This window comes from Pseudobutyrivibrio sp. JW11 (assembly GCF_900115355.1).
Classification (GTDB): domain Bacteria; phylum Bacillota; class Clostridia; order Lachnospirales; family Lachnospiraceae; genus Pseudobutyrivibrio; species Pseudobutyrivibrio ruminis.
Genome location: NZ_FOWB01000010.1, coordinates 1 through 106306, shown reverse-complemented (window position 1 = coordinate 106306; position 106306 = coordinate 1). Strand labels below are relative to the sequence as shown.

At 39.8% G+C, this 106306-nt stretch carries 91 protein-coding genes; 16 read left to right on the top strand and 75 right to left on the bottom strand.

Going from position 1 to position 106306, the window contains the following annotated elements; genetic code table 11:
• Both BM102_RS14630 and BM102_RS09995 read right to left on the bottom strand, forming a co-directional pair.
• Window positions 1–221: transposase (locus BM102_RS14630; RefSeq protein WP_330388624.1), on the bottom strand; the 221-nt coding region annotated here is incomplete at its 3' end.
• Window positions 222–825: 604 nt separating this feature from the next.
• Complete coding sequence (locus BM102_RS09995; RefSeq protein WP_033153796.1) at window positions 826–1842, bottom strand: glycosyltransferase family 2 protein; 1017 nt, start codon at window positions 1840–1842, stop codon at window positions 826–828.
• A 241-nt stretch (window positions 1843–2083) separates the two neighbouring features.
• Here BM102_RS09995 and BM102_RS09990 point away from each other — a divergent pair, with 241 nt between their 5' ends.
• Entirely contained in the window at window positions 2084–3154 is a 1071-nt protein-coding gene (locus BM102_RS09990; protein WP_090481595.1) for an HD-GYP domain-containing protein, read from the top strand.
• Window positions 3155–3212: 58 nt separating this feature from the next.
• Here BM102_RS09990 and BM102_RS09985 read toward each other — a convergent pair whose 3' ends face one another.
• From BM102_RS09985 to BM102_RS09845, 29 genes are all read right to left on the bottom strand, one after another.
• Window positions 3213–6158, bottom strand: coding sequence for a glycoside hydrolase family 3 protein (locus BM102_RS09985; RefSeq protein WP_090481592.1), 2946 nt, complete (start codon window positions 6156–6158; stop codon window positions 3213–3215).
• 43 nt (window positions 6159–6201) lie between these two features.
• The gene (locus BM102_RS09980; RefSeq protein WP_074788869.1) at window positions 6202–6753 is read right to left on the bottom strand and encodes a GtrA family protein; all 552 of its coding nucleotides are present in this window, start codon (window positions 6751–6753) and stop codon (window positions 6202–6204) included.
• A 12-nt stretch (window positions 6754–6765) separates the two neighbouring features.
• Window positions 6766–9126 (bottom strand): glycoside hydrolase family 3 C-terminal domain-containing protein, encoded by a 2361-nt coding sequence (locus tag BM102_RS09975; protein WP_090481589.1) that lies wholly within the window; start codon window positions 9124–9126, stop codon window positions 6766–6768.
• A gap of 95 nt (window positions 9127–9221) precedes the next feature.
• Window positions 9222–10580 (bottom strand): GHKL domain-containing protein, encoded by a 1359-nt coding sequence (locus BM102_RS09970; protein ID WP_090394564.1) that lies wholly within the window; start codon window positions 10578–10580, stop codon window positions 9222–9224.
• Window positions 10580–11302: a LytR/AlgR family response regulator transcription factor gene (locus BM102_RS09965; RefSeq protein ID WP_242942930.1), complete on the bottom strand. Its 723-nt coding sequence runs from the start codon at window positions 11300–11302 to the stop codon at window positions 10580–10582. Before BM102_RS09965 ends, BM102_RS09970 begins: the two co-directional genes overlap by 1 nt.
• Before the next feature lie 107 nt (window positions 11303–11409).
• On the bottom strand, window positions 11410–12483 hold the full coding sequence (gene prfA / locus BM102_RS09960) for a peptide chain release factor 1 (RefSeq protein WP_090481586.1): 1074 nt from the start codon (window positions 12481–12483) through the stop codon (window positions 11410–11412).
• Between the two features lie 56 nt (window positions 12484–12539).
• On the bottom strand, window positions 12540–13370 hold the full coding sequence (prmC, locus tag BM102_RS09955) for a peptide chain release factor N(5)-glutamine methyltransferase (RefSeq protein ID WP_044933707.1): 831 nt from the start codon (window positions 13368–13370) through the stop codon (window positions 12540–12542).
• Window positions 13371–13372: 2 nt separating this feature from the next.
• The gene (locus BM102_RS09950; protein WP_090481583.1) at window positions 13373–14302 is read right to left on the bottom strand and encodes a DUF1385 domain-containing protein; all 930 of its coding nucleotides are present in this window, start codon (window positions 14300–14302) and stop codon (window positions 13373–13375) included.
• Between the two features lie 66 nt (window positions 14303–14368).
• Entirely contained in the window at window positions 14369–14575 is a 207-nt protein-coding gene (gene rpmE, locus BM102_RS09945; protein WP_015550865.1) for a 50S ribosomal protein L31, read from the bottom strand.
• 136 nt (window positions 14576–14711) lie between these two features.
• Window positions 14712–15560 (bottom strand): response regulator, encoded by an 849-nt coding sequence (locus BM102_RS09940; RefSeq protein ID WP_090481580.1) that lies wholly within the window; start codon window positions 15558–15560, stop codon window positions 14712–14714.
• Entirely contained in the window at window positions 15560–17542 is a 1983-nt protein-coding gene (locus tag BM102_RS09935; RefSeq protein ID WP_090481577.1) for an ATP-binding protein, read from the bottom strand. The genes BM102_RS09940 and BM102_RS09935 overlap by 1 nt, the downstream gene beginning before the upstream one ends.
• 3 nt (window positions 17543–17545) lie before the next feature.
• Complete coding sequence (locus BM102_RS09930) at window positions 17546–18061, bottom strand: DUF4364 family protein (RefSeq protein ID WP_033153787.1); 516 nt, start codon at window positions 18059–18061, stop codon at window positions 17546–17548.
• A 35-nt stretch (window positions 18062–18096) separates the two neighbouring features.
• Window positions 18097–19248 (bottom strand): NAD(P)-dependent malic enzyme, encoded by a 1152-nt coding sequence (locus BM102_RS09925; RefSeq protein WP_090481574.1) that lies wholly within the window; start codon window positions 19246–19248, stop codon window positions 18097–18099.
• A gap of 27 nt (window positions 19249–19275) precedes the next feature.
• Complete coding sequence (rho, locus tag BM102_RS09920) at window positions 19276–20694, bottom strand: transcription termination factor Rho (protein WP_033153785.1); 1419 nt, start codon at window positions 20692–20694, stop codon at window positions 19276–19278.
• A 118-nt stretch (window positions 20695–20812) separates the two neighbouring features.
• Window positions 20813–22759, bottom strand: a complete 1947-nt coding sequence (locus BM102_RS09915) for an EAL domain-containing protein (RefSeq protein WP_090481572.1) — start codon at window positions 22757–22759, stop codon at window positions 20813–20815.
• A 32-nt stretch (window positions 22760–22791) separates the two neighbouring features.
• Window positions 22792–24435 (bottom strand): putative manganese-dependent inorganic diphosphatase, encoded by a 1644-nt coding sequence (locus BM102_RS09910; protein WP_090481569.1) that lies wholly within the window; start codon window positions 24433–24435, stop codon window positions 22792–22794.
• 21 nt (window positions 24436–24456) lie between these two features.
• Window positions 24457–25095, bottom strand: coding sequence for a coiled-coil domain-containing protein (locus BM102_RS09905; protein ID WP_044933697.1), 639 nt, complete (start codon window positions 25093–25095; stop codon window positions 24457–24459).
• Between the two features lie 17 nt (window positions 25096–25112).
• The gene (locus tag BM102_RS09900; RefSeq protein WP_090481566.1) at window positions 25113–26510 is read right to left on the bottom strand and encodes a glycine--tRNA ligase; all 1398 of its coding nucleotides are present in this window, start codon (window positions 26508–26510) and stop codon (window positions 25113–25115) included.
• Between the two features lie 20 nt (window positions 26511–26530).
• The gene (locus BM102_RS09895) at window positions 26531–27310 is read right to left on the bottom strand and encodes a hypothetical protein (RefSeq protein ID WP_090481562.1); all 780 of its coding nucleotides are present in this window, start codon (window positions 27308–27310) and stop codon (window positions 26531–26533) included.
• The gene (gene recO / locus BM102_RS09890; RefSeq protein WP_090481559.1) at window positions 27307–28032 is read right to left on the bottom strand and encodes a DNA repair protein RecO; all 726 of its coding nucleotides are present in this window, start codon (window positions 28030–28032) and stop codon (window positions 27307–27309) included. The genes BM102_RS09895 and recO overlap by 4 nt, the downstream gene beginning before the upstream one ends.
• Window positions 28033–28947 (bottom strand): GTPase Era, encoded by a 915-nt coding sequence (gene era / locus BM102_RS09885; protein WP_090394557.1) that lies wholly within the window; start codon window positions 28945–28947, stop codon window positions 28033–28035.
• Window positions 28948–28963: 16 nt separating this feature from the next.
• Window positions 28964–31873, bottom strand: coding sequence for an insulinase family protein (locus BM102_RS09880; RefSeq protein WP_330388622.1), 2910 nt, complete (start codon window positions 31871–31873; stop codon window positions 28964–28966).
• Between the two features lie 12 nt (window positions 31874–31885).
• The gene (locus BM102_RS09875; RefSeq protein WP_177175595.1) at window positions 31886–32755 is read right to left on the bottom strand and encodes a mechanosensitive ion channel family protein; all 870 of its coding nucleotides are present in this window, start codon (window positions 32753–32755) and stop codon (window positions 31886–31888) included.
• Window positions 32756–32856: 101 nt separating this feature from the next.
• Window positions 32857–33894, bottom strand: coding sequence for a MucBP domain-containing protein (locus BM102_RS09870; protein ID WP_090481554.1), 1038 nt, complete (start codon window positions 33892–33894; stop codon window positions 32857–32859).
• 1 nt (window position 33895) lies between these two features.
• On the bottom strand, window positions 33896–34738 hold the full coding sequence (locus BM102_RS09865; RefSeq protein ID WP_090481551.1) for a hypothetical protein: 843 nt from the start codon (window positions 34736–34738) through the stop codon (window positions 33896–33898).
• 14 nt (window positions 34739–34752) lie between these two features.
• On the bottom strand, window positions 34753–35496 hold the full coding sequence (locus BM102_RS09860; protein WP_090481549.1) for a hypothetical protein: 744 nt from the start codon (window positions 35494–35496) through the stop codon (window positions 34753–34755).
• 11 nt (window positions 35497–35507) lie between these two features.
• A complete protein-coding gene (locus BM102_RS09855) occupies window positions 35508–36026 on the bottom strand; it encodes a hypothetical protein (RefSeq protein WP_090481545.1) in 519 nt (172 codons plus the stop codon).
• Window positions 36027–36049: 23 nt separating this feature from the next.
• The gene (locus tag BM102_RS09850; protein ID WP_090481542.1) at window positions 36050–37087 is read right to left on the bottom strand and encodes a DUF5979 domain-containing protein; all 1038 of its coding nucleotides are present in this window, start codon (window positions 37085–37087) and stop codon (window positions 36050–36052) included.
• Window positions 37088–37124: 37 nt separating this feature from the next.
• On the bottom strand, window positions 37125–40907 hold the full coding sequence (locus BM102_RS09845) for a DUF7604 domain-containing protein (protein WP_090481539.1): 3783 nt from the start codon (window positions 40905–40907) through the stop codon (window positions 37125–37127).
• Between the two features lie 327 nt (window positions 40908–41234).
• Between BM102_RS09845 and BM102_RS09840 the strand changes: the two genes are divergently transcribed.
• Window positions 41235–41525 carry a nucleotidyltransferase family protein gene (locus BM102_RS09840; protein WP_242942929.1) on the top strand — a complete coding sequence of 97 codons (291 nt, stop codon included), beginning with the start codon at window positions 41235–41237 and terminating at the stop codon, window positions 41523–41525.
• Entirely contained in the window at window positions 41506–41910 is a 405-nt protein-coding gene (locus BM102_RS09835) for an HI0074 family nucleotidyltransferase substrate-binding subunit (RefSeq protein ID WP_090481536.1), read from the top strand. The genes BM102_RS09840 and BM102_RS09835 overlap by 20 nt, the downstream gene beginning before the upstream one ends.
• Before the next feature lie 35 nt (window positions 41911–41945).
• Here BM102_RS09835 and BM102_RS09830 read toward each other — a convergent pair whose 3' ends face one another.
• From BM102_RS09830 to leuB, 6 genes are read right to left on the bottom strand one after another with little or no spacing between them, the layout of a single operon-like run.
• The gene (locus BM102_RS09830) at window positions 41946–43181 is read right to left on the bottom strand and encodes a DUF1015 domain-containing protein (RefSeq protein ID WP_090481533.1); all 1236 of its coding nucleotides are present in this window, start codon (window positions 43179–43181) and stop codon (window positions 41946–41948) included.
• A complete protein-coding gene (locus BM102_RS09825; RefSeq protein WP_090481530.1) occupies window positions 43181–44344 on the bottom strand; it encodes a phosphoglycerate dehydrogenase in 1164 nt (387 codons plus the stop codon). Before BM102_RS09825 ends, BM102_RS09830 begins: the two co-directional genes overlap by 1 nt.
• Before the next feature lie 14 nt (window positions 44345–44358).
• Window positions 44359–45441 carry a 3-phosphoserine/phosphohydroxythreonine transaminase gene (serC, locus tag BM102_RS09820; RefSeq protein WP_044933680.1) on the bottom strand — a complete coding sequence of 361 codons (1083 nt, stop codon included), beginning with the start codon at window positions 45439–45441 and terminating at the stop codon, window positions 44359–44361.
• A 4-nt stretch (window positions 45442–45445) separates the two neighbouring features.
• Window positions 45446–47116: a biosynthetic-type acetolactate synthase large subunit gene (gene ilvB, locus BM102_RS09815; protein ID WP_090481527.1), complete on the bottom strand. Its 1671-nt coding sequence runs from the start codon at window positions 47114–47116 to the stop codon at window positions 45446–45448.
• Window position 47117: 1 nt separating this feature from the next.
• Window positions 47118–48788 (bottom strand): dihydroxy-acid dehydratase, encoded by a 1671-nt coding sequence (gene ilvD / locus BM102_RS09810; RefSeq protein WP_090481523.1) that lies wholly within the window; start codon window positions 48786–48788, stop codon window positions 47118–47120.
• A 2-nt stretch (window positions 48789–48790) separates the two neighbouring features.
• Window positions 48791–49882 carry a 3-isopropylmalate dehydrogenase gene (gene leuB, locus BM102_RS09805; protein WP_090481520.1) on the bottom strand — a complete coding sequence of 364 codons (1092 nt, stop codon included), beginning with the start codon at window positions 49880–49882 and terminating at the stop codon, window positions 48791–48793.
• A gap of 197 nt (window positions 49883–50079) precedes the next feature.
• Between leuB and BM102_RS09800 the strand changes: the two genes are divergently transcribed.
• Window positions 50080–50868 (top strand): biotin--[acetyl-CoA-carboxylase] ligase, encoded by a 789-nt coding sequence (locus tag BM102_RS09800; RefSeq protein ID WP_090481517.1) that lies wholly within the window; start codon window positions 50080–50082, stop codon window positions 50866–50868.
• Between the two features lie 2 nt (window positions 50869–50870).
• Here the strand turns inward: BM102_RS09800 and BM102_RS09795 are convergent, their stop codons facing one another.
• Both BM102_RS09795 and BM102_RS09790 read right to left on the bottom strand, forming a co-directional pair.
• Window positions 50871–52427 carry a family 43 glycosylhydrolase gene (locus BM102_RS09795; RefSeq protein ID WP_090481514.1) on the bottom strand — a complete coding sequence of 519 codons (1557 nt, stop codon included), beginning with the start codon at window positions 52425–52427 and terminating at the stop codon, window positions 50871–50873.
• 153 nt (window positions 52428–52580) lie between these two features.
• Window positions 52581–53921, bottom strand: coding sequence for a butyryl-CoA:acetate CoA-transferase (locus BM102_RS09790; protein WP_090394542.1), 1341 nt, complete (start codon window positions 53919–53921; stop codon window positions 52581–52583).
• Between the two features lie 318 nt (window positions 53922–54239).
• On the opposite strand from BM102_RS09790, the gene BM102_RS09785 reads away from it, so the two are divergent.
• The 3 genes from BM102_RS09785 to BM102_RS09775 all read left to right on the top strand — a co-directional run bounded on the left by BM102_RS09785 (window position 54240) and on the right by BM102_RS09775 (window position 56212).
• Window positions 54240–54803, top strand: coding sequence for an RNA polymerase sigma factor (locus BM102_RS09785; protein ID WP_074788821.1), 564 nt, complete (start codon window positions 54240–54242; stop codon window positions 54801–54803).
• Complete coding sequence (locus BM102_RS09780; RefSeq protein WP_090481510.1) at window positions 54800–55681, top strand: hypothetical protein; 882 nt, start codon at window positions 54800–54802, stop codon at window positions 55679–55681. The genes BM102_RS09785 and BM102_RS09780 overlap by 4 nt, the downstream gene beginning before the upstream one ends.
• Before the next feature lie 75 nt (window positions 55682–55756).
• On the top strand, window positions 55757–56212 hold the full coding sequence (locus tag BM102_RS09775; protein WP_044933674.1) for an acyl-CoA thioesterase: 456 nt from the start codon (window positions 55757–55759) through the stop codon (window positions 56210–56212).
• Window positions 56213–56256: 44 nt separating this feature from the next.
• Here the strand turns inward: BM102_RS09775 and BM102_RS09770 are convergent, their stop codons facing one another.
• Both BM102_RS09770 and BM102_RS09765 read right to left on the bottom strand, forming a co-directional pair.
• Entirely contained in the window at window positions 56257–56499 is a 243-nt protein-coding gene (locus BM102_RS09770) for a hypothetical protein (protein WP_044933673.1), read from the bottom strand.
• Window positions 56500–56509: 10 nt separating this feature from the next.
• Complete coding sequence (locus BM102_RS09765) at window positions 56510–58840, bottom strand: ATP-binding response regulator (protein WP_090481506.1); 2331 nt, start codon at window positions 58838–58840, stop codon at window positions 56510–56512.
• Window positions 58841–59003: 163 nt separating this feature from the next.
• Between BM102_RS09765 and BM102_RS09760 the strand changes: the two genes are divergently transcribed.
• Both BM102_RS09760 and BM102_RS09755 read left to right on the top strand, forming a co-directional pair.
• A complete protein-coding gene (locus tag BM102_RS09760) occupies window positions 59004–59951 on the top strand; it encodes a tetratricopeptide repeat protein (protein WP_090481504.1) in 948 nt (315 codons plus the stop codon).
• Window positions 59952–59960: 9 nt separating this feature from the next.
• Window positions 59961–61145 (top strand): hypothetical protein, encoded by a 1185-nt coding sequence (locus BM102_RS09755; RefSeq protein ID WP_090481501.1) that lies wholly within the window; start codon window positions 59961–59963, stop codon window positions 61143–61145.
• On the opposite strand, the gene BM102_RS09750 is transcribed toward BM102_RS09755, so the two are convergent.
• From BM102_RS09750 to BM102_RS09675, 16 genes are all read right to left on the bottom strand, one after another.
• Window positions 61138–61584: a MarR family winged helix-turn-helix transcriptional regulator gene (locus BM102_RS09750; protein ID WP_090481498.1), complete on the bottom strand. Its 447-nt coding sequence runs from the start codon at window positions 61582–61584 to the stop codon at window positions 61138–61140. The genes BM102_RS09755 and BM102_RS09750 overlap by 8 nt on opposite strands.
• A gap of 21 nt (window positions 61585–61605) precedes the next feature.
• Complete coding sequence (trxA, locus tag BM102_RS09745) at window positions 61606–61917, bottom strand: thioredoxin (RefSeq protein WP_044933669.1); 312 nt, start codon at window positions 61915–61917, stop codon at window positions 61606–61608.
• A 30-nt stretch (window positions 61918–61947) separates the two neighbouring features.
• Window positions 61948–62820 carry an NAD(P)/FAD-dependent oxidoreductase gene (locus BM102_RS09740; protein WP_044933668.1) on the bottom strand — a complete coding sequence of 291 codons (873 nt, stop codon included), beginning with the start codon at window positions 62818–62820 and terminating at the stop codon, window positions 61948–61950.
• A gap of 156 nt (window positions 62821–62976) precedes the next feature.
• Entirely contained in the window at window positions 62977–63789 is an 813-nt protein-coding gene (locus BM102_RS09735; RefSeq protein WP_044933667.1) for a flagellin, read from the bottom strand.
• 114 nt (window positions 63790–63903) lie between these two features.
• Window positions 63904–64962 carry an SGNH/GDSL hydrolase family protein gene (locus tag BM102_RS09730; protein WP_242942928.1) on the bottom strand — a complete coding sequence of 353 codons (1059 nt, stop codon included), beginning with the start codon at window positions 64960–64962 and terminating at the stop codon, window positions 63904–63906.
• A gap of 12 nt (window positions 64963–64974) precedes the next feature.
• The gene (locus BM102_RS09725; protein ID WP_090481492.1) at window positions 64975–66567 is read right to left on the bottom strand and encodes an MBOAT family O-acyltransferase; all 1593 of its coding nucleotides are present in this window, start codon (window positions 66565–66567) and stop codon (window positions 64975–64977) included.
• A gap of 3 nt (window positions 66568–66570) precedes the next feature.
• Window positions 66571–66804, bottom strand: a complete 234-nt coding sequence (locus BM102_RS09720) for a phosphopantetheine-binding protein (protein ID WP_044933664.1) — start codon at window positions 66802–66804, stop codon at window positions 66571–66573.
• A 153-nt stretch (window positions 66805–66957) separates the two neighbouring features.
• The gene (locus tag BM102_RS09715) at window positions 66958–68469 is read right to left on the bottom strand and encodes an amino acid adenylation domain-containing protein (RefSeq protein WP_090481489.1); all 1512 of its coding nucleotides are present in this window, start codon (window positions 68467–68469) and stop codon (window positions 66958–66960) included.
• Between the two features lies 1 nt (window position 68470).
• Window positions 68471–69190: a cysteate racemase gene (locus BM102_RS09710; protein WP_090481486.1), complete on the bottom strand. Its 720-nt coding sequence runs from the start codon at window positions 69188–69190 to the stop codon at window positions 68471–68473.
• Window positions 69191–69196: 6 nt separating this feature from the next.
• Entirely contained in the window at window positions 69197–70459 is a 1263-nt protein-coding gene (locus tag BM102_RS09705; RefSeq protein ID WP_049960209.1) for a transglutaminase domain-containing protein, read from the bottom strand.
• 79 nt (window positions 70460–70538) lie between these two features.
• Window positions 70539–72116: a helicase HerA-like domain-containing protein gene (locus BM102_RS09700; RefSeq protein ID WP_090394531.1), complete on the bottom strand. Its 1578-nt coding sequence runs from the start codon at window positions 72114–72116 to the stop codon at window positions 70539–70541.
• 21 nt (window positions 72117–72137) lie between these two features.
• Entirely contained in the window at window positions 72138–72833 is a 696-nt protein-coding gene (locus BM102_RS09695) for an MgtC/SapB family protein (RefSeq protein ID WP_074788804.1), read from the bottom strand.
• A gap of 33 nt (window positions 72834–72866) precedes the next feature.
• Entirely contained in the window at window positions 72867–73700 is an 834-nt protein-coding gene (locus tag BM102_RS09690) for a formate/nitrite transporter family protein (protein ID WP_090481483.1), read from the bottom strand.
• 21 nt (window positions 73701–73721) lie between these two features.
• The gene (locus BM102_RS09685; RefSeq protein WP_044933658.1) at window positions 73722–74063 is read right to left on the bottom strand and encodes a hydrogenase maturation nickel metallochaperone HypA/HybF; all 342 of its coding nucleotides are present in this window, start codon (window positions 74061–74063) and stop codon (window positions 73722–73724) included.
• Between the two features lie 113 nt (window positions 74064–74176).
• Window positions 74177–75259, bottom strand: a complete 1083-nt coding sequence (locus BM102_RS09680) for a PTS sugar transporter subunit IIC (RefSeq protein ID WP_044933657.1) — start codon at window positions 75257–75259, stop codon at window positions 74177–74179.
• Window positions 75260–75276: 17 nt separating this feature from the next.
• Complete coding sequence (locus tag BM102_RS09675) at window positions 75277–78090, bottom strand: glycoside hydrolase family 3 protein (protein ID WP_090481601.1); 2814 nt, start codon at window positions 78088–78090, stop codon at window positions 75277–75279.
• A gap of 176 nt (window positions 78091–78266) precedes the next feature.
• On the opposite strand from BM102_RS09675, the gene BM102_RS09670 reads away from it, so the two are divergent.
• A complete protein-coding gene (locus tag BM102_RS09670) occupies window positions 78267–79127 on the top strand; it encodes a patatin-like phospholipase family protein (RefSeq protein ID WP_090481481.1) in 861 nt (286 codons plus the stop codon).
• Between the two features lie 29 nt (window positions 79128–79156).
• Here BM102_RS09670 and BM102_RS09665 read toward each other — a convergent pair whose 3' ends face one another.
• Window positions 79157–81169 carry a methyl-accepting chemotaxis protein gene (locus BM102_RS09665; RefSeq protein ID WP_090481478.1) on the bottom strand — a complete coding sequence of 671 codons (2013 nt, stop codon included), beginning with the start codon at window positions 81167–81169 and terminating at the stop codon, window positions 79157–79159.
• Window positions 81170–81408: 239 nt separating this feature from the next.
• On the opposite strand from BM102_RS09665, the gene BM102_RS09660 reads away from it, so the two are divergent.
• Window positions 81409–82053, top strand: a complete 645-nt coding sequence (locus BM102_RS09660; protein WP_044933654.1) for a phosphoribosyltransferase — start codon at window positions 81409–81411, stop codon at window positions 82051–82053.
• A 29-nt stretch (window positions 82054–82082) separates the two neighbouring features.
• Here the strand turns inward: BM102_RS09660 and BM102_RS09655 are convergent, their stop codons facing one another.
• From BM102_RS09655 to BM102_RS09645, 3 genes are all read right to left on the bottom strand, one after another.
• On the bottom strand, window positions 82083–83738 hold the full coding sequence (locus BM102_RS09655) for a sensor histidine kinase (RefSeq protein ID WP_090481475.1): 1656 nt from the start codon (window positions 83736–83738) through the stop codon (window positions 82083–82085).
• 14 nt (window positions 83739–83752) lie between these two features.
• Entirely contained in the window at window positions 83753–84424 is a 672-nt protein-coding gene (locus BM102_RS09650) for a response regulator transcription factor (RefSeq protein WP_044933652.1), read from the bottom strand.
• Window positions 84425–84507: 83 nt separating this feature from the next.
• Complete coding sequence (locus BM102_RS09645) at window positions 84508–84858, bottom strand: hypothetical protein (RefSeq protein WP_090481472.1); 351 nt, start codon at window positions 84856–84858, stop codon at window positions 84508–84510.
• 201 nt (window positions 84859–85059) lie between these two features.
• Here BM102_RS09645 and BM102_RS09640 point away from each other — a divergent pair, with 201 nt between their 5' ends.
• The gene (locus tag BM102_RS09640) at window positions 85060–85440 is read left to right on the top strand and encodes a response regulator (protein WP_033153704.1); all 381 of its coding nucleotides are present in this window, start codon (window positions 85060–85062) and stop codon (window positions 85438–85440) included.
• Window positions 85441–85443: 3 nt separating this feature from the next.
• Window positions 85444–86325 (top strand): chemotaxis protein CheX, encoded by an 882-nt coding sequence (locus BM102_RS09635; protein WP_090481470.1) that lies wholly within the window; start codon window positions 85444–85446, stop codon window positions 86323–86325.
• 152 nt (window positions 86326–86477) lie between these two features.
• Here BM102_RS09635 and thrC read toward each other — a convergent pair whose 3' ends face one another.
• The 9 genes from thrC to rsmH form a co-directional block, all read right to left on the bottom strand.
• A complete protein-coding gene (gene thrC / locus BM102_RS09630; protein ID WP_090481467.1) occupies window positions 86478–87968 on the bottom strand; it encodes a threonine synthase in 1491 nt (496 codons plus the stop codon).
• Between the two features lie 105 nt (window positions 87969–88073).
• The gene (locus BM102_RS09625) at window positions 88074–90899 is read right to left on the bottom strand and encodes an ABC transporter permease (RefSeq protein WP_090481464.1); all 2826 of its coding nucleotides are present in this window, start codon (window positions 90897–90899) and stop codon (window positions 88074–88076) included.
• A 25-nt stretch (window positions 90900–90924) separates the two neighbouring features.
• On the bottom strand, window positions 90925–91626 hold the full coding sequence (locus BM102_RS09620) for an ABC transporter ATP-binding protein (protein WP_033153693.1): 702 nt from the start codon (window positions 91624–91626) through the stop codon (window positions 90925–90927).
• A gap of 136 nt (window positions 91627–91762) precedes the next feature.
• Window positions 91763–93457 carry a phospho-sugar mutase gene (locus BM102_RS09615; protein ID WP_044937465.1) on the bottom strand — a complete coding sequence of 565 codons (1695 nt, stop codon included), beginning with the start codon at window positions 93455–93457 and terminating at the stop codon, window positions 91763–91765.
• Between the two features lie 19 nt (window positions 93458–93476).
• Window positions 93477–94583, bottom strand: a complete 1107-nt coding sequence (locus BM102_RS09610) for a cation diffusion facilitator family transporter (protein ID WP_090481461.1) — start codon at window positions 94581–94583, stop codon at window positions 93477–93479.
• 1 nt (window position 94584) lies between these two features.
• Window positions 94585–94929 carry a helix-turn-helix domain-containing protein gene (locus BM102_RS09605; RefSeq protein ID WP_033153681.1) on the bottom strand — a complete coding sequence of 115 codons (345 nt, stop codon included), beginning with the start codon at window positions 94927–94929 and terminating at the stop codon, window positions 94585–94587.
• Window positions 94930–95007: 78 nt separating this feature from the next.
• Complete coding sequence (locus BM102_RS09600; protein WP_090481458.1) at window positions 95008–96147, bottom strand: GGDEF domain-containing protein; 1140 nt, start codon at window positions 96145–96147, stop codon at window positions 95008–95010.
• A 94-nt stretch (window positions 96148–96241) separates the two neighbouring features.
• Window positions 96242–97198: a Gfo/Idh/MocA family protein gene (locus BM102_RS09595; protein ID WP_090481456.1), complete on the bottom strand. Its 957-nt coding sequence runs from the start codon at window positions 97196–97198 to the stop codon at window positions 96242–96244.
• Window positions 97199–97214: 16 nt separating this feature from the next.
• Window positions 97215–98258, bottom strand: coding sequence for a 16S rRNA (cytosine(1402)-N(4))-methyltransferase RsmH (gene rsmH / locus BM102_RS09590; RefSeq protein ID WP_090481454.1), 1044 nt, complete (start codon window positions 98256–98258; stop codon window positions 97215–97217).
• Between the two features lie 155 nt (window positions 98259–98413).
• Between rsmH and BM102_RS09585 the strand changes: the two genes are divergently transcribed.
• Window positions 98414–99019: an HAD family hydrolase gene (locus BM102_RS09585; RefSeq protein ID WP_044937450.1), complete on the top strand. Its 606-nt coding sequence runs from the start codon at window positions 98414–98416 to the stop codon at window positions 99017–99019.
• Window positions 99020–99051: 32 nt separating this feature from the next.
• Here the strand turns inward: BM102_RS09585 and BM102_RS09580 are convergent, their stop codons facing one another.
• A complete protein-coding gene (locus tag BM102_RS09580; protein WP_090481451.1) occupies window positions 99052–100536 on the bottom strand; it encodes a DUF1846 domain-containing protein in 1485 nt (494 codons plus the stop codon).
• Window positions 100537–100746: 210 nt separating this feature from the next.
• Here BM102_RS09580 and BM102_RS09575 point away from each other — a divergent pair, with 210 nt between their 5' ends.
• The gene (locus tag BM102_RS09575) at window positions 100747–101391 is read left to right on the top strand and encodes a DUF4867 family protein (protein WP_090481450.1); all 645 of its coding nucleotides are present in this window, start codon (window positions 100747–100749) and stop codon (window positions 101389–101391) included.
• Window positions 101392–101412: 21 nt separating this feature from the next.
• Here the strand turns inward: BM102_RS09575 and BM102_RS09570 are convergent, their stop codons facing one another.
• A complete protein-coding gene (locus tag BM102_RS09570) occupies window positions 101413–102915 on the bottom strand; it encodes an alanine/glycine:cation symporter family protein (RefSeq protein ID WP_330388616.1) in 1503 nt (500 codons plus the stop codon).
• 211 nt (window positions 102916–103126) lie between these two features.
• Between BM102_RS09570 and BM102_RS09565 the strand changes: the two genes are divergently transcribed.
• A complete protein-coding gene (locus BM102_RS09565; RefSeq protein ID WP_090481445.1) occupies window positions 103127–104488 on the top strand; it encodes an MATE family efflux transporter in 1362 nt (453 codons plus the stop codon).
• On the opposite strand, the gene BM102_RS09560 is transcribed toward BM102_RS09565, so the two are convergent.
• From BM102_RS09560 to BM102_RS09550, 3 genes are all read right to left on the bottom strand, one after another.
• The gene (locus BM102_RS09560; protein ID WP_242942927.1) at window positions 104485–105360 is read right to left on the bottom strand and encodes an aldose 1-epimerase family protein; all 876 of its coding nucleotides are present in this window, start codon (window positions 105358–105360) and stop codon (window positions 104485–104487) included. The two genes, BM102_RS09565 and BM102_RS09560, sit on opposite strands and share 4 nt — an antisense overlap.
• An 18-nt stretch (window positions 105361–105378) precedes the next feature.
• Window positions 105379–105861 carry a GNAT family N-acetyltransferase gene (locus BM102_RS09555; protein ID WP_090481442.1) on the bottom strand — a complete coding sequence of 161 codons (483 nt, stop codon included), beginning with the start codon at window positions 105859–105861 and terminating at the stop codon, window positions 105379–105381.
• Window positions 105862–106016: 155 nt separating this feature from the next.
• Window positions 106017–106306: transposase (locus BM102_RS09550; protein WP_177194950.1), on the bottom strand; the 290-nt coding region annotated here is incomplete at its 5' end.

The following is a 106306-nucleotide window of genomic DNA, read 5'->3' as shown; positions in this document are numbered from 1 at the left end:
TTTCCAATGCGTGTAGTTAAACTTCTGGTTCTTGTTCCATTTCGATAATCGGACCTTTCAGAAGTACGTTCATAGTTTTCGGCACCAAGTTGCTCGGATGATTCTGCTAAGAGAACTTGATTAAGTAAAGCTTCCATAAGCTTGCCAAATGCTTCATCCTTAGTTTCAGAGAAAAGTCCTACAAAAAAGTCATGATCCAATGTAAAATGTAATTGAGCCATAGTATTCATCCTTTCAATTATGTTTTGTGTGGTAACTTAATTTTAACTGAAAGATGAGCACTTGGCTCTTTTTATTAAATTTTTGAATTTACACCATTATATGGGCTTTATCCCAACTAGTAAATCTCGACTATATTTCCCAGCCTTAGTCAGCATATATAGTCCAACCAGTTAATATTGACTATATATCCCCGCTTTAGTCAGCATATATAGTCCAACATTCCTCTTTTACCAGACCAGCCAATCCCCAGCCCCAATCCGGCCACTTTAAACTGATTGCCAGCCCAATCAAATATCTATTTCTCTACCAATTTCACCACCTTTGCTATTGCCAACGCCAACTTCCCAAAAAGGCGTACCACAAGAAAGCCACTTATTTTTCGTTTCCCCTAAAAAAATAAAATGGAAATAATGCCCCGTTTGCACTCCAGGACATGAACCTGTGAACCAGGTTCAAAAGAATCGTGTTTCGATACGAAAGATATTAGCATGCTCCCCCACTAAAGTCTATGTGAAAAAGCAACAAAAAAGCTCACCACAACAGTGATGAGCCAAAAGCTATATAAACAATATGTGCCAAATACGGATTTAACTAACCCGATGGTTAGTTAAATCCTACTACCTTCTGGGCAATCTTGTATGCTGTGATAGAGATTGCGCGGCCGCCGTGGCCTGGAAGGTTTGTAGTTGCGCACATGAAGCCATAGCGAAGCTTTCTATATAAGTAGTAATCCTGCTCTTTGATGTATCTCCAAAGATCATGGCGCTTCTGCTGATGTTCCTTTGTGCCGCTCTTCATAAGAAGAACTGTAGAGATAACAGTAATCATCTCTAAGTAATTGAACATGTATTTCTTAACATGATTATCCTTAATATTCTTGTAGTCGTATGCTTCCATCATAAGCTTGTTGACTTTGATTTGCTGGTCGATACGAGAAATCATAACCTTTTCGTTGACTGACTGATCATCACGACCAATAAAGTAACGATAGAAGTCTACGTCCAGATAGTACATAGTCTTTACGTATGGAAGTGGGTAGAATACATAAAGGTTATCAACATAGAATGTATGCTTTGGAAGCTCCATTCCACAATCACGTAAAAGCTTTGTGCGATAGATAACTGAATGCATCAAAATGTACTGGCCCTTTTTGAAGTGGCCTGTCTCATCCCAAGAGAAGTACTTGTTCTTTGGAAGGTTTGAGTATGACATAACCTTCTTGTGATGAGCCCCTTCCTTTTCGTATACGTAGTTTGAAATGAGCATATCAAGCTGCTTGCCATTTTCAACTGAGCTACGTAATACCTTTAAGATTTTGTCGTATGCATCTGGGTCTACCCAGTCATCTGAGTCTACAACCTTGAAGAATAAGCCTGTGGCATTTTTAAGACCTGTGTTGACCGCCTGACCATGGCCACCGTTTTCCTGATGAACAGCTTTGATAATGGTAGGGTGTTCTGCTGCAAGTCTGTCAGCGATTTCTGCTGTGTTATCTTTTGTAGAACCATCGTCTACTATTATTATTTCTACATCTTCACCACCATGTAAAAGTGTCTCTACGCAATGCTCCATATAAGCTGCTGAGTTGTAACATGGTACTGCAAAACTTAGTAATTTCATAAATACTCTCCTAACTAATTTAACCTTTACAATTTTAACAAATCATACTGAATTCTTCAACGTCACATCATCCTATTTGAATCATCAATTATTGCCCAGTTTCCATAAACTACAAATTCTAAAAGACATAAAAGTTTTTCATACAACATTATAGTTTTCATTGTCAACACATTATTAAGGGTGTATAATAACATTGTTATCAACACAAAGAAATTTTTGCGTTTTAAAGGGACAGTAATGTATGATTAAAGATGTATATGGGTATGTCAGTGATCTACCGGCGGGTTGTATTACAGAAACTGACATCTATACTGATTCGGGGGCTCTTCTTTGCCCTAAAATGACAGTCATCGACCAAAAGATTTTACAGTCGTTATCTGACTATCACGGAAAAATCCACGCTACAATTTATTATTCAGATGCGGATGAATTTGAATTAGAGGATGATTTTCCACTTCCAGATGATTCCATATGTTTTGATGAAAGCTTCAGAGAGTACGCCATGGAGACTTTAGCTAGGCTATATGCTAATCTCGATGATATCGACAGCTTGACTAAAGGAATCATTCAAATTGGTGAAAAAGTTTGCAGCATTATAAATGACTCAAAATCCTTGAGCCTTAACCTTTCAAAGCTAAAGGTATGCGATGAGTACACTTACAGACACTCAGTGGATGTAGGTACAATGGCAGCCATATTAGCAAAGGCTTTAGGAGAATCTGATTCATTTGTAAAAGATATTACAGTTGTAGGTCTTCTTCACGATATCGGAAAAGAAGAAATTCCAAATGAAATTTTAAATAAGCCAGGAAAGCTTACAGCCACAGAGTTTGAATTAATCAAAACTCATCCAGTAAGAGGCTATCGCCTGCTTGCCAACTCTCCTGACCTTACAGAGGAGATGCGTCAGGCAATTCTTAACCATCATGAAAATATTGATGGCTCAGGATATCCTAGAAGTCTTTCTGGGGACCAGATTGGAAAGATGGCTCAAATCATTTCTATTGTAGATGTGTATGATGCGCTTGTTACTGCAAGGCCATACAAGAGAGCCTACACTCCTGCAGAAGCAATTGAAATAATGTTTACAATGAGTAATAAGTTTAATCTGAAATACTTCAGAGCATTCCTTACAATCGTAAACATCTATCCAAATGGTTCTACCATCAAGCTTAGCAACGGTGAAGAAGGTGTGGTTGTTCGTCAGAACAAAGCATATCCACTTCGACCAGTTATCAAGATTACAAGCATTCAAACGGTTGTTGATTTATCAAATGACCGCAATTATCTTAGCACTGTAATCGTTAAATAAAACATTATAAAAAAAATCAAGGGCAGCTCATTTCGAGCTGCCCCATTTTATTTCTTTATTACTCTTCTGTTGTCTCTTCTACAACTGCTTCTACTTCTACCTCTTTCTTCTTTGCAAGGTATTTCTTTACTGCAAAGTACTCAAGGCAAGCGATAAGAAGAACAAGTACTGCATCGATAGCGAAGAGAATCTTCTCCCATGTAGGAAGGCCTGCGCTGATTTCTGAATCATATGCACGGCTGTTCACTACAGTGTAAAGAATGTTGTGAGAAGCTGTTCTCATAGCAATTACTGATGTAGCAGATTCCTGATCTGTAACTGTAGACTGTGGTGTAGAGTATGTTGCAAGCATAAGGTCGCAACCGTTTCTAATCATACGGTCAGAATCCTGATATCCGTATCCACCGAAGTAATCTGTCTCTGCAAGACCTCTGAATCCCCACTCGCCACGAAGTACTGTGTTAAGAAGCTCTGAACAAGCCTCAGCTGGTACTGTACCGATGTTGTTGAATGCAACCATTGTTGCACCTGGGTTTGAGTTCTTGAATACAATTTCAAATGACTTTAAGTAAATCTCACGCAATGACTGCTCATTGAGCCATGTGCAAAGGAAGTTTGTTCTGTTTGTTTCCTGGTCATTTGTTGCAAAGTGCTTAACGTATGAGTATACGCCCCACTCTCTTGCACCATTTACAGCGTTTGCACACATCCAACCTGCAAGTACGCCATCCTCTGAGTAGTACTCGAAGTTACGTCCTGCAAATGCTGAACGGTGTGTGTTTGTAGCTGGAGCATACCAACCAGAAACATCCATGTCGTTTGCCATACGGCCAATTGACTCACCAAATGCAAGTGCAATGTCCTTGTTCCATGTGCAAGCAATCATAACTGCTGCAGGGAATCCGATAGAACCCTGGCCTGTGAAGTTGTTGTTGATTGAAGCAGGACCATCACAATCGTATGTCATAACCTTGCCGATTGAATCAACTGCTGATGTCTCGTATCCACCGAGCTCGATAAGTGTGTTCATATCTGAAACTGTAAGCTCATCGAGAAGTGTATCCCACATTGGATCATCGTAATCAAGACCACGAAGATCTGCAAGCTTAACACCATTGTCAGCGCCTGTTGTAGGCATTACATCTGAATCATTATTGTAATCAGTAGGATCATAGTTTGTCTCGTTGAAGTAAGTAGCCTTTGCTTCATCAGACATTTCATAGCTTGTTGGAGCAGCTGTTGCTTCGTCATAGTTAGCGAAACCATCTGCACGTGAAAGGTATGTTACATCACCTTCTGCGAAGCCAAACTGGTTTGTAGCTGCAACCTGATCTGACTCACGCTTGTTTGACTCATCATAAACGATTGTAGAGCCAACTGTTACTGTATCTGTAGCAATCTTGTTGTGTGAATCTGAGTTGATAGAAATCTCATAATCACCAGCCTCAAGTACATAGCAGCCCTCGCCGTATGTGTCGTATGAAGCCATATCCTCAAGTGCAAATGAGATGTTGATTGTCTCTGATGCACCTGGCTCAAGTGTAGAAGTCTTTGCAAACTGGATTAAGTTTGCTGCTGCCTTCTCAATGCCGCCGTTTGTGTATGGTGGGTTGTAGTAAACTTCTACAACATCCTTACCAGCAACATCACCTGTGTTTGTAACTGTTACGTCAAATGATACTGTTGTACCATCATTTGTAATAGGTCCCATCTCCTGAGAGAAAGTTGTGTAAGATAATCCATAACCGAATGGATAAACTACTGCAGAGTCATAATCGAACTCCATGTTGCCAGCTTCTGCCTCAGCGTAAGCTGTCTCGTAATATTTGTAACCAACGTAAATACCTTCAACATAATTTACGAATGTAGGATAAGCCATGCCGCCCTCAGCGAACATATTCTCATATCCGTACTCATCCATGTTTGTATAATCAAAATCCCCAAAGTTGTTTGCTGTTGGTGTAGCAAATAAGTCTGATACAAATGTGTCAGCTGTCTTACCAGATGGGTTGATCTGACCTGCAAGAATCTCGCCAAGTCCATCGAAACCTGTCTGACCTGTACCTGGGCAGTAAAGAACTGACTTAATCTGTGAGTAATCGTTAACGAAGCCAAGCTCCATAGCGTTTGCTGAGTTAACAACTACGATAACCTTGTCAAAGTTTGCTGTTACTTCATCAAGAAGTGCCTGCTCTCTGTTTGAAAGCTCAAGGTATGACTTAGATGCATCAAGATCATCCTTCTGATCTGAGTAACGCACACCTGTTGCTCCAAAGAAGCTAGAGCCATCATCGCTGTATGTCTCTTCTCCATCATATGACTGTGGAAGATCTGCTCCCTCACCACCTGAACGGGCGATGAAGAAAATTGCTGTATCTGAGAAATCCTTAGCATCTGAAATAAGGCTGCCATACTCAGAAACTGTTGGCTCAGGAATTGTCCAATCCTGTCCCATCATACCTACTGTAGGTCTTTCTGTTCTCCATCCTGTATAGAAATCTACAAGGTCCTGATTGTACTCAATACCTGCATCAGTAAGACCTGTAAGGAAATCAACTGTTGGATATGCATCTGAAAGTGCACCTGATCCTGTACCACCATAAATTGGGTTTGTTGAAGACCAACCAAATACGTTGACCTTTGTTCCCTCTGCAAGAGGAAGTGCTGCATCATCATTCTTTAAAAGAACAATACCCTCTTCAGCAATTTCTGTTGCGAGAGCCTTTGCCTCTTCGATGGCTTCATCTGAGATTGTGCCACCTCCCATTGCCATGTTTACCATAGAGTAAACTGGTCCAAGTAGAATTGTATTAACTACTACAACTACTACTAATAAGAAAGCTAACCAAGCTTCTTTTCTGATAAAGCCCTTAAGAGGCTTCTTAGCCTTCATCGCGCAAATTGTAACGATGATTGCTGCAACGAGTGCCACGCCTAAAACGATAAGCTGTGGGATCATTGTCTGTAGTACGGCGATAACGTCCGCAATGTTGATTGATAACATTTTCTTCTTCTCCTTCCTTTCAACTAACGTTAAAAGATATATCTCATTCGGCCTTTGGTGTTTCTGGGAAGATGATCTTATTTACAAAGAAGAACACCACCATAGAAACTCCGCCGTTGAGTACTGTAGTTCCGATGTTGTACAGCCAAGCTGGTACAAACATTCCTGCAACTGCTACCCAGATGCAGTTAATTGAGTTAACGATGCATGTGATTACAATGAATGCTGCAATATACCATGCAATCTGCTTGCCAGGCTTATCGTGATTACGGAAAACGAAAAGCTTCTGAATTGGGAAATTGATGCACTCACCAATTACCATTGCAATCATGTAAGCTGTAAAGTAAGCAAGTCCTCCGTGTGCCTGGTCATAACCAAGGATATTCCAATCAAAAGTCTCACCTGCGATTGTAAGTGGAATTCCTGGCCATCCAAATGATCTGTCGCCTAAGAATGCGAAGGCTGCCGGCAAAAATGTAAGTAAAAGATATTTGAATACTGTAATCAAGTTACTTACTATTACAAACAAGCCACCTTCTCGCACCCATTTTGCTGCCGCTGGATGCTTCTCGGCGAAACTATTCCATAAATTCATTTTTATACTCTCCTATTCTTTATGCTGTAAGCGTGCCTCATACTTCTTGTTAGCACTTCTATTTCGGAAGAAACCTCCGATCACACCACCAAGACCTCTGAAGAAGTGTCCATTGGCAATTGTCACGATTGACTCAACCATTTCACGGCTAACCATTCCGCCTGACATCTTGCTGATTGCTCTGAAAGGCATGTTGTAAATGAACATTGTGTTCAAATCAGGTACACCCTTTTCATAAGACTTATCAAGATTGTTCTTGAGAATCTTGTAAACCAATCTGCAAAGTCCGCTCTTGGCATCCTTCATCTGGCAAAGAGCATCGTTGATATCAAGTGGTCCAACCTTTTCCTCAGGAAGTGGCTTAGCATAAAGCTTTTCAAACTCCTCGTAATGAACGTTTCGAACCTTTCCTGTCTTGTAGCTTGGAAGTGTTTCGATGTCGTAAGGAAGCTCTGTAATTGTGCCTTCCTTTGTGATTGTTCCTGTAAGTACGATGTCAGCAACGTTCTTTCCAACGTAAATCTGATACTCACCGCCTTCGATTTCCCATTTGTTTGAAACAGTTGAGAAATAACGGAATGTCTTGTCATCAAATGGAATCTCTACTTCCACTGATTCGCCAGCCTTAATCCATACCTTCTTGAAGCCCTTAAGCTCTTTCTTAGGACGGATAAGTCCTGACTGACTCTTACCAACATAGAGCTGAGCAATTTCAGCACCGTCGCGCTTTCCTGTATTTGTGATAGTGAACTTAACACCATCCTCTGTAACAGAAAGTGCTGAATACTCAAATGTTGTATAGCTAAGTCCATATCCGAATGGGAACTGAACTGCCACATCTGCTGTATCGTAATAACGATATCCAATGAAAGGTCCTTCGCGATACTGAAGATTTCTCTTTTCCTGACCTGCGTAATTAACAATTGAGCAGTCCGCATATGCGAATGGATAAGACTCTGAAAGCTTACCAGTAGGAATTTCCTTTCCTGTGATGATGTCAAGAAGAGCTGACGCTCCTGCCTGACCTGTTAAGTATCCGTGAAGCAATCCCTGGAGATTTGAAAGCCATGGCATCTTAACTGATGAACCAGCACTCATAACACCAACGATATGCTTGTTGTAAACTGTAAGTTCCTCAAGCTCTTTAATCTGATACTCAGGAACGTCGATAGACATTCTATCTGCTCCCTCGCTCTCTGCGATTTCATCAAGACCAAAGAAGAATAAAACAACATCTGCTGCTTCAGGATCATCAATAACCTGTAAATCGTAATTTGCAATCTGCTCTCTGATTGTCTCAACCTTTGTTGAGTTAACCTGTGAGCTTCCTGAACCCTGGTAACGTGGCTTATCCACGAATGGTCCTCTAAGGCATACCTTTGTGCCTGCTGCAAGAGGAAGGATGTCCTCGTCGTTCTTAAGAAGAACTGCTGAGTTAACAGCTGCCTTTTTAGCGATTGCGTGATGAGCCTCTTTGTCAAAGCCCTTTGTGTGGTCGTTTTCTTTGAAGTAGATAGCAGCTTCGATAATAGGAAGAATTGCTCTGTCGATTTCTTCCTCTGTGATACGACCTTCACCTTCTGTGGCTGCCTTGATAAGCTCTCTAGCTGAATCAAGTCCTGGGTTTGGCATTTCCACATTTGACTGACACTTAACACCAGCAACGTGGTCATTACTTGCACCCCAGTCAGTAACTACGATTCCATCGAATCCCCATTCATTTCTAAGGATGTCTACAAGCAGATGCTCGTTTTCGTTTGCATACTTGCCATTAACTTCGTTGTAAGCAGACATGATTGTCTTTGCTCCACCTTCTTTAATAGCAATCTCAAATGCTGTAAGGTAAATCTCTCGAAGTGTACGCTCATCAACAACTGCATTCATTGCCATTCTGCGATACTCGCGAGAGTTAACTGCGAAATGCTTTGGACAAGAATAAACATGCTTGCTCTGTATACCCCTTACATAAGAAGCTGCCATCTTGCCGGCAAGGATTGGATCCTCACTAAAGTATTCAAAATTTCGTCCGCAAAGTGGAGAACGTTTCATATTTAAGCCTGGACCAAGAAGTACATCAACGTTCTGTGCAACTGCTTCCTCACCAAGAGCTGCTCCAATTTCTTCACCAAGACTTTCATCCCAGCTGTTTGCTACTGTAGCTGCTGTTGGAAAACATGTAGCTGGAAGAGATGCATTAAGCCCCAAATGATCTCCTGCCCCCTCCTGACGACGTAAGCCGTGAGGACCATCTGAAAAAGAAACCGACTGAATTCCAAGTCTTGGAATATCTCGTGATTCCCACTCATTTTTTCCGCTCAAAAGAGCTGCCTTCTCCATAAGTGTAAGCTGTGAAATAATTTCCTTAGCGTCCATACTAATCCTCCGTTTTCTTGATAATAATCTACCACGAAATAAAAAAGACAAGTCATCCCGAAGGACAACTTGTCATTTATCACGGATAACTGGCATTATTTGTTTGCAGCTAACAGCACTTTCAGCTTAAACCAGCCATCTTCATAGCTGCAATTCATTGCGCCACCGTACTTTTCAGCAACCTGAGTAATGGACTTAAGTCCATAGCCATGCTTTACGTTATCTCCTTTTGTAGTTTTAGGTAGGTTGTTCTTTCCAAAGAAACTACGCTTTTGATTGTTGCGAAGCTTTACATTTTCACTGTCAGAGTAATTATCACACTCTACGATGATAAATTGGTTTCTTTTGCGAACTGAAAGCGTGATAAGACGTTTTTCCTTGTCAGCAACCTGCTGTGATGCCTCGATGGCATTGTCCAATATATTACCAAATAAAGAACATATATCCTTTACGTGGATATCTGACAGCAAATCGCCATCAACCATTGCATTTAAAGTGATGTTCTTCTTTTGGCACTGAAGGCTCTTTGTGGTAAGCACAACATCAAGAACCTTGTTTCCAGTGTTCATAAAGGATTCCTGGATTGCAATTGCCTGCTCCATATCTGCAAGCACTTCTGAGCGACGATCCGGGTCATCCTCATTTTTAAGAGCCATGACATAGTGTTTCATGTCATGCATCTCCTTACGCAATGCTTCTGAATTATCTATTGCAAGCTTGTACTGCTCGTACTGCTTTTGAAAAAGCTGATTAATCTCTGTACTTTCCTTTCGAAGGGCAAGCTCGTTTCTACGGCCCATCTCTGTCATAAGCATCAGCATGCCTCCGAAATCTACCAACGTACGAACATAAAGCATGTTCTCTGTGGCAGAGAATGGTGTTCTGCTATTTACAAAGCTGATGTTTGACATAATGAAAGCGCCAATACCTGTGGCGATAACACTTATCATCTCTTTATTACTGATGTTAAGGTTTCTATTAGATGGAACATTGCCTCGCTCGAATCTGTAATAAACAATATAAGTTACAGTGTACACCAGGAGCATATTGAAAACAGATTCGCCCATACCTTCCTGCTCAGTAATTTTTACGCTCCACACATAAAGCTGCTTATAAAGGCTGGCAGCAAACTCTGCCAGTACAAATGCATGAGTTGTAAGAACCGCACAATCCCTAGGCTTTATATCCAAAACAATATAAAGTGAAAAGTACATAAGTCCTACTGCACCGATCATAGTAGGAATCCAAAAACCTAGTGGCAACAAACCCGCTATAAATTGAAATGCGACCAAGATAATAAATATAGCAATACAGTAAATAGCAAATTCCTTATCATGTCTCTTTTTCTTGTAGATATTAAAGTAAACAAAAACCGCTAGCCATTCAGCAATAGCGGTAAAAAGTCTTGGGGTGTCCTGTATATTAACAGGATTTAAAAATGCGCTAAAATCCATTATAAAATGTCCTCCGTCAACGCAGCCATAAACTCTTTCTTTCTGGCGCGACTTATTGGAAGCATTACATCATTTGTTAATAAAACTTCCTCTTTTTGTACAGCCTCAACCTCTGATAGATTGATTAAATATGCATTATGGCACTTGCTGAAGCCATGTTCCATCAGCATCTCATCAAAACGCTTGAGAGGCCCTGCTGTAACGTAATCAGCATCCTTGCAATGTATAACCACATTGTTACGCTGACTTTCAATATAGATAATATTGTTACAATCCAGCTTTAGCTGTTTGTCATCAACAGCAACCTTTATATAAACATGCTGTTGCTTGGCCTGCACTCTCACTATTGCCTTATCAAAAATCTGCTCAAACTGATTATATGGTACAGGCTTAAGAACATATCCTAGCGCATCCACTGCATAGCCCTGCACTGCATACTGAACTGTGGATGTGATAAAAATAATGATAACATCAGAATCCACCTGGCGGATTTTCTCTGCTGCTGCCATGCCATCCAGATGCTTCATCTGAATATCCAAAAGGATAATATCAAACTGTCCCTTATAATCATCCACCAAATCAATTCCATCTGGCAGATATGTAATATTAAACTGCTGATTCTTTGCCGAACTATATTTACTTATATAATTCTTTAAAACTGAAGCCTGCTCCAGCTCGTCTTCAACTATACAAACATTAATCATGCTATTAAAATAATACAAATTTGAATTGTGCGCAAGATTTAAAAAGTTTATTGCCATAAGTGACAATGTAGACACATCGCAGCAAACAAAAAACAGCCTAGCATTAATGCTAGACTGTTTTTATATTACTTATCATTCATTTTAGCAAGCTTAGCAGCCTGATCTGCTGCGATAAGTGCATCAAGGATTTCCTGGATGTCACCGTTCATAATCTTATCAAGCTTGTAAAGTGTAAGGTTGATACGGTGATCTGTTACACGTCCCTGTGGGAAGTTGTATGTACGAATCTTTTCTGCACGGTCACCAGTACCAATCTGTGAGCGACGCTCTGCAGCTTCTGCATCCTGCTGCTTCTGAAGCTCTAAATCATAAAGCTTTGCACGAAGGAGTGCGAAAGCCTTTTCCTTATTCTGAAGCTGTGACTTCTCTGTCTGGCTGTAGATAACAATACCTGTTGGGTAGTGAGTAAGACGAACAGCTGAATCTGTTGTGTTGACACACTGACCACCATTACCTGAAGCACGCATTACGTCAATACGGATATCCTTTTCATCAATCTGGATATCTACTTCTTCTGCCTCTGGCATAACTGCTACTGAACATGTAGATGTCTGGATACGGCCCTGTGACTCTGTCTCTGGAACACGCTGTACACGATGTACACCTGACTCGTACTTAAGGATTGAGTATGCACCAGTTCCCTTAACCATGAACTCGATATTCTTCATACCACCGATACCTGTCTCGTCTGCTTCAAGAAGCTCAACCTTCCAGCCACGTGACTCTACGTAATGTACGTACATACGGTAGATTTCTGCTGCGAAAAGGGCTGCTTCCTCTCCACCTGCACCTGCACGAATTTCCACGATAACGTTCTTATCATCGTTAGGGTCCTTAGGAAGAAGTAAGATTTTAAGCTCCTGCTCAAGGCGCTCAACCTCTGCCTGAGATTCCTTCATCTCTTCCTTTGCAAGCTCTTTCATTTCCTCATCTGATTCAAGCTCGAGAAGCTCTAACGAATCCTGAATATTCTGCTTGTGAGCTGAATACTGCTTGTAAGCCTCTACGATAGGTGCAAGCTCAGCCTGCTCCTTCATGAGTGCTCTAAATCTGGCATTATCATTAGCCACATCTGGCTCAGAAAGCAAGTTCATTACTTCCTCGTATCTTAATACTAAATCTTCTAATCTATCAAACATGCTAAAACCTCCATGTTATTAACCACTTTATTAACAGACACAATACACCTGCGTCGCTATAGATGTCCTTTAACGACTCTATCGTTGCCTGCTAAATCCTTTATTACTTCAACGTCCTTGAATCCTGCCTCTTTGAATAGTGCAGAAACATCAGGCCCCTGGTCATAGCCGATTTCAACTAAAAGCCAGCCACCATCGTTAAGATAATCTCCTGCCTCAGCAGTGATTTTCTTATAGAAGAAAAGGCCATCCTCTGTGCCATCTAATGCAAGACGAGGCTCATGATCCTTTACCTCTGGCTCCAACTCATCCACTACTGCAGATGGAATATATGGTGGATTTGATACTATGGCGTTGAACTTGCCACTAACTGGCTGGAACATATCGCCTTTAACAAAATCCGCCTTACGGCCTACAAGCCTAGCGCCATTCTCGCGGGCAACAGCAAGTGCTTCCTCCGAGATATCTACACCTATTCCTGAAAGCCCCTGGCCCAGGACAACAAGAGATAGAATAACACATCCGCTGCCAGTACACAAATCCAAAATATGGCTACCACTAGGAATAACCTTGAGAGCCTCCTCTACGAGAGTCTCGGTGTCCTGACGAGGGATGAGAACATTTTCATTTACCCAAAATGTGATGCCCATAAAGTCCTGCTCTCCAGTGATGTGCTGGAGTGGCTCGTGGCCTGCTCTCCTTAAAAGGACATCCTTATATTTATAAAGAATATTATTATCGATTTCTTCTGATTGCTTCAGAAAATACTGAGCCTTTGAAAGACCGCTAACATATGAAAGAAGATACCAAGCATCTATCTTTGCATCAGCAATATTTTCTGATTCCAGTAATACTATTCCTTTATCTAAAGCCTGTTTAAAAGTCATACCTAAAAACACTCCATGTTTTCTTCGATGAATCCTTCCCAATCAAACACTGCTTCTACAGAGGCAATTCCCACCTCAATCATATCGTCGTCTGGCTCCATTACTGTAAGTCGCTGCAGCCATAGCCCTGGCTTTGAAAAAATATTTACAAAGCCATTTTCATGACGACCTGCAAGCCTAATGAACTCATAAGAAATACCAGCGATAACTGGAATAAGTAAAAGTCTTGCAATGAGCTTCACCCATGTGTTATCGAAAGAGATAAACATGAAAACAAAAACTGAAATAATGAATACAATGAAAATGAAGCTAGTTCCACATCTCTTGTGAAAACGTGTGGCTGTGCGAACATTTTCAACTGTAAGAGGCTTTCCTGCCTCGATACAATTAATGCATTTGTGCTCTGCACCGTGATACATAAAGGTACGCTTGATATCATCCATATGAGAAATCATCACGATGTAACCAATAAAAATACCGATACGAATAAGTCCTTCGATGAGAGCAATCAACGCCTGCGACTCAATATATTTGTTTAAACCAAGGGAAATAAAGTAAGGCAAAGCAAAGAAAATACCAAGAGCAAGCACAAATGACAACACCAATGTGCCACCCATTTCAGCTTTTTCCTTTTTCTCAAGCTTTTTGAGCTCTTCCTCTGAAAGCTTTGATTTATCAACGGCATCCTCTTCGTCCTCGAAGAAGCTAGCTGAATACATAAGTGTGCTAAGGCCAATCACAAGTGAATCAATAAATGATACCATTCCTCTGATAATTGGAATCTTGTGCCATATGTCATTTATGTCTTTTGTATTTTTAACATCTACTGCAATAGATTTGTCTGGTGTACGAACTGCTACGGCATATTTGTTGCCGTTTCGCATCATGACGCCTTCCATTACAGCCTGTCCGCCTATGCCTGAATACTTCATTTTAAGCCCCCTACACGAAATAAAGGGCTGAGACGAATCTCAACCCTTAAAAGTCCAAATAAATGACTACTTTGCGTCAATACCATACTTCTTGTTGAACTTGTCAATACGTCCACGAGCCTGTGTAGCTTTCTGCTGGCCTGTGTAGAATGGATGACACTTTGAACAAATTTCTACGTGGATGCTCTCCTTTGTAGAACCTGTTACGAATGTGTTACCGCAGTTGCAAGTAACTGTAGCCTGGTAATAATCTGGATGGATACCCTGTCTCATTTAATTTCACCTCTCATAATAATTTTTTACAATTTCCAACTGTAATTTGTGAGATAAAAATCTCGAATACTGCTTAAATGCGAGGGTCTCGCATTTCATCCCGATTAACAGCTTCTCAAGTATAACATGGAATATACTAAAATACAACCCCTGTTTTGCCATCGGATACTTCTTCCTGGTCTGAATCCTCCATTGTCTTCAGTCGACCAAAGAAATCCTCAAGCTTATCCATAAGTTCTTTTTTATCTATTGATTTAAGTATATAGTCTTCTGGTCCTAGGCCAACGGCTCTTATAACCATATCTCTATCGCTCTTGCCAGTCAAGAACATTACCGGAATATTTCTAGAGCCTGGGTCTTCTTTTAACATTCGAAAAACTGTAGGGCCATCCATCGATGGCATTTCGCAATCCAGTAAAATCAAATCTACGTTTTGTGAATTGTCCATCAGCCAATGGATAGCCTTTGTACCAGCATCAAGCATAGTAATCTGATATCTGTCCTTCATCCACTCATGAAGCATTCGCATATATGTTGCATCGTCATCTACTATTAGAATATGGCGCTGTCTGGCTGGTTTGATTTCGCCCCCTAATGCCTTTTCCAAAGTCTCCATCAAAGCATCCATATCAACAGGTCTATTAAACCATCCTACAATTGCCGATTTAGGGATGATTTCTGTAGCCTTTTCATACTCCGCTTCTTCCCCTACAAGTATAAGCAAACGCTCCTGCTCCAGGCATAGCTTCCTCATTTCATTTAAAAAATCTTCTCCGCTTGGAGTATAAATCTCATCATCCAGATAGTAGATTATGGGCTCACTCTCATCAATAGCCTCCTCAATCTGAAAAATACTTGGACGAACTGGCACTCCTTCTATTCCCGATTCCTGCAGCTTCTTTTGAATTCCCATTACTGAAAAGCTGGACTTCGAACTGATAATTGCTACTTTACTTTGCTTTTCATTAGAAAACCCGTAATCCATTAGTTACCCCCATTGTTAAGCATTTTTTTAGCTGATTCAACAACACCCTCATAATCAAGCTTCTGTAAAAGCTCTCGTACATGTTTCATTTCCGATTCTACATTTTCCGGCATAGCATATTCATCTAACGAATCTAAAACCATCTCTGTAGATGTGTAATCACAAACGCTGGCCATTTCTATAATTGAATAAATAGCATCCTTCAATTCCCCTGGATTCAACGTTTTCTTTGTTTCTTTTACTTCTTTATATGAATTTTCCAGGCTTAGGTATTCTCTTATTAATTCCTTGTGATGAGATTTTATATAATCCCAGTCGTTTTCATTTCCCGCCTTTTCCAAAGCTTCCGCTTTACTTGAAATGGACATTTCACCTATCAATCTAGCTGTACTCTTCAGTCCATGAACCTTGATAGTGTAATTTTTAATGTCCTCTGCTTCCAATAAACTATCTAGATTCTTTGCTGTTTCCTGAATTGTAGATACAAATATTTTAATCAGAGCTTTTCTCTCGTCATCATTGGACGTTAAAGACTTATTATTCTTTAAATCACTGATTGATTTCTTTACTATCTTTTCTGCCGGTACGTATTTTGTCAGCACCTGTTCCAGAGCTTCTGCATCTATTGGCTTAGTCAAATAATCGTTAAATCCCTTTGATATATAAAAGTCTTTAGCTCCTGCGATAGCATTTGCCGTCAAAGCAATTACTGCTGTGGACTCATCTATCATTTGTCGCTTTTTCAGAATCTCCAGCGTTTCTATACCATCCATATCCGGCATCATATGATCCATGAAAATAATATCGTAGTGTTTTTCCTCTATTCTTGAAAGGGATTCTGGCCCTGATTCTGCCAAATCAGGAATAAAATCATAAACCTTCATAAGGTTCTTGGCTACCACCAGATTCATTTCATAATCATCTACAACTATAATGTTGGCTGTCGGCATAGATGGATATGTGTACTTATTCCTTCGCATATAGCTGCGCTTAACACGTTTTCTATAATCTCCCAACGGCTCATCATTAATGATTCCCTGTCTGATAACAAACGAGAAAGTGGAACCCTGTCCATACACACTTTCCACTTTCAGGTCGCTTCCCATCAGCTTAAGAATTTCTATTACAATTGGTATTCCCAGTCCAGTACCCTCTATGTTTCTATTGCGCTCCTCCTCTATTCTAGTAAATGAAGCAGATAGCTTTTCCATATCTTCAGGCTTAATACCAATTCCAGTATCCTGCACACTTACGCCAATATCAATTGCTCCATCTGATCTGGATTCTTCCCATATATTAAGGGTTATTACACCTACTTCAGTGTATTTTACAGCATTTGTAAGCAAGTTATTGATAACCTGCCCCAGTCTGACATCATCGCCAAACAAAGTAGTAGGTAGATTGGTATCTACATTTACATCCATCCTCAGGCCCTTTGATTTAGCTCTAGTAGTTACAGCCGTAACAAACCCATTTATCATGGTAGCTAAGTCGTACTCAACCTGGATTATCTCCATCTTGCCCTCTTCCAGCTTTGAGTAATCCAAAACACTGTTTACCTGGGCCAATAGTGCCTTTCCTGCCTGTTTGACATTAGTTGCATACTCAACTATCTGTTCATCAGAACTCTCCCTGATAATCATTTCATTCATACCAAGGATAGCATTAATAGGCGTTCTTACCTCATGTGACATGTTTGCTAAGAACTGGCTTTTTGCCTTACTTGCAGAATCTATAGCATCTAGCTGACGTTGCATAAACTCATTCATGCTATTTATTTCTTTTATAACATTCTGTGCAATTCTAAGTGCCACAATAATGGCAAAGATTAAAAAAATGGAAAAAACAACGATTAGTTTAATGAATTGATTTCTACTAAGCGTGCCGTCAGAAATGACGGCAACTGAAGCTAGTAGTGCCCCCACTACAATAAATAATACTACTGTTACAATTAAAATCATTTTAATGTAAACAGATTTCATACCTCACCCCATAAGTATATCCATCACCGCTTCATATACCTGATCACTACGTACCTTCCAATTGTTACATAGTGTTTCAGCTTGCTCCTTTGAGCCTACATGAAAGCTTAAATCCATGGTCGGAACATCGTTTTCCGTAATACGAAGCTGTACAACATAGCCACCCCTATCAGCTTTGAAGTACGTTGCCTTGTAGGAATTCTCTTCCTTCATGGAAATGGAATTGACCTTTAGATATTTGTTAATATCCTTTGAAAGAGCTGGAGAAATCTTTTCTTTGAACAGCTCCAAGGTCTTTACACCATCATCTGTAATTGAATAGGTCGTATTATTATGATTAGTTTTCGAAAAAATCAGCCCTGCTTCCTCATCGTCGCTGATGGCTTGCTGGGCTGTGAAATAATCAGTCAAATCACCCTCTAGAAAGAAGTCTGTGATTTGACTGTTGCTAAGCGGGAAACCACTACGATGTAATAATTCTAGTATTGTAATCTTGTATATTAAATTTGGTTCTGCCATGATTTTCCTCACTAACTACTTATAACTTATTTGATTTAAACCAATGCTTTAATTGCATTTGCTACTGCTACTGCAACACGTGGATCAAAAGCCTCTGGCAAAATGAAATCATCGCAAAGATTCTCTTCGTCAACAAGACCGGCAATAGTTTCTGCTGCTGCCAATTTCATTTCTTCTGTGATGGCTGTAGCTCTCGCTTCAAGGGCGCCCCTAAAAATACCAGGGAATGCAACTACATTGTTAACCTGATTAGGAAAATCAGAACGTCCTGTACCAATTACCCTAGCTCCTGCTTCCTTTGCTTCGTCAGGCATAATCTCTGGTGTAGGGTTGGCCATTGCAAAAAGAATTGAATCCTTTGCCATAGATGCAACCATTTCCTTTGATACGATACCTGGAGCTGAAACACCAACAAAAATGTCCGCACCAACTAAGGCATCCTTAAGTGTACCAGTCTTATGTGAAAGGTTCGTGACGTTGGTCATTTCTTTTTGCATCCAATTAAGATTTGGATAGTCCGGACCAATGATTCCTTCCCTATCACACATTGTGACATCCTTAAATCCATATCTAAGAAGAAGCTTTGTAATGGCTATTCCTGCAGAACCTGCACCATTAACTACTACCTTGCAATCTTCTTTTTGCTTTTTGACTACCTTTAACGCATTGATAATGCCAGCAAGTACAACAATTGCTGTACCATGCTGATCATCATGAAATACTGGAATATCAAGCTCCTTTTTAAGACGCTCTTCGATTTCGAAGCAACGTGGAGCAGAAATATCCTCAAGATTGATTCCACCAAATGTTGGAGCAATAGCCTTTACTGCAGCAACTATTTCGTCTGGATCCTGAGTATTTAAAACGATAGGAAATGCATTAACACCACCGAACTCCTTGAACAATACGCACTTGCCTTCCATAACTGGCATTGCTGCAAGTGGTCCAATATTTCCAAGGCCAAGGACAGCAGAACCGTCAGATACAACAGCCACTGTGTTTGCTTTAAGTGTGTAGCTATACGCTGCTTCTGGGTCTTCAGCAATGATTCGGCATGGAGCTGCAACGCCTGGAGTGTAAGCAATCGATAAATCCTCTCTGCTTTTAACTGGCGCCTTTGCACATGTCTCGATTTTACCGTTCCACTGCTTGTGTAAAAATACCGCTGTTTCGTCTACTGATGCCATGATTTCCCTCCTTGAATATCAATTGAATTAGATAACTCTCTTACGAATAATCATATCGATATATTCGTCATTGCTCTTTGTGTGAGCAAACATATTAAGAATAGTTTCAACGGCGTCTTCCTTACGGGCACCATTGATTGCTTTTCTCATAATTTCCATTGCATCAAGCTCTTTTCTTGAAAGAAGAAGATCTTCTCTACGAGTACCAGAACCTGTGATATCAATAGCTGGGAATATTCTCTTTTCTGAAAGCTTTCTATCAAGAATAAGCTCCATGTTACCTGTACCCTTGAATTCCTCGAATACAACATCGTCCATCTTGGAACCTGTATCTACAAGTGCTGTAGCAAGGATTGTAAGGGAACCGCCTTCACGCATGTTTCTGGCTGCACCAAAGAACTTCTTTGGCATGTGAAGAGCTGCAGGATCAAGACCACCTGAAAGTGTACGGCCTGATGGCTGTACTGTAAGGTTGTATGCGCGGGCAAGACGTGTGATAGAATCCAAAAGAATCATAACGTCCTGGCCATGCTCTACTAATCTCTTAGCTCTTTCAATAACCATTTCCGAAACACGCTTGTGGTGTTCTGGACTCTCATCGAATGTTGAATAGATAACTTCAACGTTTTTGCTGTTTCTCATAGTGTCCTTCATATCTGTAACTTCCTCAGGACGCTCGTCGATAAGCAAAATGATAAGATGCATATCTGGATGTGAGTAATTAACTGATGTAGCAACTTCTTTAAGAAGTGTTGTCTTACCTGCCTTTGGCTGGGAAACAATCATACCACGCTGTCCCTTACCAATTGGGCTAACTAAATCAACGATACGCATTGCAACTGAGCTGCGCTGTCTTTCAAGACGAATACGTTCATTTGGGAAAATAGGTGTTAAATCCTCGAAATTAGGACGCTTACTAGCTCTTGAAGGATCGTAACCGTTGATTGAATCTATAATCATAAGAGCAGCGAACTTATCTGTAGGGTTGTTGAAACGCTTCTTACCTATGATAATATCGCCTGTCTTAAGGTTAAACTTTTTGATTTGTGACTGACTAACATATACATCGTCTGTACCTGGCATGTAGTTGTCACATCTGATGAAACCAAAGCCGTCTCCCATTACCTCGAGAATTCCGCTTGCTGGAATGAGATTATCCATAGGGATGTCCGCTGGAACCTCTGTCTTGTCAGCCTTCTCAGATTTTTCAGCCTTCTCTGGTCTCTCCTGTCTTTCTGTTCTTTCTACCTTTTTTGGTCTTTCAGCCTTTTCTACTGGCTCTGACTTTTCTGCAGATGCAGCTTCGTTCTGCTTGTCAATTTCGTCCTGTGCAAGCATAGCTTCTACCAAATCTGCTTTTTTCATTGCTGATGCGCCTTTTATTCCCCTAGCTTTTGCTAAGTCGCGCAAAATTGTTACTGATAAACTTTCATATTTTTCTCTCATCTAACTCTCCTTAATAAAATAAAAAACGTCATGGAAATAAAAGTCGAATCGACTAACGAATAACTTTGATGATAGTTGCATTATATAACCAAAATCTTCATCTGTCCATAACTTTAATTTAGGCCAAGCGCTCTAGCTTAGGCTCAAAGAATTCCTCTAATTTGTTGATTGGAACTGGTGCTGCGTATTTATATCCCTGGATATATTCGAATCCTAGACCAATAGAAAGTTCAGCCTGTTTGTTGTTTTCAACACCTTCTACAAGTACTACTAATCCATGGCTCTTAAACACATCAACCATATTTTGAATCAATCTAAGCAAAATAGGGTCATCCATTGATTTATATAGTAAGCTCTTATCGAACTTAATTGTTCTAAATGGTAAGCTGACGATTCTTTCAAGGTTAGAATAACCTGTTCCAAAATCATCAAGATAAAAATGTACGCCTGCGGCATTAAACTCTTCCATGTTGTGACTGATTGCTTCGATTTCGTCACTGGTCATAGATTCTGTCATTTCAAGACGAATTCTATCACATGTAATGCCATTATTTTTGATGATATCAATCAATTCATCATGCAAGCAGTAATCCATAAACTCAGAAAGGGATACATTTACAGATACAGCTTCAAAATTGTAGTAATCCTGAATCTCGTATATCTTTGCACACACCTTGTTAAGAATAATTCTTGTAAGAGTATGAATGCATCCAACCTTTTCAGCCAAAGGAATGAAAATATCTGGTGATATCAATCTACCATGAACCTCAAGGCGCATTAATGCTTCAGCATTTCTATAGTTGTTATTTGTAACATCAAAAATAGGTTGCACATAAACTACAACTCTTGGGTCCAATAAATCGTCCTTGTTTCTGATATCAACAATAACTCTTTCGATTTCCTTCTGTTCCATGCAGATGTTGTAATCAGAAAGTGTCGCCTCATAGACTCTCACTTTCTTTTTAGCTGCCTTGTCGAACAAGAAGTTAGAATATGCGTCAAGTGTCTGTAAATCACACTTTTCTAAATCATTTTTAATAACAACCATTCTGTATTCTGGGCTGTTTGAATATTCCCAACTCGACATAGCATCGTCAAGATCTTTCTTAACAAGCTCAATCGTCTCTCTTGTGATATGCTCGCTATTATTTGGGAAAATGATGCCATATGTAAACTCATTGATAGAGTAAACTCTAGCGTCTGGATTGTGATGTTCCAGATTTCTAATCTGTGCAGATATTCTACGCTTAGCAACATACATAAGCTCATAGTTATCTACAACCTCAAGACGAGGGAACTTAATATAGATGAAACCAATATGCTTTCCATTTTTACTCTTCTTTTGAAGCGACAAAAGATGAGCTTCGAAAGCCTGCTTATTTTGGCAGCCTGTCACCTCATCGTACAAAATGCTATGGAAAGTAATATAGCAAAGCATAAATGGAACTACATATGTAACACTAAGGATTACATACTGTGGCTGTATCATTTGAATAACCAGTGTAAGTATTTCAAATGGTACAAATATGAATATAAGGTTCATAAGAACTCTTGGGATTTCATTTCTATTCTGAAAGGCTGAAAGCATAATAAGTACAACATCAAGCAATGCAAACCAAACATTAATACTAGACCATTCAGTGAATTTGTAAGCTCCATCAATAACAGTTACATAACTATCAGAGATAAATACTCCTCCTACAACTACCATGTAAATTGCGATGAAGACAATAACAACAACATTTAACGTATCTAAATTTTCTCTTTGCTTTAAACTAAGCAAATGTATATAGGAAAACAATAAAACGAGAATTCCAAGATAGGTGACATAATAAAACAGCACAGACATCCTAAATAAGAATCCTTCTAAGGCTGTATCAAAGCTCAAAAGGAAAATGGATGCCATGTGCAAAATAATATTAGCCACTGATAAGATTTGACCATAAAAAACAACGGAAAGGACAGCGGTCCTCCTTGGTTTGGTGGCCACTGTCAAATAAAGCATTACAAGTGCTATTAGTAAGTCTACTCTCTCTGCTGCAATATTAAATCCGTTGATTAACATAACAAAATTCTGCCCTTTAATTTATATTTTGCTTATTCCTGTAGAGATTCCATGATAGGTGGTATAAGCTGTTTCTTTCTAGAAACTACACCATCTAAAATGTAGCTATCTGCAGCAACAGGCATTCTAAATGCATCGGCAATTATTTTGTCAGCCTCCCCGCCAACGAATAGAAGCTCTGTTGATTCATTAAGGATGTCTGTAAGCATTACAAATACTGCATTCAAATCTGATGAATTAAGCACAGAATCCATGTACTTTCTGATTTCACCCTTAATTGAATTAAGCTGCCCCTTTGATACTGAACTTACCTGGGCAACTCCAAACTTTGTGTCTCCGCTAGTGAAGATCTTGTAATCCTGATGGAAGATCTGCTCAGCTGTACGGTCTTTGAAATCGCTGCCTGCTTCAAACATAGAAGTTGCAAGCTCTGTAACATCAACACCAGCAATCTTAGCAAGCTCTCTTGCTCTCTCTTCGTCTATTGGTGTACATGTTGGTGACCTAAACATCAAAGTATCTGAAAGGATTGCTGAGCAAAGCACACCAGCAATTTCCTTTGGAATTTGTACTCCTCTTTCCTTGAACATCAGCGATACAATTGTGGCTGTAGAGCCAAGTGGCTGATTTCTGAAAAGAATTGGTGAAACAGTTTCAAGTGAACCAAGTCTGTGGTGGTCGATGATTTCAAGTACTTCTGCCTGATCAATACCATCTACTGCCTGAGACTTTTCATTGTGGTCTACTAAAATAACCTTCTTCTTTTGCATATTTAAAAGAAGACGACGTGAAACCATTCCAATGTAATGTCTGTTTTCATCGAGGATTGGGAAATCTCGATGACGAACTGTTTTCATAACTTCTCTAACATCATCTACATAATCGTCTAACTCAAAGCTGATAATGTCTTCCTTCTGCATGAACTGACGGATAGGCATTGACTGATGAATAAGACGAGCAACTGTAAATGTGTCGTACTCCGTAGTGATAAGCACTACCTGATGATCTATAGCTGCCTTTTCAACCTCAGGATCTACTGATGAAGCGCCACAAACTACTAAGCAGCTACATCCAGCTTCGATACAGATTAGCTGACGAGCTGTGATATTACCAACAATAACAAGGTCGTCTCTGTTGATATCTTCTTTAAGATCCTCTCTGTTGTTTGATGCAATAACTACAGAACCTTTTACAAAATATGCATGTGGATTTCCTGTAACAAGACGTCCACTAAGTGTACTAATGATATTTGAGAACTGTGTACGTGCTCTTGAAAGGATGCTGTTGTCGTATACATCCATGTATGAGTACGCAATATCTCCGTTTACGATTACACCTTCAAGCTTGCCTGTCTTTGCAATAACTGGAAGTGTAACAACGTCTCTCTCAAGCATGATTTCCCATGCCTTCTTAAGAGAAATATGACCATCAACGCCCTCGAGCTGTCTGTACTCAATATCCATGAGCTGGGCTCCAACGTCTGATATTGTTTCTGGCTCCTGAACGCCAAAACGGTCCAATACGTAACGAGTCTCTTTATTGAGCTCGCCCGCTTTCTTTGGTATATACTTTACTCCTGTGCCAAGTGCATTTTTAAGGTATGCATATCCTATAGCGGCACAAATACTGTCGGTATCAGGGTTCTTGTGTCCGATAATAAAAACTGAATTCGGCATAATCCCTCCATCTATTCTATCTTAAAATAATCCTATCGAGAGAATAAGTGATGCAATAGATACCCCCATTGTTAATACAAGTAGAACAATAACTACAACTGAAAGCTTCTTTAATGAGCTGTAATGCTCGATGGCTTTAATAGCCTGCTCCTCGCTATTGTCATGTTCCTTTAATAAATCCTGAATCAAACGATATAAATGAACTGATTCTGAGTGCGTTTTCTCGGAAAGCTCGTTTTGAATATTATCCAAACCATCTGATACATTTTTAAGTGTATCCTGAAGATTTCTATTGTGGGTCTCGTAGGACTCTTGATTATCACTCACTTGGCCCTTAATGTCAATCTCTAATTGATCCATGTTGTTTTTAACAACCTGCATCATACGGTCTACCTGAGTTTCTACATCAGCAACAAGGCTATCTGCCTCCTGCTGCTTTCTTGAAAGCTCTTCCTGTAGCTTAACATTAATTGCTTCTTTCTCTCTAACTAAAGCTTCTAACTCTGCAGCCTTACGCTCTTTCTGAGCAATGAGTTGCTGTAACTGTGTTGCCTTCTCACGGAATGCGTCAATCTGTTCTAAAAGTAAGTCTTCTCCGTTGTCAACAACTGGCTGTGCAACAGGCTTTTCAGCTGCTCCCTCTACATTAATGTTTTCCATAGCACTCTCCTCCTATGTTAAAATGTAAATTTGTCTGCAAAATATGCATCCAAATCTGCAATCGCAATTCTTTCCTGCTCCATAGAATCACGATGACGAATTGTAACCATATGGTCTTCTTCTGAATCAAAGTCATATGTGATACAGAATGGTGTTCCGATTTCGTCCATACGACGATATCTCTTACCGATTGTTCCTCTGTCGTCAAATTCGCAGTTATATTTCTTTGAAAGCTCTGCAAATACTTTTTCAGCGCCTTCGTTGAGCTTCTTTGAAAGTGGAAGCACACCAATCTTTACTGGTGCAAGAGCTGGGTGGAAGTGAAGAACTGTACGAACATCACTCTTTCCATCCTTACCAACCTCTTCCTCATCGTATGCTGCGCAAAGGAATGCAAGAACAACACGATCAGCACCAAGAGATGGCTCGATTACGTATGGTAAGTACTTTTCATTTGTCTCATCATCGAAGTATGTAAGATCCTGACCAGATACGTTCTGATGCTGTGTAAGGTCGTAGTCTGTACGGCTAGCGATACCCCAAAGCTCCCCCCAACCAAATGGGAATAAGTACTCGATATCTGTTGTACCTGTTGAGTAGAATGAAAGCTCCTCTGGATCGTGGTCACGAAGTCTCATTTCGTCTTCCTTCATGCCGAGGCTTGTAAGCCAATCACGGCAGAAGCTTCTCCAGTACTGGAACCACTCATCCTGTGTACCAGGCTTGCAGAAGAACTCAAGCTCCATCTGTTCGAACTCACGAGTACGGAATGTGAAGTTACCAGGTGTAATCTCGTTACGGAATGACTTACCAATCTGGCCAATACCAAATGGAACCTTCTTACGAGATGTACGCTGAACATTCTTGAAGTTTACGAAAATACCCTGTGCTGTCTCAGGACGAAGGTAAACTGTGTTCTTAGCATCCTCAGTAACACCCTGGAATGTCTTGAACATAAGGTTGAACTCACGAATGTCTGTGAAGTTGTGCTTGCCACATGTAGGACATGGAACGTTGTTGCTGTCGATGAATTCCTTCATCTCCTCTTTGCTCCAACCATCAACAGATGACTTAAGCTCGATACCCTTTTCAGCAGCAAAATCCTCAATGATTTTATCAGCTCTAAATCTTTCGTGACATTCCTTACAATCCATAAGTGGATCTGAGAATGAACCAAGGTGACCAGAAGCAATCCATGTCTGTGGGTTCATAAGAATCGCACAATCAACACCTACGTTGTATGGATTTTCCTGAACGAATTTCTGCCACCAAGCTTTTTTTACGTTATTCTTGAGCTCAACGCCAAGATTACCGTAATCCCATGTATTAGCAAGACCACCGTAAATCTCGGAACCTGCATATACAAAGCCTCTTGCTTTAGCAAGAGCAATAATTTTGTCCATTGTTTTTTCCATGATTATATTCCCTTCTAATATTATTCCAAAGTATATATAACATATACTAAATCTGAAGCATCCTCATTCCCATCAGCTTGGGAAATTGTAACTGTGTCAGCTTCTACCAAATCAACATTGGCATTTGATATATATGTAATTGTGCCAGGCACAACAACAGTAACGTTTTCTTTGATAATGGCCACCTGCATGCCAGCGAATAAGCTGTCAGTGTCCACCACCTGTGCTTCCCCTACTACATTATCAGCTACAGTTGAGAAAAGCTCACCAAAATCGTAACCTGCAGAAACTGCATCTTCGTAAGAAGCATCAAAAGTTTCATAAGAAGTGAAAGCTGTGTAGCAATCAGCATCCTTATATGTAGTTTTAATGTAGGCTTCGTCCCCTTTAACAGAAAGCTTGTTAAGCTTGATTGCTTCCTCGCCATAGGTTTCGTTGAAGCTACTTATTAAATCATTTGTGTAGCTTTTAAGCTCCGATTTTGAATATGTATCTGAATCAAAATCAATCACTTCTTCAAAAACGACCTGTCCATTTTTCTGGAAAGTAATGGTAGAAGTGTCGGCTGTGTTACCTGAACCAATCAGCCCACCTAATAATTTTACAATAAGTGTAATGAGAAGTGCAAAAATACAAATGCAAACAACACCTAGAATAATGCGATTGCGCATTACCTCGCGCTGTCTTCTTTTCCTACGAGCTTCCTGAAGCTCCCTAGCAGCAACTCCTTGTCTTGTAGGACTTTTTGCACTATTACGACTCCGCATGCCAGAACCCTGGCGGGGTCTGTTATTAGTCATAGAAATTCCTCGCTCTTATATTTATGCGACCTATAGTTTAATCTATAGCCGTCTAAAATTCTAGTTAATTCTTCTTCAGTTTCCTCATTCAACACAAAAGTATACAACTTTTCAATGGTTGAGGAAACTATAAATTGCATTGTATACAGTGTTGAGCTGGAAATATTTGAACCTGCTTCTAAATTTGCACACTCTTTGCAGAGCATTCCATGTCTTTTCAACGAAAAGGCCGTTAAATTTTCCTTTTTTCCACAACATGTACAATTAAATACATTAGGATATTCACCATCTATTACCCAGGTTTTTAAATCGTAGATGTTTTTCAGAAGGCGATGGCTAAATTTGTCAGATTCTAAGGCTTTCAAGCTCTGATACAAAAGAGCCAACCTATTTCGTTCATCCATTCCCTCCACTGAGAGAAAATCAGCTACCTCCAAAAAATACGAGCCCAGGCACACCTTATCATAATCCAAGACCAAATCCCTGAAGTAATTGGAGATATTGGCTTTACTGATATGGTAGGAATTTCGGCCTTCGAAAGCATCAAAAACTCCAAAACAAAATGGTGAACATGCAGCAACAAGTGGATTGTTTGGCCTTCTTGCACCTTTGGCAAAAGCTGTGATTCGTCCTGCCTCCTTTGTAAGGATAACAAGGCGCTTATCAAATTCACCAACATCAGAGCTAGAAAGCACTAATCCTGTCAGGGTAACCAGTCCCATTTATCCTAAATCCTCTTTCTTGTAACCGAAAGTCTTTAAATCGTACTCGCTTTCTCTCCAATCCTTTTTAACCTTAACAAACAGCTTAAGATTAACCTTTGCTTCAAGAAGCTTTTCGATTTCGTAACGAGCATTTGTACCGATTTTTTTGATCATGGCACCGCCCTTACCAATAATGATTCCCTTGTGTGAGTTTTTCTCGCAGACAATTGTTGCTTCGATATCCCACATTGGACGCTTACCAGGGCGTTCCTTCATGGAATCAATAAGAATTCCTATTCCGTGTGGAACTTCGTCATTTAAAGCATGAAGAGATTTTTCACGGATAATCTCTGCTGTAATTTCTCTGAGAGTCTGATTTGTAACAGTCTCAGGGTCATAGAAGGCAGGTCCTTCTGGTAAATATTTAAATATAGTAGAAAGAAGATCTTCGCAGCCTTCTCCATGTAAAGCAGAAACTGGAACAACCTCAACAAAATCACATAAATCCTTGAAGGCTGAAATTGTCTCTCCTACTTTTACACCATCAGCCATGTCAATCTTGTTGATAACTAGCATTACTGGAGCGTCTACTGTGGATAAAAGCTCAGCAATTTTCTTGTCTCCTGCTCCGACCTTTGTATCAGGCTCTACAAGCCAGAGAATTAAATCAACATCGTTAATTGTGCTTTTAGCTGCAGACATCATGTATTCGCCAAGCTTATTCTTAGCTTCGTGCATACCTGGTGTATCCAAGAATACAATTTGACCAACTTCCTCATCTGTATAAACAGTTTGGATTCTGTTTCTTGTTGTCTGTGGCTTGTTACTTGTAATAGCAATCTTCTGCCCTATGATATGATTCATCAAAGTGCTCTTACCAACATTTGGGCGCCCCACTATAGTAACGAAACCAGATTTAAAATTATCACTCATTCTAAATTCCTCTTAACTAATATAAATTCTCTATTGCCGTAAATAGCTTCGCATTCGCTTCCACCACGGATTCGTTGCCTACAACACAGATGTAGCGTTGTGACATAGCAGCGTCTACTGGCTCAGCCAAGGCTCTGATGTCCTCCACTGTTGCGTCTAAGACTTCGTCTCTGGTGCGTTGCAAATCCTCGTAGCTGATGCCTGATATGTAGCAATTCAATCCACGAAGGCCACGCTGCGAAGGTGTGAGTGGTGTATCCATACCACTTATAGTACCTATAATGTACTTTGTCATATCTCTATCGTCAGCATCGAAGTTTCTAAGATAATCACCTGTCTCTTCGAATACCTTAAGAGTCTCAGCTAGGTTTGGATCACGATATGAAACAAACACCATATCTCCCTGGCGACTTGAATTCATATTGCAACCATATGCACCACCCTGAACACGAACCTTAATCCAGAAATAGTCATAACCAAGGATTGTATTGAGAAGCTTATAGCTTCCATTATATTTATATCCTGATTTAACAAAATCGCCAGCCATCGCTACATACTGAATCTGAGAAGCATCCTTAAGGGCCTCCTTTACTGGATGAACCTCAAACTCATTATCTCCCTCGAAAGAAAGCTTTTCCTGAGAAAGTAATGGTCTTATATCGTTGACAAGCCTTCTTGCCTGATTCAGTACCTCTGTCTTACCAGTAGATGATATTATCAATCTATCCTTTGCAAATATTGTTTTGCACATTCTGTTAAGTTTAGATATAATTTCATCTTTTCTATCATCGAAGTTCTCTTCAAGGTCTACCAGGAATCTGTAGAATCGAACTCCATTTGCTAAATCTGAAATATTGGCCTTCTTTGAGAAACCGCATCTTGCTCTTGTAGCAGCCACCTGATTGCCTCTTGAATTGAGGATTGATTCCATGTGGGATTTCTCTGCTACGATAAGCTCCTTTAATCTCTTTTCATCCGAGAATAAGGTATTGCATATCATTTCCATTGCAAGATCTTTGGCCACATCCGCTTCTTCATAAATGAATTTCGAACGAACCTCAAAGGTGATGCGATATTTATCATGCTCGCCAAACACTTCATGAACTGCTGTAGTGGTGGTGATGCCACCTGTATGAAGATACATTTCATTAGTGTAATCGGCGTATGTATAATGCTTTGTATCCATCAATCCGATGAATCGTTCCAACAATGATACATATGGAATATCTGATAATGTAATATCGCTGATATCAAAAACCATATTGAAATAATGGATTCCATTTGTACTAACCTTGTGATGAAGAATTGTTGTTCCGTCCTCATCATATACCGCCAAATCAATAGGACGTGCTTCTCTTGTGAGATCGAATCTGGAAAGCATAGGTATCTTTGCCAAATCCTCCTTTGAACTAGGAGTCTCCTGGTATTCCTTCAGATGAGCTGTATGTTCAACAATCTGCTTAATTTCTTCCTTTGAAAGACTAGCCTTTTTAGCAGCAAGCTTTTCCTTTAATTCATTGTCATCTGCTGCTGTAAGTCCCTGCTTTGGTCTAAGAGTAACGACAGATTTATGATTATTTGAAAGCAAATAAACATCGGCAATATAATCAAAAAGTCCGTTATTAACTCTGGTTTTAATTTTATCTAATACTTCGACAGCATGTAGATGAAGGAATGGCTGATTCTTATCGTATAACCAGCTATCAAGAAGCTGAAGTCCAATGATAAGTCCCTTTGGTGCACTACCAAAGTCAAGCTCTCTAGCTCTAAACTGTTCGCCATTTATTGCAGCAAAAAGAGTCTTTTTATCAATACCCTTTTTGATTTCCTCTTGAAGTGTAGTCTCGATAATATCTACAAAGCGGTCTCTGTCCTCTTCGTTTGCTCCACGTGCTACTACTGAAAAATACATCTGACGCTGAGATGATTCAAATGAGCACTCAACATCCTCTGCAATATTCGCATCAATAAGTGCTTTATATAAAGGAGCACCCGGTGCAGAAACAAGAGCATAATTTAATATATCGAAGGCTCGATACATGTTTGGATCAAGAACATCTCCTATGCAAACATTATATGAAAGATAAGCATTGTTCTTTGTATCCTGGTCTGCCCCGATTGGATAATCTACAGTGACCTCAACTGGCTTATCAAAGGCAGGCTGCATGTTAATCTCTGAATCTACCTCCAGGTAATCGTAGTGGCGAAGATACTTTGTATCCAAATACTCAAGCAGATCATCGATATCCACATCACCATAAACATAGATGTATGAATTGCTTGGATGATAATACTTGCTGTGGAAGGCAAGGAAATCCTCGTATGTAAGACTAGGAATAACCTTTGGGTCACCGCCTGATTCAATAGCGTAAGTTGTATCTGGGAAAAGAGAATTGAGAATCTGACGTGAAAGCACATCATCAGGTGATGAATAAGCTCCCTTCATCTCGTTGTATACAACGCCGTTGATTGTCAAGTCGCTGTCCTCATTTTCCATTTCATAATGCCAGCCCTCCTGTTCAAATATCTCACGGTATTTGTAGATATTTGGGTGGAAAACCGCATCCATATATACATCGATAAGATTCATATAGTCAGTATTATTTGTGCTGGCTATAGGATAAACTGTCTTATCTGGATATGTCATTGCATTAAGGAATGTATTAAGGCTTCCCTTTACAAGCTCAACAAATGGGTCCTTTACAGGATATTTGTCTGAACCACAAAGTACTGTGTGTTCAACGATGTGGGCTACACCTGTAGAATCCTTTGGTGGAGTTCTAAAGCCTATGTAAAATACTTTGTTTGTATCATCGTTTGAAATAAAACAAATTCTAGCTTTTGTTTTCTTATGTTCAAATATGAAGCCTAATGAATCTAATCCCTCTAGCTTTTCTTCTTTAAGTAATTCGTATGCCTTGTTCAAATTAATGCCTTTCTATTGTGTGATATGTACATCTAGCTGATTGTAGCAAATTTCGATTCCTGATTTATCAAATCTATTTTTAATTTCTTCTAATGTGTTCCATTTTGTAGTCCAGTAATTGTCTATATCCACTGGGAATCTCAAACCAATCTGTACAGCACTTTCTCCAAGCTCTGCTACAAAAACCTGAATAGGAGAAATCTCAAGCCTATGCTCTGCCTTTTCCGCAATGTCCTGAAGGATTTCTTTTGCCTTTGCAATATCAGAGCCATAGCTGATACCCACCGTTTCGTTAAACAAACGATAGCTTTGAGCTGTGCAGTTTGTAAGTGATGTAGCTGAAAGTGTTCCATTTGGAATCTGAACCAAACGGCCATCCAGCATCTTTAGAGTAGTGTAGATGATGTTGATTTTATCAACTGTACCTTCCTGCCCTGAAGCATGCTCAATAATGTAATCCCCAACTCTAAATGGATGCATAACAAGGATAAGTATGCCACCTGCAAAATTTGACAACGCTCCCTGTAAAGCAAGACCTATTGTAACCCCAAGGCCTGCTACAGCTGCAGATATTGATGTAGTTGTAACACCAAATAAGCCGAGAATAATTGTCAGTAGAATTATGTATAGAATCCATTTAAGAACAGACTCAAGAAATGTCTCCACACCTGGATCAACTTCCTTAAGGTTCATAGCTTTATGAAAAAGCTTGATTATACCTTTAATAATACGGGTTCCAATGAAAAAAACTATAAGCGCAAGAACTGCACTCCAAAAGAAGCTCCAAAACTTTGGTATCATGGCTTCAAGCTGCTGCTGAAGCACACCAGACTGTATGTCTTCCACTAGTTCATCCGCTGTAACTGTCTCTACTGTGTCCATAACACCCTCCATGTATTTACAATCTGTTATATTGTATCATATTTACTGACATGAAAAAAGCGGCAGGAACTCCTGCCGCCTCAAAGTAATATAACTATTAATTAGTTATATTTAGTAATATCATGCTTTTCTTTTATTGCTACTCCAATTGTTAAAAGCACCAACAACAATCCAAGCATTGCAATAACCAGCGCTGTTCTCTCCAGAACATCAAACATTTCTTTTGTTTCACCAGCTTTAGCAACATCTTCATCATCAATGTCTATGACATCTGCAGCTGTAGGTGTTTGAGTATCTTCGATTGCAACTTCATTATTTCCATTGGCTGCTTCATTATTCTGGTTTCCGCCTGCTGCACCGCCTGCCTGTCCCTGGCCATTTCCATTTGCCGTGCCGCCTGCTGTGCCATTACCTGCCACTTCTCTAACTGCTGCTGGAACAAATTGATAAGTCATTTGGCCTTCTCCTTCAACCACACCATATGATGTGGAAGTGGTTGTATTATAGATTGTCTGGCCACCAGATGATGCCTTAGTATATGTAAATACAAATTCGTCATTTTCCTTTAGGCTTGTAGTATGAAGATTTAAAGCGTTTGGAATATATCCATCGATATATTTATATGGAACATATACTTCATCACCAATGGCTCCGTAGAAGGTATTCTGCTGAGCAAGTGCATTTCCTGCGCCGTCCAAATACTTAACTGTATATGGAACTACCGCGCCAACTCCATAAGCTACAACATAGGAATTGTCTTTTGTAACTGAGAAAGTAGATTCAGAAACAACATCGTTTGATCCACTGATTCTCGTTCCCTTTACATAGTACTTATCGTTTGAATCATCAGGTATTTCCACTGCTGATTTAGGATTGAAGGAAATCTGGTCATTGTATTTAAGACCCTTGATTATAACCGAATCCTTATTTGACGAAACAGAAACCTCATCACTTGCACTTACAATTGTCAACGAATCTGACATATCTGAAACAAAAGCTGCGCCTATTTCCTCTGTACCACCACGAATTATACTTATTTGATATGTGTACTCTTCAGCTCTCACCCAAATAGGCGAAACAAGAGAACATAACATGGTCATTATTAAACTAAATCCGAATAATCTTTTTAATTTCTTCATATCACGCTACCTTCTCTCTATTATTTTTTGAGATCCAAAAGTAACTAATTACAAGTAATAATCCTATAAGTAACATCATGCTACATACAATAATAGGAATAATGGAATCTCCTGTTTGAGGGCTTCCAAGTGTATTAGTATTAGCAAGTGGAACTGCTGGCTCCTCTAATACTACTACCTGGCTTCCTCCTGGTATGGTGTACACTACTCGCTTTGTTTCAGATGTATTTACTACTACATTCTCCGGTGATGTTTGCTTCTCAGCTCCAAACCTTACATCCAGCTGTGCAAGCTTTTGCATGTAATCGTTATCCTGCGAATTTCCATCAAGCTTGATTTCTATAACAACTGTTCCACTGGCCTGACTAGCTAATGAACCTACGCTCATAAATGCGTTTTCGCCATTTTTCAATCCGCCCTGAACCTGTTTCAAGCCAACTACTGTAGTGTTATCGCCACCTACGGTTTCACTATCATATAAGACGTTTGTGTTGCCATTTAAGTTGTAACTAATCTTGTAAGAATAGGCACCGCCACTGATATTTGCTGAGCTTCCATCTGCATTTTTTTCTTCCAACGATGCAATTACATCTGTACTTAAGTAGAAATCTGTAGTTGCGCTAGAGTTGTTTTTGTAATTAACCTGAAATACTACTGTGTCCCCAGGCATTACACTGGTAATGGTGGATTTATCCACATTGTAGTCTGAGCTAAAGCCCTGTCCATCATATTCAACATTCCATCCTGTTGTTTGTGTAGCTGCATTTGATTCAAAACTTGTTGTCATCAGCCCTGCCACTGTAACTACTAGAGCAAGGACTGTATTAAAAATTTTCTTTTTCATCTCTTGCTCCTTTCTTAATTAACAGGCTTACCACCTATTGTTAGTATGTTTCCGTCGTCTTGTCCATCACATGTTGCCTTGATTCCCCAGGCTGCATATATTGCATCTTCACTGTTGTGAGTCTGAACTGCGTCTGCCTGAATTTCGATTTGGAAGGCTTGTTCATCGTAAAGATATTCGTTTACTATGGTTCCTTTAATTTCTACGCCATTCTCTACATATGGCTTTGTTTCTACGAAGGATGTAAGCTTATTTTTTACCTGTACTGATACTAAAAACTCTGCTGCATTTCCACAACCAAGAGGTGTTGTCATGTAATAAACTGCCTGCTCTGTTGTAGTTTCATCAGGATTTAAATACCATCCATCAGCGATTCCTAACTCAATCAAATCAGGATCAAGATTTGTGCTTTTACCATCCTTGTACCAATTCTTTCTAACTACAACTCTTACATATTCACTGTAGCCAGTTTCCTGATTAGAGTTATTAACAATTCTTACACTCTCGTTGTATATTTTTCCTACTTTGAATTTCTCATCTTTTGCCACTTCACTGAAATCCAATTCATTTTCTACTGCAACGTATCCTTCGTCTGTTTTCTCCTGAACCTCAACTGAAATTGTTGCTGTTGAGAAGTTTACTCTCTCAGCTGCTGACTGATAAACAATTGCTGCTCTTGCTGCCCCAGCAGATGCTGAAATAATGATTATCAAGCCAAGTGCTAATATTATCAGAGGGTTCTTATATAATTTTTTCATACTCATCCCTCCTATCGCATCTGCTCAATCACTTCAACAGGTTGCACTTGATCTTCGTTGGAAATTGCATTTGTCCAATCAGCGTATGCATTTCCTTCCTCGTCGTAAAGCACTTTTGTTGCTTCCTGAATGATGATTACATTGAAATCGCTTGTACTACCGTCAAAATCAATTTTCAGGTTAAGATCTTCTGTCTTTTCACCAGGTTTGAGGATTTCGCTGTAGTAATAATACCCACCATCTAAATCCGACCAATTAGTAGATGTTTGCTTTGTAATCGTACAGGTGTCTGGATATAAAGCCTTAGCTCTAACAAATATGTCGTAATCACCTGTATTCGAAATCGCTATTGTTTTAATCATGTGATTCACATCATCATCCATCTCTTGAAGCTCTACATCTCCAATGGAAATTGGAATTGTTTTGCTAACAGTAGCGGTGTCTGTAAAATATGCTATGGCCGGTTTCACTGCAAGACCACCAATTAAGGCAATGGCTGCAGCCACTAATATTAATCGATTTACTTTCATAATTAGCTACCTCCATCTCACATCTACCTAAAAGTTTCAGCTGGTTCCATATGTAACTGTTCCTTTGGATTGCCATCCTTGTCAGTCCATATAATGTTGCCATTCTCATCTACGGTGAACTGATTTTCTGCGCTAATTCCACCGGAGATTAGATTTCCGTTGTAGTCATTTTCAAAATTAGCTGTTACTGTATCTCCCGGTTTTATCACTAATCCTGAAACTATCTCATTCCCTACTGCTTCATAGCTAGCACCTGTGTATATCTCTTCTACTGTGACAACTGCTGATGCAGGTAAGTCCTTTATTGTTCTTGTCTTGCTTCCAGCTTTGTCAAAGTCAATTGAATACACATTGTTTAAAACTACCTCGTTATCCAGCGTTGCTGTAACTTTATAAACAAATGATGCTTTTCCCAGTGACTTATTAAATGTATCCAGAGTCTTTGTTATAGCAAGATCACCATATGCTTGCTCAGCCTCTGATTTGATTGTAAATTCTACATCGTACTGCCACTGGTCACTTCCCTGTCCTGTCATAATGTATGTACTGGTTGGTGCATAGAGGATATAGCTTGTAAATGTGTATGTATACCTTCTATCTGCTGCTGGCTGTGGTACGTATAAATAGATTCCAGCTCCTTCTGGCATGGTAACTGTTTTTTCAGATTCACCATCTCCTCTTTTTATCTCAATAGTGGTGTAGTCTTCCATGTCTTTTGCAATAGGTTCGGCAACAGCCACTATATTATCTATGATGTCCTCTGGCGATGGGTTTTGATCTAAAATACTTAAATCTATATCTTCAAACCCAGCTTCTATAGTGGCTTTGCCTGTCTCTCCAATATCAGCTATCTTATATAGTCTGATTTGAAGCTTACCGTCAAATTCCTGTGCAAATATCGATTGATCATTTTCAGCTATTTTAGCTGTAATAGTAATCGGAGTATTAGGATTAATCCTTCCAGCAGCTTTTAACCCAGTTATCTGTAGACAGCCTATGATTAATAAAGCCCCAAGAATTATTCCTATTAATCCTTTTGATTTAAATACTGCCTTCTTCATTGGCGACTCCCTTCCAAGTCACTATGACTTTACCATGTTAAAAACCTGCTTTTTTTCTTCTGTTCAAGTAGAACATGAATGCTGATAAAATCATCATTGCAATTCCGGTTACTGTAGTTTTGTATACTCCGCTTCCACCTGTGTATGGTAAAGCTGATGCTTTTTTGTTTGTGAACTGGAATCTGTAGGTAATAACCTTTCCGTCTCTTACCGGTTCAACCAAGTACTCTGTTCCTTCTGGATTGCCATCAGATGTTACAATTCTTACTGTAGGAACATTCTCATCAGAGATTGTGATTATCCATTTGTCATCGCTAGTAACATATCCTGTAGGAGCCTGCATCTCTTTCAACTTGTAAATCTTTCCAGTTGCTACAGTGTCATTCCAAACAACCAAACCTGATAATTGTTCAACCTGTTGGCTAGTTCCTGTATAAGATGTAGCCACTGTTCCTTCTTCTGCCTGTTCTTCGAGTACGAATTCTGCACCATCTAAGTAATCACCGCTCTGATTTACCTTGTAGATTTCCCAAACATTTGTGAAATGTACCTGAACTACAGGCTTACGGAAATCAAGCTTACCTGGCTTGTTGTTTATTACATAAGTTGTATTAGCTACACCATTTGAATAGAAGCCTGGTAATAATGATGATGTAATAGGATCATTGTTTCCGTGGTCTGTTTCATCATCTCCTCTGTGTGGATATGGATTTTCATCCTCAATGTGCTCGTAGTAGTAATCGTATGCCAAATCACTTGGTTGTATGTAGAACTTAACCTGATACTCATATCCATCATCTAACAGATAACCCTGTGGGAATACCATGCTAATTGTTCTTACAACTGTTCCATCAGCATTATTTTTAACGATGTAATTTGCTGTTAGAACTGTTCCATCAGGTAATGTGTATGTGGCAGGTGAATCCTGAATTCCGTTTTTGATAACACCTGGCACACTCGCTACACTCTCATCTTGAACATCCTGTAAGTCTAAGGTTACGTTAATCTTGAATGTACTATCTGGAACAATGTCTACATATTCGCTAAGTGTATCTGTCATAACTACATTTGATGAGTAAAGCATCTCTGTACTAGTTTCAATTCCACCTGTTGCAATGCCGCTGATTGTTCCAGCCAAGCTATCAAAGATAGCGCCAACCTTTTCAGGTGAAATATTGTATGCTTGCGCTGTTTCCTTAGCTTTTACTTTGGCGCTCATATTCTGTAAAAGTGTAAATGCATCTATACCACCTGATGTATCACTATATGAGTTGTAGCCAAGTCCCATTCCTATTGCGTAGAAATAATCACATGTTACATTTTCAGCTGCTTTATATGTTTCACTTTCTATGGTTGTTGTAAGATTAGATCCGTTTCCATAAACTGAATTTCCTATCTGGTAATATGTAGGACATCCATCTGTAAGGAAGATAATAATAGTCTTTGCATCTGATCTTGCTCCAGCCACCTGATCATTGGCCTTTTTTAGTCCAGCACAATAGTTTGTACCACCACCAATGTCTTCTGCTGGTCCAAGATTTTCTGTCACTACAACATCTCCTGTGTCCACCCAGCCATTTGTCATTAGCTTTGCAGATTTACCAAAATCTATAACCTTCCACTTAGCATCAACATCATCTTTATCCTTCATGGTCTCAACCATGGAATCAACTGCTGCTACTACACATTTGATTCTTGTATTTAATACAGGATCTGTTGTTGCATATCCCATTGAATTTGATTTATCCACCACAAGAATAATGTCTACTTTGATATTTTCTTGCTGTTCAAGTTCTTCTGATGTATCAATAGTAGTAACTATTTTTTGTTCTGGACCCTTAAACTTGATTGTAAGATCGTAATTGTCATCTTCTGCATGGTATCTAATATACTTTGCAACTGATGCTGATACAGTTTCTATTGGTCCACTAACTGTTGTATAGCAGTTCTTAAACTTAATATTTTTTGTAGACTCATCATCAACAGATGTTTCTACTACTCTTGTATCCTGTGATGCAGCTTCATATTGAACTAATAATGTATCTGCCTGATTCTTCTTTACCTCTAAAATCTTTGTTGTGAAATCCTTTAGTTTATAAGCACTTCCATCGGATGTGCCTGTTTCAGTAATGTAATAATTACCTTCGGCAAGGCCTAGGAATTCAGCCTTTTGTCCAGAAAGTAATGTAAACATTCCAGATGCAGCGTCTGTAGTTCTTAATTCTTCACCTACATAATATTTTGTTGCGCCTACTGGAACACCTTCTGAATTCTTGATTACAAATTCATAAGTTGTAGTAGTATCTTCTTTTGCAGCACCTGTTGCAATTTTCTGTACTGTAAGATTGATGTTTTTCTCGTAGTAGATGTCCAGCTTTGCCTTAGCATGTGAACTTAATGCAACTGAAAAAACAACTGCCCCATCCTTACATAAATCCAGATAATATGAATTATTATTTTTTCTGAATTTAAGACCATCAACATCTTTATGCATTCCATTTACAACAAATTCAGCTCTCTTAAATTTGTAGCCTGGAATATCATCAATCTTATCTGCAATAACAATTTCAGGAGTACCTTCGTTGACATTGATTGTATCTCGCTCTTCCTCATACTCTGGAATTTCTTCATCTTCTACTACCTCAACAAATTTATTATTGAAGGTTAATTCTATCTGTCTATTTGTATTTCCATTCCAAAGTAATGTATATACTGAGAAGCTATCGTTTGTGAAGCTTGCACTCTTTACTGAAGTATCAGATGCAGTTGAAACAGTAGCACTACCTGCTTCTGTAAGATTTTCAACCTGGTCTGTCTTATCATTAATGTGTACTAAATCAACTTTTAACTCGTTGGCGTTGTCTACATCTTCCATTTCAACTGGACGCTGCTCGCTCTTGTATTCCATTGAAATAGTTACATTATCAGATGGCTCAACTTCTTCGCCTGTTTCAATGTCTGTAAAACAAATATCGTATGCCAGGAATCCATATACTTCATTTTCTGAATCAGCTAACAGCTCTTCCATCTTGTCAGCTGTGTGATTATATAGGTCTCTAGTTTCTTCATTTTCTTCTGTAATAGGCTTAACCTTTAAATCAGCATTTTCAGGAATTGCACCTGAAACTGTTACTATTACATATTCATCTTCATAAACGAGTACTGGATCAGGAAGACGCTTGTAACCACACTTAACGCAAATACCGTCATCGTCGTATTCACATGTCTCTATATACTCTTCCATATCACAAAGAGCACATGTTACTGTGTGGCTTCCATCTTCATTGGATGTGTAGATGAGTTCGTGGTCACATTCTTCTTCCTCTTCTTCCTCTTCTTCCTCTAGCTCTTCTTCAAGTTCTTCATCAAGCTCGTCATCCAATTCGTCGTCTAACTCGTCGTCAGACTCATCATCCAATTCACCATCGAGGTCGCCATCATCTGGATTGCCGTCATCTGGATTGCCGTCATCTGGATTGCCATCATCCTGACCATCACCATCCTGATTTAAACCATCTCCTAATAGATCGTTATTAGGAGTTTGGTCGCCAGTTGGATCAGCTTCACCTGGATTATCAGGTGTTACACCATCTGTAGGTGTTGTAACCTCTGTAACTGGTTCCTCAGTTGAAGATGTACTTGGTTCTGTCGGTGCACTTGCCTCAGGAACAGAAGCAACTTCCTCTGTAGGAGTAGGAGTATCCTCTGAAGGCGCATCTGTTATATCAGCAAATGCACTTATTGACATTGCCAAATACAGTGGTACTATAAGACCTAATGACATGATCTTATTAAGTAAAATAGGTAGATTTCTTTTCATACGCTTCTTCCTCACTTAATATTTGCCAATCAACAATGTCTCCTACAAAACGTTACATTGCATAACTTTTTGTAAGCTCAAGTTAGCATATATTGTGTGACAAGTCTGTGAACTGGCAAGAATTATCTGAATATTGGCAAGAACGTAATTAATTTACTATACAACTTGTGAGAATTTTGTGAACAAAGTCACGAAATAACTTTATAGACTTTCGTAAATATGATGGTAGAAAACGAACACTGAAACGTTTACTGAGAAAAAAATACGGGACAGCTTACGCTTATCTAAATTCTATTTTATGCTATAATATTTGTGGAGGGATTTGTAATGATTCAACACAAAACTATGCCAATATCAGAAATAATTGATAGAGTCACAGCTATCGCTCGAAAGTATAAGGTAAAGCGATTGGATTTATTTGGCTCATTTGCATATGGAAATGCTTCTGAACGAAGCGATATTGACTTTATTATACGTGGATGCGAAGACTTCAATTCATTCATTGAAGAAATTGATGAAATCCCTACCCTACGCAGAATAGACATTTTTAACTACGATGAAGTTTGTAGTGATTTACTCCGGGAGGATATGGACAAATATGGAAAGCAAATATTTTAATAGATACCAAAGTCTATGCAAAAGCTTAGCTAATCTACAACTCTCTAGAGGGGCCGACATAGATGCTCCTTTTGTACTGCCTGCTACTGTACAGAATTTCAACCTAACTTTTGATTTATCATGGAAAGTTTTAAAAGAACTTGTTACTCAAGAATTTGGAATGACCGATTTTGCTTCCGGTTCTCCTAGAGAATGTTTAAAGGCAGCTTTTTCTGTCGGATTAATTGACGACGATAAATGGATGGATATGTTGAAAGTACGTAATACCTTAGCCCATGATTATGATGGTCAGGTAGCACTTAGATATTATGACAGCATTATTGGGGATTACTATATTTTATTCGAAACTATGGTTCGTGGAATTGAAAAATATTATAAAGCATAATAAAGGCGGGACAGCTTAAGCTGTCCCGTTTGCTTTTATATTCTATGTATAAACAATCCACTTCTTAGCTTTGGCTCAAACCAAGTGGATTTTGGTGGCATAAGAAGTCCTGCGTCTGCCACATCAAAAAGCTCTGAGATACTAGTTGGGTACATGGCAAATGCCACCCTGCAATCTGTAGCACATCTGCGCTCCAATTCACCTAAACCTCTAATGCCTCCTACGAAATCAATTCTATCGCTAGTCTTAGGATCATCAATTCCAAGTAATGGTTCTAGCACTAAATTCTGAAGCAATGACACATCAAGACCCTCTACCGGGTCGTCAGATAAAAGCTCTTCTCTAACCTGGTACAAATACCAGACGCCATCCAAGTACATGCTCCACTGGCCTTTTTTCTCTGGCCTGATTGCTTTTTCTGAAGTAGATAGTAAATCCACTATATTATCCAGTTCCTCAAGGAACTCTTCTGGAGCCATGCCATTCAAATCCTTAACTACTCTATTGTAATCATAGATTTTCAGCTCATCGTCTGGGAATAGAACTGACAGGAAGAAATTGAAATCTTCCTTTCCTGTATAATCCGGATTCTCCTCACGACGTTTGAATCCCACCTTTACAGCAGATGCCGCTCTATGGTGTCCATCTGCAATGTAGATAGAATCCATCTTATCGAATGTAGTAGCTATAAGCGCGCATGTCATCATATCATCAATTACCCAGCAGCGATGTGATATGCCATCCTCTGCCACGAAATCATATACTGGCTTGCGACTTTTTGCCTTTGCAACAATGCTGGCGATTGTAGCGTCTGCCCTGTATGCAAGGAAAATCGGTCCGGTCTGGGCACTGCATGTATCCACATGACGGATTCTATCCTGCTCCTTCTCCGCTCTGGTATTCTCGTGCTTTTTGATAACGCCATTAGCGTAGTCATCTATGGATGCACAGGCAACAATTCCTGTCTGAGAACGTCCATCCATTGTAAGCTCGTAGACATAATAAAAAGGCATATCATCCTGAATGAATCTCCCTTTAGATATCCACTCATCAAGCATTTCAGCAGCCTTTTTATAAACCTTGTCGGAATACATGTCCACGTCTGGCTCAAACTGAGTTTCCGGTCTGTCGATTGCCAGAAATGAACCAGGCTGCTCCTTTACTTTTTGATATGCCTCTTGTCTATTGTATACATCATAAGGAAGGGCTGCTATTGTAGCAGCCTCTTCTTTACTTGGTCTGATTGCCTTAAACGGTACAATAAGCGCCATTATTTTACCACCCTAACTTTTATAACACCATCAACCTTCTCTATTTCTGAAATAACCTGATCTGTAAGCTTGCTTCCAATATCAAGCAATGTGTATGCGAAATCCCCACGACTCTTGTTTGTCATATCCTCTACATTGACATTGTCCTTACTAAGGATTGTTGTAAATGAAGCGATAAGACCAGCCTTATTCTTATGAAGGATTGCTACACGGCTTTCTGCTGTACAAATCCCCATATCGCAATCTGGATAGTTTACAGAGTGAGTAATGTTACCATTCTCCATATAGTCCATTACTTCTTTAACTGCCATAACAGCACAGTTGTCCTCTGCCTCCTCTGTTGAAGCCCCAAGGTGAGGAGTGCAAATAACACCCTTCTTTCCAGCAACAGTAGGATTTGCAAAATCTGTTACATAGTGACGAACCTTACCTGATTCAATACCATTAAGCACTGCAGTCTCATCAACAAGAAGATCTCTAGCGAAGTTGAGAATAACAACTCCCTTCTTCATCATCTGTACTGCTTCTTTGTTAATCATGCCCTTTGTTGAATCAAGAAGAGGTACGTGAACTGTAATGAAATCACATTCCTTATAGATATCCTCTACATTTGTTACGTGCTTTACGTTTCTTGAAAGGTTCCATGCTGCATTTACAGAGATGTATGGGTCGTATCCTAATACTTCCATACCAAGACGATTAGCATCGTTGGCTACCTTTACACCGATAGCACCAAGTCCGATAACACCAAGCTTCTTTCCTGCAATTTCAGTTCCGGCAAAAGCCTTCTTTGCCTTCTCTGCAGTCTTGCCGATGTTCTCGTCGTCCTTGTTTTCAAGAACCCAATCGATACCACCTACGATATCACGTGAAGCTAAAAGCATTCCTGCGAAAACAAGCTCCTTTACACCATTAGCATTTGCACCTGGTGTGTTGAATACTACGATTCCTTCCTCTGCACATTTATCAAGAGGAATGTTGTTTACGCCAGCTCCTGCTCTAGCGATGCACTTAAGCTTATCCCCAAGCTCCAAATCATGCATTGCTGCTGAACGAACTAAAGCTGCGTCAGCCTCGCTGATATTCTCTACCTTTTTATAGTCTGTGGAGAAATTAACTAAGCCCTTGTCAGAAATAGGATTTAAGCAATTATAAGTAAACATTAGTCATTCCCTCCTTATGCATTTTCTTCTTCGAACTTCTTCATAAACTCTACAAGCTTCTCAACACCCTCGATTGGCATAGCGTTGTAAATAGAAGCTCTCATACCGCCAACAGTTCTGTGTCCCTTAAGGTTTACAAATCCTGCTGCTGTTGCCTCTTTTACAAACTTAGCATCAAGCTCCTCATTACCTGTAACAAAAGGCACATTCATAAGTGAACGGTCTTCCTTTCTAACAGTTCCCTTGAAAAGCTTTGAAGAGTCAAGGTAATCATATAAAATCTTAGCCTTCTTTTCGTTAAGCTCCTTCATTGCTGAAAGACCACCATTCTTGAGGAGCCACTTAAACACCTTTCCACAGATGTAAATGTCATAGCAAGGTGGTGTATTGTAAAGGCTGTCATTATCTGCCTGTGTTTTGTACTTAAGCATTGTTGGTGTGCCAGGAAGAACGTCGTCACGGATTAAGTCCTCGCGGATGATAACAATTACCATACCTGCAGGTCCAACGTTTTTCTGAACACCGCCGTAGATAATAGCGTACTTGCTAACATCTACTGGCTCTGAAAGGAAGCAAGAACTTACGTCTGCTACCAAATCCTTCCCCTTTGTATTTGGAAGAGTCTTAAATTTTGTGCCATAGATTGTATTATTTTCGCAGATGTATACGTAATCCATATCATCTGTGATTGGTAAATCCGAGCAATCTGGAATGTAGCTAAATGTCTCATCTGCTGAGCTTGCGAGCTCTACTGCTTCACCGTAAATCTTAGCTTCCTGATAAGCTTTCTTAGCCCACTGACCTGTGATGATATATCCAGCCTTCTTGTTCTTCATAAGGTTCATAGGGATTGCTGCAAACTGCTGGCTTGCACCGCCCTGAAGGAAAAGAACCTTATAGTTATCTGGGATATTCATAAGAGTGCGGATATCAGCTTCTGCCTCTTTGATGATGTCATCGAATACCTTTGAACGATGACTCATCTCCATAACAGACATTCCACATCCCTTATAATCAAGCATTTCATCAGCGGCTTCTCTCAAAACCTCCTCTGGTAAAACAGCTGGTCCAGCACTAAAATTATAAACTCTACTCATTACACTAATCCTCCTTGAAAAACTCGTTAATAGGTGCTCCTGGTGCTACCATTGGCCATACCTTGTCATCTGAATCGATGATACAGTCAATAAGCACAGGCTTCTCGGAGACAAGGGCCTCCTTCAAGGCACTTTGGAATTCTTCCTGAGTTGTAACTCTGTAGCCTGTTGCACCCATAGCCTCAGCTAACTTAACGTAATCTACTACGTCATCAAGGACTGTTGCTGAATAACGCTTCTCATAGAAAATTGTCTGCCACTGTCTTACCATTCCAAGCACGTGATTATTAATAACAATTTCGATGATTGGAAGCTTTTCTCTTACAGCTGTTGCAACTTCGTTCATGTTCATGCGGAAGCAACCATCGCCGGCGATATTGATAACCTTTTTATCAGGATTACCTGTCTTCGCACCAATTGCAGCGCCAAGGCCATATCCCATTGTTCCAAGGCCACCTGATGTCAACAACTGATGAGGCTTCTTGAACTTGTAGTACTGAGCAGCCCACATCTGATGCTGACCAACCTCTGTTGCGATAATTGCATCGCCCTTTGTCTGTCTGTAAGTTTCAGCAACGATATACTGACCTGACAAGCCTTCTGCTGGAACCACCAGAGGATACTTTTCAGATAGTTCCTTAACATGCTTCATCCAAGTAGCATGATCAGCCTGCTCAAGAACTTTATTTAATCTAGATAAAATTTCCTTTACATCTCCAACAATAGCATGATCAGTAAGAATATTTTTATTAATTTCAGCAGGATCTACATCAAACTGTAGAATCTTTGCATTGCTAGCAAATTTGTCTGGATTTCCAAGAACTCTATCAGAGAATCTGGTACCAACAGCGATAAGCAAATCGCACTCTGAAACGCTAAGGTTTGAAGCCTTGCAGCCATGCATACCAAGCATTCCTGTGTATCTTTCATCTCTGCCATCGAATGCACCCTTACCCATAAGAGTGTCGCAAACTGGTGCATCAACAAGCTCTACAAACTTCTTTAATTCCTTTGAAGCATTTGCAATAACTGCACCACCACCAACAAAGACAACTGGCTTTTTAGACTTCTTGATAAGCTTAACTGCCTCTTTGATAGCATCCTCAGTAATGCTCTTTTTAACTCGGCCAACTGGGATTGGCTTCATTGGCATGTATTCGTATTTGTTAGTAGGAGCTGTAACATCCTTTGGCACATCGATGAGAACTGGGCCTGGACGACCGCTCTTGGCAATAGTAAATGCTCTGCGGATTGTCTCTGCCAAATCCTTGATATCCTTAACAATGAAGTTGTGCTTTGTTATAGGCATTGTAATACCAGTGATATCAATCTCCTGGAAAGAATCCTTACCAAGCAAAGATACATTTACATTACATGTGATGGCAACAATAGGAACCGAATCCATATGAGCTGTTGCAATACCTGTCACAAGATTTGTTGCGCCAGGACCGCTAGTTGCGAAGCACACACCAACCTTGCCAGTTGAACGTGCATAGCCATCTGCTGCGTGAGCTGCTCCCTGCTCGTGGCTTGTAAGCACATGATGAATCTCATCACTATGCTTATAAAGCTCATCATAAAGGTTTAGGATGGCACCGCCTGGATAACCGAAAACTGTATCAACTCCCTGTTCCTTCAAACATTCTATAATTATTTCTGAACCATTTAATAACATCTTAAACCTCCGGTGTTTTTAAAATTGCCCCTCTGTTTCCGCTAGTTACCTGCGCAGCATATCTTCTCAAATAACCTGCAGTAACCTTAGGCTCACGTGGCTGCCACTTAGCTTTACGAGCTGCAAGCTCTTCGTCGCTAACCTTTAAAGTCATAGTGTAATTTGGTATGTCGATGGCGATGATGTCGCCCTCTTCTACAAGTGCAATTGGTCCACCAACAGCTGCCTCTGGTGAAACGTGACCGATGGAAGCACCACGGCTGGCACCTGAGAAACGACCATCTGTAATTAGAGCAACTGATGAGCCAAGTCCCATACCTGCAATTGCTGATGTAGGATTAAGCATTTCTCTCATACCAGGGCCACCCTTAGGTCCTTCGTAGCGAATGACTACAACATCTCCCTCTACGATTTTGCCACCCTTGATAGCTGCGATAGCATCTTCCTCTGAATCAAATACTCTGGCTGGTCCTTCATGCACAAGCATCTCTGGCACTACTGCGCTTCGTTTTACAACTGAACCATCTGGTGCAAGATTTCCCTTGAGAACTGCAAGACCACCTGTCTTTGTATATGGATTGTCCACAGGTCTGATAACCTCTGGATTTCTATTTACTGCATTTGCAATATTCTCACCAACTGTCTTTCCTGTAACAGTCATGCAATCTGTATTAAGTAGGCCTATATCTGCAAGCTCCTTCATGACTGCCCATACGCCGCCAGCTTCGTTAAGGTCTTCCATGTAAGTAGGACCTGCTGGTGCAAGGTGACAAAGGTTTGGAGTCTTTTCAGAAATAGGATTTGCAAATTCGATATCAAAATCAAATCCGATTTCATGAGCAATTGCTGGCAAATGAAGCATCGAGTTTGTTGAGCATCCAAGTGCCATATCTACTGTAAGGGCATTGAGGATTGCATCCTTTGTCATAATCTGACGAGCTGTAATACCCTTGTTATACATATCCATAACAGCCATACCAGCATGCTTTGCAAGACGAATTCTTTCTGAATATACTGCTGGGATAGTGCCATTTCCTCTAAGTCCCATTCCAAGTGCCTCAGTAAGGCAGTTCATGGAATTGGCTGTGTACATACCTGAGCAGCTTCCGCATGTTGGGCAAACATTCTCAACGAAGTTTTCTACCTCTTCCTCTGTCATGTTGCCAGCGGCATGTGCGCCAACTGCCTCAAACATAGAAGAAAGGGAACGTTTCTGACCTCCTACATGACCTGCAAGCATTGGACCACCTGATACAAATACAGTTGGTAAATCAAGTCGAGCTGCTGCCATAAGAAGTCCTGGAACGTTCTTATCACAGTTTGGCACCATAACAAGTGCATCAAACTGATGAGCAAGTGCCATACACTCTGTGGAATCTGCAATCAAATCTCTGGTAACAAGAGAATACTTCATTCCGATGTGTCCCATTGCAATACCATCACAAACTGCGATAGCTGGGAAAACCACTGGAACACCGCCTGCCTCAGCAACTCCAAGCTTTACGGCATCCACAATCTTATCGATATTCATATGGCCTGGCACGATTTCGTTGTACGAAGATACGATACCAACCATTGGCTTTTTCATTTCTTCTGGAGTAAATCCCAATGCATTAAACAAACTTCTTGCTGGAGCTTGTTGCATGCCAGCTCTTGCGTTATCACTTCTCATATTTACAACTCCTTTACAATTAAATCACCCATCTCCACTGTGCCGACGCGAGTTACGGCGCTGCCGTCGCGAGGCATAATGTCGATTGTGCGGTAACCAGCCTTAAGTACTTTCTTTACGGCGGCTTCGATTGCATCTGCCTCAGCATCTAAGTCGAAGCTGTAGCGAAGCATCATGGCTGCTGAAAGAATTGTGGCTATCGGATTTGCGATACCTTGACCTGCAATATCAGGTGCACTTCCGCCGGAAGGCTCGTACAATCCGAATTTTGTATCGTTAAGGGAAGCAGATGAAAGCATTCCAATTGAACCGGTAACCATGGATGCTTCATCCGAAAGAATATCCCCAAACATATTCTCTGTTAGGATTACATCAAACTGACCTGGGTCTTTCACAAGCTGCATTGCGCAATTGTCAACAAGCATGTGCTCGTAGGAAACCTCAGGATAATCTGCTGCAACCTCTTCTACTATCTTTCTCCATAATCTGGAGCTATCAAGTACATTAGCCTTATCAACTGATGTAACTTTCTTTCTGCGCTTCATTGCTATATCAAATCCGCGCTTTGCAATTCTACGAATTTCATTTTCTGAATAAGTAAGAGAATCTCTGGCAACAAGCTGACCATCTTCTTCCTTTGTTTCACGCTTGCCAAAGTAAAGACCACCAGTAAGCTCACGCATAATCATCATGTCAAAACCATCGCCGATGATATCGTCCCTAAGTGGGCATGCCTCTTTCAATTCATCATATAAATATGCTGGTCTAAGATTTGCAAAAAGATTAAGACTTTTACGAAGCTTTAAAAGGCCGGCCTCTGGACGTTTGTCGGCTGGTAGCTTGTACCAAGGACTGGTAGATGTGTTGCCACCTATTGAACCCATTAACACTGCATCACTTGCAAGAGCTTTTTCTACTGCCTCATCTGTAAGTGGCTCCCCTGTTGCATCGATTGAGCAGCCTCCCATGAGGATTTCAGTATAATTAAATGTGTGTCCATATTTAGCACCGATAGCATCAAGAACCTTTATTGCTTCAGTAACTATCTCCGGACCAATTCCGTCTCCCCTAATAACGCCAATGTTACATTTCATAGCTTTCTCCTAATTACCATTCTAATTAATAGTTACATTTTAGTACACTAAAGTGTGAAATTCAATTAAATTAAACCTCATTTTGATATCTTTGACAAAATAGCCCAAATACTTCTAAAATACATATGAAGTGTTTAGTAAACTTTACCACTTTAAAGTATGACATTCTACTATAAAATTCTTTTAGGAGATTTTTTATGAGTTCTAAAGATAAAATTCTAGAGCTGCTAGAGGCCAATAAATCAACATTTCTTTCAGGAGAAGCAATGGCTTCATCCCTTGGAATTTCAAGAAACGCCATCTGGAAAGCCATCAATGACCTTAGAAAAAACGGATATGAAATAGAAGCAGTAAGCAACAAGGGTTATAGACTTGCTGGGCAAAATGATATTCTCTCTTCTGCCGGCATAAGCTCATACCTTAAGGAAGATGTAGCTGACATTTACAAAGGAAATGACAGTCTGATTCACATCTACGACTCCATTCCATCTACCAATCGCAAGGCCAAGGAGCTTGCCATCACAGATTTAAGATATGGCACACTTGTAATCGCAAATGAACAAAGTGAGGGACGAGGTCGAGCAGACCACAGCTTTTACTCACCAAAAGGTGGATTGTACATGAGTGTGGTAATGACACCAGAGCATTTGCCAAGCACCGATTCAGATGAAATCACCACTTTCATTGGCAATGCCGTTTGCGATGCCATCGCATCTCTCACCGATGTAAAGCCTACACTAAAGCCAATCAACGACCTTTTCGTTGGAGATAAAAAGATTTGTGGAATCCTGACAGAAGCCGGAACTGAATTTGAAACTGGACGTCTCCAGTGGATTGTTATTGGAATCGGAATCAATTTTAATTCTGATATAAACGCCTTTCCTGCTGAGATAAAAAACAAAGCTACCAGCCTATTCTCCGATGGCAACATCACCATCACAAGAAATCAACTAGTAGCCGATATTCTAAACCGTATACTGAAATAATTTTACTGTGCAACTTCTATTTTGAAAGTTGCACTTTCTTTATCTGAACCATCTGTAAGTGTTAACACATCATCTACTAAGGTTACGTATTTTCCTGGCTGAGCCACGCTCTCCAGGCTTACCCCACTTTTATCTGCAAGTCCTTCCACTGTTTTAAAAGTCTGATTAGCAGCAGCGCCTTCACTTGCTTTTGTATCCTGGCAAAGGGTTACTGTTCCGTCAGAATTTGCTGTAATATAAAGACCTGGCTTGTTTTCAGATTCGATTGAGACATATGACTCATTGGTAAAATCCGCCTTTCCGCTTCTAATCACCCAATCAAAATCCTTAGAGTCTCCTTCAACAAGATTAATTCCAATGGCAACATCCTTGTATGGATAATCGCTGTCTGCTGAAGAGCAAACAAATGGATTATGAGCAATTTTAACTCCGTCTATAGTAGAAATGGTGGATGTTTTGCCTGAAATTCCTGCTGCACTTTCCTCAAACAAATCTATACTTCCATCGTCATTAAACTGAAGCTCCACAACACAGGCAGTTCTTCTGAAGCCGCTTCCTGCTGGCAGCGAACCATTGTGATATACAAAGTAAGTCTTGCCCTTAAAATCAAATACTGCCATGTGATTAGTGTTTGATGTAGCAGTAGGATTCATGATTTTCTTAGTCTCGCTCCAATCACCGCTCAGCAAATCGTCAGTAGTTGCATAAGCCATGCACTCTCTCCACTGGTGGGCAAAGAACAGATAGTAATCGCCATAGTAGTTGCCATTTTCATCAGATCTGCGATAAATCCAAGGTGCTTCTGTGTAGCTTTCCAATCCATCAGTACGAATTACCACATCATCCTCTCCTGCTACCTTGCCGCTAGTAATCTTTCCATCACCATTAACATCCGTCACAGAAGTCATATCCTCATTAAGCTCACACACAAAAAACATGCCATTACCCCAAGCAAGATAACGGTGCTCTACGCCATCATCATCTGTTTCAATCCAGGCTGTAGGATCGATATCATTGAAGGTGCTGGTGTTTGGCTTTGTAACAGTGCTCTTCACAAGAGGAGCCCCTATATCAACAAAGGTACCAGTTGGCGAATCAGAAACTGCAACGCCAATACACTGCTTTCCAGTCTTGTCCCAGCTACAATAATATAAGTAGTATTTATCTTTTCCATCTGCAGGGTCAGTATGCTTCATCACCTGGGATGCCCATGCAGATGTGTCGTTGCTAGTCCAGCTAACATCTTCCATGGACATTACAACTCCTTCGCTGGTCCAATTCACCATATCTGTAGATGAATAACACAAGTACTCTGGAATGTTGTAAATAGATTTTCCTACCTCCTCATCTGTAGAAGCATCATGGCCTGTGTACAGATACACTGTATCTCCATCCACAAGCACCGAAGGGTCGCCACCGTACACATAGTCCTCATTAGAAGATACTAAAGGATTGCCCCCATCCTCTTTCTCCAGTACCACTTCCTTAGGTGAGCCACAGCCCACCAGGCCTACAGATGTCGTTGCAATTAGCACTGCAACCATCGCTTTTTTCTTCATGTAATTATCCCCCTAGTTGTTTTCGTTTAGCTTTCGTTAAACTATTTTATAATTATGTATAACATTAATACGTCCCACTTTCAATAGAAATAGACGTGAAATATTCAACAAAAAAAGGACTCCGCAATTAGCGAAGTCCCTGAAAATCAATGATTATTTATTTGAACGTCTCCAGATGTGCATCTTCTCTGCCTCAGCAATAAGCTCATCACGGAAGTCAGGATGCGCAATGCCGATAATCTTTTCTGCACGCTCCCAAGCTGAAAGTCCCTTCAAGCAAACCTTACCATACTCTGTAACAAGGTAGTGTGTGTTTGAACGAGTATCTGTAACAATTGAACCCTCAGCAAGTGTAGGACGAATACGGCTCTTTACTGTACCATCCTTTGTTGTGAATGTAGATGAAAGACATACGAAGCTCTTTCCACCATTTGAAAGATAAGCACCAAGTACGAAATCAAGCTGTCCGCCTGCACCAGAAATGTGCTTTGTTCCAGCTGACTCTGCATTGATCTGACCAAATAAATCTACATCAACAGCATTGTTGATAGAGATGAAGTTATCAAGTGCAGAAATCTGGCGAATATCATTTGTATAATCAACAGGAGCACTCATAAGCTCTGGATTCTCATCCATATAATCGTACATCTTCTTTGTACCAGCACCGAATGCATAAGTCTGACGGAATCTATCAATGTTCTTCTTAGAACCGTTAATCTTTCCAGCCTTTGCAATATCAACAAATGCATCAACATACATCTCAGTATGAACACCCAAATCTTTCAAGTCCGACTCAGCAATCATGGCGCCTACTGTATTTGGCATACCGCCAATACCAAGCTGTAAGCATGCACCGTTTGGAATTTCCTCAACGATAAGCTTAGCAACAGCTTTATCTACATCTGTAGGCGCAGCGCTGCCACCCATCTCAAGGATAGCTGGATTATCTCCCTCTACGATAGCGTCTACCTTAGAGATATGAACTCCCTCTTCAAATCCACCAAGGCAACGTGGCATGTTTTTATTAACCTCTACAATAATGTGCTTTGACTTCTCAACTGCAGCCATAAGATGTGATGCATTAGGACCAAAGTTGAAATAGCCATGGTTGTCCATAGTTGTAGTCTGAATCATAAGAACATCATTTGGCTCAATATGATCTCTGTAGTATCTAGGAAGCTCAGAGTATCTGATTGGTGCATAGTAAGAGCATCCTCTTGCAATAAGCTTTCTCTCAAGACCACCCATATGCCATGAGTTCCAGCAAAAATGCTCACCTGCATCCTCACGCTCAAAAATTGCAGGCAACTTCATCAAAATACCACCACGTACCTTTACATCTCTAAGCTCATCAGTACGCGCAGCTAAAGCCTTATCCAAAGCATCTGGTGTGCCAGTACACCAGCCATAATCAACCCAATCCCCACTTTTTACTACCTTTACAGCCTCAGCTGCAGTAGTCAGCTTCTTCTTATACTCAGCCTGAAAATCCATAATAACCTCCGCTCGTTAAATTTTTATCAATTAACGTCATTTTACCACTATCATCCTACACAATCAATCTAATTTTTGAATTATCTCACAACCTACCTTTTCAAGTGAATGAACTCTTGATTTTTCTATTTTTCCACTTTTTCTTTTTTATGGCTATTAATTATAATTAAAGATAAAATATTTAATATTACCTATGCTTAGAAAACTACTTATCAGTGAGATAATCTTAAAAATTAATTTTAAGTTGTGACATCCAAGTTTATTTGTTGGCTATACAAGTGTAAGGGCCTTATAAATTGATTCGAGAAGGGAGAATGTATGAAGGACGAGGAAATAATTGAGTTATATTTTAAACGAAATGAACGGGCCATTGAGGAGACTGATATCAAGTATGGCCACTATTGTGAAACTATTGCTGGCAACATTCTATGGAATAATCAAGATATCGAGGAATGCCTTGATGATACATATATGAAAATGTGGAATCGAATTCCTCCAACTCGGCCACGTATTCTAAGGGCTTTTATTGGAAAGATTGTTAGAGAAATCGCATTAAATATGTATAAAGCAAGTAAGACCTCGAAACGTGGAGGCGGCGTAGTCTCGCAACTTCTTGATGAGCTTGAGGAATGCTTGCCTGATAACACTACTGTTGAGCATGTCATTTTGGAAAACGAATTAGCAGAGATTATTCGGGATTTTGTACGTGAGCTTAATGAACGGGATGCTTATATTTTTACAAGTAGATACTTCTACGCTCAAGACATTTCAGATATAGCAATCAAATTTGGTATGACTAAGCATAATGTAACCGTTATTCTTAGCCGGCTAAGAAAAAAACTTCAACTTAGATTAGCAAAGGAGGGGTATTTAGCATCATGAAAAGCGAAAAACTATTGTTTGCCATGAGAGGCATTGACGATGATATAATTTCAAAAACATATAAATATTCCACTAAAAGAAAAATAGTATCTTTTAGGAAGAATTTTTTAGTTGCTGCCTGTATTTGCATGATTATCATAGGCAGTGGTGCATTTGGATATAACCAGGGATTGTTTAATACACTTTCACCAAATAAAAGTCAAAATGGTGTACAATCCCAGATTACATCAGATCTTACAAATAGCTTTTCATTAAAAGTCTATGCCGCTGAAAATAAAGAAATACCACTTGAAACAGGAAAAGAAATACCACTTTCAATCGGAAATATTGGTAACTGTTGGGGATTTTCTGAAGGTGGTGGAGAATACGACGAAAATGGAGAAGTAATATACTATCATTTCGACTTGCCAAAAATGGACTGCGAAGGCAATAACATAAAAGATATTACGTTTTCGATTAATAAGTCACAACTTCAAGTGACAAATTATATTGTTAATTCTGATGGTGAACCAGTTGACGGTACATGTGATAGCAATGATACTTATACATTCTCATATGATGAATTTAAGAATAATTACATCAATATTTCGGTAATTGGCTACATTCCAAAGAATGATACTGCTATGAATGCCATTTTTACCCCTGAGACTATAGATGAATATTTAAATCAGGTAAAGAATATTTTAGAAGGAATTATTATTACATGTCAGATTACATACAATGATGGTTCAACTGATAGTATCAATATAATCATGGATGCTGCTTACATGACTTACGATGAACTGAAGAACAATTTTGGAATTGAGTGGTCTATAAATCCAGAAGATAAACTACGAAGTGAAGGCACTGTAGAAGTTTTCTATGAAGTAAAGGAATAGCCAAGATTGAAACCATAACTATTTTTCAGCCAGAGTGGTATAATTGTGTTAAGAATTTCATCAGGAGGTAACACTATGGCAAAACAAGAAATTGAAGTTGCTGGTGCTAAAAGGCAGATAAAGATTACCCCTTTTGAGCATCACACAAAATATCATGAGACAGATCAACAGGGAATCATTCACACATCCAATTATCTAAACTGGATTGAGGATGCAAGAATGAACCTTATGGAGCAGATGGGACTTTCATTTAAGCAGATGCTTGATATGGAAATCACTTCCCCTGTAATCTCTCATTCTATTGAATATAGGAGCCAGGTAAAATTTGATGAGACTATCGTTGTAGATACTAAGTTGGTTTCCTACGATGGTCATGAAATGGAAGTTGCTTATCGTATTTACGATAAGGTTACCGGAGAGGACCGTGCCGTAGCAAAAACTAGACACTGCTTTATGAATAAGTCAGGAATCCCTATTTCTATGAAGAGGGCTTATCCTGAGCTTGATACAAAGTTCTTTGAATTTAAATAACAGATAATGAAAAACCTTCCTGCAAATGCAGGAAGGTTTATTTTTTACATTCCCTTAGAACCAATTTCCATTAAAAGATTGATAAGCTCAATGTCTGATTCCTGAACTCTAAGGTTTGTTTCGATTTTTTCACCAGCTGGATCAGTGATTGCAATTTCAATAACTGAACCTGGTGTCATTGCTTTGTTTTTAGCTGCTCCGAAAAATGGAAGAAGCTTTGGATGATTTGCATTGAAAGTGGCTGCTGCACTTCTAACTCTAAATAAATCTGCTGGATTAAATGCCATGGTAATCTCCTTATATCATGTATTTTCGGAGAAGCTTTTTTAGCTCCTCTTCTTTGATTGGTTTTTCGATGTAGTCGCTGAAGCCAAAGCTTTCGTATTCTTCTCTAGCTCCTACAACTGCATTTGCTGTCTGCATGATAAGAGGTGTATCCTTGTTTGGATTGTTCTCTATGGTATCCATGATTTCCTTTAGCTGGAGGCCATCCATGCCAGGCATCAAATGATCAATGAATATAATATCATATTTTGTTCTTTTTATCTTCTCTATTGCTTCTGCTCCACTGATTGCTGTATCCACAGTGACATCAGTGTCGTTCAAAAGCATGGAGAATACCCTAAGATTTATAGCCACATCATCAACTACAAGTATTGCGCCAATCACATCAAATACTTCATGTCTGTCAGCCACACGTCTGTCGCCATTAGGTCCCATAGAGAATGTGCCACATGGTTCCACTGAGCATATCTCCTGTGGGATTACAACTGTAAATGACGTGCCCTTACCTAATTCTGATTCTACAGCTATCTGTCCATGCATCAATTCTACAAGCTGCTTAGTAATTGTAAGACCAAGACCGGTTCCCTCGATTTTGCTTTGCGCAAACTCTCCTACTCGCTTGAATGAATCAAACAAATATGGAATGCTCTCTTCTGCCACACCAATTCCAGTGTCACTTACCGTAATTATCAAAAGCAGTTTCCCTTCTGATATCTTTCCCTGTACTGAAAGAGTAATTCTTCCCTCAGGTGTATATTTTACTGCGTTAGTAAGAAGGTTTGTTACGACCTGTATGATATGCTCCTTGTCGCCCTTTAGCTTTTCTGGAAGCACATCGCTCATATCCACTTCAAAGGATAATCTGCTTGCCTTTGCTCTAGGTCGAACAAGCGCGTAGCATTCGCGGACCATATCCATTAATTCGTACTCTTCTTCTTCTATCACAATTTTGCCTGCATTAACCTTTGCAAGATCTAGAACCTCATTTACAATTCCAAGGAGATAGTTGCCAGCGCTGTTTACATCACGGGCGTAATCCAGAATATTGTCTTCTCTGCTTTCCCTAAGAATCATTTTATTCATTCCAAGGATTGCATTGATAGGTGTACGCATTTCATGACTCATTCTGGTAAGGAATGCGGTACTAGCATCCTGCGCCTTAACTGCTGCATACATGTCTCTTTCCATAGTTCGCACATCTGTCAGAGCACGAATATACGACATGACGATCAAAAACAGTAAACCGGATAAAAGTATTCCTCTATCCACAGTAGTTGGTCTACTGTTATAGGAAAGAATCTGTGCAAATCCAGCTATCAATGCGCCGGCTACGCCAACCAATTCTGTCCAATTGTTTTTTAAACGACCTTGGATAAAATCTATCACCATGGAGATAATGAATATCAACATCGAAAGAACTATTGCAACGAAAGCGTATATCAACACATTTATTAAATCAGTGTTATTAAAGAACTGCAGCATTATTGCTATGTAACCACAGAAAACATCCAGCACAGAAACAATCAAATAGAAAATGCGATAACGTCCCTCCTGAAGCCTGTCAAAATAAAATGCCATGGCAAATGGAAGCATCATAAGACTTAGGTATGTCATATAGGATAAAAGTGAAAAGTTAGGCGCTATGAACTGTCTTACGTTAGACTCGGCAAGTGACCACATTCCCGCGCACATAACCACCCAACCTGCGTAGAACAAAGGCATGGTCCTTCCATACGTAGCTCGTACCACAAGGCCTATTACGAAAGCTATAAATCCAAGTATAAGAAGCATTAATGTCAAGATTAGTGAGTACTTCTCTTTAGTAAAAAGATTCTTGGTAATGCCAAGCTGAGTTCCTATGCATATATCGCCAAGAACTCCCGAATAGTTATTGTCACCTATAAAAACGATTTGCAAGTTTTGACCATTATCCTCTGGATAAACAGGAATAAACATTAATGCACCTGGACTGTTGTCACCAAATAATCGTGAATCCTTGGTTGAATAGCTGTATCTCAATTCACCATTCACGAAGGCGTTAATATCCTGCTTTGCAGAATCAAAGCTAACAAACAAAGGCACATCTACATTGATTTTTTTTTCAATTACAAACTCATGTGAAGATTCAGGCTGATATTGTCCTGGAATTTCTATGGCTTCTTTGGTGCCATCAGAGTAGATTCTATACCATCCATCATTATAGCTTTCAAGCTCAAATGAGGTGTAGGTTCGCTCCTCTTTTAAAGCATTTTCGCCCCAAACCAAAAGGCCAATGATAAATAAATATATTAGTACTCCTGCAACGAGCACTATTTCATAGATAAATAGACTAGTCCTTTTCATAATTCAATCCCCGTAATTGTTTCAAACACTACAGTAATTGTAATATTTAATTTCTTTCAAAACAACAAATTACGAAAAACGTCACAGAATTTTAAATATTACTACTATTATTAAATGATATACTTAAGTTGATGTATTTGTGGGTCTTGCATAGGAGGTTACTATGGCTAGTTCAGAACAAATTGCAAAAGAGTATTATGACAAAGGAATGTATTTAGTTCATTCCAACAACTTGGAGCCAGGCATCGACAATCTAAATATGGCTGCAAGCATCTATGAAGAATTACAAGATTATAAGCAATACATTCTTACTCTCAGAGGTCTTGCTATTGCTTATGGAATTATGGGCTATGACAGTAAGATGCTTTACAAGTGCCTTAATGCTTTGGATATTATTGATAAGCACGGCATACTTGGTGCAAAGCACTTTTTCTATACAACTATTTGTAATCGTTACATGATACTCGGCGATTACGATAGTGCTGTTAACTATGGTAAAATGGCTCTTCAGGATTTGGAAGACCACGGGGATAAATTTCCAAACGAACCTCATTCTTATTTGGTAGCATGCCTCAACCTTGCCTACTGCTATTTGCATATTCACAGATATGCTGAGGCTGAAACCTTTTTAAAACGTGGTTCTGAGATTGCCTCCAAAAATGACATGCATCATCATGACCTTAGCCTGTCAGTATTGGAAGCAAACCTGCATCATCGCATGGGAGATAATCAATACGTCTATGACCATATCGATGAATTAGTAACCTTTATAAAAAATTCGAAAATCACTATTCAAGACTATATTGAGGACCTAAAGCTTCTTATAGAAACTTTCTGTGGAATGAATGAATTTGACCGGGCTGAAGCAGTTGCACTTAGCTTAGATTCCTCTGCCACTATCGCCAATAACATACACATGAAGCTGGAGGCATCAAAGCTTTACATGATTGTTTATAAAAACAGTGGCAACACTGAAAAATATCATGATGCATGTGTGCGCTTTGCAGAAGATACAATTGAAGTAGAAAATACAGAAGCCACACAACATCTACTTGAGATGGACACAGCCATCGCTTTGTCTATTGCAGATACTCCAATAGAACTTTTATAATTTCTTATTATGAAGAAAAAAATTGGAATAACATTTATTATCGTATTTGCAATAGCTATATTAATTAAGGCAGAATTGGACTTTAATCCTACAGTAAGAGTGTTAGCTTCAGTTATTAATTTTTCAGAATCAACACTCAACAGTCCAGATTACTTGGCCTACAATATCGACCTGAAGGATTTATTTAGAAATTACACTAATTCCGACATTCGCTATTCAGGAAATGCCTACATCAAAAAAGTAAAGGGCTTTCCATATTCAATTAGCGGTAGCATAAAGGGCGAGCGCTCATATGAGCAAAAGAAATTCTCCTGCAACTCTAATCTTAATGTATTAGTTTTAAATGTAGGTGAATTGGATATCTATGCCCAAGATGATACCGTTTATCTTGTTGCACCTCTTTTAGGAGACATCTCCTACGGATTTGATACCGGAGAAGATTTATTCCTTAAAGCTCCAAATCTAAACAACGATATTTCCCGTGAATGGTTCCACAACAATAAACGAAATATCTGGAACTTTGTTCACAGCATTGAAATAGAAAAAACCGGTGAGGTGTACACTGATGAAGATGGTACAGAAGCCTCTGAGTTCAAAATCATTATTCCTGCCGGTGAGGGTGATTTCATTTGGGATTTGCTTGGAATGAAAACTCCTGACCACGATATAACATGTTCTCTTTATTTAGATAAGTGGAATCACACTAGAAAAATCGTGTTTGATTTATCTTATAAGAACGATGGTGAGTATCTTGCTATCTACGGCAAGAACCTTAGCACCATGGAGTTCTACGCTCCTCTTCCAGATGATGAGCTTGCTGTTGTCACCATCAAACGAGATGGAAGCACTACATACACAAACTCATTTACAGATAACCTTACTTACTATGCATCCAACGGCGATGTATATACCATCGATTGTGGAGTTTTATTAAACTTTATTGATTCTGGTATGAAAACAGAAGTTACCAATATCGAGGTTGCAAAAAATGAAGAAGTTTTAGGGGAAGGATACATAAAAGGCACTCTCCAGACTGTAGAAAATATGGGAGATGTTTTTGATAATGCTGGCGCTGATTTATCCAATGTTGAAGTCATCGACTGGGATACAATAAAAAATGACACCGCCTCTTTCGTAGACGATGTCATTTCTAAAGCTCGTGAAAATGTGGATCTGTTTAATCTTTTTAATTAGCTTCTTCTGGGAAAGATCCAAGAATCTTGTATAGCAAACTGTAAAGCTGTGAACATTCCTCTTGTGATAAACTTACACATTTGCCCATCTTAGCAGGTATTTCACATGCCTGCTTTTTTAATTCCAATCCTTCGTCAGTAAGTGTGATGATAAGATTTCTTTCATCATCCTTTGAACGACTTCTCTTAACATAACCCTTCTGCTCAAGCTTCTTGAGAACTGGAGTAAGTGTGCCAGAATCAAGGAACAATTTGTCTCCAAGAGCCTTAACTGTAATCTCCTGTTCTTCCCAAACTACCATCATTGTAATGTACTGTGTGTATGTAAGATCGATTGGATCAAGATATGGCTTATATCTCTTTACAATCTCCTTTGAACAAGCATACAGCGGAAAACAAAGCTGATTTGAAATTTTCAAGCAATCAAATTTATCACTCATTTAATACTCACCTCTTATTAATTATAAGTTCTTAGACACAAAATCAGAAAGTGCTTCCTTTGGAACGAAACCAACATTCATGTCTACCTTTTCGCCATCCTTTAAGACAACGATTGCAGGAATATTCATAATACCATATTCTCTTGCTAAATCTGGATTTTCATCAGTATCGACACTGTAGAAGTTAGCCTTATCAGAAAGCTCTTCAGAAACCTCCTCCAAAACTGGAGCAAGCATCTTACATGGACCACACCATGTAGCATTGAAGTCCAAAACAGAAACACCTGACTTGTCCATTGACTTAAATTCATCCTGATTAATTTTCTTTACCATAGTATATCTCCTTTCGTTCTAAATCAACAACTAATTTTGCGCTTTTTTTAGTTCATTTAAATATGAAACAGCTGAAAGTGCTGCTACATTTCCTTCACCAGCGGCCTTAATGTACTGATATGGTGTACCAGTAATATCGCCACATGCAAATAAACCTTTGATGTTTGTATTCATCTGACGGTCTACTTCAACGTGATTTCCATCCATCTTTAAGCCTGGAACAAGCTGTGATGGAGCAATCTGCTGTCTTAAAATAAAGATTCCATCTGCTGAGAATGTATCGCCGTCTGTTGTAAGAACAGCTGCACCATCTTTCATCTCGATTGTGCCTGGCTTTACATCGCAAGTTACTTTAATATTACCACTTAGATTTCCATTATACTCGTATTGTGGCAAATAATAAACTGTGTCAGCTCTTTCTGCTAAGAATTCAGCCTCTGGCTCATCCTCTTCGCTGTATGCAAGGATGATTGCTGTCTTTCCTTTATATAAAGCTGCATCACATGTTGCACAGTAGCTTACGCCTCTTCCAAGATTTTCCATCTCACCAGGGAATGGCTTCATTGTAGTCATTCCAGCTGCAATGATTACTGAGCTTGCTTCGTAATCACCATTGTGGCACTGAATTGCGAAATACTGACCCATTGAATAAACAGCATTTACTTTATCTTCTGTGATTTCAATGCCCATTCCTGTGGCATGATCAAGAAATGCCTTTGCCATATCTGCACCAGCTACATCAGGTAAACCTAAGTAATTCTGAATAGTGTGTGCCTTTGAAACCTTATCAGAAGAACCTTTACCACCAATAAGAAGTACTGATTTATTTCTAACCTTTGCTGTAATAGCAGCCTCTAATCCAGCAGGGCCTGTACCTATAACTGCAATATCATATCTTTCCATGTTTTAAAACCTCCATAGCTCTTTTAAAACTATAATAATTGCGTGCAATCTTTTAAGTTGATTTAATTGTACTCAATTGAATTGTATTTGTCAACTCATTTTTTATAAAATAAAACCCTAGACATTTTATTGTCTAGGGCAATTAAAATACATAGTTTACTGGAACATCTTTGATACAAGATTTTCCTGGCTTTCCATCTGGTTCTTCAAAGCCATATTCTGAGCAGCTCCAACCACTCCACTTGACTTCATTTTAGTAACTGACTTGTAAAAATCAGCATCCTCTTTCTGAGCCTGTGCACTTGTAAGGTTCTCAGCTGTATTGTTATTTACATTATATGCAGCTGATAAGCCATTGGTCTCGGCACCTATCTGGCTACGCATATCACTAATTGACGAATATGCTTTATCCAAAGCATCAGTGCTGATATTATTTCCATTTCCAGAAACATCAAAGTTTTCTAAATCAGCAATTGCAGCTTTTGCATCTGCTTCCTGGATTGTAGTGCTTGATGTACCAGTGTAGATATTAATATCTCCTGTTGAACCATCAAGTAGATTCTTTTCATTGTACTGTGCCTGATTAATAGTCTGATTGATTGTAGCTACAGACTGTTCATTTGCCTCCTGAAGAATCGCTCTGTCGCTTTCTGAATAAAGACCATTCATTGCTCGAACAGTGTTTTGCTCAATATCTCCAAGAGAATCAGTAATATTAGAAAGAGCTCCGTCTGCAATATTTGCAGCATCTATTCCATAAGAAATGTTACTGCTGCCTGTTGTAAGAGACTTAGCCTCCTTCATAATCTGCTGTGAAATGGATAATGCTACCGCATCATCTGCAGCTGTATTTACTTTTTTGCCTGTTGAAAGTTCCTTCGAAGCCTTCTTCTGCTGCTCCTCAGTTTCCTTTCTTTTATTAATTGTGTTCTGATACTGTGCTGTGTTTACATTAGATTGAATCTTCATAATAACTCACCTCAATCTTAAAACGTTACATAATTACATAAATTTCCAATTTGTAACCGTATTATAACACCGCACTTTCATAAAGTCATGTGAATTTTATGTGATTATTCTATACTACTGTTCCTCTGGGCCGTGGACTGTGCCATAGAGCTTTAGGTTGGTAGTTTGTCTATCTATCTCAGCATTATATCTTTCAATTACCTTATCCCAGTATTCGTTGAGAGCACTCTCGTCCCTTCTATCTGGAATACCATACTCAGTGGTAAGCATGTTTCCAACATAATCGGAAAGCTTTTCTGCCCCTGCCAAATTTAGATGAAGGCCACCATCATATGTATCCTGGCTCCAATCAAGACCAAGCTCATCCTGAAGCTCAAGGAAGTTGATATAGTCTAAGCCGTTAGCTGAAGCATAGTCTTTTATCTGCTGATCCCACTCGTCATACCAATAAGGATAAAGAGTAGGTGCCTTTACAAGGACAAGCTTAACATCATTATCCTTGCAAAGCTTTGTAAGCTTATCAAGATAATAGTAGGAATTATCGCCAAACTGATAGTCAGCAAGAGGTCTTCCCTCTGGCACATCCTCTGCAGCCTTTACATCTACTCGCATATAGTATCCGTTGAAGGAAACCTTATCTCTGTGGAACATGTATTTAAAATCATCTGCAGATAAATCACTCCATCTAGAGTGATATCTTAGAATAGGGAAAACATATTCAAGAAAGTTTTCCTCATCTGTCATTGAGGCATTTATGGAATTTACTTTACTTGATGACCATTTCATGCCATCCAAAGTCATTCTATTGTAAGCCTCATTCTGTGGCTCGTTATATTTCATAGAAAGCACGTTGAAAACAATCACATCAGGATGCTCCATTTTGACTGTTTCCTCAGCAAGGTAATATGACTGCCATATCAACTGCTGGGCACTTCCTCTTATATATGAATTGATACCATAATTCTCCCAAAGATAAACAGGAGAAATGTTTTCGTATAATTCACAATCGCCAATGAATACAACATTGTGATCTGTAGGATCATCGTAGTATTCCTGAATCATTGCTCCTTCCAAAATGCCTGACATATACTTAGGCTCAAGCAGCTTGGAAGCAAGAAAAATGCCGGTGAGAGCAATGACTAAAGATAATATAATCGCTATAAACTTTTTCATCATACCCTCCGACTAAAACTGATTGTAAATAAACTGGCTAGCTGAATAACCGATGCCATATGCACCGAAGACTAATGTAGCCATGAATAGTCCATACCAAATAATGAAACGAACTGGTGCAGCAAGTCCATAAATCTTTTCACGCACGCAACCACTTCTTTGAATAAGGCTGACTGTTACAAGAATAAGCATGCCTATAAACACCACAAGATAATCAAATCCTGTAAGTCCCATACCAATGAAAGCCTCAGCATTTAGCTGACTAAGACTTGACTGGCTGAAAATGCTTCCAAACATTTTAAATGTAAGTGGCACATCTCTGTAGCAATCAAACATACGAAGGCTGGACATAATAAGAACGGTTCTTACCACCTGGAATAATCTCCAACCGAAAGTTCCCTGCACATGTACCTTTGAATGGAACCAGCGATAAAATGGCTCAAGCTCCTGGGAAATCATGATAACTACAAAGTTGCCAAGTCCCCATACGATAAAGTTCCAGCTTGCTCCATGCCAGATACCAGTTGTAAACCATACAATAAAGCTTGAAAGATATACAGGCACTCTCTTACCTAGGTTGTTTCCAAGGCGTGCTCTTGATTTCTTTGAAAGCTTCATCATAAACTGGCTGGCACTGATTGGATAGAAAATGTAATCAGTGAACCATGTACCCATGGTGATATGCCATCTGTTCCAGTATTCCTTGATATTCTTTGAGAAGTATGGGCGAATAAAGTTTTCTGTAACCTTGATTCCCATTGTCTCTGCCACACCAATGGTAATATCGATTCCACCAGTGAAATCTGCATAAAGCTCAAGTGCATAAAACATTGCGCCAGCAAATGCATAGAAACCGTTGTAGGTATCTGTGTCTGCAATGATTGCCTGAACAGCCACAAAGATTCTATCTGCGATAACAAGCTTTTTGAAAAAGCCCCATAGAATACGCTCTAATCCAAAGCTTACTGTCTTCCAATTAAAGCTGTGCTCCGCATAAAGAGTCTGGCTCAAATCATGGTATCTGCTAATAGGTCCCTGAACTAACTGTGGGAAAAATGATACGAAAAGCGCAAACTTGAAAAGGTTATCCTGTGCTTCATGCTTACCATTATAAACATCGATAAGATAGCCCATAGACTGGAATGTGTAGAAAGAAATTCCCATTGGAATGATTAAATCTACAAAAGAAATCCCGTCTGCTCTACCAAATGCTGCCAACAATGAATTGATATTGGCGATGGTAAAGTTGGTATATTTTGTAACTGCAAGAATACCTAAATTAAATAGAAGGCATGCCAAAAAGATTTTCTTTTCAGCACTATGCTCCTTTGCTTTTAAGGCCTTGCGTTCTTCCTTTTCATATTCCTTTTTATGCTCCTTAAACCATCCATCAAAGGCCACCTTCTTATCTGAAATAACCTTTGCACCATAAAAGGTAGAAACAGTTGTGATAGCAATAAAAATTAAATATCTAGGATCTGCTATGAAATAAAAAATGTAGCTGGCAATAAGTAAAAATGGCCACTGAATCTTTTTAGGAATCAGATAATACAGCACAAATACTGCCAGCAAAAATCCTATAAATCCATATGAAGTAAAAAGCATTCTTTAGTCCTCGTCGTCTAGCTTTTCCTTAATCAAAGCATAGATTGCTTCTGCGGAATTGAAGTTTTCTGGTGTAAGCTCTGCAGCTCCGATAGTTACATCAAATGTCTCGTTAATCTCTGAAATAAGCGAAACAATATCAAATGAATCCAAAATTCCTCCGTCAACTAAATCTGTGGCTGTCTTAAAATCAACCTCAGGATGTAAATCCTCCAAAATCTCTAATAATTCGTTCATCTTTTTCGTACTCCTTTCTCGTGCATGCCTGTACTGTGTGGATGCACTATGTAAATTATTTCTATGAGCTGGTAGATAACAAGCTCTGAGATTTCTCAAGCGAAACATGTGTTGAGCGGAGAAATACTCAGGCTTGTAGGCGTAACCAGCGGACTAGGCTTTTTGATACATTTTGGTCAAGCTTACACGGTCTATTTTACCGTTGGCTGTAAATGGCATGTTTTCTAAACGGTTCACCTTGTTTGGTAGCATGTAGCGTGGAAGCTTGGTCTTTAATGCTTTGATAAGGTCACCTTCTGTGATGTCGCCTACATAGTAAAGCACTATTTTGCCTTGTTCCTTGGCATAGATGCAGCCCGAAAGCTTTATCTCTGGCACAAGATTTACATTTGCTTCGATTTCCCCAAGCTCGATACGATGTCCCATGTGCTTGATTTGGAAATCTTTTCTAGAATGGAACACAAGCTCACCATATTCGTTGATGTGACCTATATCGCCAGTTCTATATATGATTTCTGGGTACGCTGTGTTCAATGGATTCTGAACATAAGCCTCAGAAGTCTTCTCTGGATTGTTGTAATATCCAAGTGTTACTGATGTTCCTCTGATGCAGATTTCACCCTGCTCTCCATCAGCTGCAAGTGTATTGTCTTCCTTTAAAAGCATGATTTCTGTGTTTTTAAATGGGAAGCCAACAGGAATAACCTCATCGTCAGCAAACTCTCTTTCCACTGGATAGTAGCAACACATTCCTGTGCCCTCTGTTGGTCCGTAGAGATTGAAGAACTTTGCTTCTGGCACTGCTGCTCTCCACAATCTAAATTGTTTGATTGGGAAAACCTCGCTACCGAAAGCGATTGTTTTCAATGCGTGTGGTACGACAGTATCAAAGGTCTTGAATGCACTAATCATTGTAAGGGCTGATACAACCCAGCAAACTGTATTGATGTTATGCTCATTAATGTATTCCACAAGCTTGATAGGAAACATGAAGTATGAATGTGGAATCAGATAAGTGGTTGCCCCAAACTTCAGCGTTGGATAAAGCTCCTTGAGACAGGCATCAAAATAAAGAGGTGTCTGGTTTCCAAAAACTGTATCCTCATTAAATCCAAGAGTCTCTGAAAGCTGCTCAATATAATCGATTACTGAACGGTGGCAAGCACATACACCCTTTGGAACTCCTGTGGAGCCTGATGTAAATACGATATAGATTGGATCTGTATCAATGGCCTTCTTTCTAACTAAAGCAAGCTTATCCACATCTGGCTTGGTATTTACCATATCTTTGAACAATAAAACCTTAGCTTTATACTCAAAATCGTTTGCAATATCCACTGTGGAATCATCGCAGATGATAACCTTTGGCTTGCAATTTTCAAGAATAAGCTGAATACGTGTAGCAGGCATTTCGCTATCGATTGGTACGTAGTAGCATCCTGCATTGATTACTCCAAAGAAAGTAGCAATTGTATTTGGGCTCTTCTTCATAAATACAATTACTGGCTCTCTGCTGCATCCCATCTCAAGGAGGTTTGTTCCTACAGAATCCATGATGTTTTTAACATCGGAAAATGTAAGCTGAACCTCATCATCGGCATAAGCCACCTTTTCTGGGACTCTCACTAGACTCTCGTCTATGTAGTCTAAAACATTGTTTTGCATCTTACTTTCCTTCTTTTATTAGTTCTTTGTATTCTGGTCGAAGCTTTGCGCACTTTATTACACAATCCCTTGCCAAAACATCTATTATGTCAAGAACACCTTCTATATGATTATCTCTTTTTGCTATAGAAAGCTCTGTACATCCTAAAATAACTACTTCTGCTCCGGAAGCTAAAAGCTGATTTTTAACCAGTTCAAACTCCTTCATGGAAACAGGCTTGCCTGCCTTTACCTCATCATAAATGATGCTCATTACAAGCTTTTGATATTCCCCATCCGGGTAAACACACTGAATGCCATAATCCATAAACACGGAATCAAAAAGCCTGGTTGAAACTGTTCCATCAGTGGCCATAATGCCAACCTTTTTTATACCATGCTCTGCTAAATAATCTGCTGCTTCTCTAATTCCATTGGAAACTGGCACATCCACACTCTTTGCTATCTGCTGATGGAAATAGTGTGCAGTGATACATGGAATTGCTATGTAATCAACGTCCTGCAACTCCAGGCGATTTGCCAAGTCTATAATCTTTGGCAGTGGACTTTCCTTTGTATTGTCCAAAATGTAGCCTGTGCGGTCTGGAATAGATGGCGAATTATAAATCACCATTTCAATATTATCCTGGTCGGTGGCTGCATCTGTCATCTCTATAATGCGGCGCATAAAATATGCTGTAGCCATAGGTCCTAGGCCACCTATTATACCTAACTTTTTCATTCTCCCTTATTGCTCCTGATTGTCGTTAAAATATGTGTAAATTTCTCTATCGTAGTTGTGAGAATGATAATGAGCATCTGAGTATGTCATTAATTCCTCGTCTGTCAGATAGAAGCCTTTGAAGCTTTTGTCCAATCGTGGTGTAGTGTCAAAATGGCGCCAGCCTTCACCACAATCAATTACATTCCAATAATGATGTCTTGTGGCGGTTGGAATGATTTCGATATCCTCATTTGGAATGCCTGCCCTTGTAAGCAAAGCCTTGCTAACTGCGAAATAGTTGTAGCAGTCACCATGCCTGTTTTTAAGGCCATCGTAGGCCCCCTTTAGCCAATCTCCGCTATCATCACTTTCGCTGTAACCGATATTACCCTGCACCCACACATAAATGGCATGAGCCTTGTCATAAGCAGACATATCATCAGTGATTATCTCTGCAAGAACCTCATCTGCTAAAGCGAATACTTCTTCCTCTGTGTATTCCTGCTGAATGACGGTGATTGTGCCTTCCTTTAAATCCATGTTGCCCATGGAATCTGTGGCGGTATAAACTACGGTGTACTCACCAGGGGTATCCAAATCAACCTTGCTGCTGTCCACCTGAACCTCAATATCGGTGTCCACATTGTCAGTAACAACCACGTCCGTTTTGAAGCTTACAGATGTACCTGCGTAGACAGTTTTATCAAGCTGGCCCTCAATAACTGGCGGCTCGATATCGTATTCCTGAACGAGATTTAGAACTGTATCTGCTTCTGTCTTGTTGCCTGAGCCATCCTCAGCAACAATAGTGATAGGAATCTGACCATAATTATCAAAGCTTATGGCCTCACCAAAATATACTGAAACATCTCCAGATAAATCACTTACAGATTCAACAAAATCCTGGGCTGCTGGAACTTCTTCCTTTGTGCGAGTCAGTTGCTTTACAGTAAGCTCTGGAGCAACAGTATCCTGCACTTCCAAAGTGCACTGATAGGTATATTTGCCAGATACAATCCCTACATCATAGGTGCCAGGGAAATCAGTGGTGATAACTGTGTCACTTGTAAACTCCGCAGTCTGATCCGGATTCTTCAGAAAATCTGCTGCAGAAACTTCCCCACCAAGCTCTACAACACAGCTGGAATATACCCTGCTTGAGTAGTCATAATAAAAATAGGCTCCCACACCTAAGCAGACTGCAATAACAGCTGCTAATGGTATGAAAAGCCTATATATCTTTCTAGTTTTTTTCTTATTATTTTTTGACGATTTTGTCATTCCCATGATACATATTCTCCCGAGCGTTTACACTCAAGGATAATTTTAGCAATCATGGATATTATAGTCAAATTTAGCTAGATTTTTACTTGATTAAGGTATTAAGTATACCTCTAAACAACTGAGCGCCAGTGTTGCCACCAAGTGTCTGGCCAAACTTACCTCCGATTTGCTTGCCGACCTTTTTGCCAAGCTCACGTCCTACAGTGCCTGCCACAGTTGTACCTACTGATTTTGCTGCACGCTTCTTGCGATTGGCTTCCTTTTCCTTCTCACGCTCTGCTGCTTTTGCTGCTGCAGCCTCCTCTTTTGCCTTGGCTTTTGCAGCTTCTTCCTCTTCTTTTGCAAGAGCTTCTGCCTGTTCCTTTTCTACACCCATACGAAGAAGTAGTTCGTAGGCTGACTCAGCATCTATCGCATTTGCGTATTTAGAATAGAGCATGCTAGACTTTATGGCCTTATCTCTAGAAGCATCATCAATTCCACCCATCTGGGACTGAGGTGGTAAAATAGCAACCTTTTCTACAATTGATGGAGTGCCATCCTCCTGCAAGAATGAAACAACTGCCTCTCCTGTTCCAAGTGCTTCGATTACATCTGCTGTCTTGAATGCAGGATTTTCTCTGAAGGAATCTGCCGCTGCTTTTACAGCCTTTTGCTCTGCTGGAGTGTAAGCGTGAAGCGCATGCTGCACCTTATTGCCCAGCTGTGCCAATACTCCATCTGGAATATCACGTGGATTCTGAGTTACGAAGAATACTCCTACTCCCTTTGAACGAATAAGCTTTACCACCTGCTCAATCTTATCAAGCAGTGGCTTTGGTGTATCGTTAAATAAAAGATGAGCTTCATCAAAGAAGAATACCATCTTTGGCTTGTCCAAATCACCTACCTCTGGCATGGTTTCGAAAAGCTCTGAAAGAAGCCAAAGAAGGAATGTAGAATATAATCTGCCATCGTTTACAAGGCTTTGACTATCCAAAATATGTATCATGCCTCTGCCCTGCTCCCCAAGTGTAAGGAAATCTCTGATATCAAGGGCAGGCTCACCAAAGAACTTATCTCCTCCGGCCATTTCAAGAGCAACAACAGCTCTCTGAATAACACCGATGCTTTGCTTGTTAAGATTTCCATAGTCAGCTTCAAATTCCTTGTTATTATCAGCCACATAGTTAAGCATGGACTTTAAATCTTTTGTATCTATTAAGGCAAGATTGCTTTCATCTGCAATTTTAAACACAATCGAAAGAATGCTACTTTGATTATCATTTAAGCCAAGGATTCTAGAAAGTAAAAGTGGGCCCATTTCTGTAATTGTAGTACGTGCCTGAATACCATTTTTGCCATAGATGTCCCAAAGAGTAACAGGATATCCATGGTACTCAAAGCCGGCCTTATCAAGTCCAAACCTTTTAATGCGCTCCTGCATATCTGCACTATCCTGGCCTGGATTAATCATTCCTGCAATGTCCCCTTTTACATCTGCAAGAAAGACAGGCACTCCCATGTCGGAAAATGATTCAGCCAAAACCTTCAGCGTTATGGTCTTTCCTGTACCTGTGGCACCAGCGATAAGCCCATGTCTATTTGACATCTGTGGTAATAAATATACCGGTTCTGACTTTTCCGTATTTGCAACCCAAATCTTACCTTCTCTAATCATAATCGCCCTCCCAATATTTATTTAAACCTCTTCAACATAACTTACAAAATCAAGATTGTTAAGATCATCTATAAGCTTTAAGTGTGAATGTCTCTTCTTGAAGTCCAAATCAATCATAAGTGCTGTATCGGTACCAGATAAGGTCTTATCCTTTGTCTTGTTCATGCTAGTGATTTGATAGCCCATTTCCATGAAGCTTTTACGAAGCTTCTTAATACCGTTTGTCTCTTCTACTTCGATGTACAAGCTTACATAACGGCTGTTTTCCTCAACACGTGTGCTAAGGTGCATGAGCAGCAGATTTGCAATAAGCACAAGACCAAAGCATACAAACCCCACTGATAAATATCCTGCACCAAAGGCCATGCCCATACATGAAGCAACCCAAAGCGTTGCAGCTGTTGTAAGACCTTTTATTTGATTTCTACCTGTAACAAGAATAGTTCCTGCACCAAGGAAGCCAATTCCACTTACAACACCTGCTGGAATACGGCTTACATCGGCATTAAGCTCTGGAATGAGTGCCAGATAGATATTCAAAACTGTAGCAACTGCTGAACCTAAGCTAACAAGTGCAAAGGTGCGAATACCTGCGCTGTGTCTTCTAACTACACGCTCCCAGCCAATAAGACTGCCACAAGCTGTTGCTATCACCAATCTAATTGCTACTGCCAAATCATCCATGCCCTGCAAGTAATCTATTATCGTATTTACCATATATAACACCTCAATTATTTAGTCTGTATTATGCTAATTCTTTTTGCAGTGAGCCAAATAGCATGGCAAACCAACAAAAATCATTCCGCCTAAGATATTTCCGATTGTAACTGGAATTTGATTTGCAAAAAATCCAGCCACAGAAAGATTAGCAAGCTGATCTGCGGTGATACCGTATGCCTCTGCTGCCTTTGCAACGTATGTATCATTGGTAGCGGCAAGCATGCCCATTGGAATATAAAACATATTTGCCACACAGTGCTCAAATCCACCTACCACAAATGCCATGATAGGAAAGAAAATAGCCCAAACCTTACCAGAAATATCCTTTGATGCTGCTCCCATAAGGATGGCGGCACAAACCAGAATATTACAAAGTATTCCCGATGCAATTCCTTTTATAGGAGTGATTGTAACTTTGCCAAGAGCAACCTTTATTGAGTATGCACCTAGCAAACCTGCTGAATAGTCAAGATTTCCCGAGAAATACGTGAGAGCCACTATGATTAAGGCTCCAACTAGATTAGATACCCAAATGATACAAAGATCTCTGACCACCTTTCCCCAAGAAAATCTGTGGTCCATTGCCCCCATTGATGTAAGACAGTTGCCTGTGAAAAGCTCTCCACCAATAAATGTGATAAGCATAAGTCCTACTGGGAAAATAGCTCCCGCCACAAAACGAGAAAGCCCCACATTTGTTACTGCATGAGCAGCTGTTGAACTGGTGGCAGCTCCAAGAGCGATAAATGCTCCTGCCATAATTCCAAGCAATATCATCTTTGGAAGTGGAAGGCTAACCTTCTTCTCCCCTCCACAAATATTTGCCTCAATCACCTCTTCAGGTGAATTAAAAATTTTGTCCATATGACCTCCCCTTCTAAAACTTTACTCTGCCTCGATTCTTTCCACTATAAAATCTGTGCATCGATTAAGTTTTAAATTGTCACTTCCACATTTCAAGCAAACATCTTTGAATTCGTGTCTGGTAAACTCTGCCCCACAGTCCTTGCATACAACTTTCGATTCCTTAACTGTGGCATCCACCTTTACTCCATCAAGAGGTGTTCCCTCGCTCATCACCTGCAGATATTCCTCAATAATCTCAGGTACATAATCACACTGATCCCCAATCAGCAAATGAATAATATTTACTTTTGAAAGATTGTTTTTTTCGGCCTGTTTATTGACTAATTCAAAAACATATTGTGTCACTGCTAGTTCGTGCATCTCAACCTCTCATGTAAAAACCTTACTTTTCTTATTATTTTATTTCATATTGATGCTATAAACAAATATTTTTTGACAATAAAAAAGGCAGCAGAAATCTGCTGCCAAAATATTTATTGAAGCTTCATATCCCCTTCTTTTACCCATCCAAGCTTCATTGCAATCTTGTTGAAGATTGGGCAAAGAACTGCTGGAAGGATAAAGCAAATAAGGATTAGGCCAATCCAGTCAAATGCTGTGATTGCCGCTTTTGAGCCAGCTGCCACATCATTTACCCATCCTGTGTACACACCAATCTGACCTACCAGACCGCATGTACCCATACCAGATGAAACGGCAGGACCGTTCATTTCAAGCTTGAAAAGGCATGTTGCAAGAGGGCCTGTGATAGCTGAGCACAGAATAGGTGCTATCCAAATACGAGGATTCTTGATAATATTTCCCATTTGAAGCATTGATGTACCAATGCCCTGAGAAATAAGACCACCCCATTTGTTTTCCTTAAAGCTCATGAATGCAAAACCTACCATCTGAGCACAGCATCCTGCTACTGCTGCACCACCTGCTAGTCCTGTAAGTGATAGTGCTGCACAAATAGCTGCAGATGAAATAGGAAGTGTAAGTGCAATACCTACGATTACTGATACAAGGATTCCCATAATAAATGGCTGCTTTGTTGTTGCCCACATAATAAGTGTTCCTACTGAGCTGGCTGCCTTGCCAAGAGCTGGAGCCCACCAAGCTGAAAGGGCAATACCTACACCAATTGTCACAAGAGGTGTAACCAATATGTCGATTTTTGTTTCTTTTGAAACTGCTTTACCAATTTCTGCTGAGATGATTGCTACAAATAAAACTGCAAGTGGACCACCTGCTCCACCAAGAGCATTGGAAGCAAAACCTACAGTGATAAGTGAAAACAGTACAAGAGGAGGTGCTTGGAGAGCATATCCAATTGCAACTGCCATGGCAGGGCCACTCATTGCTGTGGCAAGACCACCAACTGTGTATTCCACACCGGCAACTGTAGCTACCGGCACAGTTAAAAATCCAATTCCAAACTGAGTTCCAATGGTATTGATGATTGTTCCAATAAGAAGTGAACAGAACAATCCTTGAGCCATTGCCCCAAGAGCATCTACAAGATATCTTTTAACAGAAATCTCGATGTTTTTTCTTTTCAAAAATTCTCTCATTTATCAATTCTCCTTAATTAATCTTCTCCAAGTCTTGCTAACATATCGTGAATTTCCTGCTCCTTTGAGCATACAAATTCTACATTAACATCCTTTATCTCCATACCGTCCTGGGCAAAGTAAAGCTTAATATAGAAGCTTGCAAAGCAGTCTGCGAAATCAACAGAAACTGTCTGCCACTCTCTGTCCTCTCCGGTGAGGGTTATCGTCTTTACGATATCTCTATCTCTGAAAACTGTCAAAGGAATCTGTGCAAGTGCGCTAAGATTTTTTGCACGTACAGTCATTGTAAGTCTGTAGTCGCCGCGTTCTTTGATTGCAACGGAAAGCATATTGGCACTGTCACGACCTGTTTTGATTTCAGCTGGATCAACAGCAAAAACATCACTTTCTTTGAAGTTGCAGTCAATCATATTGTCATATGAAAGCTCTTCCTCATCTGCCTCGTCTAAAAGCTGATTATCTATCTCATTGTTTTCATTTATAAGTCTGAAGAACACTGGCTTTGAAATAATGAATCTGCAAATGTTTGCAGCGCAACGCTGATAGTCAGCTCTAGTTACTGTACCATTTGCAAGGCCCTCCAATGAGTTATCATTGTTTGTGTTGTCAGCAGCACTTGTAGTAACCATGTAAAGGTCGTTTTGAGCTGCTACAATGTCTGCCATATCGGCTCCGTCTCCTGCTCCAGCATTTCCGCCTTTTGCCCACCAGTCCGTCATTACGATACCTTCAAAGCCCCATTCATCCCTAAGGATTTTTGTAACCAAATCGAAGTTTGAAGATGTGTATCGTCCATTGACTGGGCCGTAAGTTGTCATAACAGCATGAGCGCCAGCTTCTTTAACAGCAATCTCGTATCCCTTTAAATAGAGCTCTCGGATTGCGCGCTCAGATGCCACATGCTCAGCATAGTGACGTGAGGTCTCCTGTGTATTCAAAGCAAAATGCTTTATTGTTCCAGTGATATGGTATTTATGCATGCCCTTAAGCTGATATGCAGCACACTTACCTGTTAAGAATGGGTCCTCTGAAAAATACTCGAAGTTTCTACCATTCAAAGGATTTCTGTGAAGATTCATACCTGGTCCAAGCAATACGTCCACTTTGTTTTTACGAAGCTCCAAACCCTCCCACTTATAAAGCTCTTCCATTAATTCAAGATTCCAAGAGCTTGCTAAAAGTGTTCCATTTGGCATAGCAAAAGCTTTCTTGCCAGAATCCATTCTGATTCCAGAAGGACCATCTGTACAGCAGGCAACAGGAATACCGTAGCCTAAAAGTGAATCTGTAACACCACCAAATGCGCCGCCTGTTCCTGGTGTAACCTTTGGCGAGCTCATACCCTCGCCTCTAACGATGGCAACCAAATCATCGTCAGAAAGCTGAGCAATGAAATCATCCATTGATACTCTGCCTTTGGCAACATCCACAAGCTTGTAGCCCTTATCACCTGTCTGGGTGATTTCTGTTGGAAGCTCTTCTTGTCGATGCTCAACTGAACTTTTTGTTGCTGTTGGAACAGCTTCATATACAACTGAGAATGTTCCATCTGCATTTATCTCAGGCTTAACCCTTGTATATTCAATTGGTGGTGCCATCAGCTCTGACTTTTGGTCTACCACAACAGTTTCAGAAATATCTACTGATGCAGATTCCTCAGCTCGCACATCACCGCCCACGTAGAATGTATATGTTCCCTGCTCTAGTACATAGGCACTCTTGTGGCCTGTAACACCCGAGTCATCGTAGCAAGACATATAGTATGTTGGCACATGAATTTCACATTCCACTGTTTCACCAGGCTCGATTTCCTTAGTCTTATCAAATCCAACCAATACTCTTGATGGATTTCCCAGCTTGCCCTGTGGCTTTTCTAAGTAAAGCTGAACAACCTGCTGTCCCTTACGTGAGCCAGTGTTAGTAACAGTTGCCACAACTGTCGCTCCATTTGTGATATCAAACTCTAAGCTCTTACACTTGATATCAAAGCTAGTGTAGGATAAACCAAATCCAAATGGATATAAAACTTTGTCTTTAGCAAATGTTTCAAAATATCTGTATCCAACATAGATATCTTCCTGCTGGATATTTCTCTTCTTTTTACCAAAATTAGCTGTAGATGGGTAATCATCAATATCATAGGCAATAGTATCAGAAAGTCGGCCTGCTGGATTTACGTCCCCTGATAAAACATCAAGAACACCATTTCCACCTTCCTGGCCTCCCTGCCAGATATATGCAACAGCGCTAGGGTTGTACTTTTTAACCCACTTCATATCAATAATGTTGCCCACATTCAAAAGAACGATTGTCTTTTCAAACGCCTCAGTAACATTTTTCAGCATTGTATGCTCATCTTCTGTTAGAAGATAGCTTCCTTCTGTTGCACTATTATCCTGGTCCTCACCTGCTGTACGACCAATTAGCACAATTGCAACATCAGACTTTGCTGCTGCCGCCTTTGCTATTTCTGGTGTGATTACCATTTCCTTTTGGAACCATGGTTCACTGGCCCATCCGATTCCGGCATCAAATGGATTTTCCTTTATCCATTCATCATAGATTGCTTTTAAATCCTGGTTCAGATTATATCTATCATCAGCCTCAAGTGCTTCTTTTACTCCAATAACATACTTGGTATTTACCATACCGCCTGAGCCTGTACCGCTTTTATAGTAGTTGTACTGACTACGGCCAAACAATGAAATAGTGGTACCTTTCTGAAGTGGTAAAACATCACCATCATTCTTCAAAAGTACCACACCTTCTGCAACTGCGCGTCTGGCCACAGCTGCAAATTCATTCTCGTCAAATAACTTTCCCGACATTCCTCCAATATCCTTTCTCCAAAACATTCTTTCAAGAGTATACATTACAGATTCATGGCTTGCATCATTTATTTATACAAAATTCATCTTCATTTTTGGGCTTTTTTATCAATAAAACTTGCAATTAATTGTGCACAATGATAAATTTTTATTTATAGAGAATTGAGGGAATTATTATGAAAAAAGGATTAGTAATGGAAGGTGGAGCCATGAGAGGCATGTTTACCTGCGGCGTAATCGATGTTCTCATGGAAAACAATATTGATTTTGACAGTGCTGTTGGTGTTTCAGCTGGTGCCACATTTGGACTTAATATTAAATCAAAACAGATAGGACGAGGTCTTCGCTACAACAAAAAATATTGCAACGACAAGCGCTATGCAAGCTTCAGCTCCTTGATTAAAACAGGGGACATTTATAATGTGCCATTCTGCTATGGCACTCTCCCATACGAGCTTGATAAATGGGATTACGATACCTTTTACAAGAATCCTATGGATTTCTACTGTGTAGCCACAGAATTATCTACCGGAAATGCGGTATATCATAAATGCGATAACTGTGACGGCACTCCAGATGGAATAGACATTCGCTGGATACGTGCATCAGCTTCAATGCCTGCAGTGTCAAAGCCAGTTCCAATCGGAGATGATTTGTATTTAGATGGTGGAATGTCAGATTCCATTCCTCTTCGTTTTATGGAAAAGCAAGGCTGCGACAAAATCCTTGTTATCGAAACCCAGCCTGCTGACTATATTAAAAAGCCTCAGAAATACATGAATATTATTAGATGGATTTTGAGAAAATATCCACGAATGATTGACACAATGGAAAACAGGCACAACATGTATAATGCGCAAAAAGCATACGTTAAAAAGCAGGTTGCCAATGGCAAGGCTTTCGTAATCAGGCCAGATGCCCCTCTCAACATTGGTGCCACAGAAAAAAATCCTGACGAATTACAACGTGTTTACGATATCGGACGACGCATTGCCACAGAAAATCTAGAAAAAATAAGAGCTTATTTGACCGCTTAGTCAAATAAGCTCTTTTATTATTCTTTCGTCTATACGGTAAACTGGTTAATAAGATTTTCAATCTTATCTGATGATTCAGATACTACAGTGGCACTGTTATCCACACCACGAGAGTTTTCTGCAACCTGTTCTGCCCCTTCAGCAAGAGTTGTGGCTGTAGCACTAACCTCTTGTGTACTAGCTGACTGCTCCTCTGAAATAGCAGCCATAGAAGTTGCAATCTCATCAACGCTACCAATCTTATCAATCATATCACCAACAGTATCGCTGGCTTCATCAAGGCTCTTGAATATCTTTTCAAATGTCTCTCCAGCCTGGTTTACAGATTCCATACTGGTGTTGATTTCTTCAACATTTGATTCTGCCTTTGTTGAAAGCTCTGCAATCTGAGCTGTAATCTCTTTGATAATAGCTGAAATCTGCTGAGTACTATCTGCAGAGTTCTGAGCCAACGCACCTATCTCATCAGCAACAACTGCGAATCCCTTTCCAGCTTCGCCGGCACGTGCAGCCTCAATAGAAGCATTAAGTGAAAGAAGGTTGGTCTGGCTGGAAATAGAATTAATCATATCAACAATAGAATCAATCTGCTTAGCAGACTCATCTACGTTGTTAACAACATCATTCATTTCACGCATTGACTGTGCAACATTTGTCATACCAGACTGAACTGCCTGCATGTCACGCTGGCCATCTCTTGCTGTGCTAACCAAATCATCCATTGTCTGCTTGGTTGTCTCACTCTGCATAGTCAAATCATTAACCTGCTGAGCCAATGTAGTTGCATTTTCTGCAAGATCAGCAACTGCAGAAGACATATCGTCCATTGTATGCTGAATCTGTTGCATAGCACTTGCCTGCTCATCAGCACGCTCGTTCAAATCACCAGATACATTCTTACTATTTGTAGCCTCTGAAGCGAGCTGATCAGTCATACTCTTAATCTCAGTGAGCGTACTACGCATCTGTTCAACATAATCATGCATGTTGTTATTCATGGTGCCAATTTCATTTCCACCACCTGCTGGAATATCAACTGTAAAGTCACCATTTGCAATTCTTGTAATATTCTCTGTAAGACTACGTACTGGTTTTGTAATCTTTGAGTTGATTAACTGAAGAAGGATTACTGCCATTGCCAAAACGATAATTGCGGCAATTACAATACTAATGAGTATGAACTGTCTAAGTTCTGCTAATACTGCATCCTGAGGTACATATGAAATAAGAGTCCACTCTGTACCATCTACGTTATCAAATGAAACGAAATAATTCTTTCCATTATTTCCTTTCATTGTAACAACAGAATCACTTCCGCCTGCAGCAACAACTTCTGACATTCTCTGCAAGAAGCCGTCATCTGTATGTTCAGATACATCTGTACCAACATATTCTGACTCTACCGATCCAATAATCTGAGTACCCTGAACAAGTAAGCTGGCACCCTTTCCACCTGGAGTATACTGGCTAACCATCTCTGAAATACCAGCAAGGGCAATATCTGTAGACATTACACCCTTACGACCATTCAAAGTGATAGAACGTGAACCGCATACAACCATATTTCCTGTTGTTAAATCCAGAGAAGGTGCACCTATAACAATCTCTGCCTGGCCATCACCATTCTGATACCAACCTCTGGTAGTTGCATCATATTCACTTAAATCCGGGAACCATCCGCTACCATCATAGAACTCAGTTCTGCCGATTGCGATATAAGCATCTGTTACAACACCTGGGAACTCATTTAAAGATTCAGTCAACAGATTATTAACCTGAACATCGCTTTCAAAGGTTCCACCCTCAATAGCATCTGCCAAGCCATCATAATACTTGGTCATGCTATCCATTGTTTGTGCAATATCAGCAGCATTTGCTCTAGATTCCTGATGTAATCCCTCAGTAGCCTCTGACACAATTACCTTCTTTGCCTGCAACGCTAAAATAGTAGTTACGATTGCGATTGCCACAATTACAAGAGGTATCAAAACTGCCAATAATTGTGCACTAATACGCTTTTGCTTAGCTTGTCCTTTCGCCATAAGTCCCCTCCTTCTGTATAATATGAAACGTAAACGTAAAATGTACTAATTAAAACACTAGCAAATTTCGATGTGCAAATTTGTAAATTTCTATGTCCTATCTGTGAACTCGGCGCGTCAATTTGTAATTGTCAAATATTACAAAATTTATTCACTAGATATCTGTCAAAAGTATGTTATGATGTAAATATAAAAGGGGTAATTCGAACTATGAGGTTCATAAAAGAAAGGGGTTTATTATGTTAAAAGACTATACTAAAATTCCTGCTCCACTAAACTCAGATGTTGTTTTGAAAATAATTCCTGGTCACTTCGCAACCAACCACTCCCACATCACAAACTATATGGAAATCGGAACCATAAAGACCAGATGTAATGAGGCTCACGGTGTAGCCCAGCTTCTTGCAATGCACTATTCCGTATCCACACCAGTAGACACAATCGTATGTGCCGATGGCATGGAAGTAGTTGGAACATATCTTGCCGAAGAACTAACAAAAGCCGGTGTCGCAAACTACAATCAGCACAAGACAATCTATGTCACTGCCCCAGAGCTTGCTCCATCCGGCCTGCATATTTTCCGCGATAATCTACAGCTAACTATCCGCGACAAACACGTTCTATTATTATTCGGATCACTAACCACCGGCCGAACTCTCGAAAGTCTAGCCGAATGTGTACAATACTACGGGGCAACCATCAGCGGTGCCTGCGCCATCTTCTCAGCCGTTCGAGAAGTGGACAACATCCCCGTAACGGCCGTATTCCACGACGAGGACATCCCTAACTACCAGTCGTACCCACTCCACGAGTGCCCTCTCTGCAAATCCGGCACCCCAATCGACGCCATCGTAAACTCCTTCGGCTACTCAGAGCTTCGCTAATCCCAGGGGCCACCTGTGGATGGTGGCCCCTACTCCTCTTCGGCGAAGGGGTCGATTTTGATTTCGAACCAGAAGGTGGCGCCTTGGCCGGTGATGGATGAGACGCCATATTTGGCACCGTGGAGCTCCAGTACGTTCTTTACGATGGAGAGGCCAAGTCCGGTGCCTTGAAGGGCTCGCTTGTGGGTTGTCTTGTCTTTGTAGTAGCGGTCCCATACGTATGGGATGTCTTCCTGCTTTACGCCGTCGCCAGTGTCCACTACTTCGATGCGAAGTGTGTTGCCAATGACCTTTTGAATGACGGTGACCTTTTTGTCCTCGCCGGTGTAGTTTATGGCGTTGTTTACCAGATTGTAAAGAACCTGGTACATCTTCTGCTCATCTGCATATACGCTGACTTCGTCGTCGTAAACGAAGTCTATAGTGTAGCCTTCTACTTCACGAAGCTTGTTGTAACGCTCCAGGACATGACGAATACTTTCTGTAAAGTTGTATTCCTCTGGCTGGATGGAAATTGTGCCAGCCTTAAGTTTTGAAATGTCCAGCATGTCGTTTACAAGACCTGTTAAGCGCTCCGTCTCTTCGATGATAACCTGAACATTTTCTGGTGTGTTCTCGCCAGGGATGTCTCTCATAACCTCTGCATATCCCTTTATCATAGTAAGCGGAGTTCTAAGGTCGTGGGATACGTTTGCAATAAGTTCTTTTTGTAAGCTGTCAGCCTTTCCAAGTTCTTTTGCGGCGTAGTTTAGAGTAGCTGATAACTCTGCAACCTCCATATAGTCATCTGCATCGAATTTAACACTGTAGTCACCAGCTGCAAGCTTCTTGGCGCCATCGTTCAATTTGATAATAGAGCGAGATGTGCTTTTAGCTGTGGCTGCTGCAAGAATAAATGCAATGATAATTATGATGACAGTAATAATTCGAAGCTGAGCTTTCAGTGTAGTAACTGTAGCGTCGACAGGTGTTAACACCGAATTAATCATTACAACTTCTTCCTGCCCATCCACTTCGATAATGCGAACATAGATAACAGACTCAGCCATTTCATTACCAATGTTTTGTCTGAACTGCTCCTTCGTCATTTCGTTTTCCGGAGGGATTGTGTATTCGATTTTTCCCTCTCCCTGACCAGAGGATTCTTCTGAAGTTTCATCTGCACTGTCAGGAGCATTCTCTAAAATGTTTTCAGGTTGTTCTAATTCCGTTTCAGGAGTAGCTTCTGATTCTCCGTCTATTTCAGGCTGTTGTTCTAACTCCTTATTAAGGTTTTCCCTGATGCTTCGCTGCATTTCGCTACCTTTAAACTCAATAACAGCCTCGCCACCATTAGCAACAGCCTCATCGTAAAAGAGACTGAACATAAAATGTGGCAATGAAGACATCTGGGAATTTGAAATATATTCCGCATTATAAAGGGAGTTGCCCTCTGAATCTGTAATGAATACGCCCAGGTTGTAGTTGGCCGCAAGCTGGTCTATTTCAGATGCAGGATCATCAGATTCATGAAGAAGCACCTCAACCTTATCTAGAACATTTTCTGTTTCCTTTTGCTTTATCATTTTGTAGAAATCATTCAGATAGACAATCTGAAAAAACCATAGTACTCCTAAAAGTACTATGGCAAAAATCAAGAATATACAAAAGGTTTTCCATTTAATACTAATTTGACTTTTTTTCAATGGGTCCTCCACAATTAAGCCTCGAATCTGTAACCTACTCCTCTAAGTGTAACAAGCAGGCGACGATACTCACCTAGACTGTTTCTAAGTAGCTTTATGTGTGTGTCCAGTGTGCGGTCATCACCATAGTAGTCATAACCCCAAACCTCGGTAATAAGACGCTCACGTTCAAGTGCTATGTTTTTATTTCGAACCAGGTAGAAAAGAAGCTCGTATTCCTTTGGCGACATATCTACACGCTTGCCATCAATGGAAACTGTTCTGGCGGTAAAGTTGATTTCCAGGCCTTCATAACGGAAGATATCTACCGCACCTTCATCAGACTTGCTTCGGCTTGTAACAACATTCACACGCATCATAAGTTCCTTTGGTGAGAATGGCTTTACGACATAATCATCAACGCCTGCTTCAAAACCGTGGATTCTATCATATTCCTCACCTCTTGCTGAAAGCATAATAACTGGAATATCCTTTATCTTTTTGATTTCACTGCAAGCTGAGAATCCATCAAGCTCTGGCATCATAACATCCATGATGATAACATCGTAGTCACTGTTTGCCTTTACCTTTTCTATGGCATCCATACCATCGCATGCTTCTGATATTTCATAGCCTTCAAACTCACCGTACTTACGGATAAGTGAACGAATCTTTTCTTCGTCATCTACCACCAAAATCTTTTTCATACTGACCTCCTATAGCTAACCTAGCTTAGATTATTATATAATCCCCCCTAAATGTGAATTCTAAGTGACGATATTAGAATTTTTTACTGAATATATGTCTTCTTTGCTTTACGGATAAAGTATGAGAAAACACACCATACAACAACAAAAGCAATGAGAAATCCTACATTTACTGCATGAGGGAACTTTACATAACCAGTGTCATTAAGCAATCCCTGAATTCCAAACACAATACAAAGTGCTCCAAAAATAGCTGACTTTGGCATCAAATACTTTGATAATCCTTTGATATCAGCACACTTTGCAAGCTCCTCTGCTGTAATCATCATAGGATCAACAATTCCTGCCTTAAGGCTTTTGATACTAACAAATACAAGGTATACTCCCAATACCCCGATTACAACATCAAATATTTTCATAAAACCTAAATCCATTTTTAATCCTCCAATAAATTATTCTCGCCTATTATTATATAGATTATTTATTCTCTTTTCTATAAAAACAAGGCCATTTATTATCCTCAAAAGTTTTCCCGCAATTCCTTGAAAATTAACAAAAATATCAGATAAATTCATTTGAATAAAAGCTATTCTTATTGTATTATTATTCTATACTGTGCAGGAGGGATAAGACATATGGATATTACAGGCAAAAAGATTTTAATATGCGATGATTCAGTCCTTGCTAGAAAACAACTCATGGATGCAGTTAAAGAAGTCAGCACAGGTGCTACTTTTATTGAGGGGAAAAACGGAGCAGAGGCTGTAAATTTGTACAAATCAGAAAAACCTGATTTAGTTTTTATGGACATCGTAATGCCAGAAAAAGACGGCACTACTGCTCTATCTGAAATCAGAGAATTCGACAATGATGCAATCATTATCATTGTTTCTTCAGTTGGTACTCAGGATCAACTCAAAAAGGCAATTCAGCTCGGCGCAAAGGACTTTATTCAGAAGCCTTTCGAGAACAATCAAATTCAAGAAATAATCGAGCTTCGACTTGGAGGAAAATAATCTATGTATACACAATTCTTGGGGAATTATTTGCTTCAAAAAGGAATTGTAAATCAAGAGCAGCTTTTCAATGCAATGTCTCGTCTTTCGCAAACACATATTAAGCTTGGCACAATTGCCATTCACGAGGGTTTCATGACCGCAAAAGAAGTGGATGAATGCTTATATGTGCAAACTCGTGAAGACAGACGCTTTGGTGAAATAGCTGTTAATAGAGGATATCTTACAGATGATCAGGTAAATGATTTACTTACAAGACAGACTCCTGATTTTATTTTACTTGGCCAAAATCTTGTTGAAGATGGAATATTTTCTTACGAAGAGTTAGAGCGTATTCTTTTCGATTATAAAAATGAAACTGAAATATATGATTTAAGTCTAGATGTTGAAAATGAAGAAGCTGTTCACGCCATCATTTCCAATTTCTTTGTTCTTGCAGAAATGCCTGTAAGTGAAGAAAACGTTATGTATTTGGAGCTGATGTTCAACAGCTTAATTAGATTTGTTGGAGAGGACTTTTCTCCTCTCACTCCTATGGTACTTGATGAATTTCCTGTCACATTTGGTGTTTCGCAGAAAATATCCAGTGACAGAGAGTTTATTACACATATTGATTGCGACAGGGAAACAGCCATTGCATTTGCTTCCCGCTACGCAAAAGAAGACTTTGGAGACTTCGATGAGTACGTTGTTGCAGCCCTTGAGGACTTCCTCAACCTCCACAATGGACTCTTCATAGTAAACATTTCCAACGCCTTATCAAAAGACATATCACTTGCTCCACCAGAAATCACCGCCGACGGTGTCCTCTACGGAGCCAACAAATGCGTAGACTTCCCAGTCGCCTACCCATTTGGAACCATACACCTTATAATATGTTTTTAGACTAAGAGAGCTACCTGTTACGTCTACAAGCCTACTGATTTCTCCGCTCGACAACACGTCTCGCTTGAGAAATAGTAGAGCTTGTTGACTACAGGTAGCTCATTTACTTTACGTAAATATGATCTGGTGCTATGCACGGCTTTTTACGATTATTAGATTCCGAGGAAGCGTTTTACTTCGGCGCACATGTCCGCTACTTCTACGACGGTGTCATGACGAACCTCTGCGGAGCGGATTTCTTCGATGGCATTAGGTACTGCAACCTTTCCAAGCTCTGAAAGCTTGTCTACGAGTATGAAGTCTTCCTCGCTTTCATATGCTGAGTCGATTGCTCCCATAACAGCACGTGTAAACTTAAATGGGCTGGCTGTTGATGCAATGACTGTTACCTTGTCGTCCTGTGTGTCAGCCTTGAATTTGTTATATACACATGATGCAACACCAGTGTGTGTGTCAATGATGTAGCCTGTCTTATCATAAAGATTCTTGATAGTCTCGCCTGTCTCTTCTTCTGAAGCGTAATTTCCATAGAAGCTTTCAAGCTTAGCCTTCATATCTGAAGTTATTTCGTATTTACCAGTTGTCTTAAGAGACTCCATAAGTTCAGAATTCTTTTTAGCATCATCGCCAGCAATGTGATAGATTAATCTCTCAAGGTTGCTAGAGATAAGGATATCCATTGATGGAGAGTTTGTAAGAATGAACTCTCTATTTTTGTCGTATTCTCCTGTAGTGAAGAAATCGTAAAGGACCTTGTTTTCATTTGATGCGCAAACAAGCTTATCAATAGGAAGTCCCATGTTCTTTGCATAATATGCAGCAAGGATATTTCCAAAGTTTCCAGTAGGAACAACTACATTGATTGTCTCACCTGACTGTACCTTTCCCTCTGAAAGAAGCTTTGCATAAGCATATACATAGTAAGCAATCTGTGGAACCAAACGGCCAATGTTGATTGAGTTTGCAGATGAGAACTGGAAACCTGCTGCATCAAGCTCTTTCTCAAGAGCCTTGTCGTTGAACATCTGCTTAACACCTGTCTGAGCCTGATCGAAGTTACCCTTGATACCAACAACATGAGTGTTAGCACCCTTCTGAGTAACCATCTGGCGCTCCTGGATTGCTGATACACCATTCTTTGGATAGAATACAACGATTCTAGTGCCCTCTACGTCTGCAAAGCCTGCAAGAGCAGCCTTTCCTGTATCACCTGATGTAGCTGTAAGAATGACGATATCGTTCTTGATATTATTTTTACGAGCGGAAGTAATCATAAGATGTGGCAAGATTGAAAGTGCCATATCTTTAAATGCAATTGTTGAACCATGGAAGAGCTCCAAATAGTATGCTCCATCAGCATAAACAAGTGGTGCAATTTCCTCTGTGTCAAACTTGCTATCATAAGCGCTATTTATACAATGCTTAAGCTCGTCCTCTGTAAAATCTGTAAGGAAAAGCTTTAACACTTCATAAGCAACCTCCTGATATGTCATTTCAGAAAGCTTCTCAAGTGAAACATCTAGAGCTGGAATGGATGTAGGTACATATAAGCCTCCATCATCAGCCAAACCCTTTAAAATAGCCTGTGAAGCTGTAATCTGCTGCTTTGATGCATCTCTTGTGCTAACGTAATTGATTCCCATGATTATTCCTCTCTAACTATATTTTTGTTTAACTTTTGGGCTAGTACCAAACAGTTACACATACTGTAGCACAGTAAAGCATTAAATGCTAGTAATTTCTGTAAATTACTCTACTGCTTTAAGAGATTCTGTCATGCTGATTTCGTCAAGCTTTTTGCCCATTAACAGATTAATAATAAATGTAAATAATACCGTTAAAACAAAGGCCAATATGTAGCTAAGAGCAGTGACTCTAACATCAAAGGTAATCAAATCAACCACTATCTCGCTCATAACAAAAGCATGGAGAATCTTACCTAAAACAAGTCCCACTGCAGCTCCCATTATTGCTAGAAGTATGTTTTCTCTAAATACATAGGCACTAGTCTCTTCCTTGTAGAATCCCAGCACCTTTACCGTAGCAATTTCTCTTACTCGCTCAGCAATGTTAATGTTTGTTAGATTGTAAACAACAACTGCTGCAAGAGCCATTGCACTTCCTATTACAAGATAAACTATGATGTTCAAGCTCTTCATCATACTGTCTACTCGATCCAAGGTATCAATAGTAGCGGAAACCACAGAAATGCTCTTATTATTCATAAGCTCAGCGCCAACTGAATGAGCATCCTCATCCTCTTTGATATTCAAGTACACGTTCTTCTTTTCTGGAAGTGTTCCAATGTTTGATTCATATCCGCTAGTTGTTAGATATACATAGTTGTATATGAAGTTTTCGTTTATGGCTGCCACCTTAAAAGTGGTAGCATTCATAGAATCAGATGATATGGTTACTTTATCACCAACTTTTATACCATATCGGTCACTGAGTCCCTTGTTGACGATTATCTCATCATCCTTTAAATCCGCAAATACAATATGCTCCTCTGAACCATCATGCATATCATAGAAGTAATCTATATTCGCATCGTTATCATATACATTTAAGTATACATTCTTGGTATGCTTACCTGCCTTTAAATCCACGGAAGTGTGATAGTAAAGCAAATAATCATCTACCGTATATCCCATGTTTTCAAGTGGTGCTACTGTATCTTTGGCACCATCTTTTAGGGTAATATCCATATCGTACTTAGATATATTCGTAAACTGATTTACAGCAATGTCTGCAATAGAATCATAAATACCAAATCCTGCCACAAGCAGTGCTGTACATCCGCCAATTCCAAGAACCATCATGAATAATCTGCCTTTATAACGGAAAATATTACGAAGGCTGACCTTCTTCAAGAACTTAAGCCTGTTCCAGAACCATGGTATATACTCTAGGAAGATACGCTTGCCTGCCTTTGGAGCCTTTGGACGCATAAGTGATGCAGCCATCTCTCCCATTTCATACCTGCAGGAAATGAATGTAACTCCAACAGAACATACAAAAGCTACAACAAAACTGATTATCAACATAGCCGGGCTAAAGAAATATGTAATTTCTGATGTGTTGTACATCATCTTGTAGGCAAACCAAATAGCCTTAGGAAATGCAATTGTTCCGGCCACAAAGCCTAATGCTGTTCCTATAAATGCAGCTGAACCAGAATAAAATACAAACTTTCCCATGATGCTTCCGTTGCTATATCCTAAAGCCTTTAAAACACCAATTTGGGTTCGCTGGTCCTCAACCATTCTGTTCATGGTGGTCATAAATACAAGCGCCGCAACCAAGAAGAAGAAAACCGGAAATACGTTAGCTATAGCTCCTACAATCGTAGAATCACTTTCAAAACAAACATATCCCACATTGCTGTCTCGCATCAAAAGATATGTGTTGGCTTCCTCTATGTCCTCAATTTCAGATTCTGCATCTGCTATCTCAGCCTCCGCATCTGCAATCTTTGTATTGTATTCCTCCAGGCCTTCTTCATATTCAGCAAGACCCTCATTATATTCTGCAAGACCATTTGCATACTCAGTTTTTGCTGTTTCAAGTCCCACCTGAAGAGTATAAAGCTGTACGCTAAGCTCTCCTGCCGCCTCCTGTTGAGTTGGGTCAAGCAAAAGTAAATCAAGCATAGATTTCAACTGACTTTCCTGAGCCTCATATTCTTCAATCTGTGCTTTTGCCGAATCTAATTGCTTCTTTGCGCTATCAAGCTCTTCTTTGGCATCCTCCAATTCTGAAGCGCCATCTGCTTTGCTGGTTTCAAATTCTTCCTTAGCTTCGTTCAGCTCATCATACGCATCTGCTATTATTCGATCGTATCTATTATCAGCAGCCTCATCAAGAGCCTTCTGGACCTCATCCTCTTTTTCATCAATAAGATTCTTATATTCATCAGAATAGATTTCCAAGTCGCTATCAAGCTTCACATAAATGTCGGTGTAATACTCTACATCAAATCCACCTTTATTTATATAGATATAACCGTCTAGCACACCACTTCCAAGGGTTGTGCTACCACGTTCATATTGAATGTATAATGGGGATTTCACTGTACCGACAATTGTGTACTGGCTGTATTTAAAGTTTTCTCTATCCTCTTTTTCATTATTGCTGGATATTTTTATTGTATTTCCGATTGTGGATGCATCAAACAAATATGAATCTACAAGACACTCATCATCGCTCTCTGGCAATCTGCCTGACTCCAATACTATGGTATTTACGTTAGTTGGAATGCTAATAGCTTTAATGGCATGTGATGAATCTGCATAGTCAGCCAAAACGTCAAAGGAAATCGACCCTTCTACGTCCCTTGCACTGACATTCTCTGCCACATACTCTACGTCTTCCTCTTCAAATCCCAATGTTGATATCAATCTATAGTCATAGAAGCTGGTATCCTTAAAGTACTGTTGCATAGCCTGACGCATAGCAGGATCCGTTACCTTCAGTCCCGAAAAGAATCCAACACCAAGGGCAATGATAAGAACAAGAGCGATATATCGACCTATGGTCTCTTTTATTTCTCTAAAACTTGATTTTGCTAGCATTTATCTTCTCCAAAACAAATAACCACTAGTAAACTATCTCGTCCACACTCTTAGGATGTTCATTCAAAGTAATATCAACAACCGTGCCTGATTTAACAGAAATAACTCTATCCGCCATTCCTGTAAGGGCATGATTATGAGTAATTACCACAACTGTTTTGCCCTTCTTCTTGCAAGTATCCTGCAAAAGCTTTAGAACCGCTCTACCTGTAGCATCATCCAAGGCACCAGTTGGTTCGTCACAAAGCAAAAGCTTAGGGTTCTTTGCAAGAGCTCTTGCTATGGCAACTCGCTGTTGCTCACCACCGGAAAGCTGAGCTGGGAAGTTATTCATTCTATCTGCCAACCCCACCTGAGTTAAAATCTCTTCCGCCGGAATTGGATCATTACAAATCTGGGCAGCCAGCTCTACATTTTCCTTTGCTGTAAGATTTCCAACCAGGTTGTAGAACTGAAAAACAAATCCCACATCATATCTACGATAACTAGTCAGCTCCCTAGGTGAATATCCAGACACGTCTCTGTCTGCCAGATAAACACCTCCCGATGTAAGAGTATCCATTCCACCCAGGATATTCAAAATCGTAGTCTTACCTGCGCCGGAAGCCCCTACAATGATGCAGAACTCTCCCTCCTCTATTTCAAAATTAACATCGTGGAGAGCCTCTATCTTCACCTCTCCAGTCTTATATATCTTTCCAACATTCTTAAACTCTACAAAACTCATGAAAATACCTCCGCCTAAATGCACCTTTGGTGGGTAGTATAACCATGCTACCATAAAAGTGTGTCTTATTAGCGAAACAAAAAAGGAACTTAGCCATAAAGCCAAGCTCCCTTTATAAATCCTTATGTAATTGCTGTTATTCTACGGAATTAATAAGAGCGAAGATTTCGTCCTTGATTTGTCCGTTTACTTTAAGTGCGTTCTCTCTGCTATCCTGGTTTGAATAGAAGTAGAACTTAATCTTTGGTTCTGTACCTGATGGGCGAATTGCAAACCATGAGCCATTGTCTAAGAAAAGGCGGATTGCATTCTGTGGTGGGATATCCTCGTATCCATTGATGTAATCAATAACCTTTTCAACCTTTGCACCAGCTACTTCTGTAGGAAGGTTCTCGCGGAACCACTTCATCATACGCTGAATACGCTGTGCACCAGGAATTCCCTCAAGGATGATGTTTGGTTCATCCTCTGCGAAGTAACCATACTTAGCGTAGATTTCCTGAAGAACATCCCAAAGAGTCTTGCCCTGCTTGCGATAGTATGCAGCTGCCTCTGCAACCATCATACCAGCTGAGATACCATCCTTATCGCGAATATCTTCGCAGATAGCATATCCTACAGACTCCTCATATCCAAAGAGATACTTGTATCCGTTCTCGTGAAGATAAGGAATCTTTCCACAAATGTTCTTGAAACCAGTAAGAGTTTCAAACATTTCTACGCCATAAGCCTTTGCCATGATAGTAGAAAGTGTTGATGTAACGATAGACTTAACCATAGCTCCCTTTGCTGGAAGTGTGCCGGCATCCTTGTGTCCCTCAAGAACATAATTAACAAGAAGGTATCCTGTCTGGTTACCGTTAAGAGGTACATAGTTGCCCTCGCTATCACGAATCTCAATAGCAAATCTATCTGCATCAGGATCAGTAGCCATAAGAAGCTCTGCTCCAAACTTACGTCCATACTCCTCAGAAAGCTTAAATGCCTTTGGATCCTCTGGGTTTGGATATCCAACTGTTGTAAAGTTAGGATCTGGATTCTCCTGCTCTGGAACGATTGTCCAGTTTGAGAAGCCTCTATCGTTAAGCATCTGTCTGAATGGAATTGAGCCACATCCGTTAAGTGGTGTGTAAACAAGAGGAATAGAAAGATCAAGCTCATCACCTTCATGAATAGCTAAAGCTTCAATCTTATCAAGGTACTCTCTGTCATATTCTGCACCTAAAACGATGATTTTGCCATCCTTAACGCCCTGCTCAAAATCTGATTTCTTGATGCCTGTCCAAATATCTACAGCATTGATGCACTCTGTCATACCATCTGCAATTTCAGATGAAACCTGACATCCATCATCCCAATATGCCTTGTAACCATTGTATTCTCTAGGGTTGTGGCTTGCTGTGATGTTGATACCTGAAACTGTACCAAGACGTCTAATCATAAATGCAAGCTCTGGTGTAGGTCTAAGATCTGGGAATACATAAACCTTGATTCCATTTGCTGCAAAAATACCAGCTGCAAGCTGAGAAAACTCCTTTGAAAAATGACGTGGGTCGTGTGCAATAACAACACCCTTTTCGCAGGCTTCTTTACCCTTTGAAATGATAAAATCAGCAACACCCTGTGTAGCCTTACCAACAGTAAAGAAGTTCATTCTATTAGTACCTGCGCCAACCTTACCACGAAGTCCAGCTGTACCAAAAGAAAGATCCTGGTAGAATCTATCCTCTATTTCCTTTTCATCTCCAGCAATTCCCTGAAGCTCTGATTTTAATGGATCTGTATCTGAAAGCTTTTCAAGCCATTCATTGTAACGTGCTTTATAATCCATAATTCCTCCTAAAACTAAATTAATCACTTAAGTCGATGTCCAAGCTAAGATTAAATGTATATTGTGGATATTTTTCCTTAAGTGCATTATTAATACTTTCAAAAGTCTTTTTTCTATTTGGGTCATCGAAGCTAATAACCACATCGAAGTTAACATTCTGATTTGCTTCATCATAGTAGAAACCATGAATCTGCTTAACATAATCGAATGTCTTCACAAACTTTGAAAGCTCTTTTCTTAGTATATCAGCTGGAGAATCCTTTTTGTTTTTGCAGTAGATGCCGATTCCTTCAAGGCCAACACCCGTCTCCTGATATACCTTATGAAAGATTTGTCTTTGAAGCTGATCAAGATGAGCCATTCCCATATCCTCATCAACCTCAATATGTATCGAACCAACGTAACGGTTTGGTCCATAATTGTGTAAGCTAAGGTCGTATGCCCCTAGCACCTCGTCAAAGCTGACAACAGCTCTCTTTACATCATGAGAAAGCTGCATTTCTACACGTTCTCCAAGAATCTGTGAGATTGTTTCTGAAATCATATCGTAGCCTGATTTGATAATGATGATTGAGATGAGGGCACCAAGCCAAGCCTCAAGACTTATACCAAATACAATAAAAATGATTGCAGCTACAAGTGTTGTTGCAGAGATAACCGAATCCAGCTTTGCATCCTCACCAGATGCAATAAGTGAACCTGAATTAACACTCTCTCCCACTTTTTTAACATATGTTCCAAGCACAATCTTTACAACTACAGCAACAGCCACAATAACAAGGCTTGCTGTATTGTATTCTGGGTACTGTGGCTCAATTATCTTTTTAATTGATTCAACCAGTGATGTAATACCTGCATATGAAATGATAATTGCAATGATAGCAGCAGTGATATACTCAACTCTGCCATGTCCAAGGGGATGCTTTTTATCTGGAGCCTTATTGGCAATTCTTGTACCGACAATAGTAATTACCGATGATAAGGCATCACTTAAGTTATTTACTGCATCAAGGACAATTGCAATTGATCCTGTAACAAGACCAACAAACGCTTTAAATCCTGCCAAAAAGCAATTGGCAACAATACCAATCAAACTGGTTTGAATGATCTTTTTATTTCTGTCCATTTTATTTCTTATTCCTTAATCCCTTAACATAATTTGTAAGCTCTTCTTTTGTTTTCTTGTTGAGCTTTTCCATCTTTTTGAGTACAGCATATTCAGCAGTTCCTTCGCTGGCGATGAGGAAATCTACCTCTCCTGCACCTTTAGAAGGAATTGTGTCCTGAAGTAACTCAAAAGGTGAAACATCAAGTACGTCGCAGATTGCCATAATCTTGTCTGACGATGGATTTGTTTTCTTTCTCTTCCAATCGCTGATAGTACTTTGTGCAATACCAGTCTTTTCAGCTAACTGAAGCTGAGAAACACCCTTTTCATCCATCAACTTAAAGATACGTTCACTAATAATCATCCTAATACCCCTCCATAACTGTAAAATCCCGCGTTAATAACTCTATTGTATATACGATAACACAATATAACTTTATCCTCAAGACAACTGGTGATGTGACTGTTTTTCCACATACATCAGCTTGTCTATAAGTTCTTGAAACTGTTTTGCAGTAAGACTGCTGTCATGATTATAGCTTTGGAATCCACAGCTTATGTCAACTCCTTGAGGCCAATTATTGCGAGCACTCTGCTTTGCAACGTAATCTCTCACCTCATCTATCTTTTCGTTTATCTGCTTCATGTCCAATTCATCAGTAATAACACAGAACTCATCTCCCCCAAAACGACCGATAGCTGCTGCTCTTCCGAAGGTATCTACAAGAATATCAGCAATAATTTTGATTGCCTTATCCCCTTCCTCATGGCCCATACTGTCATTAATATCCTTGAAATTATCAACATCCATCATGATTGCAGTAAAGTCTTTTCCACTGGAAATAGAACTTTTAACCATGTCCTGCATTTTGATATCCAGCCCTCTTCGGTTTAGTACACCGGTTAGATAGTCGATATTTACGTCTCTACTTTGATAGTAGAAAAAGACAATCAAACATCCCAAAGATATACCTGCGTATGTGCAGTCAATATTGGCAATAAATATTTGTAGCAGTGCCCCAATTAATGATAATGCCGGCAAAAACAATACTGCTGCCTTATATTCACTCATGATGTGTTTATTAAATACAAGTGCATAAACAAGTAGCATGAAAATAAACAACAGCATGAATCCTGCTCTTATAAAGAAAAATGGACCGCGATAGTAAATACCATTTTCAAAATAGAAAAACCATTTCAGCCCGAACAACGCTGATATTGAAACGAATACCATATTCAAAACTGCAAACAGTTCGAAGCAGTATCTGATTGGACGTCTATGCTTTAAATCCTCATCATCCATCCAGCAATCCAGATAATACAGAGCATACAATATATCAAATGGATCTAATAGGAAGATTAAAAAGTACCCAATGTATCCCAAGAATAAATACTTGTCTGGATACATCTCACCTATACGACCAATAGTTTCAGATAGTAACAAAATCAGCGTGCATACAAGGATTGCCGAATACTTGCGCCCTTTCTGCAACCTGGAAATCTGATTTTGAAATATCAGCAATAATATTAATAAAAATGATGTAAAAAAATTAAGTATAACCCAGCTCTCAGCCTCTACCATAAAAAGCCTTTCATAATTAATCTTTAAAGATAAAATATGCTAAAACAAACACTCCGTTTATTTTAGCATATTAATTGTGTAAAACTGTGAATTATTAATTCGTTTTGTCGATAATGCTCATTACCTGAGCACTGTATTTAAGCAATTTTTCATTAGCTTCAAAATCCTTTTCCTGAATGATACGCTTGAACTCTGCAAATTCAAAGTAAAGTCTATGACTTCCATCAGACAACGAAACCTCTTTTGTTTCTGTATCAGCATCATTGAAAAGGACGTCGTATTCTGTCATGCCATTTACATGAGGGTAAATGCAGATTGTTGCATCAACACCCTGGATTGTAGATGGACCAGGTGCCACACAATCCTTTGCTCCAATGCAAAGAACCTTGAAATCGCCATAGTCTGCAGTGAGTACGCCGCTTGTATCTATGCCCTTCTCCATGTTTGCATCATATCTTACAGAATCAGGCTCTCCAAATAGACCAACCATTGCAGATATATTGTAAACATTTAAATCGCGAAGAGCACCGCCGTTATGGGCCGGGTCAAATACCGCTGGCACCATTTCACCGCTATGGAACTTGCTGTATCTGCTGGACATCTGGCTGTAGTTGAATACGCATAGCTTTAAATCTCCAACAAGCTTAACATCCTGCTGTAACTGCTTGTAGGCTGGCATATGATAGATGCTCATAGCCTCAAAATACATAACATTATTGGCCTTTGCTAACTCCACAAGCTCCTGGAATTCAGCAAGACTCTTTGTAACAGGCTTTTCGCAGATTACATGCTTTTTAGCCTGAAGTGCTCTCTTTGTGTATTCATAATGCAAATCATTAAGTACACCTACGTATACAACGTCAACGTCAGACTTAAGCATTTCATCATAGTCCGTAAATACGGTATCTAAATGATATTTTGCTGCCATGGCATCCAGCTTATCTTTGCTTTTCTCTCTGCCACAGATATAAATCTTTTCAAACTCAATCTCGTCAATAAACGAAAGCACTTCCCCAACAATAACACCGTTTCCTGCTATTCCTAAAACCATTATTCTCCTCGCTTTCTTACTGTTTTATTGCCCATCTCATCTTGGTAGATTTACTTCTAGGATTGATTCTGCATTCCTCCGCCGATGGACGTATCACATCTGAAGAAACATCAGCATAAACTCCCGCTTTTTTCAATTCCTTAAATGATTTCTTTACTAGCCTATCCTCTCCTGAATGGAAGGTAAGGATGGCAACTCTGCCACCTGGCTTTAAAATCCCTGGTAGCTTTTCAAGGAATGAGTATAACACTTCAAACTCGCTATTAACGTCTATACGAAGTGCCTGGAATACTCTGGCACAGCTCTTTTTAATAGCCTGGTCCTTCTCATCCTTTGGCACCTTCCAAAGTGCCTCTGCAATTGCCTCTCGAAGGGCTGTGGTGGTGTCCATAGGATTTCCTTTTGCCATAAGTGTAAACACCTTGTGTGCGATTTCCTCAGCGTATGGCTCATCAGAATTTTCTATCATCATTCCAACAAATTCTTCCTCTGTGATATTGTGAAGACGTTCTGCTGCACTCTCACCATGATCTGGATCTAGTCTTAAATCCAATGGGCCATCTATCTTATATGAAAAGCCACGCTCAGGATTATCAATCTGCATTGAGGATACACCTAAATCCGCAAGAACAAAATCAAACTTGCCTGCCTCTTCGGCAACTTTATCTATGTTTGCAAAATTGATAAGTCTAAACTGGAAATTGTCCTCTCCGAAACCGGCGGTGCGCAAGCGTTCTACTGTTTTGGCAGATTCGATTGGATCTACATCCAAACCGTACATAATGCCCTGCCCCTGAAGCTGCTCCAGCATCTTTCTGGTGTGTCCACCATATCCAAGGGTGCAATCCAAGCCCTGCTGCCCTGGCTGTATCTGCAAGAAATCAAGAATCTCCTGCACCATAATAGAAATATGCATACCAGCAGGTGTTGAGCCCTTGCTGATTACATGCTCAATTGTATCTGCATATTTTTCAGGATTATGTTCCTTATATTTTTCCTCAAATTTCTTTGGATATTTTCCTGAGTAATGAACTCGACGTTTATGCTTTTTCTCTTCCATATTTCTCCATATTTCTAATTTTTTCTTATTTAACAGATCTATTAAATTATAATATAAGGCCTCAAACAGTATCAATAGGATTGAAAGTTCTACAACAGTTTTGCTAAACTATAAGCTGACGTTTAAATTTAGGCTTACATGTAAAGGGGATTATCATGATAAAAACTATTATTTTTGATATTGGCGGAGTCCTTATCGGATACGATTGGACTGCATATATGATGAAGGAATTTAATAACGATGCTGAGCTAGTTGAGCGAATCAAGGCTAATGTCTTTGGTGAGAAATGGGCTGAGGTTGACAGAGGCGTTCTTACAAATGACGAATTAGTAGCCTCTTTTATCAAGGATGCCCCTGATATAAAGGATGAAATCATTCACTTTTGGGAGACTGCTGGTGATGCTCTTTGGCAGTACGACTTTGCAAAGGATTGGATTCGCGATTTAAAAAATCGCGGATATCAGCTGCTTTACCTTTCAAACTGGTCTTCTCACATGAGGGAAGGCGCTCTCAAACAACTTGATTTCCTTCCAATGCTTGATGGCGGCGTGTTCTCATATGAAGAAAAGCTTATCAAGCCAGATCATGCCATATATAATCGTATAATCGAAAAATATAATTTAGTTCCTGAGGAATGCGTATTTATTGATGACAGCGAACCAAACGTAATCGCTGCCAGAGAATGCGGTTTGAATGCCGTATGGGCAAAGGACAAGAATCACGAAATTGCCCTTAAAGAATTAGAAGCTCTTTTGCAATAAAAGAGCTTCTATTTTTTATATTTAATTATTAATTAGCTGTGATAAAGCTTGTTACCCTCGTAACGTGGCTCACATGTAAGGTGAACCCCAAGCTGCTTAAATACACCTACGTCTACAGAAGAAAGAATAACTGATGAATGTACCTCTGCACCTTCCATCATTGGAATGCAATCATATGCCTTCTTTGCATTTTCGTTGCTGATTGATTCCATTGAAAGAGCAATAAGAAGCTCATTCAAATGAAGGTGTGGATTGTGGTCACCTAAATGCTTTGTCTTAAGATTCATAATTGGTGTAAGAATCTCAGGTGAAATAAGCTTAATCTCATCAGGGATGCCTGCTAAATGCTTTAACGCATTAAGCATCATAGCTGATGAGGCACCAAGCATCTGAGAAGTCTTACCTGTGATAATCTGACCATCAGGAAGCTCCATAGCTGCACATGGTACTCCAGTCTGATCTGCCTTGATGTTTGCAGCTGATACAACTGGTCTATCTGATACAGAAATGCCTGCCTTTTCCATTAAAAGCTCAAGCTTCTGAATAGCTGAATCACTTCCATCGCCCTTGCGCTTAGCAACTACGGCCTCATAGTAACGACGGATGATTTCCTGATTTGATGCATTTCTACAAACATCATCATCAACAATTGCATTTCCTGCCATGTTTACACCCATGTCTGTAGGTGACTTGTATGGAGATTCCCCAGAAATCTTCTCGAACATTGCCTTAAGAACAGGGAAAACCTCAACATCACGGTTGTAGTTAACAACAGTCTCGCCATATGCCTCAAGATGGAATGGGTCAATCATGTTGACATCATTCAAATCTGCTGTTGCTGCCTCGTATGCAAGGTTTACAGGATGATTAAGTGGTAAATTCCAGATTGGGAATGTTTCGAACTTAGCATATCCTGCCTTTACGCCACGCTTTGACTCATGGTAAAGCTGAGAAAGGCATGTTGCCATCTTTCCACTTCCTGGACCAGGTGCAGTAACAACTACAAGTGGACGAGTTGTTTCGATGTAATCATTCTTTCCAAATCCCTCATCAGATACGATAAATGGAATGTTTGATGGGTAACCTGGAATGATGTAATGTCTGAATACCTTAAGACCGAGAGCCTTAAGCTTTTTCTCGTATGCTACTGCTGATGGCTGCTCTGCAAACTGAGTAAGAACAACAGAACCTACGTAAAGGCCATAGCTTGTAAAAGCATCGATAAGTCTAAGTAGGTCCATATCATAAGTGATACCGATATCTCCACGAACCTTGTTTTTCTCGATATCGCCAGCCTTGATAGCGATTACGATTTCTGTTTTGTCTGCAAGCTCCTTGAGCATAGTGATTTTTGCATCTGGCTTAAATCCTGGCAAAACTCTTGATGCATGGTAATCATCAAAAAGCTTTCCACCAAACTCAAGATAAAGCTTTCCACCAAATTGATCGATGCGCTCTCTAATTCTTTTAGATTGCATCTCTGTGTACTTTTCGTTACTGAATCCTAATTTTCTCATGTTTTCCTTCTTCTAAATAAAATCAAATGATTGAAATATATCTTTTAATGGCTATAAGTTTATCATGGATGGGCTTTTAATCCAATATTTTTGGTGTAAAACAAATCAATTTTTAGCCACTAATAGTTAAATAATTGCTACGACAAAACAATCTGCTCGTTATAGTATTTTATTAGGATTTAAGGTAAATAATGTACTAGGAGGATAATTATGGAAATTTTAAAAGTAACAGATCCAGAGTTTACCAATTATGGTCGAATCATCGAAGGATATGACGCAGAAAAGAAAGCCATCATGGAGGCTTTAAGAGACAACACTCCTATTCCAGAGGGCACAGAGTACGTTGCCGAGGAACCAGCTCTCCAGAGCTTAGCTGCTGCAGACAAGATTTCTAACTCGCTCTTTGGTGGCTCGCCAATGCAGTTTGGCTGGTGCAATGGTCACAACACAAAGCTCCACTGCCTCGAGTATCACCGCTCAAGTGAAATCAATATGGGGGCTACAGATTTCATCCTTCTTCTTGCAAAGAGAGAAGAAATCGTAGATTACAAGCTTGATTCAAGCAAAGTAAAGGCTTTCTTATGTCCAAAGGGAGTGATGATTGAAGTTTATGCAACTGCTCTTCACTACGCTCCATGCCAGGCTCACAAGGATTCTGGTTTCCAGGTTTTAGTTGGCCTTCCAAAGGGCACAAATGTTGGCAAGCCAGAGTTTACTGCTGACAATAAGGAAGATACTCTTTTGACAGCTACAAACAAATGGCTTCTTGCTCACGCTGAAAGCTCTGAAGCAAAGGATGGCGCATGGGTAGGAATTACAGGCGAAAACATCGACATTGTGAATGATATTAAATAATGAAACAAAAAAAATGGCGGTTTAAACCGCCATTTTTTTTATCTCTTCTTCATGAACTATCTGAATATGATCCAATGCCGAAAGCATAGGCTTTACATCCTTATGAAGAATCTTTCTTTGAACATAGTTTTGAGTAATCTTCATAACTGTTCCGCTAAGTGCAAGCACACCGATAAGGTTTGGAATAGCCATCATACCATTGAGGGTATCTGAAATATCCCAGGCAAGGCTCAAATCCATAGTAGCTCCTACTACGATAAAAGCTACGAAAATCACCTGATAAATCTTTACATTTTTTCTACCAAATAGGTATTCAAATCCCTTGCTACCATACTGGCTCCAGCCAAGTGTTGTTGAGAAAGCAAAAAGCAAAATCGCAATTGCGATAAAGCCGTATCCAAACTTACCAAATACAGTAGAGAACGCCTCTGCAACAAGGGCTGTGGATACCTGTTCTGAAATAACTGCTCCTGTTTCCAAATCTACAAGTCCACTTGAAAGAACCGTAAATGCGGTAATCGTACATACGATAATTGTATCTGCAAATACCTCGAAGATACCCCACATTCCCTGAACTACTGGCTCTCTAACATTCGAGCTGGAATGAACCATTACAGATGAACCAAGACCTGCTTCGTTGGAAAATACTCCTCGCTTCATACCCCACTGAACAGCCATGGCAACACCACTACCTACAATACCGCCGCCAACAGCACACATACCAAAGGCTCCCTTTAAAATAGAAGTGAAAACTGCTCCTGCCTGATCAATATGGACAATACAAACGATTAGGGCACAAATCAAATAAATAACTGCCATGAAAGGCACTAGTTTTTCTGTAACTGATGCGATTCTCTTAAGACCGCCAACAATAACAAGACCGCCAAGAATCATAAGGAAGATACCAGTTGCAATAGCTGGGATTCCAAAGGCTGATTTGATGTTTACTGCAATTGAATTTACCTGGCCCATGTTTCCAATACCAAATGATGCGCCGATGCAGAAAACACTAAACAATACTGCAAGCCCAGAACCTACATGTCTCATTCCCTTCTTAGAACCAAGACCATCTCTCAGATAATACATGGCGCCACCGCACCACTCATTTCTCTCATTTCTTCTTCGATAATAAATACCCAACACATTTTCTGAGAAGTTTGTCATCATTCCAAAGAATGCAACAATCCACATCCAGAAGATTGCACCAGGACCACCAGATGCGATAGCCGCTGCAACACCAGCAATATTACCTGTTCCGATTGTAGCTGCAAGTGCTGTACAAAGACTTTGGAACTGAGAAATCTGAGTATCCTCTTTATCTGTGTGTGCTGTAACATGTGAGTCCTTGAAAATACCACCGATAGTATTCTTTATCCAATGCTTGATGTGAGTAATCTGGAAAAACTTGGTCAGGCAAGTCATCAAAATACCGGTACCCACTAAAAGAATGAGCATTGGCAAGCCCCATACGAATCCATTTACTGCACTATTAACCTTTTCTACGATTGATAAAACTCTTTCCACAGGCATATCTCCCTTTACATCTTATTTGGCTAGTTGCGTCTTGCGCGGACATTTGTCCTTCCACGCAAGACAATTTTAGATATATTCTAACGCTTCACCAAGCTAAAGTAAAGTATTTTTTTATTCTTATTATTTTGTTAGCAATTATTGCTAAGACATACCCTAGAAATGCAGATATAATGTGGGAAAAGTGCCATAAGGAGAACGACATATGACAAGCAAGAATATTACAGATATGACCCAAGGGAACCCAACTAAACATCTTCTGTTATTCGCCCTTCCAACCCTTATTGGCAATATCTTTCAGCAAATATACAACCTTGCAGATTCTATCATCGTTGGCCGATTTGTAGGTGCAAACGCTTTCGCTGCTATCGGTGCCACCAGTTCTATCACATTTCTATTTTTTGCCTTGTGTAACGGAATAGGCGGAGGCGGCGGAATTGTTGTTTCCCAATTTTATGGTGCACACGAAGATGCCAATGTAAAAAAATGTATTGTTAATACTGCATTGATTATGCTTATCGTGCCACTTGTAATAGGTACTTTGGGCTTTATTTTTGTTCCTCAATTTTTACGAATTCTAAGCACACCTGAAAATATTCTTTTTGATGCCATTTCCTACACTCGCTATATGTGTGTAGGTTTGCTTTTTGTTTCTTTATATAATTTTCTATCCTCTATGCTTAGAGCTCTTGGAGATTCTAAGACACCTTTGTATTTCCTGATATTTTCTATAGTTTTAAATATCACACTGGATATCATTATGGTGTGTGTTCTTCATAAAGGAATTCAGGGTGCAGCACTTGCTACTATCCTTTCCCAGTTAACATCAGTTATTCTTTGCAGCCTTCATGCATATAGAACTAATCCGTATTTCCGTTTTACATGTAATGATATTCAGCTTTCTCGTCAGATGTGTTATAAGGTTATTCGCCTTGGTGTACCAATGTCTATTCAGTTTGGATTGATTGCTATATCATCAATGGCTGTTCAGCGAATTGTAAACTCCTACGGCACTATCGTGGTTGCCGCTTTCACTGCTACAAACAGAATTGAACAATTAATACATCAGCCATATACAACACTTGGCACCTCAATTTCTACCTTTAGCGGGCAGAATTTCGGTGCCAAGAAAAATGATCGTGTACTATCAGGATACTATTCTGGAATTCGTATCATGATTATACTGACTATATTTTTAGTTTTTATTATGCAGTTCTTTGGTCGCGCCATCGCTGGGCTTTTTGTAGAGGATGAAGCCATCATCTCGCTTGGTGCCATGGGCCTTCGAATTACCAGCCTGTTCTACCTTGCACTTGGAATGATTTACGTCATTCGCGGTGTCCTAACTGGAATCGGCGATGCCTTCTTTTCATTGTTCAATGGAATCGTTGAGGTCATCGGTCGCTTCACTATTCCTGCACTATTCTGCAGTTATCTGGGATTTGGCGAAGCAGGAATTTGGATTTCTTCAGGCGTTGTTTGGCTCATTAGTGGCGTTACTGCATGGATTAGATATCTTACCTACTTTAGAAGTAAGATTTCCATTGAGACAGGTTCATCTATTTAAAATACCTGAATATCAAAGCTTACCTGGAATATGTCTGTGATACTTAACGTATTTCCGTATTCACGTTCCTCTAATTTTTGATTGAAGCCAACTCTATCGCATCGTCCATACCATGGCTCGATACATACAAATGGTGCGTGCTTTCCTACTGGAGACCATACACCAAAAAGTGGTGCATCAAACTTAACTGCTATTACATCCTGACCTTTGTCATCAATAAGTGTCACTTTGTCTGATTGTCTATCCTCAATGATAAGGGCGTCTCTGCTAAAAAGCTCATCTGACATTCCAAGTACTCCATTAGAAAGTAAAAACTGCTTCTGCTCATCTCCTAAGCAGCCACTGCCATCATCTGCAATGATATTTGCGGTAATCTTTGAATTAGGCTGATTGTCTTTTTCGAATCGGAGTGTATAAGTGTCTAAATCGCAATTGAATGCTGGATGTCCGCCAATCGAGAAGTACATAGTTTCTTCGTTTGGATTTTCAACCTTCCATTCAACATTTACAGTATCATTTTCCAATCTGTAAGTGATTACAAGTAGGAATGAAAATGGATATTTCTTTCTCGATACTTCGTTATCTTTAAGTAAAAAAACAAGCTCATTTTCAGTCTGTCTGCCAAGCATAAAATCCATATCTCTGGCAAAACCGTGCTGCCCCATTTCATATGTCTGGCCCTTGTATACTGATTTTTTCTGATAGTAGTTTCCTACAAGTGGGAAAAGCACTGGTGCTGTACGTCCCCAGTATGCAGCATCTGCCTGCCACATAAGCTCCTTCCCATCAGCTTTTCTAATAAGTGATTTAATCTCAGCTCCATGTTCAGCAACTGTAAGCTTAATTTTGTCATTTTCTAATGTGTAGTTCATAATAACGTGTCCTTCCAATTATAGTTCCATTTCATAGCAAAGCATTGGTTGCTCGTACAACTCACATTCACCAACCTTATTAAACTTAAAAGCTGAATAGCATTTAAGCGCTTTTAGATTATGCCTATTTACTAGGAAATGAAGGCTCTTATAGCTTCTATTTTTTAGCTCTTCCAGGCCTTTTTCAATCATCTCTTTAGCTAAGCCTTTGCCCTGGCAATCCGGGCTAACCGCAAGCCTTGAAAGCTCTCCACCTGGCTGCAATTCATCTGTCCAGCACTCTAAATTGTTAACAAAATCATCGTCATCTATTGAAATAGCAGCAATTATCTTGCCCTCTTCTCTCATTACAAGCAAAGCATCCCTGGATAAATCAAAATCTATCTCTTCCATTGTAGGATAGTACTCATTCCAAGGGCAATATTCCCTACCAAGCTGGGATTTATAAAGTTTAAGAATCTCCTCTTTGTCTTTTGCTGTAGCTTTTTCTATTACTCTCATGTTGGCCTCCCTTTCTTGCTAGACACATTATGTCATTTTGTGTCTGTTCAGGCAAGAAATATCACTCAAGAACTCCTTTTTTGATTCTATTTTCAAAATCCTAAGTCAAGTCCATATTTGTGTGTAAATTCATCTTTCAGTTAAAATAGTATTCCTCAGGCCACTCTCATTTTTATGAGCTCCTTTTGTATTTTATTGAGGTTATCGTAGTACTCCTGCATGTCAAAAAGCCTCTGAGCTACGCTCCAGTCATTGTGATCATCGTAGAGGATTGCTCCAATAAGTCGAATGATTGATTCGCTGTTAGGAAAGATTTGTATTACTTTTTCACGTCGTCTTATTTCTCTGTTTTCTCGTTCGATGATGTTACTTGTTCTTAAAGAGATACGATATTTTGAAGGCAATGCCATGATTGTTATACTATCCTCAAATCCTTCATCCAAAA

Coding starts and splice junctions, on each gene's coding strand:
- BM102_RS09995 (WP_033153796.1), bottom strand. CDS start 1,842: ATGAAATTACTAAGTTTTGCAGTACCATGTTACAACTCAGCAGCTTAT.
- BM102_RS09990 (WP_090481595.1), top strand. CDS start 2,084: ATGATTAAAGATGTATATGGGTATGTCAGTGATCTACCGGCGGGTTGT.
- BM102_RS09985 (WP_090481592.1), bottom strand. CDS start 6,158: ATGTTATCAATCAACATTGCGGACGTTATCGCCGTACTACAGACAATG.
- BM102_RS09980 (WP_074788869.1), bottom strand. CDS start 6,753: ATGAATTTATGGAATAGTTTCGCCGAGAAGCATCCAGCGGCAGCAAAA.
- BM102_RS09975 (WP_090481589.1), bottom strand. CDS start 9,126: ATGGACGCTAAGGAAATTATTTCACAGCTTACACTTATGGAGAAGGCA.
- BM102_RS09970 (WP_090394564.1), bottom strand. CDS start 10,580: ATGGATTTTAGCGCATTTTTAAATCCTGTTAATATACAGGACACCCCA.
- prfA (WP_090481586.1), bottom strand. CDS start 12,483: ATGTTTGATAGATTAGAAGATTTAGTATTAAGATACGAGGAAGTAATG.
- prmC (WP_044933707.1), bottom strand. CDS start 13,370: ATGACTTTTAAACAGGCTTTAGATAAAGGAATAGTATTACTGGAATCA.
- BM102_RS09950 (WP_090481583.1), bottom strand. CDS start 14,302: ATGAAGTATTCAGGCATAGGCGGACAGGCTGTAATGGAAGGCGTCATG.
- rpmE (WP_015550865.1), bottom strand. CDS start 14,575: ATGAGACAGGGTATCCATCCAGATTATTACCAGGCTACAGTTACTTGC.
- BM102_RS09940 (WP_090481580.1), bottom strand. CDS start 15,560: ATGGATTACGGGTTTTCTAATGAAAAGCAAAGTAAAGTAGCAATTATC.
- BM102_RS09935 (WP_090481577.1), bottom strand. CDS start 17,542: ATGAAATCTGTTTACATTAAAATGATTTTAATTGTAACAGTAGTATTA.
- BM102_RS09930 (WP_033153787.1), bottom strand. CDS start 18,061: ATGGCAGAACCAAATTTAATATACAAGATTACAATACTAGAATTATTA.
- BM102_RS09925 (WP_090481574.1), bottom strand. CDS start 19,248: ATGGCATCAGTAGACGAAACAGCGGTATTTTTACACAAGCAGTGGAAC.
- rho (WP_033153785.1), bottom strand. CDS start 20,694: ATGAGAGAAAAATATGAAAGTTTATCAGTAACAATTTTGCGCGACTTA.
- BM102_RS09915 (WP_090481572.1), bottom strand. CDS start 22,759: ATGTTAATCAACGGATTTAATATTGCAGCAGAGAGAGTAGACTTACTA.
- BM102_RS09910 (WP_090481569.1), bottom strand. CDS start 24,435: ATGCCGAATTCAGTTTTTATTATCGGACACAAGAACCCTGATACCGAC.
- BM102_RS09905 (WP_044933697.1), bottom strand. CDS start 25,095: ATGGAAAACATTAATGTAGAGGGAGCAGCTGAAAAGCCTGTTGCACAG.
- BM102_RS09900 (WP_090481566.1), bottom strand. CDS start 26,510: ATGGAAAAAACAATGGACAAAATTATTGCTCTTGCTAAAGCAAGAGGC.
- BM102_RS09895 (WP_090481562.1), bottom strand. CDS start 27,310: ATGACTAATAACAGACCCCGCCAGGGTTCTGGCATGCGGAGTCGTAAT.
- recO (WP_090481559.1), bottom strand. CDS start 28,032: ATGGGACTGGTTACCCTGACAGGATTAGTGCTTTCTAGCTCTGATGTT.
- era (WP_090394557.1), bottom strand. CDS start 28,947: ATGAGTGATAATTTTAAATCTGGTTTCGTTACTATAGTGGGGCGCCCA.
- BM102_RS09875 (WP_177175595.1), bottom strand. CDS start 32,755: ATGGACACAGTAGAGACAGTTACAGCGGATGAACTAGTGGAAGACATA.
- BM102_RS09870 (WP_090481554.1), bottom strand. CDS start 33,894: ATGAAGAAATTAAAAAGATTATTCGGATTTAGTTTAATAATGACCATG.
- BM102_RS09865 (WP_090481551.1), bottom strand. CDS start 34,738: ATGAAAAAGAAAATTTTTAATACAGTCCTTGCTCTAGTAGTTACAGTG.
- BM102_RS09860 (WP_090481549.1), bottom strand. CDS start 35,496: ATGAAAAAATTATATAAGAACCCTCTGATAATATTAGCACTTGGCTTG.
- BM102_RS09855 (WP_090481545.1), bottom strand. CDS start 36,026: ATGAAAGTAAATCGATTAATATTAGTGGCTGCAGCCATTGCCTTAATT.
- BM102_RS09850 (WP_090481542.1), bottom strand. CDS start 37,087: ATGAAGAAGGCAGTATTTAAATCAAAAGGATTAATAGGAATAATTCTT.
- BM102_RS09845 (WP_090481539.1), bottom strand. CDS start 40,907: ATGAAAAGAAATCTACCTATTTTACTTAATAAGATCATGTCATTAGGT.
- BM102_RS09840 (WP_242942929.1), top strand. CDS start 41,235: ATGATTCAACACAAAACTATGCCAATATCAGAAATAATTGATAGAGTC.
- BM102_RS09835 (WP_090481536.1), top strand. CDS start 41,506: ATGGAAAGCAAATATTTTAATAGATACCAAAGTCTATGCAAAAGCTTA.
- BM102_RS09830 (WP_090481533.1), bottom strand. CDS start 43,181: ATGGCGCTTATTGTACCGTTTAAGGCAATCAGACCAAGTAAAGAAGAG.
- BM102_RS09825 (WP_090481530.1), bottom strand. CDS start 44,344: ATGTTTACTTATAATTGCTTAAATCCTATTTCTGACAAGGGCTTAGTT.
- serC (WP_044933680.1), bottom strand. CDS start 45,441: ATGAGTAGAGTTTATAATTTTAGTGCTGGACCAGCTGTTTTACCAGAG.
- ilvB (WP_090481527.1), bottom strand. CDS start 47,116: ATGTTATTAAATGGTTCAGAAATAATTATAGAATGTTTGAAGGAACAG.
- ilvD (WP_090481523.1), bottom strand. CDS start 48,788: ATGAGAAGTGATAACGCAAGAGCTGGCATGCAACAAGCTCCAGCAAGA.
- leuB (WP_090481520.1), bottom strand. CDS start 49,882: ATGAAATGTAACATTGGCGTTATTAGGGGAGACGGAATTGGTCCGGAG.
- BM102_RS09800 (WP_090481517.1), top strand. CDS start 50,080: ATGAGTTCTAAAGATAAAATTCTAGAGCTGCTAGAGGCCAATAAATCA.
- BM102_RS09795 (WP_090481514.1), bottom strand. CDS start 52,427: ATGAAGAAAAAAGCGATGGTTGCAGTGCTAATTGCAACGACATCTGTA.
- BM102_RS09790 (WP_090394542.1), bottom strand. CDS start 53,921: ATGGATTTTCAGGCTGAGTATAAGAAGAAGCTGACTACTGCAGCTGAG.
- BM102_RS09785 (WP_074788821.1), top strand. CDS start 54,240: ATGAAGGACGAGGAAATAATTGAGTTATATTTTAAACGAAATGAACGG.
- BM102_RS09780 (WP_090481510.1), top strand. CDS start 54,800: ATGAAAAGCGAAAAACTATTGTTTGCCATGAGAGGCATTGACGATGAT.
- BM102_RS09775 (WP_044933674.1), top strand. CDS start 55,757: ATGGCAAAACAAGAAATTGAAGTTGCTGGTGCTAAAAGGCAGATAAAG.
- BM102_RS09770 (WP_044933673.1), bottom strand. CDS start 56,499: ATGGCATTTAATCCAGCAGATTTATTTAGAGTTAGAAGTGCAGCAGCC.
- BM102_RS09765 (WP_090481506.1), bottom strand. CDS start 58,840: ATGAAAAGGACTAGTCTATTTATCTATGAAATAGTGCTCGTTGCAGGA.
- BM102_RS09760 (WP_090481504.1), top strand. CDS start 59,004: ATGGCTAGTTCAGAACAAATTGCAAAAGAGTATTATGACAAAGGAATG.
- BM102_RS09755 (WP_090481501.1), top strand. CDS start 59,961: ATGAAGAAAAAAATTGGAATAACATTTATTATCGTATTTGCAATAGCT.
- BM102_RS09750 (WP_090481498.1), bottom strand. CDS start 61,584: ATGAGTGATAAATTTGATTGCTTGAAAATTTCAAATCAGCTTTGTTTT.
- trxA (WP_044933669.1), bottom strand. CDS start 61,917: ATGGTAAAGAAAATTAATCAGGATGAATTTAAGTCAATGGACAAGTCA.
- BM102_RS09740 (WP_044933668.1), bottom strand. CDS start 62,820: ATGGAAAGATATGATATTGCAGTTATAGGTACAGGCCCTGCTGGATTA.
- BM102_RS09735 (WP_044933667.1), bottom strand. CDS start 63,789: ATGAAGATTCAATCTAATGTAAACACAGCACAGTATCAGAACACAATT.
- BM102_RS09730 (WP_242942928.1), bottom strand. CDS start 64,962: ATGAAAAAGTTTATAGCGATTATATTATCTTTAGTCATTGCTCTCACC.
- BM102_RS09725 (WP_090481492.1), bottom strand. CDS start 66,567: ATGCTTTTTACTTCATATGGATTTATAGGATTTTTGCTGGCAGTATTT.
- BM102_RS09720 (WP_044933664.1), bottom strand. CDS start 66,804: ATGAACGAATTATTAGAGATTTTGGAGGATTTACATCCTGAGGTTGAT.
- BM102_RS09715 (WP_090481489.1), bottom strand. CDS start 68,469: ATGCAAAACAATGTTTTAGACTACATAGACGAGAGTCTAGTGAGAGTC.
- BM102_RS09710 (WP_090481486.1), bottom strand. CDS start 69,190: ATGAAAAAGTTAGGTATAATAGGTGGCCTAGGACCTATGGCTACAGCA.
- BM102_RS09705 (WP_049960209.1), bottom strand. CDS start 70,459: ATGGGAATGACAAAATCGTCAAAAAATAATAAGAAAAAAACTAGAAAG.
- BM102_RS09700 (WP_090394531.1), bottom strand. CDS start 72,116: ATGATTAGAGAAGGTAAGATTTGGGTTGCAAATACGGAAAAGTCAGAA.
- BM102_RS09695 (WP_074788804.1), bottom strand. CDS start 72,833: ATGGTAAATACGATAATAGATTACTTGCAGGGCATGGATGATTTGGCA.
- BM102_RS09690 (WP_090481483.1), bottom strand. CDS start 73,700: ATGGACAAAATTTTTAATTCACCTGAAGAGGTGATTGAGGCAAATATT.
- BM102_RS09685 (WP_044933658.1), bottom strand. CDS start 74,063: ATGCACGAACTAGCAGTGACACAATATGTTTTTGAATTAGTCAATAAA.
- BM102_RS09680 (WP_044933657.1), bottom strand. CDS start 75,259: ATGAGAGAATTTTTGAAAAGAAAAAACATCGAGATTTCTGTTAAAAGA.
- BM102_RS09675 (WP_090481601.1), bottom strand. CDS start 78,090: ATGTCGGGAAAGTTATTTGACGAGAATGAATTTGCAGCTGTGGCCAGA.
- BM102_RS09670 (WP_090481481.1), top strand. CDS start 78,267: ATGAAAAAAGGATTAGTAATGGAAGGTGGAGCCATGAGAGGCATGTTT.
- BM102_RS09665 (WP_090481478.1), bottom strand. CDS start 81,169: ATGGCGAAAGGACAAGCTAAGCAAAAGCGTATTAGTGCACAATTATTG.
- BM102_RS09660 (WP_044933654.1), top strand. CDS start 81,409: ATGTTAAAAGACTATACTAAAATTCCTGCTCCACTAAACTCAGATGTT.
- BM102_RS09650 (WP_044933652.1), bottom strand. CDS start 84,424: ATGAAAAAGATTTTGGTGGTAGATGACGAAGAAAAGATTCGTTCACTT.
- BM102_RS09645 (WP_090481472.1), bottom strand. CDS start 84,858: ATGGATTTAGGTTTTATGAAAATATTTGATGTTGTAATCGGGGTATTG.
- BM102_RS09640 (WP_033153704.1), top strand. CDS start 85,060: ATGGATATTACAGGCAAAAAGATTTTAATATGCGATGATTCAGTCCTT.
- BM102_RS09635 (WP_090481470.1), top strand. CDS start 85,444: ATGTATACACAATTCTTGGGGAATTATTTGCTTCAAAAAGGAATTGTA.
- thrC (WP_090481467.1), bottom strand. CDS start 87,968: ATGGGAATCAATTACGTTAGCACAAGAGATGCATCAAAGCAGCAGATT.
- BM102_RS09625 (WP_090481464.1), bottom strand. CDS start 90,899: ATGCTAGCAAAATCAAGTTTTAGAGAAATAAAAGAGACCATAGGTCGA.
- BM102_RS09620 (WP_033153693.1), bottom strand. CDS start 91,626: ATGAGTTTTGTAGAGTTTAAGAATGTTGGAAAGATATATAAGACTGGA.
- BM102_RS09615 (WP_044937465.1), bottom strand. CDS start 93,457: ATGGATTATAAAGCACGTTACAATGAATGGCTTGAAAAGCTTTCAGAT.
- BM102_RS09610 (WP_090481461.1), bottom strand. CDS start 94,583: ATGGACAGAAATAAAAAGATCATTCAAACCAGTTTGATTGGTATTGTT.
- BM102_RS09605 (WP_033153681.1), bottom strand. CDS start 94,929: ATGATTATTAGTGAACGTATCTTTAAGTTGATGGATGAAAAGGGTGTT.
- BM102_RS09600 (WP_090481458.1), bottom strand. CDS start 96,147: ATGGTAGAGGCTGAGAGCTGGGTTATACTTAATTTTTTTACATCATTT.
- BM102_RS09595 (WP_090481456.1), bottom strand. CDS start 97,198: ATGGTTTTAGGAATAGCAGGAAACGGTGTTATTGTTGGGGAAGTGCTT.
- rsmH (WP_090481454.1), bottom strand. CDS start 98,258: ATGGAAGAGAAAAAGCATAAACGTCGAGTTCATTACTCAGGAAAATAT.
- BM102_RS09585 (WP_044937450.1), top strand. CDS start 98,414: ATGATAAAAACTATTATTTTTGATATTGGCGGAGTCCTTATCGGATAC.
- BM102_RS09580 (WP_090481451.1), bottom strand. CDS start 100,536: ATGAGAAAATTAGGATTCAGTAACGAAAAGTACACAGAGATGCAATCT.
- BM102_RS09575 (WP_090481450.1), top strand. CDS start 100,747: ATGGAAATTTTAAAAGTAACAGATCCAGAGTTTACCAATTATGGTCGA.
- BM102_RS09565 (WP_090481445.1), top strand. CDS start 103,127: ATGACAAGCAAGAATATTACAGATATGACCCAAGGGAACCCAACTAAA.
- BM102_RS09560 (WP_242942927.1), bottom strand. CDS start 105,360: ATGAACTACACATTAGAAAATGACAAAATTAAGCTTACAGTTGCTGAA.
- BM102_RS09555 (WP_090481442.1), bottom strand. CDS start 105,861: ATGAGAGTAATAGAAAAAGCTACAGCAAAAGACAAAGAGGAGATTCTT.